This is a genomic window from Aeromonas sp. Lyrl_2 (assembly GCF_051948815.1).
Lineage (GTDB): Bacteria > Pseudomonadota > Gammaproteobacteria > Enterobacterales > Aeromonadaceae > Aeromonas > Aeromonas veronii.
On the sequence record NZ_JAYJLJ010000005.1, the window covers coordinates 1 to 114638 of the forward strand.

Below are 114638 nucleotides of genomic sequence, written 5' to 3' on the forward strand. Positions count from 1 at the left end.
CTAAGTCTTTCATCAAACAGCTCAGTATCAGAATCGAAGCTACCTTGGCTGTCATACACGTCGTCGGGATCAAAGGCATAAGCCGCAAATTCGTCGTCATTTTGGTCATCATGAATGTCAAGTTCATCAGCTACACCAAAATAGAGATCATCCTGCTCGACCAATATCTCATCATTGTCGAAGAAGTCATCCTCAGGCTCATAACTATCAGGCTGATTGACTTGATACCCTTCAAAATCGAGGGCGAATTCATGTGGATCGCAAAAATCTATACCACCAACCAACTCTTGAATATGGCTATCGCTGTAGTAGCTCTCTGAACCAGAAGGCCACTGATAATCAATTATTGCTTCCTTAGGTGTCTGAGGCAGTTGAGGGATTGCTTCACAGAGAACGTCGTCCGCCGTTACAGATACCTGTGTTGAGTGTGACGGGACTACTTTGAAGTGAGGGGCATGGCTCACTAAGGTCTTGGGCCCCTGCGCCGTTGACGCCACATCCACAGGCTTACATGCACGAGCTAAGGATAGGGTTTCGCGCTCATTGGCAGAAATAACTCGCGTATCCTCAGTTACTGACAATGGAACCGGCAAAATAACCGTTTCATAGACTTCGTCCCGCAAACAGGGGAAGGGGTCTAGCCCGACAAAAACACTGGCATCAGCGGTAATGTATTCCAAATCAGTAGCTGTGATCGTCTCATCATCCCTCTCTGAGACGACATCGACTTCTGGAGACAGATCAAGAAAGGCGCTCTGTTGCCTTTTCGCCAGAAAAGCCTGTTGCATCAAAGCCGCCGCCTGCTTTGGACGGCTCTGTAGTATGTAGACTCGTCCTAAGAGATCTAGAAGCTCAGGATCTTCGTTTTCAGCAAGTTCTTCTTCAAGCAACTCTTCTGCGGCAACTAGCTTTCCGGAGCTCACCAGGACGTTGACTGATTGAAGCAGTTGTTCACGGTTGCGGGTTTTGTGAGCTGGCAAATGAGCAGCCTTGTGACGATCGCATAGGCTTTTCAGCTCAAGATTTCTAATAATGTCTAGTAGATCCGGATGGTCTCGCAGAATATCGCAGGCCACAATCTTGGCCTGATCCAGTTGCCAATCATCTAGGGTCTGACCACGCGAGTACAACTCATTATCGGTTGTACGCTCCTTCAACAGATCCAGAACATGTTTTTCCGACTCTGTGCTGCCACGTTGAGCCAGCAAGTCCCTTAGGCTATGCAGCAGGTCTTCCCAATCCATCAACAACTCCAAATGACCCTTAGCCTTATGGACAATGCAAACCTCAGTCTATGGACCGCTCTTGTTATCCGTTCGAAACAGACTATGGCAATTCTGTGGTCTCCAGTGGCCAGATACCGAGCAGTGCCACACGTATTTACGTTGGCGGATGCCATATAGTATGAGCGCCCCAAACACGCTTCATACTTATGCAATGCAATGCAATGCAATGCAATGCAATGCAATGCAATGCAATGCACGATCTCGTTGCTCTAATGTGGCAATCAACGCTGCCATCCTGGCTGTCGCTACCAGATTGCTCAGACCTCAGGTTGTGACAAACACTAACTCATGATGCGAGGGAGTCCTACCTTATCACCTCATTGAGCTGATGGACATTTGCGGCCATCACACAATGAGAAGATGCTCGAACTTTCTTTGTTGTCGACGTTCAATGGACAGAGACGCTTTGGGACTGACTGCGCAACCAACCCCTGTTGCATAAGATGATGACCACATAACTAACTGATAATTAATGTAAATCAGGCTTGGTGGAATAACGCTATTGGGGATACACACATATCTGTCTTTCTCCCTCCCCGCCGATGACAAAAAACAAGCCTCCCAGCCACAGGCCGGGGGATACTTGTTTTGGGGATGGTGGCTGAGAGAGACACCTGAAACAGCCGAAGGATGGACTAACCTGCTGAGCCGCTGACCGGTTTCGAGTTGGGTTAGCCCATCGCTCCTTGCCCTGCATGGAAAGGCAACCTCGGCAGTACCACTGCCAGTGCCGAACCGCCGCTGGTTCCTGTTCCTCTCCTGTCCGGTGCGACGGTTACGCAGCCACTGAGACGGTGAACACTCCCATCTGGTAGTAACTGACGAAGTTCGACTCCCACATCGTATAGAGCTCCTTAGCCGACGCTGGTCCCATCTGGCCGTAACGGAGCAGGTAGTAATCTTCGCTCAAAAAGTTGAAGTCGATCTCTTTGACCAACTCAGCCATATCCTCCGGCCCCTGATAGCTAAAGTCCGTCACGTAATCGAATTGCCACCGGTCTTTACGCTTGAGCAGCCGTATTTCTACCGGATGAAACCCGCCACGAACCGGGCCGTAATCCGGGTCTCGGAGGTTGAAGACCAGACTGGATTTTCCCTTCAGCACCATTCCAGATCTAACCAGTTCCTGATCCAGAATACTCATCAATGCCTGACTGACAGGCAGGGCAAAATCGCCCGCAAATGGGATCGTCATAATCACCTCAGATTGATTGTTTAGGGGGGCTCACCCTTGGACAGGTGAGCACTATGCAGGGGTTATTCGATGGTGGGTGCTACGGTGCAGAGCTCATTGGTTAGCGAACCCAAGCGCTCAAGGTAATCAGGCACCAGTTCATGCAGCATCGGATTGCCGTCAGCCTTCTGGATCAACTTCAGTCCGTCCGAGCGCAGAATGGCTGATAAGAATCCGGCATTGTTGGCGCTGCCCCCTTTAAACAGTCGCTTCATGACGCTGGATTTAAACGGCTTGTCTGCGGGCAAGGAACGCAACACATCGTCAATCACCGACAGCGCAATCCACTCCTTGCTATGCAGACCCCCACCCTGATTACCGGTGATTTTCAGGAACAGCTCGCCAGTGTCTTCATGACGACCGATGGCATAGAAAATCAGCCCTTCTGATCGGGTGCTGAGTTTCTCGGCGGTATGGTTGAGCAAGGTGTGTATGGGTGCAGGGCCGCCGGGCACGGAGTCTGCGGTGTCGCCGGGTCCAGGCCTGGCCTTGTCGGCGTCAGCCGCAAGGGCTGGCGAAAGAGGCTCGGCGCAGCCGCTTGCTCCGGATGTGAGTGGGCTCTCTTCGGCGGGCGTGGTGCTGGCAGGTTTAGGGGTCTCTTCAACGCGGTTTTTACGGGGTCTTGTCATGATAGTTTCCTTACAACGTCGTTAGATAACCGGTGATTGCGATCGCCAGATCATCGGTAGATGGGTCATAGATAAAGGGTCATAGAAAACCCGATAGCGTGACAGGACCGACTCCATCACTGTCACAGTGATCTCATTCGGTCTTTCGCGGATTGACGGTGGTGTGACTTAACCGGCAGTGCGGCCAATGCCGAGGTGATGACCGATAAATCATCCAGATAACCGGCAAATGGAATGGGATCTGGTACCACGTCGAACGGGTTTACCAGATAAGCCAGCGCACCGATGATGAGCGCATAGCACCAGACCGGCAGATCGCCATCCGTGAGCAGGACATACAACAGCACGGCCTTCTCCAGCAGCTCCTTAATCCCCTTGATCTCTTTTAACTTGCGCATGATGTCGCTATGACTGGGATTACTCATGGTGCATCCCCTCCAGGGTGGTGATCAGAGGAGCATCTGAGTGGATCAGCAGGTAAATCCCAGCACCCTCATCGTTGAGAATGGCCAGCAACAGACGCCAATCTTCGGATATGGCGAACTCTTGCTCCGGGTAACGCAAACCGAACATCACCTGATTCTGGGTATGCTGTGGCATGGCCTGGAACTCATTCACCGAGTCCGTCATCTCGATAATGACCAGACTACAACCGGTCGTGTCCCAGAATGCCCTCGCCTCCTCTACTGATGAAAAGGGCTCGATAATTTGCTCCATGACCGAGGCGTGGAGTGCCGGGTAAGCCGCGAGCAATGTATCCTCCGGCCATTCCATACAAGTTTTCATCGTGTTTCTCTCCAACAAAAAGGCCCTTAAGCTCAGATGAACTTAAGGGCCTGGGAACTGTGAAATGTGGACCAACAGCCGATGTGACAGCGCTGTCTGGTTATTAATATCTGTTTATAAACAATACCTTTTCGGTCACTCCGCCTGGATCAACGACGATAGACCTTCGCTGATATTACGACTGCGCTCAGAAGTCAGCTTTGCATACCGCTGGGAGGATTGAATACTGGCGTGGGCCAGTTGCGCCTTGACGTCATACAGGCTGTATTGCCCGGAAGAGACCAAGGCACTGGCGACAGAGTGGCGAGCCGTATGGAAGCAAACCTCATCGCGGTCTTCGATACCCGCTTTCTGCAACACCCGTTCATAGGCACATCTGGGTTCACCAATGGGCTTGCCCTGACATCGAATATGCTGGCTCGCGAACACATAGGGATTACCGGCTATTCTGGGGAGCTTCTCCAGAATATCGATAGCCAATGTGCTCAGGTAAATGATCCGACTCTTGCCATTCTTGGTCAGGGGTACGAACAGCGTCTTATCCTCCCAGTTCACATGTTCCCATTTAGCGAGTAACACCTCTGATTTTCTTGCCCCCGTCAGGTAGAGCATCGCGATGAAGCTGCCTGCAGCTTGATTGCGATCCTGCAATGCCACCTCAATGACCCGTTTCATCTCTTCAATTGATAGGAAGCGCGTTCTGGCATTGTCCTCCTTCAACAGCTTGATCTTGGCCGCCTCGTTGGTGTCCAGAATGCCCCAGCGCACCGCATAGCTGCCCATGGTCTTTAACTGGGCCAGCACACGGTTGGCAGTACTCGGTGCGTAGGCCGTCTGCTGAGGGTTGTTAGGGTGAACCATCTCCGATTGCAACTGCAGGACATCCATCGCCTTGAGTTGCCGGTAACGCATGGCCCCAAAGCGTGGTTCTATGTTGTGTTTGAACCGCTGAATGTCGCTGTTGATCGACCGTTTGCCGATGGTCTTGAGGTGCGGCAAAAAGGTCTGCCAGAAGAACTCCGAAAGGGTGGGCTCAGTTTTGTAGCTATCCCGCTCTGCTACCGGGTCGATGCCTTCTGCCAGCATCGCCTTGTACTTGCGGGCAATGGTCCTGGCTTGGCTCACATCGATATCACCGAATCGCCCCAGGGCGATGCTGCGCTTCTTGCCCTGGAGGGTATAGCGCAGTAGGAAACGCTTACTGCCCTGGCTTTTTCCTGACAAGAGTTTTAAGCCAATGACCTCTGTATCGGAGAACTCCAGTTCAGTAGCGCCAGCCTCTCGTTGTTGTGCGGGCAAAGCCTTGATGGCTGCATTGGTAAAGCGAAATTTGGTCTGCATAGATACCTCCGATGATGGGTTGGATCATGGGATTAATATCTGTTTCAAAGGGGGTTCAATGCGGGTTTGGGAGGGGTGAAGAGGAAGGGGTAACGGTGAGCGGCACTTGTCTCAGCACCAGAGACAGACCCCGGAAAGGCCCGGAGCAGTGGCCTACCAAACATCCTTGGCTATGTTGGAAGACTGGGCAGATTGTTTGCAGCGAGTCGCAGGAAGTAGTAAGTCGCTTAGACAAGAAATGGACAAGAAAGGAAAAGTGAGAGAGGGGAAACGCTGGGGAGCAGAAACAAAAACGACGCAATGAAGCGTCGTATCTGTTTAATCTGTAAGGCTTTTTTCTTCAATTTTAATGGTGCCCGAGGCCGGAATCGAACCGGCACGACGCGAACGTCGAGGGATTTTAAATCCCTTGTGTCTACCGATTTCACCACTCGGGCACCGCAATCGGTATCAAGCTCGCGTGGCGGGCTTGTCAATATGGAGGCACGTTCCGGAGTCGAACCGGACTAAACGGATTTGCAATCCGCTGCATAACCGCTTTGCTAACGCGCCATGCAAAAGAGAGTTGGTTCTCTATTGTCTGAATTTGGAGCGGGAAACGAGACTCGAACTCGCGACCCCGACCTTGGCAAGGTCGTGCTCTACCAACTGAGCTATTCCCGCATTGGTCTGGCTGACTGCCTGACTACGAGGACGCATTCTAGCGATGTTCCTCGCCCAGTCAACCAGAAATATTTAATTACCTGATCGTTCGGGCATTTTTTGCCCTTTTTGAACAGTTTTAGCGCCTTTGGCCGTTTCCTGCCTCAAATCAGCGGAAACCTCACCTTGCGGCGCAAGTGACTCACAGGTTGGCGTGGTGGGTCAAATCGCCCCAAGCCGCCTTCATGTACTGGAACATCGACCAGAAGGTGAGCACGGTGGCGACATAGAGCATCACATAGGCGAGCCACACCATCCAGACGTTGTATTGCCAGATAAGACCGGTGAGCGACACCATCTGGATCATGGTCTTCCACTTGCCAATCCAGCTGACCGCCACCGAGGAGCGTTTGCCGAGCTCGGCCATCCACTCACGCAGGGCGGAGATGATGATCTCGCGGCCAATCATGGTCATGGCAGGGATGGTCACCCAGATGGTGTTGTAGTGTTCGACGATGACCACCAGTGCGGCGGCGACCATGATCTTGTCGGCAACCGGGTCAAGGAAGGCGCCAAAGGCGGTGGACTGATTGAGCTTGCGGGCCAGATAGCCATCAAACCAGTCGGTAGCAGCGGCCAGAATAAAGATGATGGCTGCAGCCAGATAGGACCATTGATAAGGCAGATAGAACAGGATGACGAAGACGGGAATGAGCAAAATCCGGAAAAACGTCAACAGGTTAGGTATGTTTGTCATTATTTTCAGCCACTTCTTGTACGTCGCTACATAGTGCGCCAAAGCCGATTTGCGATGCAACCGCACTGGCGCCCGTCTTGGTCTTTTTAATCCATCAATCTTCTCAAAATGCGATGGCCATTATGGCATTTACGGCCCCCCCGCGTCACGGCTCTTGTGCATCAAGGAGTTAGCGATTTTGCCATGCCGCTAACCCTGCTCAGGCGCTGTGCAAACCATCGTGGATGGTCTGGGCCAGCTCCTGACTGATGCCGGGTACCTTGGCCAGTTCATCCACGCTCGCCTTTTTGACCTCCTGCAGGCCACCCAGATATTTGAGCAGCGCCTGCCGCCGCTTTGGCCCCACCCCCGGAATATCCTCCAGACTGCTGCTGGTGCGGGCCTTGGCCCGTCTGGCCCGGTGGCCGGTAATGGCAAAACGGTGAGATTCATCGCGAATATGCTGAATAAGGTGCAAAGCGGGCATATCTGCCGGTAAATGCAGCTCTTCGTGGCTCTCCCCCATGATGAGAGTTTCCAACCCCGCCTTGCGGGTGACACCCTTGGCAATCCCCACCAGCAGCGGATATTTGCCGCCGAGAAACTCCAGCTGACGGGCCAGGATCTCTTCGGCGCGGCGCAACTGGCCGAGGCCACCATCAATAAACAGCACATCAGGCACCTTGTCCGGCTCCTGCTGCTTGCCAAAGCGGCGCTCCAGCGCCTGCTCCATCGCTGCGTAGTCATCACCACCAGTGATACCGTCGATATTAAAACGACGATATTCCGATGAGAGCGGCCCCTCCCGGTTGAACACCACGCAAGAGGCCACCGTGCGCTCCCCCATGGTGTGGGAGATATCGAAACACTCCATGCGGGCGATGGGGCGCTCCAGCTCCAGCAGCTCTTCCAGCTGGTCGTAGCGAGCGGTGATGGTGCTCTTGTGAGCAAGCCGCGATCGCAGCGCCGTCTCGGCGTTGATGGAGGCAAGCTTGATAAAGCGGGCCCGTTCGGCGCGGGTTCGGCTCACCACCCGCACCTTGTAGCCTGCGGTCTGGCTCAGAGTCTCGGCGATGACGCTTTCGTCCTCAAGGGCCACATCGAGCAGCACCTCGCTCGGGATCTGCCGCCCCCCCTGCCCCGACAGATAGAACTGCAGCAGGAAGGATTGCACCACCTCGTCAAGCGGGGTGTCAGCCGGCACTTTCGGGAAGTAGCTGCGCGAGCCGAGCACCTTGCCCTGACGGATAAAGAGCACGTGAATGCAGGCCGCACCTTGCTCGAAGGCGACCCCCACCACATCCAGCTCGTCCAGTACGTTGCCGCTCACAGACTGCTGCTCGGTGACCCGACGCAGCGCCAGGATCTGATCCCGATAGCGGGCCGCCTCTTCAAAGCGCAGATCGCTGCTGGCAGACTCCATCTTGCCAACCAGCTCTCCAATCACCTGCTGGTTCTTGCCCGCCAGAAACAGCTTGGCCAGCTCCACCTGCTGGGCATATTCGGCTTCGCTCACCAGTCCAGGAACACAAGGGCCAGCGCAACGCTTGAGCTGGTAGAGCAGGCAGGGACGGGTGCGGTTGGCATAGACCGCATCTTCGCACTGACGCACCGGAAATATTTTCTGCATCAGATGCAAACTCTCGCGCACCGCGCCGCCAGAGGGGTACGGGCCGAAGTACTCCCCCTTCACCTTGCGGGCACCGCGATGGACGCCGATGCGTGGATGCTGGTGCGCGGTGATGATGATCCAGGGGTAGGATTTGTCGTCCCGCAGCAGCACGTTGTAACGGGGCTGGTACTGCTTGATCAGGTTGTGCTCGAGGATCAGCGCCTCGGTCTCGGTGTGAGTGACGGTGACCTGGATATCGGCGATCTGGCGCACCAGGGTGCGGGTCTTGATGCTGTCGACGTTGGTGCGAAAGTAGGAGGCGAGCCGCTTTTTCAGATCCTTGGCCTTGCCCACGTAGATCACGGTGCCACCGCTGTCATACATTCGGTAGACGCCACTTTGATGGGTGACGGCGCTCAGAAACGCCTTGCTGTCGAAGAGAGGTTCGGGAGAGAGGGTCATCAGCTACTCGGCTCACACAAAAGCAAAAATTGACGGGCAGAGCATACTGCCCCCACCGCCAGAAAAGCAAAAAGGCGGCACGCGCCGCCTTTTTGACCACACGCCACCCGATTAGAGGGTATCGGCATCCAGCATGCCATAGCGAATGGCCAGATGGGTCAGTTCCACGTCACCGTTGATCCCCAGCTTGCTGAACAGACGATAGCGGTAGCTGTTGACCGTCTTCGGGCTCAGGTTGAGCTGCTCGGAGATATCGGTCACCTTCTGCCCCTTGGTGATCATCATCATGATCTGCAGCTCGCGCTCGGAGAGGGACTTGAAGGGGTTCTCGTCAGCGGAGGCAAACTGGCTGAGGGCCATCTGCTGGGCAATCTCCGGGGAGATGTAGCGCTGACCGGAGTGCACCAGCCGGATCGCCTGGATCATCTCGTCGGGGGCAGCCCCCTTGGTCAGGTAACCGGCGGCGCCGGCCTGCATCACCTTGGTGGGGAACGGATTTTCTGAATGAATGGTCAGCACTATGATGCGCACATCGGGGCGGATCCGCAGAATTTTGCGGGTCGCTTCCAGACCACCAATACCCGGCATGTTCATGTCCATCAGGATCACGTCCGGATGGTGTTGGCGACAGAACGTAACTGCTGTCTCGCCGCTCTGTGCCTCACCCACCACCTTGATCCCGCGCACATCTTCAAGAATGCGTCTTATCCCTGTACGCACCAGCTCATGATCATCGACCAGGAATACATTTATCACCCAAACACCCCGTTTTATCTCGTTTTAGCCGCCCGGTTAGGGTTAACAGGGCGTCTTGCATCATAACCAAACTCGTCGCTTTGGCAAACCATGCACGCCAAAAGTTTGAGAAAACCCATGTTTAGCGTTTAAAATCAAATAATTATATAAATTTTCAAAACAAAAAACGGTGCCTTGCGACACCGTTTTTCATGACGTTAGTGCTGTGGCCATCACTTGGCCAAAAAGGCCCGCACCTTCTCCAGATCGGCCTGGGTATCCACCCCGACCGGCGGCGCTTCAAGGGCCTGGGCGACGTGGATCTTCTCCCCGTACCAGAGCACCCGCAGTTGCTCCAGTGCCTCGACCTGCTCCAGCACGCTCGGTGCCCAGTCTACGTAACGCTGGATAAAGCCGGCGCGATAGGCGTAGATGCCGATATGGCGCTGGTAGTGGTCGCCAATCTGCTCGTGACTGTTGGCAAAACGATCTCGATCCCAGGGAATGCTGGCGCGGCTGAAGTAGAGGGCGTAGCCATCCTTGTCAGTCACCACTTTCACTGCGTTCGGATTGAACGCCTCTTCTGCATCCTGGATCGGCACCGACAGGGTCGCCATCGGCGCCGTGGCGGCGGCCAGATTATCCGCTACCTGACGAATGATGGCGGGCGGAATGAGCGGCTCATCCCCCTGCACATTGACGATGATGGTATCGGCGGCAAAGCCGTAGTGACGGCACACCTCGGCCAGACGCTCGGTGCCGGACTGGTGATCCGGTGAGGTCATGCACACCTCGACGCCGGTGCTCTGCAGTGCCTGCTGTACCCGCTCGTCATCGGTGGCAACGATCACCCGATCGGCACCTGATTGCAGAGCTTTCTCCACCACGTGCTGCACCATGGGTTTACCATGGATATCCGCCAGCGGCTTGCCCGGCAGACGAGTTGACGCATAGCGGGCAGGAATGACGACGACGAAACTCATGACGGCAGCTCATCGCTGTTGAGCGGACGGGCACGGTTCTCCAGTAGTACCGGGATCCCCTCTTCCAGCGGATAGGCCAGCTTGTCGAAGCGGCAGACCAGTTCATGAACTGCTTTGTTGTAATGCAGCTTACCCTTGCAGACCGGGCAGGCGATGATGTCGAGCAACTTGATGTCCAAAGCCAAAACGATACTCCTTCAACGATGTCGCGCTGGCGGCTTCATCACGCCAGCGATGGATGTCGAGCAACCAGCTATTCCATACGGGACCGCTATTGGTCCACTTCTCCCCCATTCAGGCGAGAGAGATTAATCTTGCGCCCTGATCGCGCCCTTCCCCTTTGTCCCCAGCTTGTGCAGCAGGGTATCGAGCAAGGAGGCGGGCAACTCGGCACTGACCGGCAGATACCACCAGTTATCGAGGGCAAACGGACGACACTTGACCGCATCCTTCTCGGTCATCAGCAGCGGCTTGCTGGCAAAGCGGCCCACCAGCTCATCCCGATCGAAGGGGTGATGATCGCCGTAGGCGGCCTGTTGATCCAGCTGATAGCCGAGCCCTTCCAGGGTGGCAAAGAAGCGGGGCGGATGACCGATCCCAGCCAACGCATCGACCGGCCCCGACAAGGGGGCAGCCAGCGGGGCATCGTCGCGCACCCGGCGCGGGGTGTCGGCGACCAGTTGCATGGGGTACTCCCCCTTGCCCGGCTCGCTGCCGTTGCAGATGATGGCGTCCACCCGTTTGAGACGAGTGACCGGCTCGCGCAGCGGCCCCATGGGCAGCAGGCAGGCATTGCCGAAACGGCGCGCTCCGTCCACCACCACCAGCTCGATGTCGCGGGCCAGCGCGTAGTGCTGCAGACCGTCGTCGGTGATGATGATATCCACCTCACCGCTCTGCTCCAGCAGTCGTACCGCGTCGGCCCGTTTCGGGGCAACCACCACCGGACAACCGCAGCGCCGGGCAATCAGCACAGGCTCATCACCTGCTTGCGCCGTGGTGCTGGTCTCATCCAGCCGATAGGGGTAATGGGGCGCCTTGCCACCATAGCCACGGCTCACCACCCCGGGGCGATAGCCGCGGGCTTGCAACTGCTCCACCAGCCAGACCACCACCGGCGTCTTGCCGTTACCCCCCACCGAAATATTGCCCACCACGATCACCGGCAAGGAGGAGCGATACCCCTTGCGCCAGCCATGACGATAGGCGTAGCGGCGGGTGCCGCTGATGATGGCAAACAACAGGGCAAAAGGGGCCAGCAACCAGCGCCAGCCACTTTTGCGATACCAGAGCCGTTCCAGCATCAGGCCTTTTTTCCTGCATTGCCAAACTGAATGGCGCGCAGCTGTGCATAGGTGCCGTGCTGCTCCATCAATGCTTCGTGGTTACCGCGCTCGACGATATGGCCTTCGTCGATCACCAAGATCTCGTCTGCCTTCTCGATGGTGGAGAGACGGTGGGCGATCACCAGCGAGGTACGGGCCTTGCAAAGCTCGTCGATAGCCGCCTGAATGTGGCGCTCGGATTCGGTATCGAGGGCCGAAGTGGCCTCATCCAGCAGCAGAACCGGCGCATCACGCAGCAAAGCGCGCGCAATGGCAACACGCTGGCGCTGACCACCGGAGAGGGATGCACCGTTCTCGCCAACCACAGTGTCATACCCGTTGCTCATCTTGCTGACGAACTCGTCGGCGTGAGCGATACGGGCGGCCTGCACGATCTGGTCGCGGCTGTATTTGTCTTCTGCGGCGTAGGCGATGTTGTTGGCCACCGAGTCATTGAACAGGTGGACATGCTGGGAGACCAACGCGTACTGCTTGCGCAGCTCGCTCAACTTGTATTCGCGGATGTTGACGCCGTCGAGCAGGATCTCCCCCTGATCGATGTCGTAGAAGCGGGTCAACAGGCTGGCAATGGTACTCTTGCCAGAGCCGGAACGCCCCACCAGCGCCACCGATTTACCCGCCTCCACCTTGAAGCTGACGTTGTGCAGCGCCGGGATGTCCTTGGTCGGGTAGGTAAAGGTGACGTTGCGAAACTCGATCTCGCCGCGGGCACGCTCCAGAGTGCGGGTGCCGGTATCCTGCTCCGGCTCGGTGTCGAGCAGGCCAAACAGGCTGTGGCAGGCGGTGATGGCCCGCTGGAACTGGTTGTTGACGTCGGTCAGGCTTTTCAGCGGCTTGAGCAACATCATCATGGAGGTGATCATGACGGTAAACGTACCGGCAGTCAGGGTTGATTTGACGCTGTCAATGGTCGCGACATAGAGGAAGGCCGCCAGCGCGATGGAGGCCACCATCTGCACCACTGGACTGCCGATGGCATCGGCGGCGACCATCTTCATAGTCTGCTGGCGCATGTTGTTGCTGACCTGGAAGAAGCGTTTCTCTTCCACCTTCTGGCCACCAAACATCAGCACCTCTTTGTGCCCTTTGAGCATCTGCTCGGTGGAGGTGGTGATATCCCCCACCGCCTGCTGGATGTGACGGCTGATCTGGCGGAAACGACGGCTGATAAGGCCGATGATGACCCCCACCAGCGGGCCAACCACCAAAAAGATCACCGACAGCTGCCAGGAGTGCCAGAACATCAGGCCGAGCAGGCCGACCACGGTCGCCCCTTCCCGTACCAGGGTCACCAGCGTGGTGCTTGCCGCCGAGGAGACCTGGCTGGCGTCATAGGTCACCTTGGAGAGCAGATGACCGGTGTTCTGACGGTCGAAGAAGCTCATCGGCATCGCCACCATGTGATTGAACACCTGCTGTTGCAGACGCATCACGACGTGGTTGCCGACCCAGGCCATGCAGTAGTTGGAGAGAAAGTTGGCGACACCACGCAGGGCCACGATGCCGAGGACGAAGAAGGGCATCCATTTCAAAACGGTGCTGTCGTTGCCATTGATGCCCTGATCGATCAACGGCTTGATGGAGTAGACAAAGGTGGTATCCACGGCGGCGTAGCCCAGCATCCCGATGATGCCACCGACCAGGCCCAGCTTGCGATCACGGACATAACCGAGCAGGCGTTTGAATACTGGCCAGCTCTCTTGTGAGGTTTCTTGTTGCATGAATAGCCGTTAGTAATGGAAATGACGGGCTATTCTAGCCAAAGCGCAGGCTTACACCAAGCGCCGCCACCTATATCGCATTCCTACACGGCAGAAATGGCCGATTATTGCTCAAACCACACTCGCGGTCGCCACCAGTCGCCACTGCGCTGGTACCAGGGCCCCACATCTCGCTCGGCGGTGACGCTCAAGCCCGCTGCGGTGGGTTCGACCAGCATCGCCCCTTGCTGACCGGTGATCCACTGGCGGGCATCCCGATAGCGGGCCACTACATCGGGACGGGGAAAGCCCCACTGATTCATAAAACCGGCGCTGTGGATCACATCCTTTGCCGCCACCGCCGCGACAAACGGGGGCGTGGAGGAGGTTCGACTGCCATGATGGGGGCTCACCAGCAAGGTGCTGGCCAACCCCTCTCCCTCCAGTGCCACCAGTCTCAGCTCTGCCTGCCGTTCGATATCGGCACTCAGCAGCACACTGCGCTGCCCATCGCTGATACGCACCACGCAGCCATCGTTATTGCGCCCGCCACCGGGGCGCTCGGGCCAGAGCACTGCAAACGAGAGCCCCTGCCAACGCCACTGTTGCCCACGCTGGCAGAGCGTCGTTCTCTCACTGAAAGGGTAAGAGGAGAGCTCATAGCGCACCGGCATGGCGCTGAGCAGTCGCTTGCGATTGCCGGCATGGTCCCGATCCTTGTGGCTGATGATGAGGCGATCGATGACCCGGATCCCCAGATGACTCAGCTGGGGCAGGATCACAGCGTCCGCCATGTTGTAGCCTCCGGGATAGCGATCACCGGTGTCATAGAGGATGGCACGCTCCCCCTTGCTGATCAGCACCGCCAGCCCCTGCCCCACATCCAGCACCCGCAGTTGCCAGCGGGCAGGTGTTGGCCAGAGCGCCAACAACAGCGCACACAGACCCGGTAGCAACAGCCAGCGTGCCGGGCGCCACTGCGCGGCGAACCAGAGCAGCAACAGCAGGGTGCAAAGCGGCAGCCACCAGCCGGGCAGTGGCCACCACAGTTGCAGTTGATCGGCTAGCCAGTTCAGGATCGTCAGCACCCACCCGATCCCCAGATCCGTCAGCCAGAACAGACCATAGGCGAGCGAGGTGGAGAGCGGCGCAAGCAGCACACCGATCAGGGCCAGCGGAATGATAGCGATACAAAAGAGCGGCACCGCCAACAGGTTGATCACCATGGCAAGGGGCGCTATCCCCTCGAACAACGCCAGCTGCAGCGGCAGTAGACCGAGCAGCAGCCAGAGCTGGATCTGCCAGAGCCCCGGCTTGTCGTGGACATATCCCACCAGCAGCAGGATGGCCACCGCCAGAAACGAGAGCCAGAAGCCGGCCGAATAGAGGGCGAAGGGATCCCAGAGGGTCAGCACAACAAAGGCCCACAGCCAGATGCGCCAGGCCGGCCACTCTCGCTGGCTCCAGCGCAGCACACTCCACACCAACACCATGATCAGGGCCCGCTCGGTGGCCACCGCAAACCCGGCCAACGCGCTGTAGACGGCGGCAAACAGCAGGGAGGTGATGATGGCGCCGCGCAGACCAAACAGCCTGCCCAGCCACCACCCGAGCACCGCCACCAGCGCGATGTGTTGCCCTGAGATGGCGATGATATGGGTCAGGCCGCTGCCGCGAAACAGCTCCCACTGGGCATCCGTGATACCGCTCTGCTCGCCAAAAGTGAGCGCCGCCAGCAAGGGGGCATGGTCAAGCGGACGCCAACTCTCGGTCGCGGCCCCCAACCAGCGTTCGCGCCACCCCACAGGTGCTTGTTGAATGTCAATCACCCGGCGCAAATTGCCGGTGGCGGTGATCCCTTTGCCCAGCAGCAGACGCCGCCCATCCAGCCCCGCCTCGTTGGCCAGACCGTGAGCCGGTTTCAACGAGGTCACCAGGGTGATCCGGCTGCCCACTGTCATGGCGGGTAATGCCTGATAGGCATTGACCCGGATCAGGGGCTCAGGTGTCACCGGTTGCTCGTCGAGGGAGCTCACCCGCAGCAGCAGCCGGACAAATTTATCCCCCTCGGGCTCTGCACTTTGCAGCTGTGCGGTTATCATGTGGCTCGTCTGATCGCCCAACCGCTCCAGCCAGGCCAGCCGATAGGCAAGATTGGCCTGCATCCAGAGGATGCCGAGCAGGAGAAACAGCCACCGCCAGGCACGACAATATGCAAGGGGGATCAGCAGGGACAGCAACAGGCCCCCCCATGCGAGTGAAGGTAACCATGGCCAGAGCAGTGAGGAGCTTGCCCCCAGGGCAAACGACAACAGACGCAGATCCATGGAGCAAGTATTTAGCAAGGTTTCAATATGCCCAAACGACTCATTAAACGCTGGATGCCCGATCAGCAAACCCTGAAAGAACACAAGCACCTGCGGCTGTTCGGCAAACTGCTGCTCGATGCCAACCTCTGGCACCTCAACCGGCGGTCAGCCGCCGGGGCTTTTGCGGTGGGCCTCTTCATGGCCTGGGTGCCGCTCCCCTGCCAGATGCTGCTGGCCGCCGGTGGCGCCATCCTGTGCCGGGTCAATCTGCCGCTCTCGGTGGCGTTGGTCTGGCTCTCCAACCCCTTTACCATGCCGCCCCTGCTCTATGGTGCCTATCTGGTGGGTTGCCAGCTGCTGGGACATTCAGCGCAGCAGATAGAGATTGAGTTCACCTGGGAGTGGCTGGTCTCGGTGCTGGGGACTGTGGCACCGCCGCTGTTGCTGGGCTCGCTGATCCTTGCCCTGCTCAGTTCTCTTATCGGTTACACCCTGATCCGCACCTTCTGGCGGATCAGCACGGTGCGCCAGTGGCACAAACGCAAGATGGCCCGCCCATGCTGAGTCGCTGGTTTGCCCGCTTCAAGCTAGATCCCGATACCCTGCGCCAGCAGAAGTGGTTTGCCCTGTTTGGTGAACGACTACTTGCCCCCGCCCTCTGGCAAGGGGGCACTCGCGCCCTGAGTGGCGCGGTGGCGGCCGGGATCTTCGCCTGCTGGTTCCCCATCCCGATGCACTCGCTCATCGCAGTCGGTCTGGCGCTGGCATTCAGCCTCAACCTGCCACTGGCGCTGCTGGCGGTCTGGTTCAACAATCCGCTGACCCTGCCGTTCATGTACCTCTACGCCTATCGCACCGGTTGTCTGGTACTGCACCAGACACCGGAGCCTTTCCACCTCAGCTGGACCCTGCACTGGCTGGAGCAGGAGGCGGCCACTCTGGTGCCTCCCTTCCTGCTCGGCAGCCTGCTGCTGGCGGTACTCACCGCCCTGAGCGGCGGCGCCCTGACTGCGCTGCTGTTGCAACTGCGCAAACTGTTGCAAGGTGCCCGCCACCACTGAGCCGCCCTTACCCTTATTTGGCAATCAACCGTTGGCGATCAAAAAAGCCCGTCACCAAGGTGACGGGCTTTTTCATGGCATAGTGCCGCATAGTGCCAGAGCACAAGGCAATGCGATTACAGCACCTTGGCGATCGCCTCGCACAGAGGATCGATATTGGCGCGGGTAATACCGGCTACGCTGATCCGGCCGGAGCCGACGATGTAGATGGCAAATTCGCTCTTGAGGCGCTCCACCTGATCCTTGGTGAGACCGGAGAAGGAGAACATGCCGTTCTGCTCGCGGATAAAGCTGAAATCCTGGCTCACGCCGAGGGCAGCCAACTTCTCTACCAGCAGTTCGCGCATCTCGCGAATACGCACCCGCATAGCGGCCACTTCTTCGACCCACTCGGCATAGAGAGCCGGATCGCTCACCACGGCGGTGACCACAGCGGCACCGTGTGACGGCGGGTTGGAGTAGTTGGCACGGATCACTGTCTTGACCTGAGTGAAAGCCACGTCGGCGATCTCTTTGGTCGCGCTGACCAGCGTGAAGGCGCCGACCCGCTCGTTATAGAGGCCGAAGTTCTTGGAGAAAGAGCTCGCCACCAGCAGCTCGTCATGGCACTCGGCGAAGATGCGCAGGCCTTCGGCATCCTCTTCAATACCACGGGCAAAACCCTGATAGGCGAAGTCAAACAGCGGCAGCCAGCCGGCGGCAGCACTCTGCTTGGCCAGCGCGCGCCACTGATCGCTAGTGGGGTCGATACCGGTCGGGTTGTGGCAGCAGCCGTGCAGCAGCACCAGCTCACCCGGCTGCACTTCGGCCAGCGAGGCCTGCATGGCAGCAAAGTCGAGCCCCTTGGTGGCGGCGTCGTAGTACTTGTACCACTTGACGGTCAGACCGGCGGCCTGGAACACGCTGACGTGGTTGGCCCAGGTGGGATCGGAGATCCAGATGGTCTTGGCCAGACCGTTGCGCACCACGAATTCGGCCGCGATACGCAGGGCGCCGGTACCACCCGGCGCTTGCGCGGTCTTGGCGCGGCCGCTGGCAACCAGCGCAGAGTGCTGCCCGAACAGCAGTTGCTGCACGATGCGGCCATATTCGATATTGCCTTCAATACCGAGGTAGTTCTTGGTCTTCTCGTCGGTCAGCAGCTTCTGCTCGGCTTTCTTGACGCAGTGAAGAATGGGGGTAGCACCGGACTCGTCCTTGTAGATCCCTACGCCCAGATTGATCTTGTGGCTGCGAGAGTCAGCGCGGAAGGCTTCGGTCAGGCCCAGGATCGGATCCGCTGGGGCGGCAACAACCTTTTCAAACATGGTATTCCCTGTATTCCGTTGAGTTCGTTGGGTGGCAAAGCGGCTTGATAAACAAAAGCGCTCATCTGGCGAGCGCTTCGTCAACTCTTTATATCACCGCGTTCAATGGGGGAAAACCGCTTTTTGGCTTGCTTTCAGGCCAATTTCAACCAACGGCATGCCATGCTGGCGCCAGCGCACACACCTCGGCCGACAAGCCACCATTGGACTCAACCAAACCGCTACAAACTGCTAACAATGGCTTGGGGATCCGGCTCGGCTCCCACGGCCTAGCCTCAGTCAAAGGTTGGGCATACGCACTGAGAATGGGGGCCAGATCACGGGGCAACCACCAGCTGGCCGGACGACCCAGCCGCTGGGCCAGCGCCTGCAGCCGATCCACCCCTGCAGGATCGAGGGCGGTGAGATGACTCCACAACACATTGGGGGGCAAGGCGGCCACCACCTGCTGCAAGGCGAGAGGAGCCGATGGGGGGGCCCACACCAGCAAGGTGCCAGCATCAAGGGGCATCTCGGCAAAGGCGCCGACGCTGTCTGTGGTGATCACCCGCTCGATACTCCCCTCCCCCCACAGGATCTTGCCAAGACCCGCCAGGGTGCGCTCAGGCAGGGCCACCTCCCCCAGCGCCTGCAACCAGGGGGCTGCGTCGATCAGGGTGCCGCCGCTAAAAAAGAGGCTGAACGGCTGGGCGGCGCGCAAGCGCAACAGCTGATCGGCGCAAAGCAGGATCCCCTTGTCCTCGAAATCGATCTGCTCGTTGGGGGTGAAGTTCACCTCGCTCTTGCGATAGAGCGCCGCCAGCACCCGTTCGTTGACCAGCTCCCCCAATTGCCAGCCCTGAGCATGCAACCACTCCTCGGGCTCGGGAGGAGCGGTGGCGATCTCGGCCAGCATCAGCTCGCGGGTGAAATAGCGCCGTCCGGCCGGGGTGAGCTCATAGCTGTGGTTGCCATGGGCGAGCAGCAGCTGGTTATCCTTGAGCAGGCCCACCAGCGGTTGCCACTGGCGACCACGGATCACCACAGGTGAGTGGCTCAGCAACTGCTGCGCCAGTGCCCGCCATTCGGGGTGACTAAAGTCGATCAATTACAATCCATCCCTGTCAGTGCTCAATCGGATAAACAGCCTGAAAAGGTACCGTTACAGACCGATGACGCCAAGCCTCCCGCGCCAATTACGTGACCTCGCTCCCTGCAATTTCCCCAAACAGAAGAGCCCACCGTGGGGCGGGCTCTTCCTTGGATAACACTCGATGCTTATTCGACGTTGAGACGCAGCTCGGCGTCGTGCCAACCCAGTGGCAGGGTCAGCAGCTGATCGATCAGCTCCCGGCGATCGGATTTCTCCAGATAGGCGAGATAGAGCGGACGGCTCAGCGGCTGGCCCCCCTCCACCAGATGGAGCGCCCCCTTCTCGAGGAAGGGGCTGACCATCCGCCGTGGCAGGTAGGCAGCACCACCGTTGGCCAGCACGAACTGCAACGCCATGCTGGCGGAGCTGGAGTGCAGCACCGGGGTCTTTTGCAGGCTCTGCAAGCGGCTGGGTTGCGGCTCGAAGCTGGTGCCCCAGTCGAGGTGGATGTGCGGCATCTGCATCAGGTTGTCGGCATTGGCGGCCGGATCCCGGCTCACCAGCTCGAACACCAGCTCACCGATGGGATGCAGGGCAATCTCGTCGATCTTGGTGGGCTCGGAGAGCAGGGCCAGATCGAGGGAGCGCTCCAGCAACTGGCGGCAGAGGTGCTCGCGGGAGGCTGTTTCCAGCCGCACCGCCAAACCGGGCGCCAGCGCATAGATGTGATTGAGCCAGTCGTTGAAATCGAGCTCCCAGAACACCGCGGGCGCGCCGATGGCCAACTGCTGGCTGAATCCCGGCGAGAGCGCCACATCCTGCTTGGCACGACCAAGGGTATGCAAGATGGCGTCTGCATAGGGCAGCAGACGCTCACCAGAGGCGGTCAGGCGGATGTTGTTGCGATGACGGGCAAACAGACTGACACCCAGTTGCTGCTCGAGCTGGCGGATCCGGAAACTCACCGCCGACTGGGTCAGGTAGAGATTTTCAGCAGCCCGACCAAAGTGCCGAGTCTTGCTCACCTCGATAAAGGTCCGAAGCAGCTCGGTATCCATTAATCGATGGACTCGTCACTGCCACCACCGCTGCCACCACCGACATCAAAGCTGCCGCCACCGCTGCTCTCTTCGCTGGCGCCGCCAACGACGGTGCAGAGGCGATGAACGCGCTTGGGACCGATCACCTTAAGGTACTTGAACCACACCTTGGCATGGGGGTTGGCACCAGCTTCGCCGGATTTGACCTGCTCGACGAAGGCGGACTCGACATCGTCACGGGGTGCCAGATTACCCTGGTAGAGTGCCAGCATGGCGGTACCATACTTTTCCAGACTGTCCGCTTCGGCCACAGTGAATTCACCACTGCGACGCAGGCCACGGGGAAAATGTTTGAAGTCGTTGAAACGCTTGTCTGATTCGAAGCTCATAGTGCTCTTTTTTCTGGTTAGTTTGACCTTTGCGGGCAAGTATCATCAGGCCATCGCCGAGTGCAAAATCAATTTTCTCACTATGTTAATAAATATCTTTTATCGATGTCACTTTGCCCCATCGCTGACGCCGATTTTGTGGCATAACACACAAAAAACGTTGATAAATAATAAACTTATGTAAACGTGCAGCCAATTTGCACGTCACTTTTTGGACTGTGCAGGCAAAAATAAAGCGCCATACGGCGCTTTATTTATAACATCAGGTGAACCAGCTGAACCTTTGGTTCAAACATGCTTACTCAATCATGGCCGGTTGGGCCAGGTTGTCGGCACGCCACAGACGGTAGCGCACTTCATACTCCTGCGGCACGTAAATCACGAACGGCAGTTTTGAGTTGTAGTTCACGAAGAAGCCCTGACCGTAGATCTGGACGAACGTCTCTTTCTGCTGGTTATCCGGGCACATCATCAGGGTGCTGATGGGGTCGGAGACTTTGCCCAGTTTCAGGTAGTTGTAGCCCCAGCCCTTGACGCTGTGTTGTTCCAAGTTGCCTGCAAAACGCGGTACGTTGCAATCAACCATCATCTTTTTGCCGACCTGCAGCTCGACCATCATGTCGGCTTCTTTTTCGACTTCAGGCAGGCGGATCACCACACGTTCCTGATTCACGTCAGCGGCTGGGAACATGCTGATATCAAATTTTTTCGGCTCGGCGGCGAAGGCATGGCCACCCAGCAACAAGGCGCCCAGCAGGCTAAAACGCAATACGGTTTTCATCTGTACCTCATGGGGTTGGTTCAACGCCGCTAGACTAACCGCTCTGCCGATTTCATGCCAGCGATCTGCTACGTAAAAACTGCGTAAAATGATGCAGATCCGGCACACCATGACGTGATCTGGCTATTTTCTGACAGGGCGCACACTCCCGTTGCGGGAACCTGAAACAAAAAGCGAGGCCAATTGGCCTCGCTTTGCATTCAAATGGCGCCAGAGTGCTATTTGGCCGCCTCTTGATGGACCTTGATGACGGCGACCGCCTTGTCGGGGAAGTCACTGAACACCCCATCCACATCAGCCTGATAGAGGAAGATGTTAAGGAGATCGGTGAAGTCCTTGGCATAGGCCGGGATCTGCCCCTCATCCTGACGGAAGGTATAGGGGTGAACTTTCAGGCCCGCCGCATGGGCTTCTTTTACCATGCCGGTGAAGACCGGCTTGCCCAAAGTGCCCGGCTCGGTGACGATCATCGGCTTCCACGGGCCAATCCCTTCGGCATAGCTGGCGATGGTTTTCATCGCCCCCGGCTTGAACATCCAGTCATAGTTGTAGGGAGTCGCCTTGCCCTTGGCGTCATAGACCATGGTCTCGTTCCAGTCGGTCTCGGCCATCAGCTGCACCAGTTTCAGATCCATACCCATGGCGGGCATCAGTTCGCTGTTGATGCGCTTGAGTTCATCGGCATCGAAGCACTGCAGATAGACCTTGTCGTCCTTCCCGGTGTAGCCGTACTCCTTGAGCACCTTCAGCACCGCCTTGGAGATATCCTTGCCTTCGTGACGGAACAGCCAGGGCGCTTTGATCTCCGGATAGATCCCGATGTTCTTGCCGGTGCTCTTGTTGAGCCCCTGGATCATCTCTATCTCCTCCTGGAAGGTGTGGATCTTGAAGTCTGACTTCCAGAGCGGGAAGCGGGCCGGATAGACCGGCACCTGCTTGCCATCCACCAGCTGGAATGGCTCGGTCATACGCAGGGAACGCACCTCATCCAGGGTGAAATCCACTACATAATAACGACCGTCCGGACGGGCACGACCAGGGAAGCGCGCTGCCACATCGGTGATACCATCGAGGAAGTGATCGTGCATCACCACCAGCTGGTCATCCTTGGTCATCACCAGATCCTGCTCCAGATAGTCGGCCCCCATGCCATAGGCCAGCGCCTTGGACTCCAGGGTATGCTCGGGCAGGTAGCCGGAAGCGCCACGGTGGGCGATCACCACCTTGCCTTCATCGGCAGCCAACACGGGTAATGAGAGGGATGCCCCAAGGCTCAAGGCGATGAGGGAAACGGCGAGTTTTTTCATATGTGATGCTCTTTATTATTGTGTGTAGGTAATTGTTCTATCAGAGGTTTGTTGCATATTTACGGTGGAAAGCGGTAGGCAGCAGCGCACTGCCCACCGTCACCCATCAGCTCGCCTTGCGCAGAGCCTGATGGTATTGGTCGAGCCAGATCTGCAACATCTGCTGCTCTGACTCGTTCAGGCGCAGCCCCAGCTTGCTGCGGCGCCAGAGGATATCATCCAGTGAACAGGCCCACTCCCGCTCGATGAGATAACGCACTTCCGACTCGTACAGGCCGCCACCGAAGTGAATGCCGCGATCCTCTTTCAGCCAGAGACGGGCATGGGCACCATAGGCCTCGGCAATGCGCAGGGCGCTGCGATCATCGAGCCAGTCAAACTCCAGCGCAAAGGCGCGGGCCAGCTCGCGTACCGAGCAGTCAAACTCGCCACCTGGCAGCCGGCTGGTCGCAGTCCAGTCATCCCCCATCTGGCTGAACCAGGGCTTGAGCTTGTTGCAGGCGGCCTGCGCCAGCTTCCGATAGGTGGTGAGCTTGCCGCCAAACACCGACAAGAGCGGCGCACCGTCAGACTCGCCAGAAAGTTCGAGGGTGTAGTCGCGGGTCACCGCCTGCGGTGAATCTGACTCGTCGTCACAGAGCGGGCGCACCCCGGCGTAAGTCCAGATCACATCTTTCGGCGCAATTTGGCGAGTGAAGTGGGCGTTGACCACCTTGCACAGGTAATTGATCTCGGCCTCGCTGATCTTCGCTTCCCGCGGGCTGCCGTGGTGCTCCACATCCGTGGTGCCGATAAGGGAGTAATCCTGCTGATAGGGGATGACGAAGACAATGCGGTTGTCCTCGTTTTGCAGGATATAGGCCTCTTCGCGCTCATGGATGCGCGGCACTATCATGTGGCTGCCTTTAATAAGGCGAATGCCGCGGGGGGATTTTTCGTGCAGGCTCTCGTCATAGAAGGTCTTGACCCAGGGGCCCGCCGCATTGACCAGACCACGGCAGGTGACGGTGAACTGCTCGCCCCCTTCACGCTCCAGAGTGAGCGTCCAGTGTTTGGAACCACGCACCGCCTTGATGCAGCGGGTGCGGGTCTGCACATCGGCCCCCTTGTCACGGGCCATCATGGCGTTGAGTACCACCAGCCGGGCGTCGTCGACCCAAGCGTCCGAATATTCAAACCCCTTATTGATCCCTGCGGTCAAGCCATCTTGCGGCAGGAAGCGCACGCCACAGCTCCCCTTGAGCTTGTCGCGCTTGGCCAGATTGTCATAGAGGAACAGACCGGCGCGGATCATCCAGGCCGGACGCAGGTGCGGGCGGTGCGGCAGGCGAAAACGCATGGGACGGGCGATGTGAGGCGCCATACCGAGCAGCACCTCACGCTCCGCCAACGCCTCTTTCACCAGCCGGAATTCGTAATGTTCGAGATAGCGCAAACCGCCGTGGATCAGCTTGCTGGAGTTGGACGAGGTGGCAGAGGCGAGATCTTGCGCCTCAAACAGGGCAACCTTCAGACCCCGCCCTGCCGCATCGGCTGCGATGCCGACCCCGTTGATGCCGCCACCGACGACGACCAGATCATAATGTTCGCTCATGTTCACCTACTTTCATTTTTATGATTGCTATAACAGCAATGTTTGATTTCGCTCATTTTAGAACATGAAAATACAACAAACGAACATTTTATGATGAAAGTGTGATCGCCACAGCCCGCCAGAGGTGGCAAAGGGGACAGGTCAGCGGAGCAAATGGCGTCGGGCCAACATCGGCGGGTTAATAACCAAAAAAACCAGATTGAATAGTGGTTTTGGCAATACCCAGAAAGGGGTGAGATGAGTGCGGGGCTAGGGGAGAGAAAGAGAAAGGAGGCCGCCCTGACGGGCGACCGGCACAGCCTTGGCGTGTTTCGCCGTCAGCAGATGTGGCAGGCGATCTGGTGTTGCGCCATCAATCGCGCTAGCTTTTCCGGTGGCTCCTGATCGGTAAAGAGGGCGTGGATCTGGCTGAGATTGCCCAGATTGACCATGGCATTGCGACCGAACTTGGTGTGGTCGGCGGCCAGGAACACCTGACGGGAGTGAGCGATGATGGCCTGGGCAATCTTCACCTCGTGATAGTCGAAATCGAGCAGGGAGCCGTCGTTGTCGATCCCCGAAATCCCGATGACGCCATAGTCCATGCGAAACTGACCGATAAAGTCGCGGGTCGCCTCCCCCACGATGCCGCCATCGCGGTTGCGGATCTCGCCACCGGCAATGATGACGGTGAAGTCATCCTTGGCCGTCAAAATGCTGGCCACGTTGAGGTTGTTGGTGACGATGCGCAGCTCGCGGTGATCGAGCAGGGCGCGGGCAATGGCTTCGGTGGTGGTACCTATGTCGATAAAGAGCGATGAGCCGTCAGGAATATTGGCCGCGACCTCGCGGGCGATGCGCTCTTTCTCCTTGAGTTGCATCACTTTACGGGCGCTGTAGGCGGTATTGACGGTACTCGAATGCAGGGAGGCACCGCCATGATGGCGCCGGATCTTGTTCTGTTCGGCGAGATCGTTCAGATCCCGGCGAATGGTCTGGGGGCTGACGTCAAAGTGGGTCACCAGATCGTCGGTCGAGACAAATCCCTGCCGCGTCAGGACGTCCAGGATCTCCAGATGTCGTTGGGTTTGCTTCACGCTTGCACTCCGATGATGAGACAAAAAAAGGCCCCGGCAGATGCGGGGCCTTTTGGCAGTTTACCTGATCCCCTTTGGGATCAATAAGCTGAGGATCACGTTTTATGCCTTATGGGCAGCCGCTTTCTTGGCCGCAACGGCAATGTTCTCATGCTTGAGGGTCATCGCCAGCAGGATGATGGAGAGCACGCAGGAGACGGTCAGCACCATGAAGCCGCCATCCCAACCGAAGTGGTCAACGGTATAACCCAGCATGGCGTTGGCTGCCACGGCGCCGCCCAGATAACCGAACAGACCGGTGAAACCTGCCGCAGTACCGGCTGCTTTCTTCGGTGCCAGCTCAAGAGCATAGAGGCCAATCAGCATGACAGGGCCGTAGATCAGGAAGCCGATTGCCACCAGCGCCATCATGTCGATGGTCGGGTTGCCGGCCGGGTTGAACCAGTAAACCAGCACAGCCAGGGTGACCAGCACCATGAACAGGATACCGGCTGGGGCGCGGCGGCCCTGGAACATCTTGTCAGAGATCCAGCCACACAGCAGGGTACCCGGAATACCGGCCCACTCGTAGAGGAAGTAAGCCCAGGAGGAGTTGTCGACGGTGAAGTGCTTGGCCTCTTTCAGGTAGGTTGGCGCCCAGTCCAGCACACCGTAACGAATGAGGTAAACGAAAGCGTTGGCGATCGCGATGTACCACAGCAGTTTGTTGTGCAGCACGTACTTGACGAAGATCTCCTTGGCGGAAAACTCCTGCTCGTGGCTCTCGTTGTAATCCTTCGGATAGTCGTTCTTGTACTCCTCGATAGGAGGCAAACCGACCGATTGCGGGGTATCACGCATCACGAAGAAGGCGATCACCGCGATGGCGGCCGCCGCTGCCGCAGGCACATAGAAAGCGCTGCGCCAGTCGTTGAACCAGCCCATCCCGAGGATAAACAGCGGGCCAATCATGCCGCCACCCACGTTGTGGGCCACGTTCCAGACCGCAACCACTTCACCGCGCTCTTTCTGTGACCACCAGTGCACCATGGTGCGACCGCAGGGCGGCCAGCCCATGCCCTGTGCCCAACCGTTCAGGAACAACAGCACAAACATGATGGCAATGCTGGAAGTGGCCCAGTGCATGGTACCCATCATGAACATGATGGCAGCCGAGAGCAGCAGACCGGCGGAGAGGAAGTAACGGGCGTTGGAACGGTCAGAGACGTTCCCCATCAGGAACTTGGACAAACCGTAAGCGATGGAGACCCCGGAGAGCGCGAAACCGAGATCACCACGGGAGAAGCCCTGCTCGATCAGATAGGGCATCGCCAGACTGAAGTTTTTCCGTACCAGATAGTAGCCGGCGTAACCGAAGAAGATCCCGAAAAACACCTGCCAACGCATGCGTTTGTAGAAGGGGTCGACCTTGTCAGCCGGGAGCCTGTCGATGTGCGCCGCAGGCCTGAAGAGACTAAGCATGTTCTGCTTCCTTATTGTTGTTATGGGCGGTTGAGGATGCCCTGACCATTCCGACGAATCATGTGAGTCCGCTGATTCGTAAGCGAGCCTATTGTGCTCATATGCGCTCATTTAATCTGTGATGCATGCTCAAATATTGCAGTTTTATTACAAATAAAAGCTTCAAATGAGAAATCACTCAGCAAGCGCCAGCCCTTGTGTGGCAAGGGTTGCGAGTTACCCCCTAAGTGGTAACTGGCGGTTATCAAGATGCTTTACGTCACATTTTCTTAGCAATGAGTGGGATCTTGTCCACATTTCCTATGGAGGGGGGATGGTGAAATTATTGGGAAGGGTTATTTTCTGTCACGACCGATAACGAGCGCAAACGAGCATAACGTTTGCGCAAGACGCAAAAACAACAAGGAAACGTTTTCGGCAGCAACGGATAGACACAAAAAGATAAAACGGAACATCAAACCTCTACGGGTGGATATAAGGAACAAAAGTATGAGCATACAAAGACCCAATACCCTGCTTGGCGAGTGCATCGCCGAGTTTATCGGAACCGGCCTGCTGATATTTTTCGGCGTCGGATGTGTGGCGGCACTGGTGCTGGCAGGTGCCAACTTCGGGCAGTGGGAAATCTCCATTACCTGGGGTCTGGGTGTGGCCATCGCCATCTATGTGACCGGCGGCATTTCAGGTGCTCACCTGAACCCGGCTGTAACCCTGGCGCTGATGACCTTCTGCGGTTTCGACAAGCGCAAGGTGGTACCCTACATCATCGCCCAGATAGCCGGTGCCTTCTGCTTCGCGGCCCTTGTCTACTTCCTTTATGGTAACCTTTTCACCCAGTGGGAAGTGACCCATAACGTGGTGCGTGGCAGCGTCGAGAGCCTCGGCACCGCCGGGATCTTCTCCACCTACCCCAATGCCCTGCTGACCAATATGCAAGCTTTTGCCGTCGAGCTGGTGATCACCGCCGTCCTGATGCTGGGCATCATGGCGCTGGGTGACAACAACAACGGCGCTCCCAAAGGTTTCGCAGCCGCACTGCTGATCGGTATCCTGATCGCGGTGATCGGTGCCTCCCTTGGCCCGTTAACCGGTTTTGCCATGAACCCGGCCCGTGACTTTGGTCCGAAACTGTTCGCGTTCTTTGCTGGCTGGGGTGATGTTGCCCTGACCGGTGGTCGTGACAACCCCTACTTCTGGGTTCCGATCCTTGGCCCCATCGTTGGCGCCCAGATTGGTACCGCTCTGTATGTCAAAGTGCTGGCTCCCTGCGTCCCGGGCAACCGTGTCGTCACCACCGAGCAAGCGACCCAAACCGCCAAAGAAGAGGCTGCCGCATAAGAGCGGCCCCCTCCAACGTATAAAAACGTGGAAAATAGAAACGTGGAGAACATCATGTCTGCTGAAAAGAAATATGTCGTCGCTCTGGACCAGGGAACCACCTCTTCCCGCGCCATCGTCTTTGATCAGGATGCCAATATCGTTGGCACCTCCCAGCGCGAATTCACCCAGCACTACCCGAAAGCGGGCTGGGTAGAGCACGACCCGATGGAGATCTGGGCAACCCAATCCTCCGTCTTCACTGAAGTGCTGGCCAAGACTGGCCTTCGCAGCGAAGAGATCGCCGCCATAGGTATCACCAACCAGCGTGAAACCACTGTCGTGTGGGAAAAGGCCACCGGCAAGCCCATCTACAACGCCATCGTCTGGCAGTGCCGCCGCACCGCAGCCATCTGTGAAGAGCTGAAAGCACGCGGTCTGGAAGAGTACGTGCGTGAAAACACTGGTCTGGTACTGGATGCCTACTTCTCCGGTACCAAAGTGAAGTGGATCCTCGACAACGTCGAAGGTGCCCGCGAGAAGGCGATGAACGGCGAGCTGCTGTTCGGCACCATCGACACCTGGCTGGTCTGGAAGATGACCAACGGTGAAGTGCACGTCACCGACCCGACCAACGCCTCCCGTACCATGCTCTACAACATCCGCGACCTGAAGTGGGATCAGCGCATGCTGGACGAGCTGGGCATCCCCATGTCCATGCTGCCGGAAGTGAAACCCTCCTCTGAGGTATATGGCTACACCACCCGTGGCGGCGGCTCCCGCATCCCCATCGCCGGTATTGCCGGTGACCAGCAGTCTGCCCTGTTCGGTCAGCTCTGCTTCGAGAAAGGGATGGCCAAGAATACCTACGGCACAGGCTGCTTCATGCTGATGAACACAGGTACCGAACCGGTTCGCTCCAGCAACGGCCTGCTGACCACCGTCGCCATTGGCCCGAAAGGGGAAGTGAACTACGCGCTGGAAGGTGCGGTGTTTATGGGCGGCGCTACCATCCAGTGGCTGCGTGACGAACTGAAAATCATCCACGATGCCCGTGACACAGACTACTTCGCCTCCAAGGTGGGCGACACCAACGGCGTCTATCTGGTGCCGGCCTTCGTCGGTCTGGGCGCCCCCTACTGGGATCCGTATGCTCGCGGCACCATGGTCGGTCTGACCCGTGGCGCCAACCGCAACCACATCATCCGTGCTGCGCTGGAATCCATCGCCTATCAGAGCCGCGATGTGCTGGATGCCATGCAGCAGGACTCCGGCATCAAGCTGGCAGCGCTGAAAGTAGACGGCGGCGCCGTAGCCAACGACTTCCTGATGCAGTTCCAGGCTGACATGATGCACACCCCGGTGGTACGTCCGACCCGCATCGAGACCACCGCCATGGGCGCCGCCTTCCTGGCAGGTCTGGCAGTCGGCTTCTGGAAGAGCTCGGACGAGCTGGAAGACAAGTTCAGCGTGGACCGCGAGTTCATCCCGCAGATGGACAGAGACGATCGCGCCAAACGTTACAGCGGCTGGCAAAAAGCGGTTGAGCGTTCACGCCGTTGGGCTGAAGAGGAGTGATCGGGCATCCGACATTCTGTTGAGAGAAACCCCAGAGAGGCCGACCGCAATGTCGGCCTCTCTTTTTATGCTTTCCCTTGCCGCTATCTGCCCCCTTCCCCGCTCATTGTTCCCTCCTGTTTTTCTGCCGCCCTCTGTTGTCATCATCCACCACAACGCAATTGAGTTCTCTATCTATAATCATCATCTGGGTCGCATATGCGACCTTATTTATGAGGAGAGCGATATGGAGAGGGCGATACACCGTTTTACACTGCACTCACTCTGGTCAGGGCTCGGGATCCGCACCCGGATCCTCGCTGGCGTGGCGATACTGATGGCCATCGCCATCAGCTGCATCACCTTGATCCTCGAGCAGATATCCCACAGTCAGGCCCAGCAGCGGGTCGAACGCTACGAGCTGCCAAGCAGCGTGGATCGCATTGCCAACCAGCTGACAGCCCAGCTTATCCAGCACCTGACCGAAGCGCAGGCGCTGGCCAGCAACCGTTTTGTCATCGACTGGCTGACCGCTGGCATGCCAGAGCAAGAGTGGCCCGCCATGGAGCGCTACTTTCAGGATCTGCAACGGCGGATCGGCGGCAACGTCTTTATCGCCCCCCGCCAGAGCAACACCCTGATCAACTTCAGCGGCGGCCCCACCGCCCAGAAATCGCTGAGCGAATCAGACCCGAAAGATGGGTGGTTTTTCGGCTTTCTCAAACGCAGCAAACCCTATGAGCTGAACCTCGACATCTCCGATTTTGACAAGCGCGCCTCCCTCTATATCAACACCGCCGTCACCCACGAGGGCAAAACCCTGGCGGTGGCAGGCACCTCCATCGACATGAGCGCCCTGAGCAAACTCATCAGCGGCTACCGGATCGGCAAGAGTGGTCAGGTCTATCTGGCGGACATGGAGGGCAATATCGAGATCCACCCCGAGCAGGAGGTGGAAGGCGCCGCCCACCACCAGCAATCCTTCCTCGATACCGTCAAGCGGCTTATTCCCAATGCCCGGGAACAGGTGGCCGTAGAGGCGCTAACACTGGAGGGGCAAACCTACCTCATCGCGGTGCGTTACATCCCCACCCTCAACCGGCTGCTGATTGGCGAGATCAACAGCGCCGAGCTGGAAGAGGGCCTGCAGGAATCCCGCCAGCTCATTATCATGGTGTCGCTCGCCATCGGCGGGATCGCCATGCTGGCCTCCGCCTGGCTGGCTCACTCCATCAGTCGCCCCATTCGTCAGGCTGCCGATGGCATGCACCACATCACTGCCGATCGGGATCTGGCAACCCGCCTCGACTTCTCTGACGAGTCGGAGCTGGGGCTGATGGCCCAAAGCTTCAATCGGCTGATCCAGAGCCTGAACCAGAGCTTCTCCCGCTTCCAGCAGTCAGGCAGCGCCCTCTCCGCCCAGTCGTCCCAATCCATGCAGCAGGCCCAGGCACTGGCAGGAGAAGCATGCCAGCAGGCCCAGAGCATTCAGGAGCTGACCACTGTGGTCACCACCATCGGTGACAACGCCGAGCAGATCGCCAGCCGCTCTGAGGGGGTCAACGACGTGACCCAACGCATCGCCAACCATATGCTCAGCATCGAGCAGGATGTGACCCAGAGCGCCGCGCAACTCGACAGCTTGCGCAGCAGCATCGGCAGCTCCTCTGCCCTGCTCGATGAAGTGGTGAAAGACAGCAACAACATCACTCAGATCATGAACCTCATCCGCGATGTCTCGAACCAGACCAACCTGCTGGCCCTCAATGCGGCCATCGAAGCGGCCCGGGCAGGGGATATGGGACGGGGCTTTGCGGTGGTGGCCGACGAGGTACGCCAGCTGGCGGTGCGTACCCAGACCGCCACCAAGGATGTGCAGGATCTTATCTTGCGCCTGCAGGAGGGAACGCGGCAGGCCAGCAGCTCGATGGCAGACTCCCGCAACCTGAGCGAAGAGGGATACAACCGGATGAATCAGGCCAGAGAGGTGCTGGTTGATGCCACCAGCCAGATCAACCAGACCGCCCTCGAGATCAACGAGATCAGCGCGCTGGCGCAGGCGCAGAATCAACAGATGGGGCAAGCCAGAACGGCGCTTGACGAGCTGGCCATGGTGGCCGAACACCAGCGGGAACACGCGCAGGAGAGCAATGCCGCCAGCCGCGAACTGTTCGAACTGGCCAAGGCCATCGACGAGCAGATCCGCCAATACCGGATTGGCTAGGCCCGGAGCTTCCCTCTCTCCCTCTCAATAACCAAGACGCCACCACAGGGTGGCGTTTTCATTTTGCAAATCATTTTGCCTGCGCTCTCGAAACGGGAATGACGACAAAACTCGCAAGGTATTGATAATTAACATGAAAAAATGTGGAATGGCCATTGCTTAGTGATATCAGACTCAACAGAGGGATATCGCCATGAAACCGACCACCACTCAAGCGCCCGTAGCCCACGTCGCCACTCAAAAAGAGACACTGACCCCCCGCGAAGGCACCTTCCTGATGATGGTGGCCCAGCTGGTGGTGCTCACCTGCATCGTACTGGCCGCCACCGTCGGCGGCCTCTCATGGCAGTGGACCCTGCTGCTAGCCATTCCGCCGGTGATCGGTGGCGCCCTGCTCAGCCGGGTATGGGGCAAACTGCCCCGCTAACTGCGCTTCAGCTCACACACCTTCCCGAACCGGCGGCCGACCCTCAAGTCGGCCGTCTGTTTATCTGCCACCAGGCTAATGCTGATTGGCCGCAACGAAGGCGCGGCTTGTTCTTCGCCAAGCAAGCCGCAGCGACGAACCATTCAAACAAACCGAACAAACCAACCTGAACTACAGGGTATGGCTGCCCAGCTGCTCTTTGAGAAAATCGAGCCAGACCCGCAGTCGGATATCCCGCTGGGCATCGGAGTAGAAGACCGCATTGATGGGGCGCGAGGCGCCGCTGTTGCTGCGCGCCAGCACCTCCACCAGCGCGCCACTCTCCCGATCCGGCCCGGTCATGAAATCTGACAGACAGACAATCCCCTGCCCCGCCAGCGCCAGCTGACGCAAGGTTTCACCGCTGCTGGCACGCAGGCTGGGGGTGATGGCAAAGCGATCACCCTGCTCGGCACTGAGCAGCGGCCAGTGGTTGAGGTGATCGGGATGCAAAAAGCCGAGCAGCTCGTGATCGCTCAGCAGATCCGCCGGTTGGCGCGGGGTGCCGCGCTCGCTCAAATAGCCAGGGGAAGCCAGCAGCCGCAACCGCGAACGGCCCAGTGGCAGTGCGCGCAGTGAGGAGTCGGTCAGCTCGCCGATGCGGATGGCCATGTCCACCCGCCGCTCCATCAGATTGATAAAGCCCTCCGAACTGTGCAGCTGCAACTCGATGGCAGGGTAGCGGCGGCGAAACTCGCCGATGAGCGGCACCAGCCGGTGCAGAATAAAGGGGGTAGCCGCATCGACTCTCAACACCCCTTCGGGTTGTTCCCGGCGCATCAGCAGATGCCCCTCCGCCTCGCTCATCTCGGTCAGGATCTTCACCGCCCGCTGATAGAACCAGCTCCCCTCCTCGGTCAGACTGACCCGGCGGGTGGTGCGATTAAGCAGCACGGTGGAGAGCTTCTCCTCCAGCCGCTTGATGCCGCGACTCACCACCGAGTTATCCATACCGAGGTTCTCTGCCGCCTGGCGAAAACTGCCCGCCTCCACCACCGCCACAAACAGGGTCAGTTCATCAGAATGGGTCTTCATTGCTGTTATCCGGACAAGAGTAATGGGCCTTTATAGGCGCAGCCGCTGTGGATTAGCAAGCGTGCTCAGAGAGACGATCTTGTTTTTCGAAGAGAAATAACCAGAGAGAATCACTATCTCTCATCCTGTTTAATCAGTAGAATGCTATCAAAAGGAATCGTATGAAGCCATGTTATCAAGGAGATACATTAATGGAGTTTGAAGAACGGCTGGCTATTGCCCATCAACTACTGGCTGACAGTGGCCTCAAGGAATTTCACTACAATCCGTGGCTGTTCAAATTGCTGCGTAAACTCGGCGTCCCCGTCAAGCCGCCTTATTACGCGGGCTGGCTTACCAATTTCCTCTGTTCCGGCCTCTCTATTGCGCCGTTATGGGGTCTGATTATGTGGACATTCGTCTGGCATCCAGAGGGAAGGGATCTTTTATCAGCCCTGTTCAACACAGCCATGTTCGCTGGCGTATTTGGTCTTTTCACCTTAATTGGACTCTGGCTCAAGCGCCGGCAGCTTGGATTGACCCCATGGGAGCAGTTGGAGCACCAGCACATCAGTGAAGGCACAGAGAAGAAGGTTAAAGCTCCTGCTGCCGATTGAAACTGGGTGCAATACAGGCTCTGAAGAGCACACTTTCACAGACTCGGACTCTCACCTTGCCAGATTTCGTTAAATTTTTTATCAGCTTTTCAATTAACTGCCTCATCCAAACCGCCATTGGCCTCTTGGTTCTCGCCTACAGGCTTTTCCGCCACCACAATGGCAACTGGCGCAGCTATCGACGAAGCTGGGATCCTCTCCCTCTATTTGCCTCCATTTTCCTGGGCATGGTGATCGCAAAAAAGCTTCATCCGGCCATCATGACAGCCTTGTAATGATTAGCCATAGCTTGGACGTTCATAGCCACAAATAATCAAGTAGTTCACTAGATGATCAAACATTTGTGCCCTCACTGTGAGATAAGCTGTGGATCAAAGCGTCCATACAGGCCAGTAATATCTCTTTGCGGGTTTTAGGTGGTTTGCCATTGAACGCGCAATCAGCGAAGGTGAGCTGGTGACTCATGCAGAAACAGGGGTGTTGACTACAAATTCAGACAATCATTCATAAAAATTTCTCACTACTGCTATTGCTGCTCTCCCCCCAATACTGTTTTGCGACCAGCGCCCTGTTTCCAGCAAGTCACGGCAGGCATACTGACCCTTCGTTTTTGCCAAGGAGGTTCAGATGTCATCACCCGTGATTGTGATTGCCCAGCTTGAAGCCAAACCCGAATTCGCCCCCCAGTTTCGCGCCGCCCTTGAGCCGCTGATTGCGGCCACCGTGCAAGAGGCGGGCTGCCAGCGCTATCAGCTGCATCAGGACTTGGACAATCCAAACAGCTGGATGCTCTACGAGGTATGGGAGAGCGAAGCGGCCCTCACCGCCCATCAGGGTCAGCCCCACTTTACCGAATTTGTCGCCAAGGCCGAGCCCTGGTTTGCCAGCAGCACCATTCGCCGCTATCAGCCGCTGGGCGCCTGACTGGCCCCTGTGCCACTTTCCACTTAGCCCATCAAGGGCCAACCACCACCCCATTGAGGAACAAGATGATCAATATGCCACCCATGGGTCTGGGCACCTTCCGCCTGAAGGGCGAGCCGCTGCTTGCCACCCTGACCAACGGTCTGGAGCTGGGCTATCGCCATATCGATACCGCCCAGATCTATGACAACGAAGCCGAAGTCGGCGCCGTGCTGACCCGCAGCACTGTTGCCCGTCACGAGATCTACCTGACCACCAAGGTGTGGACCAGCGAGTTTGGCCCGGGCAAGCTGATCCCGAGCCTTGAGGTGAGCCTGGAAAAACTGGGCACCGACTATCTGGATCTGGCGCTGATCCACTGGCCCTCCCCCAAGGATGAGGTGCCGATGGCAGTCTATCTGGAGCAGTTGGCCGAGGCCAAGGCCCGGGGCCTGACCCGGGAGATCGGGGTCTCCAACTTCACCGTGGCCCAGCTCAAACAAGCTATCGAGATTTTGGGGCCGGGGGCCATCGCCCACCAGCAGATCGAAGTTCATCCCTTGCTGCAAAACCGCAAGGTGGTCGAGTTCTGCAAGGCCCAGGGTATCGCCGTCACCGCCTATATGCCGCTCGCCTATGGCAAGGTGCTGAGCGAGCCGCTGCTGATGGAGATTGGCAAACGCCACGGGGTATCGGCGGCGCAGGTGTCGCTGGCCTGGCTGCTGGCGCAGGATATGACAGTGATCCCGAGCTCCACCAAGCGGGAGAATCAGGCCGCCAATCTGGCCGCCCTCGATATCACCTTGAGTAACGAGGAGATGGCCGCCATCGCCACGCTGGATCGGGGTGAGCGCTGCGCCAATCCCGACTTTGCCCCCGCATGGGACTAACGCGAAAAAAGGGCAGGTTCTGCCGACCAGCCAGATAAAACAGGGAGAGCATCATGCTCTCCCTGTCTCTTTTCTTGCCTCACGCTTTGCAGCGCTTGCTGAACGTCCAGCCGCCATATTGATGCCAGATGCAGCCCCGCAATCAGGGCGCGTTCTGGCAAAGGGCGGGATCGAACACTTGCTTCCAGTCTGATTTCATATCGACCACCACCCAGCCCCGCGCTTTTGCCTGTGCCAGCCCGTCGATCAGCTTGCCGCTGGCAGGCGGATGGCTGTCGTAGGCGTATTCGCGCTTGGCATCGGTGTGGTGCACCAGCAGGCCGAAGGTGTGGTAATCCGGGTTGGTCGAGGTGTATTGCAGCATGGGCACGTCGCCATCGCTGTTACCAAAGGCGCCGACCGGACGCTGCCCCATAAAGAGGTGAATGGCGGCCGGTTTCGCCTTGCTGTCATCGAAATAGGCGCCGTTCATGGTCTTGCGGATCTCGCTGCCCTCCCCGGTCAGGGCAAACTCGCCGAGGGTAAAGGAGCCAATCACCTGCTGGGGCGGGATGCCATACATCTGCTCGGACATCACCCGCATAAAATCGACGCCACCGCCGGAGACAATCCAGGTCTGGAAGCCATTATCCCGCAGATACCCCAGCAGCTGCTTCATCGGCAGATACCCGAGCTGATCATAGTGGCAGCCAAAACGGGGATCCTTGCTGCTGTTGACCCAGCGAGTGACCCGCTCGGCAAACTCGGTGGTAGTCATGCCGCTGTGGGTCAGTCCCACCAACTTGGCGAGCCCCTTCTCCCCCGATTTGGCCACGGCCTTGAGGTCGTTGTTCAACACTGCCGCGACGATGGGGTCGGCCTTCCACTCCGGGTGTTCCGGCGCCAGGCGCTTGATCTCGTCCATCGCAAACAGCAGCTGATAGGTCATGGGCGCTTCCGGCCAGAGGGTGCCGTCATTGTCAAACACCACATGGCGCTTCTCTGGTGGAATAAAAGTGGCCTGCTGCTGATCGGTGGCATTGGTCACCCAGCGGGTAATCGCCTGCTTGGCCGCCGTGTCATTCCAGGCAGAGAGGGGGTCGCTCTGGCCAGCCTGTACCGCAAAGGCGCCACACAGCAGCAAAAGAGAGGAGAGTCGATTCAATGTCATCATGTTACCTGTCAGCTGGATATTGCCTGTCTATTGCCTGTAGATGAAAGCGCACGGCCATCACAACACCGGCGCGCATGGGTTCAACACACACGGGTTTCACAGGGAAAATCCTATGGCGGCCAGCTTGTACTGGAGCTTAAGCAAGCTCAGAAAAGGAGCAGCGTTCATCCCGTTTTGCGAGGCAGATCACTGCGTTGCGCTCACGCAGCGGGCAACACAACCCCCTCCCCCCCATCGCCATTGCTGCTGATTTGGCAAAAGTAATTTGATGTCACCGTCATTTTTGCCAACAAAACCCATCGGCATACTGGCGCCATTCTCCCGTCGGGAGCCCCTAACCAAGGAGTTGTTATGCCACTGGCGTTATTTGCCCTTACCCTGAGTGCCTTTGCGATAGGCACCACCGAATTTGTGATCGTGGGGCTTATCCCCACCATCGCAGAGCAGCTCAATGTCTCGCTCCCCTCGGCGGGCCTGCTGGTCAGCCTCTATGCCCTTGGGGTGGCCATCGGCGCCCCCGTGCTCACGGCGCTCACCGGCAAGGTGCCGCGCAAGTGGCTGCTGGTGGGGCTGATGGCACTCTTTACCGCCGGCAACCTGCTGGCCTGGCAGGCCCCCGGTTACGAGAGCCTGATTGTGGCCCGCATCCTGACCGGATTGGCGCACGGGGTCTTCTTCTCGGTGGGCAGCACCATCGCCACAGGTCTTGTGGCCAAAGAGAAGGCGGCGAGCGCCATCGCCATCATGTTCAGCGGCCTCACCGTGGCGCTGGTGACCGGCGTACCGCTCGGCACCTGGATTGGTCAGGTCTTTGGCTGGCGTGAAACCTTTCTGGTGGTGAGCCTGCTCGGCCTCGTCGCCATGGTGGGTAGCCTGCTGCTGATCCCGAATAACCTGCCCAAGGGGGCAGCCTCGACCATCCGCGAGCAACTCTCGGTACTGACCAAAAAGCCGCTGCTGCTGGTCTACGCCAAGACCGCCCTCGGTTATGGCGGCGCCTTCACGGCGTTTACCTTCCTCGCCCCCATCCTGCAGCAGGTGAGTGGCTTTAGCGCCGGTGCGGTGAGCCTGATCCTGCTGGTCTACGGGGTATCGGTCGCCGTCGGCAATATCTGGGGTGGCAAGCTGGCCGACAAGATGGGTCCCCTGCCTGCGCTGAAGCTGCTGTTTGCCGGTCTGGCGCTAGTGCTGCTGGCCCTCACCTTCACCGCCCCCCATCCAGTGCTGGCCGTGCTCACCGTGCTGGTGTGGGGCGCCTTTGCCTTCGGCAACGTGCCGGGTCTGCAGGTACTGGTGGTGAAGCAGGCCGAGCTGCACACACCCAAGGCGGTGGATGTGGCATCGGGCCTCAATATCGCCGCCTTCAACGTCGGCATTGCGCTGGGATCTGTGGTCGGTGGTTTTGTGGTGGAACACCTCGGCCTGATGCACACCCCCTGGATCGGCGCCCTTATCGTGCTGCTGGCCTACGGACTGACCCATGTCAGCGAGCGGCAGGCCGCCCGGGTTGCCCTCCCCGCCTAAGTGACCCTTCCAGCAAGATGCAAAAAAGGCCGACACCTGTGTCGGCCTTTTCATGGCTGCGTCTCAAGACTCCTTGAGATCCTCATCGGCGGCCCAGCGCGCCTCCAGCCAGAGCAGGTTGACCAGCCCGCACAACAGGGCGAAGCCCAGCCCCAGAATCCAGGTGAAATACCACATATCGCATGATCCTTTGGTTAAAGAGGGTTAGTAGAGGCTGTGGCCGTGCTGGCGGATCTGCTGGGCGCTCATCTTGCCGCGCACCACCCGGTAGACCCAGAGGGTGTAGCCGATGTTGATTGGCATCAGCACCCCGACAATCCCCAGCATGATAAAGAGGGTGCGCTCGCTGGAGGTGCTGTCCCACAGGGTCAGGCTGCTGGAAGGATCCAGCGACGAGGGCAGCACGAACGGGAACAGGGCGATGGCGATGGTCAGCATCATGCTGGCGCAGGCGCCGCCGCTGGCGAGCAGGGCCGTGCGCGGCAGCTCGCGGGCGCTGGCCAGGCTGCTCACCATGGGCAGCACCAGGCCAAGTGCCGGCACGCACCAGAGCCAGGGATGGGCGACGAAGTTGGCAAGCCAGCCCTGCTGGGCCATCCCCACCTCCTTCATCAGCGGGGTGAGCGCCCCGTTGATATCACCAATCTCCAGCACCCGGTAACCGGCCATCTGGCTGAGCCAGACGCCGCCCAGGGCAAACAGGCCGCTCGCCAGCGGACCGAGCCAGAGGCTCTGGCGGGCGCAGCGCCGGGCGATCTCCCCCTGGGTCTTGCACTGCAGGAAGCTGGTGCCGTGCAGCAACAGCAGCGCCAGCGCCGTTCCCATGCAGGTCAACAGCAGCGGCCAGTGGAAGTCAAAGGCTCCGTAGTGGATGCGAAGGGCCGCATCGAAGCGAAACGGCAGCCCCTGCAGCAAAAAGCCGAGGGTTGCCCCAAACACCAGAGTCGGCAGCAGACCGCCCACCACCAGGGCGCGATCCCACCAGCGGCGCCAGACCGGGTCCGCCAGCTTGCTGCGATAGTCAAAACCGACCGGCCGCAGGAACAGGCCGAACAGCAGGAACATGAAGGGCACGTAGAGCGCCGAGAAGGCGGCGGCATAGACCAGCGGCCAGGCGGCAAACAGGGCGCCGGCCCCGGCGATGAGCCACACCTGGTTGCCCTCCCACACCGGCCCCACGCTGTTGAGCAGCACCCGCCGCTCCTCGTCGTTCTTGGCCACCACCGGCAGCAGCATGGCCACGCCGAGATCGAAGCCATCCATCACCACGAAGCCGACCAGCATGAACAGCACCAGCCCCCACCAGATCAATTTCAGGGTTTCGTAATCCATCAGGCAGGACTCCCGTTTTGCAACACTTCACCTTGATAGCGACCCGTCTGCAGGCTGGCGGGCCCTTTGCGGATCACATGACGCAACAAGAACAACTCCACCACCAGCAGGCTGGTGTAGATGAGACAGATGGAGATCAGGCTGAACCAGAGCTGGCCCGGGGTCAGCAAGGAGACGGACGCCGACACCGGCAGCACGTCGCTGATGGTCCACGGCTGGCGACCGAACTCGGCCACGAACCAGCCCGCCTCGATGGCAATCCAGGGCAGCGGAATAGACCAGAACAGGGCCTTGAGCAGACGCGGGGATTGCACTAGCTTGCCCCGGCACAGTTGCAGGAAGGCGGCAGCAAACAGCGCCAACAGCACCACGCCGATGCCCACCATCAGCCTAAAGCTCCAAAACAGCGGCGCCACCTGGGGGATGGAGTCCGCTACCGCCTTGGCAATGGCCACCTCGTCCGCCTTGCCAATCTCCTTGGCATAGGGGGTGAGCAAGAGGCCGTAACCCAGATCCTGGCGATGACGCTCGAAGGTGGCTCGCGCCGCCTGATTGCTGCCATCGGCCCGCATCGCTTCGAGCGCCTCGTGGGCCAGCATGCCGCTGCGAATGCGCGCCTCGTGTCGCGCCTTGAGATCTGTGAGCCCCGTCACCTGCTCATCGAGGGAGCGGGTGGCGATGATGCCCATCAGATAGGGGATCTTCACCGCGGCATGAGTGGTCTCGGCAGCCTGATCCGGAAAGCCGAACAGGGTGAAGGAGGCCGGCGCCGGCTCGGTGTGCCACTCCGCCTCGATGGCGGCCAGCTTCACCTGCTGCACCTCGCCGGTGCGATAGCCCGACTCGTCGCCGAGCACGATGACCGAGAGGATGGCCGCCAGACCAAAGCCCGAGGCAATGGCAAAGGAGCGCAGGGCGAAGCGCACCTCCATGCGGCGCAGCAGATACCAGCTGCTCACCCCCATCACGAACAGGGAGGCCGCCACATAACCCGCCGCCACCGTGTGCACGAACTTGACCTGGGCTACCGGATTGAAGATCACCGCGGCCACGTCCACCAGCTCCATGCGCATGGTCATGGGGTTGAACTCGGCGCCGACCGGGTTTTGCATCCAGCCGTTGGCGATGAGGATCCAGAGCGCGGAGAGGTTGGAGCCGAGCGCCACCAGCATGGTCACCAGCAGGTGCTGACCGCGGGAGAGCTTGTCCCAGCCAAAGAAGAACAGACCCACCAAGGTGGACTCGAGGAAGAAGGCCATCAGCCCCTCCACCGCCAGCGGCGTGCCGAAGATGTCGCCGACATAGTGGGAGTAGTAGGCCCAGTTGGTACCGAACTGGAACTCCAGGGTAATGCCGGTGGTCACCCCCATCACGAAGTTGATGCCAAACAGCTTGCCCCAGAAACGGGTGATGTCTTTGTAGATCACCTTGCCGGTCATCACGTAGGCCGACTCGGCGATCACCAGGATCCAGGACAGCCCCAGGGTGAGGGGCACAAACAGAAAGTGGAACATCGCCGTCGCCCCGAACTGCATTCGGGAGAGGCTGACCACATCATCCAGGCTTATCATGCATGACTCTCTATGTTGCATTTAACAGACAGGTTTTCGCCCGTTAAGTACATCACGGTCCATGACACCTATAACAGATGCAGTTATAGTGAAATACACCTATAACAGTTTAAACCCACCATGTCCCTATACGGCCAGCTGGCAGATCAGCTGCAACAGCAGATAACGAGCGGCCTCTGGCAGCCGGGGGAGCGCATTCCCTCCATCCGCCAGAGCTGCAAGACCCATGGCCTCAGCCCCATGACGGTGCTGCAGGCCTATCAGCTGCTCGAAAGCCGCGGCCTCATCCTGGCACGGCCCCAGTCCGGCTACTACGTCAAGGCCGCCCCCTCCCGCCCGGCCGCCAGCCTGCCCCAGCAGGCGCACTACAGCGGCTCGGTGGACATCAACGATCTGGTGTTCGAGGTGTTGCAGGCCAGCAAGTCGCGGGAACTGGTGCCGCTCGGCATGGCGGTGGCCGATCCCACCCTGTTCCCCCACCCCCAGCTCGGGCGGGCCCTGGCCAGCTGCATGCGCAAGCTCGATCCCTTCAGCACGGTGTCCGACCTTCCCCCCGGCAACGAAGCGCTGCGCCGCGCCATCGCCCAGCGTTACGCCAGCGACGGGGTGGCGGTCAATCCGCAGGAGATCATCATCACCACAGGCGCCATGGAGGCACTCTCCCTCAGTCTGCAGGTGCTGACCGAGCCCGGTGACTGGGTGGTGGTGGAGTCCCCCACCTTCTATGGCGCCCTGCAGGCCATCGAGCGGCTGAAACTCAAGGCGGTGGAGATCCCGGTCATTCCGGGGGTTGGCATCGATCTCGACCTGCTGGCCGACGCCCTCACCCGCATTCCGGTCAAGGCGTGCTGGCTGATGGGCAATGTGCAGCACCCGCTGGGCCACACCATGCCGGATGGTCACAAAGCGCAACTGATGGCACTGCTCAACAGCCATGGGGTGCCGCTGGTGGAGGATGACGTCTATGCCGAGGTCTACTTCGGCCGCGAGCGCCCCAAGCCGATCCGCCACTGGGATCAGCGTGGCGAAAGCCTGCTCTGCAGCTCCTTTTCCAAGTGTCTGGCGCCGGGCTTTCGGGTCGGCTGGGTGGTGGCGGGGCCCCATGCCAAGCGGGTGCAGCGACTGCAGCTGATGTCCACCCTCTCCACCAATGTGCCGAGCCAGCTGGCGCTGGCCGAGATGTTGCGCCAGGGCGGGGTCGATGCCCACTTTCGCCGCCTGCGCCACACCCTGGCCCAGCGCCAGCAGCAGATGCGGGCGGCCCTGCAACGGCTGTTGCCGGACGAGGTACGGATCTCCTCCCCCGATGGCGGCTACTTTCTCTGGCTGGCGCTGCCTGCCCCTTTCGACAGCCGCACCCTGCACGCCAAGGCTCTGGGCAGCGGTTTTTCAGTAGCCCCCGGCGCGCTCTTTTCCAGTCAGGGACAACACAACCACTGCCTGCGCCTCAACAGCTCCCATCCCTGGAGCGAGCAGCTGGAGCAGGCCCTCACCCGACTGGCCGCGCTGATTGCCGCGCAGCTCGGTGAAAAGTAACGAGACAAAGAGCCGCTGGCGAAACGAACAAAGGCCCGTAACGGGCCTTTGTAGTTGGGGAGTGACGCGGCGTTACTCGCCATAACAAACAGCTCATCTGGCCATGATCTGCGACTGCACCTTGAAGCCCAGCGCCTCGTAGAGCGCTTGGGCACGCTCGTTGAAGGCCATCACTTCCAGCCGGATTTGCTGAGCATCACGGGCCTTGGCCCACTCATCGCAATGGGCGATCAGCGCCTTGCCAATCCCGCGGGAGCGGTGCTGCTCATCCACCACCACGGAGCCGATCCGGCAAATCGGCGCACGGGTGAGAAACGGCACGCTCTCATTGATGTCGATCCGCGCCGTCAAAAAGCCCACCACCATGCCATCCTGCTCGGCAACGCAGAACAGACGCCCTTCCGCGCCGATGGAGCTCAGCAAAAATGCCCGCTCCTCTGGCGAAGGGGGGCAGAACACTTCGGGATAGTGCTGATGGTGGATCTCTCCTATCTGCCGGTTCAGCTCGACAATGGCGTCGATATCCAGTTCGCTTGCCTTGCGTATCTCCAACGGTTGCTCCTTGCGAAAAGGTGATGGTCCTGCGCCATCTTAGGGGCTGTGCTCAGCAATCCAAATAGGCTCATCCGCATCTTTTGACGGGCAGCAGAAACAACAACGCCCCTTGAGCGGGGCGTTATCGGCAATCCATGGCGGTAAAGGTATCAGGCGGGGGCGTTAAGTTGGGCCACCTGACGCTCGATGCTCCCTTTGAGGTTGTCATCGAGCTTGAGGGCGCGCGCCAGTTCGTCGAGATAGCCTCGCTCCATAAAGTGATCCACTTCGATGGCGAGCAGGGAGGCGAGATAGACCTCGGTGGCCAGCTCCATGTCGGTCACTTCCCGTGCCAGCGCGTGGGGATCGAGGGGACGGGCCAGCTCGGCGTCAATCCAGCGGGCGACATCGCTCTGGCCCTGTTCGGTCAGGTACTCCTGAATCTTCTGGCGCTCGGCGCCGTCGATATGGCCATCGGCCCGGGCCGCAGCCACCATGGCGCGCACCAAAAGCGCCGCGCGGGCATCCAGCGCATTGCCTTCCAGCCCACTGATGGGATGGGTGGGCTGGGCGGGCGCCGCCTGCTGGGCCTGCCAATCCTGATAGAGCTTGTAGGCCAGCCCGCCAAGGGCTGCGGCGCCGCCCACGGCAGCGGCCTTGCCGCCATATTTGCGCACTTTTTTATTGCCCAGCAGCAGACCGAGCGCGCCACCGGCCAGCGCCCCCTGCATCTGCCCCTTGCGCTTGTCTCCGCCTTCGTTGAGCCAGCCTTTGCCTGCCCCCAGCAACTGTTCCAGCATCTGTTTCATGGTGTCACTCCTGCGGCTATGTTCCCGTCGATAGAGCAAGATAGTGACCCCGCCCCCCTGAATCGGGGATGAACCCTTGACCGGGCAGGCCGATGGGGCAAAGCTCAGGGAAACCCTTCAGGCAATAAGGATGTAACTGTGCCCAATCGCGAACTGACTCTGCAATTTCTGGCCGAGCCCTCCGACGTCAATTTCGGCGGCAAGGTCCACGGCGGCATGGTGATGAAGTGGATCGATCAAGCGGGCTATGCCTGCGCCGCTGGCTGGTGCGGCGGCTATGCGGTGACCGTCTATGTGGGGGGGATCCGCTTTTTGCGCCCCATCCAGATTGGCCAACTGGTAGAGGTGCACGCCCAGGTTATCCACACCGGCACCACCAGCATGCACCTGGCGGTGGATGTCTACAGCCGCCACCCCACCGACACCGAGCGCCACAAGACTACCCACTGCATCATCATCTTTGTGGCGATGGATGAGCAGGGCAAACCGACCCCGGTGCCCCAGTGGCAGCCGGTGAGCGAGAGCGATCTGCAGTTGCAGCAGTACGCCAAAAAGCTGATTGCCCTGCGCGAGGAAATCGACAAGGAGATGCGCCAGCACCTCTGATCTTCATGCCTCACAGCCCGACAGAGCGGGCGCTTTCGGCCAACGGCGGCGCCCCTGTATAATCCCTCCTCTTCCCGCAACCGGAACCCTGCCCATGTCACTGGAAACTGCCCCGCCCGAGGTGAAACTCGCGGTGGATCTGATTGAACTGCTGGAAACCAACCAGCTGACCCCCGAGCTGGTACTGGCGGCGCTGGCCATCGTCAAAAATGACTACGAGCGCAAACTGGCGGAGGGGAAGGATCACTGATCCCTCCCCGTACTTTTTCCGCCTTATCTTTCCGACTTCAGTTTTTCCCCACAGAGCCACTCACTGCGGCCCCATCACCTCGTCACAGAGGGCGATCAGGGCCGCGCTCAAACGGGTGAGCGGCTCGCTCCCGCTTCCCCCGGCATGGAGCGCCAGCTCCACCGGCGCCACCTTGGGCCACTGGGTCAGGGCCAGCTGATCGACGGGCATCAACCGTTTGGGCAGCAAGCTCACCCCGATCCCCGCGCTCACCGCCCCCTGCAAACTGGCAAGGCTGGCGCTGACATAGGCAATACGCCAACGCCGCCCCAGGCCATCGAGCGCCTCGGTCATCTGCCGCCGATAGAGCCCTTCGCTCGGGAATACCACCAGCGGCAGCGGATCCCGTTCCCGTGCGGGCCAGTCGCGACTGTCGACCCAGACCAGCGGCTCGCGCCAGCTGGCAAGGGGCGAACCCTGCCCGCGCGTCTGCTTGACCAACGCCAGATCCAGCTCTCCCGCCTCGAAGCGCTGCCAGATCTCGTGACTCAGGCCACTTTGCACCTCTAGCCGCACCTCGGGGTAGTCACGGGCAAAGGCGGCCAGCACAGGAGTCATTGCACCGGCGGCGAAATCCTCCGGCACCCCGAGGCTGAGCGCCACGCTCCCTTCCGTCACTTGTTCTTCGGCCTGCGCCAGCAGCGCCAGAATGCGGCGGGCCAGCCCCAGCAATTTTTCCCCCTCCGCCGTTGCGACCACCTGACGGCCAGCACGATCGAGCAGCGGGCAGCCGAGCTGCTGCTCAAGGCGGCGGATCTGCTGGCTGATGGTGGATTGGGTCAGATGGACCCGTTCACCGGCGCGGGTAAAGCTGCCGGTGTCGATAATGGCGACAAAACTGCGCAGTAACAGGGGATCCAGCATGGGATACTCCATTTACAAAACCACTGAACCCCATTCTATCATTTAATTTCAAAATGACTTTCGACCCCGCTAGGCTGGCGTTTTTGCCTCCTTTGACGGTGATCTGCCATGTTCAGCCCCGATGACTCCGTGTCCCGAATGCCCCCTGTCTCTCCCAGAACCGGAAACTGCACCCGATGAATCAACGAAATACGGATCAACCCGCAGGCCAGACCGCCCTGCTGGTGCTGGTGATCCTGACTGGCCTGAATCTGCGCCCCTTTCTTACCGCCATCGGCCCGCTGAGCGGCGAGATTGGCCGCGCCCTGTCGCTCGGGATGGATACCCTGGCCTGGCTCACCCTGCTGCCGCTGTGGCTCATCGGGGTCGGCGTGCTGCTCACCCCGCGCCTGCGCAGCCTTGCCAGCGCCACCACCCTGCTGGGGCTGGCCCTGCTGCTGCTCGCGGCGGGCAGTGCCCTGCGTTTTGATGCCCAGAGCGGCGCCCTGCTGATCACCACCGCCGCCCTCTGCGGCCTGGGTTCGGCGCTGGTGCAAGGGGTGCTGCCCGCCCTTATCAAGCAGCACTTTGCCCACAAGGTGCCGCTGGTGATGGGGATCTTCTCTGCCTGCATGATGGGGGGCGGGGCATTGGGGGCCAGTCTCACCCCAAGGCTTGCAGTCAGCCTCGACTGGTCGCGGGCACTGGCGCTCTGGAGCCTGCCGGTGCTGCTGGCCCTCGTCTGGCTAGGGTGGAAAGTGCGTCTGCCAAACACCGCAGCGGTCGCCATTCCCGATGGCGAGCAGCGGCTGATCACCCTGCCACGCAGCTGGTTGCTGATCGTCTGCTTTGGCATCATCAACAGCGGTTACGGCATCGTAGTGGCCTGGCTGGCCCCCGCCTATATGGCGCAAGGGTGGAGCGCGGCGCAAGCGGGCGAGCTGGTCGCCTGGCTGGCGCTGGCGCAGACCGCCAGCGGCCTCGGTCTGCCGCTGCTGGCGGCGCGCAAGATGGATCGGCGGCCGTGGATGGGGCTTGGCATCGCCATGCAGCTGGCGGGATTTGGCGGCCTCTGGCTGGCGCCAGCCAGTGCCCCGATTCTCTGGTGCATGCTGTGCGGCGCCGGTCTTGGCGGCAGTTTTTCGCTGATCATGGTGATTGCGCTCGATCACCTGCCCGACCCGCGCCGCGCCGGCACCCTGAGCGCCCTGATGCAGGGGTTCGGCTTTATGCTGGCGGCCACCGGCCCCTGGGTCGCCGCCCGCCTCTATCACCTGTTCGGCGACTTCGCCGCCGCCTGGCAGTGGCAGCTGGGGGGCTTGCTGCTGATGAGCCTGCTGGTGCTGCGCCTCGACCCGCGCCACTACCCTCGCGTTATGCGGTTACCGACCGCCAGCGAGCCAACCCTTTCGTCGCCCCTCCCAACCAGCTCTGCTGCCCAAAACAACACACCGGCCTGAGGCCGGTGTGTTGGGGATAACAGTGCTGGGGGTGACAAGACGAGGCTGACACCGCTCAGGGGAGCAACTCAGCGCCCCTTCTTCTGCCGCCCTGTGTTAGCGGTGCGCGGCTTGCCAGCGGCCGGTTTGCCACCCTTGGGAGCCCCTTTGCCAGCACCGCCCTTGTTGGCAGCACCTTTGCCCGCGCCACCCTTGCCCACCGGCAGCTTCTTCTCGAAAGCTTCCGGGCCCGGCACATTGGGACGCCCGCCAATCTCGTGATCATCATCGCGGCGCGGCTTCTTGCCTTGGGCCGGTTTGGCGGTTTGCGCTGCAGGGGCCTTGGCCGCCTTGGGTTTGTCGCCTTTGGCCGGTTTCACCTCGGAGGAGGAGTCCTCAATCAGCTTGAACAGATCGATCAGCTCGTCGTCGGTCAGATCGCGCCACTCGCCTACCGGCAGCCCCTTGAGGCTGACGTTCATGATGCGAATGCGCTCCAGCTTGGTCACTTCAAAACCGAAGTACTCGCACATGCGACGGATCTGGCGGTTCAGTCCCTGCACCAAGGTGATGCGAAAGACAAACGGCGCCTCTTTCTTCACCTTGCACTTCTTGGTCACAGTACCGAGGATCGGCACCCCGGCCGCCATGCCGCGCACAAACTCGTCGGTCACCGGCTTGTCGACGGTCACCAGATACTCTTTCTCGTGATCGTTGCCCGCCCGCAGGATCTTGTTGACCAGATCGCCATGGTTGGTGAGGAAAATCAGCCCCTGCGAATCCTTGTCGAGACGCCCAATGGGGAAGACCCGGGTGCTGTGGTTGACGAAATCGACGATGTTGTCCTTCTCGCCCGCCTCTGTGGTACTGACGATGCCCACCGGCTTGTTGAGGGCGATCAGCACCAGACTGTCCGCCTCGCGCGGCTCGATCACCTGACCGTTGACCTTGACCAGATCACCAACCTGCACCTGATCGCCAATCCCGGCCCGCTTGCCGTTGATAAAGACGTGGCCCTGCTCGATAAAGCGGTCGGCCTCGCGACGCGAGCATATACCGCTCTCGCTGATGTATTTGTTCAGGCGCATGGATTCGTTAGCCAGCATGGATCACCTGCCACAGGTTCTGGGCCGCGCCCGGTTGTGCCATCGCCTGTTCCGGCTGCGCCGGGGAGGCCGTCTGCTGCATCAGCCAATTCACTACGTCAAAGTTCTGCATACCATTCCATCTTCAAAAAAGGCCAATGCCAGCTTATCCATCAAAAAACGCCGCTACAGTAGCATAATTGCCCCCTTTCAGGGGCAGATAGTTGCAAGGTCGCAGCGCCCAAGCTGGCATCTGCGGATAAGTTCACGCCGCCAGATGGCCCGCGATGCAGCCTTTGAACGGCCCGCCTGATGCCAACGGCGGGATCAGGCGCCCACAGCCAGCGCGGACGAACGCCATCAACTATACATATCACCTTGTTTCCATTAGGCTTTAAGCCGGTTGGCTGCGTCCAATGTGCTGCGCCAAACTCGCCCGCCCAGAGGCGGCCCCACCCCTATCGCCAAGGATTGCACCATGCTGGCTCACACTCGCCGCCTTGTTCGCCGTGCTCTGCTGACCCTGTTGCTGCTGTTGCTGACCGCATGGGCGGTGATCGCCTACTTCGCCTGGCAGGCAGCGCCGCTACAACTGTGGCACACTGTGGTGCCCCCCGAACTCAGCGCCGATGAGCTCGATCGCAGCGACTGGCAAGCCTATCTGGCCCACGAAGCAGAGCTGTTCGAACTGGTGGCCACCGAGGTGGTTGCCAAGACGCCGCCGGAGCAGCAACTGGCCAGCAATCGCTACTATCAGGCCTCCCCCATCAATCCCGCCCGCTTTCAGCAGAACTGGAACCGCTCCTACCTGCTGCGCCCCGAGGGGGACGTCAAAGGGGTCGCGGTGCTGCTGCATGGCCTGACCGACTCCCCCTACAGCCTGCGCCATCTGGCCAGGCGCTATCAGCAGCAGGGCTTTATCGCGCTGGGGCTGAGGATCCCCGGCCACGGCACCGTACCCGCTGGCCTCGTGGATGTGGATTGGGAGACCTGGCTGGCCGCCACCCGACTCGCGGTGCGGGAGGCCAGATTGCTGGCACCGGGCAAGCGGCCGCTGCATCTGGTGGGCTTTTCCAACGGCGGCGCGCTGGCGGTGAAATATGCGCTCGATGCGCTGGCCGACCCGAGCGGCACGCTGGCAAAACCGGATCGGCTGGTGCTGATCTCCCCGATGATCGGGGTGACCCGCTTTGCCCGCTTCGCCGGGCTCAAGGCCGTGCCTGCCCTGCTGCCCGCCTTTGCCAACGCCGCCTGGCTCGACACCATGCCGGAGTTCAACCCGTTCAAGTACAACTCGTTTCCGGTCAACGGGGCGCGCCAGTCCTATCGCCTGACTCACGCCATCCAGCAGCAGGTGCGCCAGCTGGCCGCCAGTGGCGAGCTGGCGGCGTTTCCCCCCGCCCTCACCTTCCAGTCGGTGATGGACTACACCGTCAGCACCCGCTCCATCATTGCCGATCTCTACCACTACCTGCCGGCCAACGGCAGCGAACTGGTGCTGTTTGATATCAACCGCAGCACCCTGTTTGGCCCGCTGATGAGCTCGGCCTCCGAGCTGGCGCTGCACCGCTTGCTGCCAAACGCCCCCGGGCACTATCGCCTCACCGTGGTGGGCAATGTCGACCCCGCCTCTCCCGCGACCCAAGCCAAAACACTGGCCAGCGCAGATCAGCCTGAGCAGATCCGCCCGCTGGGTATCAATTATCCCAAAGAGATCTACTCCCTCTCCCATGTGGCGCTCCCCTTCCCGATGGACGACCCCCTCTATGGCATGGCAGCGCGCCCGGAGCAGCGGGAGCAATACGGCATCAATCTCGGCGGTTTGGCTCTGCGTGGTGAGCGCGGCGTGCTGATTGTCAACCCCGGCGCCCTCACCCGCACCTCCTCCAACCCCTTCTACCCCTATCTGCAGCAGCGGGTGATGGAGACCCTCACCGCTCCTCCCGTCGCCCCGTCTGCTGCCGTCCCCCCTGCCAGCAGCGGTCAATATGATGCGGCCTATCAGGCAGAAGTGGAGCAGTTTTTACAGGAGAGCGATGAGAGCAGCGCGCCTTTCTAGGGTGTTTCTGGAGTATCGGCAAAGAGCCACTGGCGCTGGGTCGATGGCGATACAAGAAAGGGGCCGTCAATTGACGGCCCCTTTCTATTGATGATGACGATGGGACTGATGACTTGGTGGGCTCAGGGATAGATGCTCACTTCTATCAGGTTCTGATCCGGGTCGAGGAAGTAGAGTGATTCTGATAGGTGTTGCACCGTCAGGCGCCGCGCCAACCCTGTCAGGGGTAGATGCTGACCTCAATCAGGTTCTGGTCAGGGTCGAGGAAATAGACAGATTCTATCGGCCCGCAGGCGCCACTTTTGGTCACCGGCCCCTCGACAATCTCCACCCCGTGGCAGGCCAGCTGGGCCATCACCTGCTCCAGCGGCCAGCGGGTGATAAGGCAGACATCTCCCGACCCCACCTGCGCCCGATTGCGCGGCTCCTGCCCCAGCAGTTGCAGATTGATCTTCTGGTTGCCAAACCCTACCGCCCGGCGCCCCGCACCGAAGGTGATGGCCTCCATATTGAGCACCGAACTGTAAAATTCCACGGCCCGTTCGATATCACTGACCGTCAATACCAGATGGTCGATATGGCTGATCATGGTTACCTCCTGGTGGTGATCTATCACTGCCCAATCACAAGAGATAAAACCATATTTGATCACCAAATACTGTTAGTGCTATCTCTTTTTAGAAAATAAAATTTCAAGCACAACGGTTAGGTGTCAAGAAAGTCTATTCTCTGCAATCAATTCCTGCCATTTTAATTACATTTGACAGAGAACCTGAAAATACCATCCTTGTAATTAAGTCTTTGTCATCATCATATGAAAATGATAGTAACTCATATGAACTGCTATCTTCATTTTCGAAGATTACCAGTCCGTTAGTTACATCACCGCTTATTAGCCATGTCTGATAAACCCAATCAGCAGACAAACCAATCATAGGATAGCATTGATTCAATTCATCCATTAAAGCATTCTTATCCATATACCTAACCTTCATTAACCACCATCAAAACTCAACACGAATTTTAACAAAAAAATAATTACAGAAGCCATATTTCCAAGCATTCACACGGCCTTTAATGACTTAAATATCTATATGAAGCTGGCATATCAGAACATTTATTTTAAACAAATAAAAACGTGTATCACTTGGTACCTATAGTGATGACATATGCTATGAACTTAAAGTATCATACTCATTCAAGTATGAGGCATTTTACATTTATCGGTATGCTGCCTCTATATGATACTAAAAATGTGACAAACCTAACACGTTTGTCACAAAAAATATGATAGGAGGCGACATGACGGCAAAGTGGTTGTTTGAACCTAAACGGCGTAACCAAAAATCGCGAGATCCAATGCAAGCGAGCTTTTTCACTAACTCGAGTATCGATGATGATACTCATGCGCTGGTACGCGAAGCAATTCAAAACTCTATGGATGCCAAGTCAAACTTGGAGCCCGAAAAACCTGTATATGTTCGTTTTTCATTAGGCTCACATGATGCAAGTACAGGGATAATGGATCGCTATATATCCGAAGATGCTTGGCATCATTTTAATGCTGAGGATAATGGACTTATAAACCCACCGACGGCATCCGAGAACTGTCGTTTTTTGGTCTATGAGGATTTCAATACAAATGGCCTAATTGGTGATGAAACTGCGAGCGAAATTCAACAATCTAACAATTCATTTTATTTCTTTATGCGTGCAGAAGGGCAATCAGGTAAGCATGAAGGTGAACGCGGTCGGCATGGAATAGGAAAATATGTATTCCCATACACAAGTGGCATACGTATGTTTATTGCTATAACTGTGCGCACATCTGATAATCGTTGTCTTATTGCAGGTCAAAGTGTCCTAAAGTCTCATCATGTGGGGAAAAATTGCTTCACTCCTGATGGATGGTGGGGTATTTTTGATACAGATGGATTTCAGCTCCCTGTCGAAGATAAAGTCCTTTTCAAGCAACTTGCTACGGATTTTGGACTATCAAGAAAGATTGATCAGTCAGGTTTATCACTTATCATGCCATATATTCAACCCGAGGTAAGTAAGCAGAAGCTTGTTGAACATATAATAAGTGAATACTTTTGGCCAATAATGAACGGTGACTTAGTTGTTGAAGTCGTTGAGGATGACATTCCTTATCTTATTAATGATGTCAGCATCCACGATGGTGTTATTGATTTTTTGCCCGCAGATAAAGTTAACGAACTTACTCCATTCATTACTCTTGCCTCAAATGCAATTATAAAAAAACAATACACACCCATTGAATTAAAGTGTCCTGATCAACCATCCATGCCTAAATGGGATAAAGAATACTTACCAAAAGAAGTAGCAAAAAAAATCCAAGAGGTTCTTTCCAAGCCGAATGGCTTTATTAAAATAACTTGCCCATTATACGTTGAGAAAAATGGAACAAAAAATACCAATATATCTTACTTCGACATATATATGTCAAAAGATATCACCGAAACTATGCGAAAACCACAATTTCTACGAGAAGGAATCCTCATTCCGGAATCTCGTGTAAATAAAGTTCGTGGTTATACTAGCATGATAGTTATCGAAGCTGGACTATTAGCAACGCTTCTTGGCGATGCTGAAAACCCGGCTCATACTGAATGGGAAAAAAATGCTACAAAATTCAAGAACAAATATCGCTGGGGATCAACTACAATTGACTTCGTAAGGCTATCTATAAATAAAATTCTAAACCTTATGAATCAAGGCGATGATGAAGAGGATGTAACTATTTTATCCGATATTTTTTATTTAGATATGCCAGAGAATGATGATGAAGTTCCAGATTCACGTAAACAAGTAGAAAGAAAAAAAACTGGTGGCATGACAAAACCGCCAATTATCCCCCCGGTGAAACCACGCCCTCATTTCTATCGCTTAACAAAATCCCAAGATGGATTCATTGTTAATGGGCCCATAGAACCATTTGAATTGAGGCGTAAATTTATAGTCAAGGTTGCTTATGATTTTGCAGGTGCATCAAAGTCAAAGGCATTAAAGCTTTGGGATGCAAACGACTTTGACCTTAGCAAGGCAAAGAATGTTTCCTATCCTTGCGCAGACAATGTTGACAACCTTAAAATTAATGGTAATACCATAGAATTTGTAGCAAACTCAAATGAGTTTTCATTGTCAGTCCAAGGTTTTGACCATCGCAGAGATATTATCGTGAGTGTAGAGTCGGAGGCGATACTAGATGAAGCGGTTTAACTATACAGGTCGTAAAAGAATCCTCCATGAGGATATTAAAATACGTTTGCATGACGATTTCAAAGATCGCCCAATTGTGGATGTTGCTATCAGTCTAAATAATTATAATTTTCCACAAAATGCAAATGTATTCTTAGAGCCTCAAAGTAAGACTCGCTTCATGCGAATAAATCTTGGAGAGGTTACAAACAACGTTAGGTGTAACTTCATTGAATTAACTGAATTTGATGATGCGTTGGATATTGCTTTTCGAATCAAAGTTGTTGATGTATCGAAGGGGCTATTACTTGGCATCGCTGAAAATGTACAAGCATACAATAAAGATAACCAACTTGATGATAATCAACAAAGCCTACTACCAGTCTCCAGCGTAGATCTTTCATCATATGGTGTTTTATGGCGAGTTGTTCAAGATGAGCAAAAAGCAGTATTGGAAATAGAACGAGAATTAGGAAGCAGAGAACAAGTTGTACGCTCAATTACATTTAAATCGTTGATTTTGCCTGCAGCTATGCGGCAAATTTTAGTAAAAATATTATCCAATGAAAGTGATTGGGACACAGACCTTTCTGATACGGATGAATTATCTACTAGGTGGTTGCTTTTTGCCCGTCAAATTGGTGCTGGATTACCAGAAAAAGGTTCAGATTATGACGATTGGGTTGATAACGCAGTAAGAATTCTTGCTAATCGTATTGGTGTTCGTCAATCGGCAATCTTAGTTTCTACCGAAGGAGCATGGAAATGACTATCATGCGTATGACGGAGTTAGGTAAAACAAGATTTATTACATTTCTTGATAGCCTAAAAACTAATGAGCCACAAGACTTTCCCCAAGAGCTACTGTTACCATCAGAATTTGCTCAAGTTATAGGTGGCTCTACTACTTTGCTCGATAATTTAAATCTTGAAGACAGCTTATCAACAGCAAAAGAATTGGATAAAATTGTCGCAGAGTTAGAGCTCACATCCGCAGAAAGAGATTGGGGTTTTTGGACATGGTGCTCTGCATATTTATTTGAACGCTTATGTAAAAAAATCAATGGTCAGTATAAACCAGGTGAAATACCTATATGGATTGCTGAGCCAAACAACTGGCAACGCTATTACAGACACTATCTAGCCTCTATTTGGAGAGTTTTTATAGCTCATCGAGGACATGAAGATAAGCTAGTCGTTCTTCTCAACGGTGCTGTTAATACACCTGGGGAGCTATGGGCCCAAATAGCAGCAACTCAGACATTAATTACGAATCCATCAATGATCGAAGCAATATATCATCTTTACTGGGATAAAGAAAATTTAACCAGAAAGAGAGGTGCTGGTGGTAAAAGTCCAAGGCGTTTAACTCGAGTCTTACGACAATTTGAAAGAACATATGATTTTGTTGCAATGAGTGGTGAACAAATAGTTCATTTGCTACCATCTGAGTTCGATAGATTCAAAGAGTCTTGAGACAAGAATAGAAAAAAGATTTTATTAAAATCAAACGAAGCAAGAGACTCTCTTGCTTCGTTTTAATTTAACTTATTGATATGTCGTTCAATTTTAACTATGCGAAATATTTTATTTTGAATAAATAATACTAAAAACTAGTTTCGCTATTTTATTTGCTAGCAAAGGGGGGACAGCATTTCCAACTTGATGATACTGCTGAGTCCTCCCCCCTTGGAAGAAATAGTTGTCAGGAAATGTCTGCAAGCGAGCGGCTTCTCTCACTGTCAGACTACGGCACTGTCTTGGATCGTAGTGAATAAAGTAATGTCCATCCTTAGATATATGACTGGTGATTGTTGTTGATGGTGCATCAGCCAGCTGCACTCTGAATCTGTCAGAAAAATTGCCAGACTCCCAATTTTTATGATCCGGAGCCAATCCAGGCAGACAAAAATCTGTATGGCCTTTTGGTGAACGACCATATTCTTCAGCAAAACATGCCGCAAAACCATAACGGGCCAAATCATCAATGCGATGCCCTCTGGTTTCATGATTCAACCATACCTTAAGCTTGGGATCAGAATACCACTCATTTAACTCGTAATTGCCAATAAAACCAGACTTGTCATCTTTTTTAAGACGCAATGCACCAGTATTTCTTGCATCAAGGGTTTCAGCCACTGCAGACAATTTATTGGCAAGAGGCTTTATATGATCAGCGCCTAATGGTGCATGCAGGGCAAGTTCCATTAGTTGGTCACTAACAGAAGAAACCCAATTTTCACAAGAGTCTTCCTGTTTGCTCAATTTACTTCTCAATACAGGCAAGTCCCCTATTACCTGCTTTACGGTAATGGGATCTTCCTTCGACAATTTCGGCAACTCAGTCAATATACGATCATCCCGAATGCCGAGCAAAATGACTCGGTGACGAGCTTGTGGAATGCCATAATCCTCTGATTGAATGATGAATTTTCTTGCATCAATTGCCTTGGGGTCATCACCATCCCTGAATACCTCGTCGCTAACCAGTGACACAATCTGGTAACGCAAATCATCATCGGGCATATCCAATGCAGCATTGGGATTTGCCAGATCTCGAAGTATCTGATGAAAAATGAAATCCCCATTTATTTTTGAGGAGAGGATGCCTTTGACATTCTCCATGACAAATATATCTGGCCTGTTTCTTTGAATAATCCGCAGATACTCTTTGTATAAAAAATGTCGATGGTCTTCTTCCGGTTTGTAATCGGATTTGCCCTTGTTTCTGGAACGCCCAGCAAGGGAGTATGCTTGGCAGGGCGGTCCGCCAATCAACACCCATGGCTGGGATTCGCTTCTGTTTTCAAGCGCCTTGGTAATCGCCTGATCAAGTCGTTGATTGCCAGATTCACTGCCGATCTCCAGACACATGGCTTCCAAACCAGCCTTTTCCCACAGATCAATGCTCTTTTCCGTGTAGGGCTGTTCAGCATCTCCATTGCAATACTGGTAGTAATCGTGGAGGCAATCTCGCCGATGATTCTTGAGCAGACGGTAAAAGGAGCGAAGTCTCAAGGTTTCATGTGCTATTGGATCCCTCTCTGCGGAAACCCGGATCTCGAATGCCTTGCCATCGTTGAGAGATGAAAACCCCTCACCCAAACCACCAGGACCGGCAAACAAATCGACAACGGGGATGGATGATGAAAAAATGCTCATTGGTAATTACTGTGTTTTTGATCAGGCCATAAAGATACCAGGAAGCTTGCCAAGCAGGAAGCAAAAGCATGGATGTTGTCGATACTGCAACTCGTTCAGCCATGATGGCTGGCATCAAAAGCAAAAACACACGCCCTGAACTGGCACTGCGCAGATTTCTTCATGGATTGGGATTTCGTTTTCGAGTGCATGTCAAAGAACTTCCCGGCAAACCTGATCTCGTTCTTCCCCGCTACCGGCTCTGCATTTTCGTTCATGGCTGTTTTTGGCATCGCCATCCGGGCTGCCGCTTTGCTGCAACCCCCAAAAGCAATACTGAATTCTGGCGGCAGAAATTTGTGGCCAATACCGCTCGTGATGAACTGGTTGAAAAACAGCTGCATGAAGCTGGCTGGCGAGTGTTCAGGATTTGGGAGTGCGGACTCAAAAATGCCGATTTTCAGACATTGGGCTGGCTGCCGGAACGGGTAAGGGGAACAACTTCTTTTCTTGACTAGCCTGAGTTCGAAACTCTCTGAGTACCCTCTAGTCATGGTGCTCATGCGAACAGCTTGCCAAACTGCCTCAATCTTGCGCAAAACCCCGGCTAAATTATCCAGTTGCATAATAACCATGCGGCCTTGCGGTTGTTTAACTGGCCCTAACGTCAGATAATACCGCCCGCCTTCAAACCCCGATAACCCGACTTTCAGTGACGGTAATTGATGACTGAGTACCTGCTTTTATTGATCGGCACCGTGCTGGTTAACAACTTCGTGCTGGTGAAATTCCTCGGCCTCTGCCCCTTTATGGGGGTCTCCGGCAAGCTGGAAACCGCCATCGGCATGGGGCTGGCGACCACCTTTGTGATGACCCTCGCCAGTGCCAGCTCCTATCTGGTGGAGCACTATATCCTGCTGCCGCTGGATATCGCCTATTTGCGCACCCTCGCCTTTATTCTGGTGATCGCCGTGGTGGTGCAGTTTACCGAGATGGTGGTGCGCAAGAGCAGCCCGACCCTCTATCGCCTGCTGGGGATCTTCCTGCCCCTCATCACCACCAACTGCGCGGTGCTCGGGGTGGCGCTGCTCAGCATCAATGAGCGACACGACTTTATCCAGAGCGTGATCTACGGCTTTGGCGCCGCCACCGGCTTCTCGCTGGTGTTGATCCTGTTTGCCGCCATGCGCGAGCGTCTGGTCGCCGCCGATGTGCCCGCGCCGTTTCGCGGGGTGTCGATTGCCATGATCACCGCCGGTCTGATGTCGCTGGCCTTTATGGGCTTTACCGGCCTTATCAAGATATAACCATGATCCATATTCTCTTTGCCATTCTGGTGCTCACCCTGCTGGCGCTGGCGTTCGGGATTATCCTGGGCTTTGCCGCCGTCAAGTTTCATGTGGAAGCAGACCCCATCGTCGATCAGCTCGATGCCCTGCTGCCCCAGACCCAGTGTGGCCAGTGCGGCTATCCCGGTTGCAAACCCTACGCCGAGGCGCTCGCCAACGGCGATCAGATCAACAAGTGCGTGCCCGGTGGCGAGGCCACCATGCGCAAGATTGCCGATCTGATGGGGGTCGAGCCCCAGCCACTGGGGGGCAGTGACGAGGCCGCCGTGCCAGTCAAGAAGGTCGCCTTTATCCACGAAGATCAGTGCATCGGCTGTACCAAGTGCATTCAGGCCTGCCCGGTGGATGCCATCGTCGGCGCCACCAAGGCGATGCATACCGTGATTGCCAACGAGTGCACCGGTTGCGATCTCTGTGTCGATCCCTGCCCGACCGACTGCATCGAGATGATCCCGGTGCCCACCACGGTCGATAACTGGAAGTGGGATCTCAATAACGTGCATGTTCCGGGCAAGATTCCGGTCAAGATAGTGGAATAAACAGCGGAGCAACCATGCATTCCTTACTCGAACGTATCAAAGCCGGCACGCTCTGGGACTTTCACGGCGGCATTCACCCCGCCGACAACAAGCTGCAATCAAGCCAGAGCCCTGTAGTAGACGCCGGTCTACCGCCGCGCCTCATTATTCCACTGCGCCAGCACGCAGGCCCCGCCGGCGATCTGCTGGTGCAGGTGGGCGACAAGGTCAAAAAAGGGCAACCGCTGACCCGTTATGCCAAGGGGCGGGTCGTCCCTGTCCATGCCTCCACCTCCGGCACCATCACCGAGATTGGCAACCACACGGTTGCCCACCCCTCCGGACTCGGCGATCTCTGTGTCATCCTCACCCCGGATGGGGAAGATGAATGGGGCGAGCGCAATGGCAAAGCCGATTACTGGAATCTGGAGCGGGGTGAGCTGCTCGAGCGCATCCAGCAGGCGGGAGTTGCGGGCCTTGGCGGCGCCGTGTTCCCCACTCACAGCAAACTCGACGGCCGCGGCCAACTCACCGAGATCCTGATCGTCAACGGGCTGGAGTGCGAGCCCTATATCACCACCGATGATCGGCTGATGCAGCAGTATGCCGACGAGATCATGGATGGCATCCGGGTGCTCAAGCACCTGCTCAAGCCCAAGCTGACCCTGATCGGGGTAGAAGACAACAAGCCAGAGGCGATCGAGCAGCTGACCCGCCACGCCACCGATGAAGATGTGCTGGTCAAGACGGTGCCGACCAAATACCCCTCGGGCGGTGCCAAGCAGACCATCGAGCTGCTGACCGGCCGTCAGGTGCCCAAAGGCGGCCGCGCGGTCGATATCGGCATCATGGTGCTCAACGTCGCCACCGTGTTTGCCATCAAACGCGCCATTATCGACGGCGAGCCGCTGATCGAGCGGATCGTCACCCTCACCGGCGACAGCTTCAAAAAACCCGGCAACGCCTGGGTGCGCCTCGGTACGCCGGTACGCTGGCTGTTGCAGCGTTTCGAACTGCAACCGGAAGCGGAGCAGCGGGTGATCATGGGGGGCCCCATGATGGGCTTTACCCTGCCCCACGCCATGGTGCCGGTGGTCAAGGCGACCAACTGCCTGCTGGCGCCGACGCAGGCTGAACTGCCCGCCCCCGGCCCGGAGCAGCCCTGCATCCGTTGCAGCGCCTGCGCCGATGCCTGCCCGGCCACCCTGCTGCCACAAGAGCTCTACTGGTACAGCCGGGCCAAGGAGTATGACAAGGCCGAGAAGCTCAACCTGATGGACTGCATCGAGTGCGGCGCCTGCGCCTGGGTCTGCCCGAGCGAGATCCCGCTGGTGCAGTACTACAAGATCGCCAAAGATGACATTCGCGAAGCCCGCGCCGAGGCCGAAAAAGCCGAGCGCGCCAAGCAGCGTTTCGAGGCCAAGCAGGCCCGTTTCGAGCGGGAGAAAGCGGCCCGCGAAGCGCGCCACGCCGAAGCCGCCGCCCAGCGCCGTCAAACCATGACGGCCGCAGGCGGCGAAGATCCGGTGGCAGCCGCCTTGGCCCGCATCAAGGCCAAGCAGGATGCCCCCATCACTGCCATTACAGCCACCGCCGAGGGCTTGCCTGACAACAGCGCCGTGATTGCCGCCCGCGAAGCCCGCAAACGGGAAGCGGAGGCGCGCCGCGCCGCCAAACTGGCGGAGGATGCAAACAGCGACACTGCAGCCGCTGCTGCGCAACCCGCCGAGGCAGTTGACCCCGCCAGCGATCCCAAGAAAGCGGCCATCGCTGCCGCACTGGCCCGCGCCAAGGCCAAGAAAGCTGCTCAGGCTGGCGATAGCGCCGAGCCTGCGGCTGCCGAAGCCGTTGCTGCGCCTGCGGTAGATGCTGATCAGCAAAAGGCAGAAGTTGATCCGAAAAAGGCAGCAATTGCTGCCGCCATCGCTCGTGCCAAGGCCAAGAAGCTGGCCCAGCAGGGTGACAGCGCTGAGGGCTACCTGACCGCAAATAATGGCACCAGCGAATCCGCTGCAACCCAAAGTGATGCGCCATCTGCGGCCAGCGAAGCGGTTGATCCCAAGAAAGCTGCTATCGCTGCTGCCATTGCGCGGGCCAAGGCCAAAAAGCTGGCGCAGCAGGGCGACAGCGCTGAGGGCGATCTGACTGCCACCGCAGGCACCAGCGAAACGGCAGCAACCCAAAGCGATGCGCCATCTGCGGCCAGCGAAGCGGTCGATCCAAAGAAAGCAGCCATCGCCGCCGCCATCGCCCGCGCCAAGGCCAAAAAGCTGGCCCAGCAGGGCGAAAGTGCCGGTGTTGAGGATGCGAAGAGTGAGCCTGCTGCCAGCGCACAGACCCGCGACGTGGCGCTAGCCAAAAGCGAAGTAACCACCCGCCACAGCGATACGGCAGCAAGCGAAGCGGTCGATCCCAAGAAGGCCGCTATCGCCGCTGCCATCGCCCGTGCCAAGGCCAAAAAGCTGGCCCAGCAGGGCGCAAGTACCAGTGCTGAGGTAGCAAGTACCAGTGCAGAGGTAGAGAGTGCCGGTACTCAGGTAGACAGGGCCGGAGCTGAGGGTGAGCGCGTATCGGCTGAGCCGATGCAAACCGATGCAGCCAGCCGTGAGCAACCACTTGCCGTCGCAGAGGCTCCTGAAGCGAGCGCCCCTGCGGCTGATGCCCCGGTTGATCCGAAAAAAGCGGCCATTGCAGCCGCGGTGGCCCGCGCCAAGGCGAAGAAGCTGGCGGCCGAGGCAGCCAGAGCCGCAGAAACCGCCGCTGAAGATGCCCCGTCAGCCGACCGAACAACCACAAGGTAATCGACAGACTCATGTTCAATATTGCGACTGCGCCGTTTGCCCATAACCGCAAACAGACCCGAACCCTGATGCTGCTGGTGATCCTGGCCTGCGTGCCGGGCTTGCTGGCCCAGACCTGGTTCTTCGGCTGGGGCTCCTTTATCCAGATCCTGCTGGCGCTGGTCACTGCGCTGCTGTGCGAGGCGCTGGTGCTCAAGCTGCGGGGCCGCGCCATCAAGCCTGCCCTGATGGATGGCAGTGCGGCGCTCACCGCCGTGCTGATTGGTCTCTCCCTGCCGCCGCTGCTGCCGTGGTGGATGCTGGTGGTGGGCACGGCCTTTGCCATCATTGTCGCCAAGCACCTTTACGGCGGACTGGGCCAGAACCTGTTCAACCCGGCCATGGTCGCCTATGTGCTGCTGCTGGTCTCCTTCCCGGTGCAGATGACCAGCTGGCTGCCGCCAGAGAGCGTGCGCGCCTACAGCCTCGGCTTTGGTGATGCGGCGTCGGTCATCTTCACCGGCTTTAGCCTCGACGGCTACAGCATGGCCCAGCTCAAGCAGGGGGTGGATGGTCTCACCATGGCGACCCCCCTCGATACCCTGAAAACCGGCCTGACTCAGGGGCTCACCACCGGCGAGATCCTGAGCGGCCCGCTGTTTGAGGGTTGGGGCGGAATCGGCTGGAGCTGGGTCAACCTCGGCTATCTGCTGGGCGGCCTGTTCCTGTTGCAACAGAAGGTGATCAACTGGCGCATTCCCACCGCGATTCTCGGTGCCCTGCTGGCTGCCTCCACCATCGGCTATCTGGTAAGCCCGGATGCGACTGCCACGCCCATGTTCCATCTCTTTAGCGGCGCGACTATGCTGGGGGCCTTCTTTATCGCCACCGATCCGGTCAGCGCCTGCACCACGCCGCGCGGCCGACTGGTCTATGGCGTGCTGATCGGGGTGCTGGTCTACATCATCCGCCGCTTTGGCGGCTATCCCGATGCGTTCGCCTTCGCCGTGCTGCTGTCCAACCTTTGCGTGCCGTTTATTGACAGCCTGACTCGCCCGAAAGTGTATGGAGCCCGTCGCCAATGATGTTTCTGCCCTTTTCCCCCATCACAGCTGACGGAGCCCGGACATGTTAAAGAGCATGCGCAAGAACGGCCTTATTCTGGCCATGTTCGCGCTGGGCTGTACAGCGCTGGTGGTACTGACCAACGAGTTGACCAAGGATAAAATCGCCCACCAGCAACAGCTGGAGAAACAGCAGACTCTCTCGGTATTGTTGCCAGAGGGGAGCTATGACAACGATCTGGTGGCCAGCTGCAAGCAGGTGACCAGCAGGAAGTATCTCGGCAGTGATCAGCCGCAGGCCCTCTATACCGCCAGCAAAAATGGCGTGGTGACCGGCTATGCATTGGAGGCGATCGCACCGGATGGCTACAGCGGGGCGATCCGCATCGTGGCGGGCTTTGGTGCCAAGGGCACCATCACCGCCGTACGTGTGCTCGCTCACAACGAGACCCCGGGCCTTGGTGACAAGATCGAGCTGAAGAAATCGGACTGGATCAACAGCTTTGCCGGAAAATTCCTGACCCATGACAACGAGCCCCAGTGGGCGGTGAAGAAGGATGGCGGCGAGTTTGATGCCTTTACCGGCGCCACCATCACCCCGCGAGCCGTGGTCAAGGCGGTGAAGAACCTGCTGAAACTGCAGCAGGAGCAACCCGAACTGCTCAGCAACGCCCCGGCTTGTCCGGCGGCGAACTAACGGAGTCGAGCCATCATGAACCAGATGGAACAGATTGAAACGGGCGCAACCCCGATTGCCGAGCTGGAAAGCCGCAAAGGCGAGCTCAAGGAGCTGATGAGTCAGGGGCTGTGGAAGAACAACCCCTCGCTGGTGCAGGTGCTGGGGCTCTGCCCGACCCTCGCCGTCTCCTCCACCTTTACCAATGCGCTGGGGCTGGGCCTTGCCACCATGGCGGTGCTGGTCTGCTCCAACCTCGCCGTCTCGCTGGTGCGCAACTGGGTGCCGAAGGATATTCGCATTCCGGTCTATGTGATGATCATCGCCTCGCTGGTGACCAGCGTGCAGCTGCTGATGAACGCCTACACCTATGGCCTCTATCAGGCGCTCGGCATCTTTATCGCCCTGATCGTCACCAACTGCGTCATCATCGGCCGCGCCGAGGCCTATGCCTCCAAGAACCCGCCGCTGCTGGCGGCCCTCGATGGCCTGATGATGGGCCTTGGCTTTACCCTGGTGCTGCTGGTACTGGGCGGCATGCGCGAGATCATCGGCATGGGCACCCTGTTTGATGGCGCCGAACTGCTGCTGGGCGAGTGGGCCAAATCCCTGCGCATCGAGCTGTTCCACGCCGATGCCAGCCTGCTGCTGGCGATTTTGCCGCCGGGCGGCTTTATCGGGCTGGGGCTGCTGATCGCCGCCAAGAACGCCATCAACGACTGGCGGGACCGCAAACAAGCAGCCACAGTGGCCCACTGCAACGTTGCCCCGGCTCGCGTCCGGGCGACCGAGCTATGATTGGACGCAAGGCATGAACAACCAGAAACGCAGAGAGATCCTCGAGCGGCTGCGGGAAAACAATCCCCACCCCACCACAGAGCTCAACTTCAACTCGCCATTCGAGCTGTTGATTGCCGTGCTGCTCTCGGCGCAGGCGACCGATGTCAGCGTCAACAAGGCGACCGACAAGCTCTATCCGGTGGCCAACACCCCGCAAGGGATGCTGGAGCTCGGGGTAGACGGGCTCAAGGAGTACATCAAGACCATTGGCCTCTTCAACACCAAGGCCGAGAATGTCATCAAGACCTGCGCCATCCTGCTGGAGCGCCACGGCGGCGAGGTGCCGGAGAATCGCGAAGCGCTGGAAGCCCTGCCGGGCGTCGGCCGCAAGACCGCCAACGTGGTGCTCAACACTGCCTTTGGCTGGCCCACCATCGCCGTCGATACCCATATCTTCCGGGTATCGAACCGCACTGGCTTTGCGGTAGGCAAGAACGTGGATCAGGTGGAGGAGAAGCTGCTTAAAGTGGTGCCCGCCGAGTTCAAGCTGGATGTCCACCACTGGCTGATCCTGCACGGGCGTTACACCTGTCTGGCTCGCAAGCCCCGCTGTGGTTCCTGTATCATCGAGGACTTGTGCGAGTACAAAGAGAAGGTCTATCCAGAGAGCTGAATGACTGGGCGCCACAACCGTCATACCAGTCTCGCTCGCAAACATCCGCTGCAGCGGTTCCTGTATCATCGAGGACCTCTGCGAGTACAAAGAGAAGGTCTATCCCGACAGCTGATAGCCTCGCAACCGAGATTGAAAGCAGTACACATCACCAACCCGGAGAACTGAGCAATGAGAATTCTGCATACCATGCTGCGTGTCGGCGATCTGCAACGCTCCATCGACTTCTACACCCGCGTCCTTGGCATGAAGCTGCTGCGCAAGAGCGAGAACAGCGAGTACAAGTACACCCTGGCCTTCGTCGGCTACGGTGACGAGAAGGATGAAGCGGTGATCGAGCTGACCTACAACTGGGGGGTGAGCGAGTACGAACTGGGCTCAGCCTATGGCCACATCGCGCTGGAAGCGGACGACATCTACGCCACTTGCGAAGCGCTGCGCGCCGCCGGTGCCAAGATCACCCGTGAACCGGGCCCGGTCAAGGGTGGCACCACCGTCATCGCCTTCGTCGAAGATCCGGACGGTTACAAGATTGAACTGATCGCCAAGAAAGATGCCGGTACTGGCCTAGGTGACAGCTTCTAAGCTGCCCTAATCCCACTGCCGAATGGCAGGATCAAAAAAGAGCGCAGACGCGCTCTTTTTTATGCTTCTCTGACCGGGCCGCAAAGCTAGATCTCGCCATTGCGCCCCATGCTGATCACCACCCGCCGGTTCTTGGCACGACCCTGTTCGGTTTCGTTGGAGGCAACATGCTGCTTCTCGCCATGCCCCTCCACCGAGATCTTGCCAGGATCGATCCCCAGATCGACAAACACCTTCTTGATGGCATCGGCCCGCTTCTCGGAGAGTTTCAGGTTCGGCCAGCGGCCGCCATAGCTGTCGCTGTAGGCATCGATCACCACCACGTCGATGCTCTTGTCCGCCTTGATAAACTCGCTGATCATCGCCAGCCGCCGCTTGGAGGGGATGGAGAGCTGATCGCTGTTCTTGTCGTAGGTAAGCACGCTAAAGGCGATATCGTTGAAGCTGTAGGGCAAGAGCCCGCTCAGACAGTCGATAAAGGCCTGATATTTCACCCGAAAGTTGACTGACGAGAGGGACACTCGCACCGCGCGGTTCTGGCGATACCAGTCCCGATACTGGAAGGTCGGCATCCGCCCCCCCTCCAGCTCGTCGAGCATGGTCCAGGCGGTTTGCCCCTCCACCAGCCCATCAAACTGCTGATAGAAGCGCAGCTGGCTCACTTCTCGCCCGGCAATCCCCGGGCGCCATACCGGCGGCATGATGCCAAGGCTCACCGTCTGGGTCTGGGCCTGTGGCCGCTTGCCCTTGAGCTCGAAGTCGAGGTTTATCTTGCGTCCGGCGCGGCTGACAAAGGCCCCCGTTCCCCAGTTGGGGATAGGGTGCTCGAGGCGACACTCAATCTGGGTATCGGAGGTCAAACGCCAGACGGATTGATCCAGACCGGCACCAAATTCGGTGACCCCAGCCTGTAACTGCATACTCACGGATATGCTGACCAACCCCAACACCCAAGCGTTCAATTGCTTGTCCTCCACACGATCTCACAAGAGATATCGGCGGCAAGAGGCCAAGCTTTAGCGACAAACTGCAAAGGCGTGCCGTTGGTGTGGCAAAGGCTTGCCCCTCAGCGGCAACCGACCGAAAGCGGCGCTTATTCCCCCCTCTTAGCTCCGTGCCAACCGGCAGGAAGCTCGCTACAGTAAAGCCAGGGCAATCAGACGCCGCTTATCGGGAACCACACTCATGCACCGCTCTTGCTCCTCTTTATTGCAGATGTTGTTGCCAATGCTGCTGGCGCTATCCGGCAGCGCCGTCAAGGCCGCAACACAGGATCAGGAGTGGGCACAAGAGCGCGCCAATGCGGTGCTCTCGCTGATGACCTTCACCGTGGTGCCCGACATCACCGCCAGCAACCTCGATATCGGCAGCGGCACCAATCAATCTGCCGCCCTCAACATGACCCAGATCGGTGGCGGCGCCACCATGAGCGAAGCCGTGCCCATCTATCTGGAAGGGGCGATCGGCTTTAGCCGCTACGATCCCCAGTTTGTGGTGAGCAACGGCACAGAGAGCCGCACCCTCCCGACCAAGTGGAACAGCCTGACCGCCTCTGGCGGGATCGGCTGGGATATCGCCCTCCATGAAGACCCGCGCGGTGGCCACTGGGTGCTGCGCCCCATCGCCAACGTCTCGCTCGGTACCATGGCCAGCGATCTGCGGATCGGCAACTGGCTGCTGGAGCGCACCAAGGGCTACTCGCTGGATTTTCTCGATGGTGGGCAGCTCAATATGTACGGACTGGGATGCTCGCTGATGCTCGACTACGAGCTCTTTTCAAAGGCGCAGGATATCGATGTCGAAGTGCGCTACTCCTACCAACACCTGCAAAGCTTTGGCGGTACCTCGACCAGCGTCCGTGGTCACGCCGAGGCGGAGAACCTCGGTCTCTATCTGCGCCGCCGGGCCCCGCTGTTCCACTGGACCCTGCTCGACAGACCGGTGCGTTATGTACTGGAGGGGGCCCATACCGCATATCTGGGGGAGCAGCGGGGGTTGCTTGGCTTTGACTCCCTCAACTCCATCGGCGCCGGTCTGGAGCTGGACAGCAGCAAATACGACATCATAGTCACCCGTACCCGGCTGGTTGCCCGCTATATGTTCAGCCACAACACCAGCGGTTATTCCATCGGGTTGGCCATGAGTTTCTAAGTCGTTATTTTTGCCTGACAAAAGTGGGCAATCCTCAGTGAAAGCACAGTAACACTCCAGATAATCACGCCCTATTGACGGAGGGTTTATTTATCCTGACCCTTTCATATGCCTCACCACCCCGTCATATCAGGTAAAAATATCCACCTGCTGGTAGGCTAATTCCCCCCTCACACACCGAATATTGGAGTTTTTTGTCTGTGTATTTACGGCGCGCAATGGCTGATTGGCCCTTGATATCGCCAGCCTGTGCCATCATGCAACATAGGAAATACTCTACTCCCGGCATTGCAGCCCTATGGCCAACTTTATCGACACCCATAAGGAACCATCCCGGATGGTCCCCCATCTTTTGCACAGTGACTTGAACTGCACCTAACCTATTGTTTTAAATGATTTATAGTTTTTCATATTTTATGAATCCAATTAATCCTGTTTTATTTTACTTACATCACCCGACTGCTAAATTTGGCGTCATCCCGGCAGGGCGAGGCGCACTGAAACGACTGACTGCGGGCTACCGATAACAGGTGTGCAATGAGCACAGAAATAACGTTCAGGCATAGCAACCGTTATTTTGACGACATCACACTTGCTAATCCTTGTTGATTTGAGGTTATCTGATGAAAAAAACGCTGCTTGCTCTCTCTGTATTGGTCATGACCGGAACTGCATATGCAGGGGTGCCTGATTTATCCGCCAGCTGTCCTGGACATATTAATCTTCGCATCGAAGATGGCACGGCTTATATCAATAACCAGCAAATTCCACTTAAAAAAGTGAATTCAAATTTCTACGAGGCGAGCAAGGGGCGCACCACCCTCTCCATGGTGAAAAATGGCGACTGGGGCATCACCTATTTTGTCAAAAATGGCGACAGCGGCGCCTGCCAGCTCAATGACGATGAGAACGATGACGACGGCGATGATGAGAGCGCCAGCAGCAGTGCCTACAACGGCAGCACTGCGCAAACCAAGGTTGCCGAGAACGCCTGCATGAACGCCGTCGCCAGAAAAGCGGGCGTCAGCCGCAGCAAACTGACCCTCGACTATGTGGCCGACTCCCAGGCGGGGATGATGATTGATATCAAGGGGCCCCATGACCGGCTCTGGCACTGCCTCACCGACGCCCGCGGCCATATTTCAGGCATCAATCAGGACTGATTTCGAGCCACGACTCAGCGGGGCCCACACCTACCGTGGGGGCTCCACCCCTTATCCATTGCAATTATTTGATACAGGTAAATGAAGATGAAATCCAAACAGACTCTGCTCAATGTCGCCCTCGGTTGCCTGCTGGCGGTCGGTATCTCCGGCTGCGCCGTGGCCAAAACCCATCACGGCCACAAGACCCATGCCCAAGCGCACGCTCAGGAAGGGGCCGTGCAGTATGGCGACGAGAGCCCGTGGGCTGGCAACTATAAAGCGGTCACTGACGATGGCCGCACCGTGGCCGAAATTCACGTCGATACCACAGGGGAGACCTATATCGATGGCAATCAGGTCAAACCAAGCCACAGCGGCAGCGACTACCTGAAATTCAAGCAGGAGACCATCACTTACACCCTGCGCAAAAGCGGCGCCAGCTGGAAAGACAGCGATGCCGGCACCAGCGGCCGCATCCTGTTCGATTGATAATCCCGACACAGGCCTTGCCAGACACCAAGCCCCGACAAGGGGCTTTTTTGCACCTGCGATTTACCATCAACCACAGCCCGCCCCGAAAAATCCAGCCTTGTCACAGAGTTAGTGCAATCTGTCACATATTCCTTTTGATGGAATGGGTAGAATGGCTCAGTTTGGCGCCCACCATCCACATAGAGCCACGATGTCGATTGCCAGCCGCACTGGCTGGGTGATCACGCCGCCCGGCATGGAGATGGCCTGCCAAGCGCCGCCAAGTATTTGCGCCACCAGTTACACCACAGGGATAGAGATTTTTGCCATGGCCAAGTTTTTGAATACCAGCGCAACCAACTACTTTCTTGAAGAACTTATCAAAGATGCCAAAGAACGTCTGATCCTGATCAGCCCCTTCCTCAAGCTCAACGACAGGATCAAGGAGCTGCTCACCGACAAGAACCGCCTCAAGATCGATGTGCGGATCGTCTATGGCAAAAGTGAGCTGCAACCGGAAGAGATCAGCTGGCTCAAAGAGCTCACCTATATCCGCACCAGCTTTTGCAAAAACCTCCATGCCAAGTGCTATCTCAATGAAGAGATGTGTATTGTCACCAGCCTCAATCTCTACGAGTTCAGTCAGGTCAATAACAACGAGATGGGGGTATTGATCCAGCGCTCGGAAGATCATGATCTTTACCGTGATGCCTATGATGAGGCACAACGAATTATTCGAGTTAGTGATGAAGTCCGCATATCCCTTGAACGGGTTGTCAGTGAAGCCGAAACCCAACAGCCTTCTGCTAACGAAAATGAGTCAGCCACTGAAAAACTGACCTCATCCAAACTGGCGCAAAAGTGGGGGATCAAAACCAATGAGTTGTTGGAAAAAATGGTGACTCACGGCTTGCTTGAGCTGCGGGACAGCAAGCATTACCTCACAGCGAAAGGCAAAGAGGAAGGAGGGGAGTTTAGAATGAGCCCCAAATTTGGCCCCTATTTCCTCTGGCCAGAGGCCATGAATCCCCTCTAATTCACTGACTGGATAAATGTGAAATGGACTTCACTCCCGTTATTGCGGTTCTGCTGGGCCAGTTCTGGTATCTGCTGCCCCTGTTGTTGATTGCCACCCTGATCAAAACGCCCAAGTTCAAAGGGATGGTTGGGGAAGCATTTATCAACTTGGGCATCCGGCTTTTTCTCGGCCAACGGGAGTACCACCTGCTCAAGGATGTGACGCTGCCAACCCCGCAGGGCACTACCCAGATCGATCATGTGATCGTCTCGCGCTTCGGGCTGTTTGTCATCGAAACCAAGAACATCAAGGGGTGGATATTTGGCAATCCAGCCCACAAGAGCTGGACCCAGCAGCTCTATCGCCGCAAACATACCTTTCAAAATCCCCTGCGCCAAAACTATCTGCACCTGATGACGCTCAAATCCTTGTTGGGTCTTGCTGATCATCAGCTCCATTCGATTATCTACTTTATTGGCGACTGCACCTTTAAAACCCCCATGCCGGATAACGTGATGAACCGCGGGCTTATTCGCTATATCAAGAGTAAAACCGCGCAGGTGCTGACCCCTGCCGAAGTCACCAGAGTGATCGACACCATCCAGCGGGGACGACTGGCCGCCAATTGGCAGACCCATAAACAGCATGTGGCGCAGTTGAAAGCACGTCACAGCGAGGTTCCCCGCCCGCCTTTATCCGTAGCTGCAATGCCTGTCGTCAATCAGGTGGTGAACGCCTCGCCAACCATCACCGAATCGCGCTCCCAAGAAAATCCACTATGCCCCAGATGCGGCAACCCGATGATACTGCGTACCGCCAAACGGGGGGATAACCGAGGCAATCGGTTTTGGGGATGCAGTGGATACCCCAAATGCAGATTCATTGTAAATCTCACGGGGAACAGCAAGGCATGAACCGCCACATAAGGGGAAACTCACTCTCACATCAAGGGCAGCCAATTGGCCGCCCTTGATGTTTCTTAGCGAATCGTCGCCATCTGCCGCACGCAGCGTTGCGCCCTGTCATCCACCCGCTTGGCAAACCAGGCGGTGGTAATGTTTCGGGTGATTTTCGGGCTCTTTAGCTGAATGCCGGGCAGGATGGCGCGGGGCAGTCGCTTGCCCGCTTGCTTGTCGGCCAGGGTAAAGATGCGATGGTAGAGATCGGTCTCGGCAAATTCGGCGGTATCCCCTTTGCGCAGACTCTGGTGGATCGCCTGTTTGCTCATATTGACCCGGTTGGCGAGGGTGTAGACGGCCAGCTCGGTATTGCCCGGCAGATCCGAGTCATAGCGGATCAGATCCCCGTCCAGCGCCAGAGTTTTGCCACTCAGGCGGCTGACGGCGGCCTGAAAAGCGGCATTGCGGCTGGCGTACCAGCCGGCGTTGAAGTCGGCAAAACGGTAGAGGGTATCCGGGTAGTCGACGGGATAACCGAAGATATGCTTGGTGCCAAACCAGATGCCGCCGCGACGGGTAAAGACTTCGTGGCGGATGGAATCCTTGATTGGATAGGGGTAGCCACGGGCGTTGGCCTCGGCAAAGGCGATGCTCACCTGCATCGGGCCGCCGGTATGCACCGGGTTGAGGTTGCCAAACAGCGTCTTGCCCATCGGCAGCATGCTGATCATGTCTTCGAAGATTTCACTCATCTCCCGTTCGGTACGCAACTTGTCGATGCGCTCGGCGTAGCTCTTGCCGGTGGGCGAGTTGATGGAGAGCGCGGCCCGCACCATAAATTCGGGGATCAGCAGCTTGGCGGCCCGTGAGTTGATCTCTTTCCAGGCGATCTTGCCAAGGCCCGGCACCACGGGGTCGGCCTGATAGGTGGCTTCCTGCTCTGCAACCGCCAGCACGCTACAGACGTTGTGATCATTGACCGTCACCCCCTGGGTGGTGAGCGCCGTCACCACGTCGTTAGCCCATCCCTGTTTGTCCGGCACCTGACGGGGCAAGAAGCGCACGATGCGGCTCTTCATATCCGCCGGTTTGCGCGGCTGCATGGCAGGCGGCGTTTTGGGGGTGCTCACGCTCGCCTCTTTGGCAGGCGCGGAGGCGGGATCACTGGCACAACCGGCCAGCAACAAGGCAGAGCAGAAGGCAAGAAGACGACAGGAAGGCAAAGCGGTCATAAGCATGTCCATTTTTTGTTGGCCCGACAGGCAGCGCCGCTGGCACTGCACTGACAAGCAAAGTGGGGCCATTGTAGAGGATTGCCTGCTGCAGTTGAAACCCGCGCTCGCAGCATCCCCTCCCCTTGCCCGCTTTTACCACCCCACGCGCCATCCGTTGTCTGCGATGCGGAACTCATGACCTTCCTCAATGGCTCACTCGCCCCGAACCGAACGGTGAGCGCCTGATAAAAAGAAACCCCCGCCATCGCTGGCGGGGGTTGGTCGTCTGGCAAGTCGGGCTGATGCCCGCTGCAAACTCTTAGCGGTTTTTCACCTTCTGGTGCAGCTCCTGCACCGAGTTGACATTGGCGGTGGCATCCACGCTGATGGCCATGCAGGTGGCAAACGCCTCGTTCATGGTGGTGGTATACGCCACCTTGTTCTGCAAGGCGGCGCGACGCAGCTGCTTGGAGTCCTGGATCGCCACCCGCCCTTCGGCGGTGTTGACGATGTAGGTGTACTCGCCATTCTTGATGCGGTCGAGAATGTGCGGGCGACCTTCGTGCACCTTGTTGACCAAGCGCGGGTTGATGCTCGCCTCACCCAGCGCGACGGCTGTGCCGTGAGTGGCATCCAGCTCGTAGCCCAGCTCCAGCAGCTTGGCAGCCAAGTCGACCACCTGCGCCTTGTCGCTGTGACGCACTGACAAGAGGGCACGACCCTCTTTCGGTACGGCGTGGTTGGCACCCAGCTGCGCCTTGGCATAGGCCTCGGCAAAGCTGCTGCCCACCCCCATAACCTCACCGGTAGAGCGCATCTCTGGCCCCAGCAGCGGGTCAACTCCCGGGAACTTGGCGAACGGCAGTACCACCTCTTTCACCGAGTAGTAGGGCGGGATGATCTCTTTGGTAAAGCCCTGTTCTTGCAGCGACTGACCGGCCATCACGCGGGCGGCAATCTTGGCCAGCGGGGCACCGGTCGCCTTGGAGACGAACGGCACGGTACGGGCGGCGCGCGGGTTCACTTCGATGAGATAGATTTCATCGCCCTTGACCGCAAACTGCACGTTCATCAGGCCGATAACGCCGAGCTCCAGCGCCAGCTTGCGCACCTGCTCGCGGATCTCGTCCTGAATCTTCTTGGACAAGGTATAGGGAGGCAGGGAGCAACCAGAGTCACCGGAGTGGATACCGGCCTGCTCGATGTGCTCCATGATGCCGCCGATGACTACATTGGTGCCGTCGCAGATGGCATCCACGTCCAGCTCGGTCGCATCGTCCAGGAAGCGGTCCAGCAGCACCGGCGATTCGTTGGAGACGCTCACCGCCTCGGCGAAGTAGCGACGCAGATCCTGCTCGTCATAGACGATTTCCATGGCGCGGCCACCCAGCACGTAGGAGGGGCGAACCACCAGCGGGTAGGTAATGCGCTCGGCCAGCAGCACGGCCTGTTCCAGCGCGGTGACGGTGCCGTTTTCCGGCTGCTTGAGACCGAGGCGCTCGACGGCAGACTGGAAGCGCTCGCGGTCTTCGGCGCGGTCGATGGCATCCGGGCTGGTACCGATGATCGGCACGCCGTTGGCCTCCAGCGCTCGGGCCAGTTTCAGCGGGGTCTGGCCACCGTACTGGACAATCACGCCCTTGGGTTTTTCGATGCGCACGATTTCCAGCACATCTTCCAGGGTCACCGGCTCGAAGTAGAGACGATCCGAGGTGTCGTAATCGGTAGAGACGGTCTCCGGGTTACAGTTGACCATGATGGTCTCGTAACCATCTTCGCGCAGGGCCAGCGCTGCGTGCACGCAGCAGTAGTCGAACTCGATACCCTGACCGATACGGTTCGGGCCGCCGCCGATGATCATGATCTTGTCGCGGTTGCTCGGAGCCGCTTCGCACTCCTCGTCATAGCTGGAGTACATGTAGGCGGTGTTGGTGGCGAACTCGGCGGCGCAGGTATCTACCCGCTTGTAGACCGGGAAGATGTTGTGGCGGGCGCGCAGTTTGCGCACTTCCCCTTCGGCCACACCGAGGATCTTGGCCAGACGGGCATCGGCAAAGCCTTTGCGCTTGAGGGCGCGCAGGAAGTCGGCATCCAGACCGGCCATGCCGCGCTCTTTCACCTCTTCCTCCAGCTTCACCAGATCTTCAATCTGTACCAGGAACCAGGGGTCAATCTTGGTCAGCTTGAAGATACCATCCATGGAGAGACCGGCGCGGAATGCATCGGCGATATAGAAGATACGGTCGCTACCTGCATCCTGCAGCTCGTGACGGATGCGGGTCAGGGAGTCCGGGGCATTGAGGTCAACCATGGGGTCGAAGCCGGTTTTGCCGGTTTCGAGGCTGCGCAGCGCCTTGTGCAGGGACTCCTGGAAGTTGCGGCCGATGGCCATCACTTCGCCGACCGACTTCATCTGGGTCGTCAGACGGTCGTTGGCACCGGCGAATTTTTCGAAGTTGAAGCGCGGCACCTTGGTGACCACGTAGTCGATGGCCGGCTCGAAGGAGGCCGGAGTGCGACCGCCGGTGATGTCGTTCATCAGCTCGTCGAGGGTGTAACCGATGGCGAGCTTGGCAGCGATCTTGGCGATGGGGAAACCGGTCGCCTTGGAGGCCAGCGCGGAGGAGCGCGACACCCGCGGGTTCATCTCGATGATGACCATGCGACCATCTTTCGGGTTGATACCGAACTGGACGTTGGAGCCGCCGGTCTCGACGCCGATTTCGCGCAGCACCGCCATGGAGGCGTTGCGCATCAGCTGGTACTCCTTGTCGGTCAGCGTCTGGGCTGGCGCGACCGTGATGGAGTCACCGGTGTGGATACCCATGGGGTCGAAGTTTTCGATGGCGCAGACGATGATGCAGTTGTCGTTGCGATCCCGCACCACTTCCATCTCGTACTCTTTCCAGCCGATCAGCGACTCGTCGATGAGCAGCTCTTTGGTCGGCGACAAGTCCAGACCACGCTCGCAGATCTCGACGAACTCTTCGGTGTTGTAGGCGATGCCGCCACCCGAGCCGCCCATGGTAAAGGAGGGACGGATGATGCAGGGGAAGCCGACCATCTGCTGCACGCCCCACGCCTCTTCCATGTTGTGGGCGATGCCAGCACGCGGGCACTCGAGGCCAATGCTGCGCATCGCCTTGTCAAAACGGGAGCGGTCTTCGGCCTTGTCGATGGCGTCGGCGGTGGCACCGATCATCTCGACACCGAACTCGGCCAGCACGCCATGCTTCTCCAGCGCCAGTGCGCAGTTGAGCGCAGTCTGGCCGCCCATGGTGGGCAGGATGGCGTCCGGGCGCTCTTTCTTGATGATTTCGCGCACCACTTCCCAGGTGATGGGCTCGATGTAGGTGGCGTCTGCCATCTCCGGGTCGGTCATGATGGTGGCCGGGTTGGAGTTGACCAGAATGACGCGGTAGCCCTCCTCGCGCAGGGCTTTGCACGCCTGGGCGCCGGAGTAGTCAAATTCGCAGGCTTGGCCGATGACGATGGGGCCGGCGCCGAGGATCAGGATGCTCTGAAGGTCATTACGTTTTGGCATGAAACTCTTTCCTCTATTTCTTAGGCGCGATACTGCTTAATCAATTCAATAAAGTGGTCAAAAAGACCGGCACAGTCGTGCGGGCCCGGGCTCGCTTCGGGGTGCCCCTGAAAGCTGAAGGCCGGACGGTCGGTGCGATGGATGCCTTGCAGGGAGCCATCGAACAGGGAGACGTGGGTGGCGCGCAGGCAATCCGGCAGGCTGTTCTCGTCTACCGCAAAGCCGTGGTTCTGAGCGGTGATCATGACGGTGTTGTCATCGAGGCTCTTCACCGGATGGTTGGCGCCGTGGTGGCCAAACTTCATCTTGACGGTCTTGGCACCGGAGGCCAGACCCAGCAGCTGGTGACCCAGACAGATGCCGAATACCGGCGTGTTGGTATTAAGGAAAGCCTTGATGGCCTCGATGGCGTAGTCGCACGGCTCGGGGTCGCCGGGGCCGTTGGAGAGGAAGATGCCATCCGGGTTCATCGCCAGTACCTCGGCGGCCGGGGTCTTGGCAGGCACCACGGTCAGGCGGCAGCCACGGTCAACCAGCATCCGCAGGATGTTGCGCTTGACGCCAAAGTCATAGGCCACTACGTGGTATTTCAGCTGGTCGGCATCCGGGGTGACATGCCCCTTGCCAAGCTGCCAGCTCCCTTCGGTCCAGTTGTACGCCTCACCAACCGTCACCTCTTTGGCCAGATCCATCCCCTTCAGACCGGGGAAGGCGCGGGCCTGCTCGAGAGCATAGGCTTCATCGACCTGTTTCCCGGCCAGAATGCAGCCAGCCTGAGCGCCTTTCTCGCGCAGGATGCGGGTCAGTTTACGGGTGTCGATGTCGGCGATGCCAACGATGTTGTGAGACTTGAGGTATTCGGAGAGGGATTGCTGATTGCGGAAATTGGAGGCAAGTATCGGAAGGTCCCGGATGATCAATCCCTGAGCATGGATCTGACTGGACTCTTCATCTTCGCTGTTGGTGCCGGTGTTGCCTATATGGGGGTAAGTGAGGGTGACTATCTGACGGGAATAAGAGGGATCGGTGAGGATTTCCTGATAGCCCGTCATCGACGTATTGAAAACCACTTCACCAACGGAACATCCCTCGGCGCCTATCGACACGCCTTTGAACACAGTTCCATCTTCCAGCACTAGCAATGCAGTGTGATTCAAGACAACCTCCAGTTATTTAGCTTTAAATTCAGCAATTTACCTGGGTGTTGCGGGCTCGGTTCCGGTCTTGGACAGGACTCGAACCCGGCAGATTTCTGGCAAATTGGGCGCATTCTACTTAAAAAAAGTGGCATTTCAACGTCTTTTCTCAGATGAAATGCATCTAAATTCAATAAAAAAGCAACATTACCCATTATCTATGCACTTAATCGCTTTGCAACCCCCTCCCGCGAAAGAAAAGGAAAAACCACCATCAAAAGATGCCGCCAAGCCAGCGATAACGACAAAAACCAACAAAAAAATCAATTAAAACAATACAATACATTTTTACACAAAAAACATTAATGACAAATTTAACGCTTTTACGATGACAAGAGTGAACATGAAAAATGGAAAACGTTTTTCTGTGTTTGAATTTTTAGTCTTTTCCAGTCCGTGTAAAAAAATGGCTTTATCCGCCATAAAGATGCTCAAATCTGTTACCTGGTGATGACATTCAGGAAGGGGAAATCTGGCGGACAACGCAATAGTGTGATTTATAAGGAGTTCAGTTAAAAATTGCAGGCAGCGTGTCTTTTTACACAAAATCTGGCTGACTGACAGCAAAAACCCCGGCAAGCCGGGGTTTTTCACTGGGGTAGCAGTAGTACGAAAGTGCCGCTCAGAGGCATCACTTGAGATTGAGCACATCCTGCATGTCATAAAGACCGGCACCCTGCTGACCAAGCCACTTGCCCGCCCGCACAGCACCGTTGGCGAAGGTCAGGCGGCTGGAGGCCTTGTGGCTGATCTCTACCCGCTCGCCGATATCGGCAAACATGACGGTATGCTCCCCCACCAGATCGCCGGCGCGAATGGTGGCAAAGCCGATAGTGTTGCGATCCCGCTCGCCAGTGATCCCCTCGCGACCATAGACGGCGCACTCCTTGAGATCCCGGCCCAGCGTTTTGGCGACCACTTCCCCCATGGAGAGGGCAGTACCGGATGGCGCATCCACCTTGTGGCGATGGTGGCCCTCGATGATCTCGATGTCGGTGTAGTCGCCCATCACCTTGGCGGCCTGCTCCAGCAGCTTGAACACCAGGTTGACCCCGACCGAGTAGTTGGAGGCGAACACGATGCCGATCTGCTTGCCCGCCTCTTTCAGGGCGGCCTTGCCTGCATCGTCAAAACCGGTGGTGCCGATCACCATCTGCTTGTGGTGGGCCAGCGCAAAAGCCAGATTGGCTAGGGTCACCTCCGGACGAGTGAAGTCGATGATGAGATCAAACTCATCGCGCACCTTGTCCAGACTGTCGCTGATGGCCACACCCAGATGGCCCAGCCCATTGAGCTCACCGGCATCAAGGCCGATCACCGCCGAACCCGGCCGCTCCAGCGCAGCACCAACCACCACGCCATCGGTGTTGGTGATGGCCTCCAGCAGCACCTTGCCCATACGACCATTACAGCCCATCACGGCCACACGGATCGGATTGTCCATCTCCACCCTCTCATCTCTTTTAATTATGGAAAGAGACCGTTTTACCAGCCCGCACCGGGTTTGAAAAGCCATGATGCCACCACACCTTGCTGCGCTCGCCAACGGCAGCGCTCACTGGCTGGCCAAGAACTTCCTTTTGGTCACAGGCCGCTTTTCATCGTTTCACACCATCATTTGGCAGACCGGGTGCCATCTGATAGGTTCGAACGAGTGAAATGCCAGAATACACGGAACCAGGGCAACGCCCGTGTCGATATCAAACGAGGTGCAAGGATGAGCGCAGGATTGCTGTTTGCTGTGGGGTTGATATCACTGACCCTGGTCATGCTGGCAGCGGCTCTGCTGTTTGGCGGGCCGAGTCCGGCACCGGCGTTGGCCAGCATCAACGACCCTTTCAAGGGGAGTGGCTGGAGCAACATGCCACCTATCTCAAGATACCCGGCGCGTGACGGCACGCAGCTGGCCTATCGGCACTATGGCGCAGAGGGCAATACGAAGAACAACAAGGTCAAGGGCAGCGTGGTACTGGTTCACGGCTCTTCTGCCAGCAGCCAGAGCATGCACAAGATGGCGAACGCCTTTTCGCAAGCGGGATACGACGCCTACGCCCTCGATATTCGCGGCCATGGCGCATCGGGCAACAAAGGCACCATTGACTACATCGGTCAGCTTGAAGACGATCTGGAAGATTTCATCAAGTCAGTGGCCCCCGCCAAGCCTGCAACACTCGTCGGTTTCTCGTCAGGGGGTGGCTTTGTGCTGCGTGTTGCTGGCAGTGCGCGACAAACCCTGTTCGAGAGCTATCTGCTGCTCTCCCCCTATCTCGGCCCCACCGCCGCCAACTACCGGCCCAACAGCGGTGGCTGGGTACGTGTCGGCTTGCCTCGCCTCATCGCCCTGAGCATCCTCAACGGTTTCCATATTTCCGCACTCAACCATCTGACCGTGCTGAACTTTGCCCTCAATGATGAGGCGAAATCCCTGCTGACCCCCTCCTACTCCTTCAACCTTGCCTCGAACTTTCAGCCAGAGCGCGACTATCAGCAGAATTTGCGCAATGTGCAACGTCCCTGCGCCGTGATCGCGGGTGCAAATGACGAAGCCTTCCAAACAGATCAACTTGAACCTGAGTTAAGACTTCTCGGCATCTCCTGGCCTGTCACCCTGCTGCCCGGTATTGGCCACATTCCGCTGACGCTGGAACAGGATGCTCTCGCGACAGCCGTTCAGGCGGTGGAGAAACTGACACAATAACCACACAGCCCAGGTCTTGTGTCCACGCGTTCTGGAAATATCCGTACCAGGCTCGCGTAGAGATAGAGAGAGGAGCGGCTGACGTTTGGTAGCGGGAGAGAGCCCCAAGATGGCATGCCGAGCTTTTATCTATCCCCCTCTCTTTATTAAAGACACGCGATACCCTCAGATACCCGCGGACTGCGCTAGAACAGCAACGAACAATAATCAGCGCCAACTTATTTTTCCGAATATTCTTTTGATATCTCAACAACACCAGAATCATCAAACAAAAACACCTATCCATCTGGACGTCTATCTTGACCAAGCGAGGTTGACTCACTACTGTGGGCACCCCGATGCGGCAGGATGCCCGCCCTGTTTTCCCCCTATCCCTATCCGATACAGGTACAAAGCAGTTTATGACAGGAGGTCATTGTTCAATTTCAGAGGAACACATGATCCAGATCCAACCCAGTGCCAGGGCCTTGTTGCCACTTCTGGTTTTTCTCGCACTCTTTATCGGTACCGGTACCTGGCTGACCCTGCAGGGGGTCGAATTCGCCTTCTATCAGCTGCCCGCTCCGGTTGCTGCCCTGCCTGCGGTGATGCTCGCCCTGCTGCTTGGCAAAGAGAGCTTCAACAGCAATCTGGAGACCTTCTTCAAGGGAGTCGGCCACAGCAATATCATGGCGATGTGCCTTATCTATCTGCTGGCGGGCGCCTTTGCCAGCGTGGCCAAGGCCACCGGCGGGGTTGATGCTACTGTGGCGCTGGGCCTGTCGCTCATCCCTGGCTGGGCGCTGTTGCCCGGGCTGTTCCTCATCTCTGCCTTTATTGCTACCGCTATGGGCACCTCCATGGGCACCATAGGTGCAGTGGCGCCGGTCGCGCTGGGCGTGGCGCAGGCGGCCGGTATCGATCCGGTACTGATGGCAGGCACCATTCTCTCCGGCGCCATGTTTGGCGATAACCTCTCCATCATCTCCGACACCACCATAGCAGCAACCCGCAGTCAGGGGTGCGAGATGAAGGACAAGTTCCGCGAGAACTTCAAGATTGCTGCCCCAGCTGCCATCGCGGTGATCCTGCTCTATCTGACCCTGGGCTCAGTGGGTGAATCCCCAGCCAACGGCAGCGCCATCGAGCTGTTCAAGGTGATGCCTTATCTGCTGATCCTGGGGCTGGCGCTCGCCGGAGTGAATGTGTTTGTGGTACTGGGGATCGGCATTCTGGCCGCCGGAGTGGTGGGCATGATCAACGGCTACGCCATCGGTCAGTTCAGCAAGGATATCTATCAGGGCTTTACCGGCATGCAGGAGATCTTCCTGCTCTCCATGCTGATCGGCGGCCTCGGCGCCCTGATGGAGCGTCAGGGTGGACTGGCCTGGATCAGCGAGCGCATCAGCGCCCTGATTGCCCGTTTCACTCGCGAGCACAATGGTGAACAGAACGAGAAAGCCGCCGAGCTCGGCATCGCCGGGGTGGTGAGCCTCACCAACCTGTGCACCGCTAACAACACGGTGGCTATTATCGTCGCCAGCAAGGTGGCCCGGGATCTGGCAGAACACCACGGTGTCACCCCGCGCCGCGCCGCCTCCATGCTCGATATTTTCTCCTGCGTGGTACAGGGTCTGATCCCCTGGGGCGCACAGGCGCTGCTGCTGGGATCCATCTTTGCCCTGTCGCCGTTGGCGGTAGTAAGCATGAGTTTCTACCCGATGGCGCTCGCGGTGGCGGCACTGATTGCCGTGTTCGTGAAGCACCAGATGCGCGGCAAGGCTGACAAGTAACAGGATAACGTCCATGCGTTTCTACACAGGATTAGCGCTCGCGGTAGCGGCACTCATTGCAGTGTTTGTGAAGCACCAGATGCGCGGCAAAGCTGACAAGTAACAGACCAGAGGCTGGCGCGCCGACATGCTGTCAACAGAGGCCATACCCTGGCCCTTGTTGACTCACTAACGGATCAGCCAGCATTTATCCCACCGTTCCGGGCATCAGCCGTCCGGGGCGGGAGTTCCCCTGTCCCCCTTAACGTCAAGAGTGAATGTGCTAAGGTAGAGCGCGTTCAAGCCATCGATGCGCAGCTATACCAGAGGTTCCCCATGCATGAGTCCCAACCCGAACGTCAATCCCTGCGCCAACTGGTTCGTCAACGCCGCAAAAATCTGAGTCCGGCCGAGCAGCAAGCGGCGGCCCAACAGCTGCTGGCCCAGTTCAAGCAACACCCCGAGATCCTCGCCGCCAAGCGCATTGCCCTCTATCTGGCCAATGACGGGGAGATCAATCCCTTGCCCACCATCCATTGGCTGTGGGCCCAGCACAAAGAGGTCTACCTGCCGGTGCTCCACCCCTTTACTCCGGGTCACCTGCTCTTTTTGCGCTATACCGCCACCAGCCCCATGGTACGCAACCGCTACGGCATCGAAGAGCCGGAGCTGGATATCCTGCAGGTGGTGCCCCACAGCACGCTCGATCTTATCTGCACCCCGCTGGTCGCCTTCGATGCTCAGGGTAATCGTCTTGGCATGGGGGGCGGCTACTACGATCGCACTCTCGCCATCTGGCATGAGCACAAGCTGGGGCCCAAGCCGCTCGGCATTGCCCACGACTGCCAGCAGGTGGATGCGGTCCCACAAGAGGAGTGGGATGTGCCGCTGCCCCAGATCATCACCCCGAGCCACTGCTGGCGCTTTGAATAGGCTGTTTTTGGCAGGCAGCCCCTGCTTTGTGCGCGCAAACGCAGAATAAACAGGCAAACGATTTACAAAGTCCCTCTTTTTGCCCAGGAACGTGAGCAACAAGGTCGCGACGGGGTACCGGGTTGGATATAATGCGCCCGCTTTTTTCTTAAGGAACGATCATGACTCAAGATGAAATGAAGAAGGCGGCCGGTTGGGCTGCGCTCAAGTATGTGGTTCCCGGCACCATCGTCGGGGTGGGCACCGGCTCTACCGTCAACCACTTTATCGACGCGCTGGCGACCATGAAGGACGAGATCAAGGGGGCGGTATCCAGCTCCGTAGCCTCTACCGAGCGCCTCAAGGGCTTCGGCATCACCGTATATGATCTCAACGAGATCGACGCCCTCTCCGTCTATGTGGATGGCGCCGACGAGATCAACGCAACCCGCGACATGATCAAGGGTGGTGGCGCAGCCCTGACCCGCGAGAAGATCGTTGCCGCCGTCGCTGACAAGTTCATCTGCATCATCGACAACACCAAGACCGTCGACGTGCTGGGCCAGTTCCCGCTGCCGGTGGAAGTGATCCCGATGGCCCGCGAATACGTGGCCCGCGAAATTCGCAAACTGGGTGGCGACCCGGTGTGGCGTGAAGGGGTAGTCACCGACAACGGCAACCACATTCTGGATGTGAAAGGCATGGCCATTACCGACGCCAAGGCGCTGGAAGTACGACTGAACGCCATCGTTGGCGTGGTCACCAACGGCCTGTTCGCCGCCCGCGGCGCCGACGTGGTCCTGATCGGTACGCCGGACGGCGTGATTACCCAGTAATCCCGACACCGGTAGCACAGTGCAGCGGCATCCTCCCTCGCACGCCAGCGCCACTCTGCAACCTCTGACGCAGCAGCGGCGTTGATTGAGCCCCGTGATGGGATATGACCCAAACATTGCACTGTGAATAAATGACGGCGCCTGATGGCGCCGTTTTTATTTATCCCTCAACAAGTTGCATACGGATGTTTACAACATTCGTTGATAACTTCAAAGAATTTGACTTTCGTCACAAATATTCCCTCTCCCAAACGTTTTTGCTACTTTACGGTTTTCTTCGCACACCAAATCTGCACTTACGTTTGCACATACAGAGGGATCGTCATGACTGCCAAGTTTTCGTTGGACAAGGATAAAATCAAGGTTCTGCTGCTGGAGGGGGTTCACCCCAACACCGTAGAGACCTTTCGTGCCGCAGGTTATACCAGTGTGGAGTATCTCAAGACATCGCTTTCCGAAGAGGAGCTGATCGAGCAGATCCGCGACGTCCATTTCATCGGGCTGCGCTCCCGCACCCAGATCACCGAGAAAGTCCTCGACGCCGCCAACAAGCTGGTTGCCATCGGCTGCTTCTGCATCGGTACCAACCAGGTCGAGCTGGAAGCGGCCCAGATCCGCGGTATTCCGGTCTTCAACGCCCCCTTCTCCAACACCCGCTCGGTCGCCGAGCTGGTACTGGGCGAGATCCTGCTGCTGCTGCGCGGCATCCCCGAGAAAAACGCCAAGTGCCATCGCGGCGTGTGGGAAAAACTGGCCAACCGCTCGGTGGAAGCGCGCGGCAAGAAGCTCGGCATCATCGGCTACGGCCACATCGGTACCCAGCTTGGCATCATCGCCGAAAGCATCGGCATGAAGGTTTATTACTACGATATCGAGAACAAGCTCTCGCTGGGTAACGCCATTCAGGTGCCGAGCATGGTCGAGCTGCTGAATATGTCTGACGTCATCAGCCTGCACGTACCGGAGACCGCCTCCACCAAGAACATGATCGGAGCCGAGCAGCTGCGGATGATGAAACCGGGCGCCATCTTCATCAACGCCGCCCGCGGTACCGTGGTGGATATCGATGCGCTGGCTGACGTCATCAAGAGCGGCCATATCGCCGGCGCCGCCATCGACGTCTTCCCGGTCGAGCCCAAGTCCAACGACGAGGAGTTCCAAAGCCCGCTGCGTGGGTTGGAGAACGTGATCCTGACCCCGCACATCGGTGGCACCACCCATGAAGCGCAGGAGAACATCGGGCTGGAAGTGGCCAACAAGCTGGTCAAATACTCCGACAACGGCTCCACCCTCTCCGCCGTCAACTTCCCGGAAGTGTCGCTGCCGGGCCACAAGGGCTCCAGCCGCCTGCTGCACATTCACCGCAACCAGCCGGGTGTGATGAACCAGATCAACCAGATCTTCGCCGAAGAGGGGATCAACATCGCCGGTCAATACCTGCAGACCAGCAGCCATATCGGTTACGTGGTGATCGACGTGGAGACCGAGCACAGCGAGAAGGCGCTCGCCAAGCTCAAGGAGATCAACGGCACCATCCGTGCCCGCATCCTCCACTGATAGACCCTTATCTGCGCAGCAAAAAGCCCGTCGTGATGACGGGCTTTTGTATGAAGCAGAACCTCAAAGCAGCGTGATGGCTTACCACCACCCCAACAGGTTGCGGCCTACCAGCGCGCCCCACACCAGGGCATTGAGGGCCAACGCGATAAAGACGGCGGCAGAGCCCAGATCCTTGGCGCGACCGGAGAGCTCATGATGCTCGGAGCCAACCCTGTCTACCACAGCTTCAATGGCGGAGTTGAGGATCTCGACGATCACCACCAGCCAGCTGATGACGATAAGCAGCAGGATCTGGTTGAGAGAATCCCCCAGCCAGAAGGCAAGTGGCATCAGCAACAGGATCAGCATCAGCTCCTGCCGAAAAGCCGCCTCGTTAATCCAAGCTGACTTGAGCCCCTTCATGCTGTAACCGGTTGCGTTGATGATGCGGGTGACCCCGGTTGCCCCTGGCTTTGCCACGCTATCTACCTCATTTGGAATCGATTTTGGCCTCACATCCTATCAGAGCCCCCCAAGGTTTCAATCAGGGGACTTTTGCTTTATTTTATCTCTTTGCTTTTTCGCCCCTTGCGGCTGACACCACCCACTCGAGACTTGAGTTGTATGTCCATTCACACAGATGAATTGCGCACCCGTCGCCTGGAGTCACTGATCACTCCGAGCGAGCTTGCCCACGCGTTTCCGATCACCGACACCGTTGCCCAGAATCTGCTGGATGCCCGTCGCGAAGTGGAGGCCATTCTGGCCGGAGAAGATCAGCGCCTGCTGGTCATTGTCGGCCCCTGCTCCATCCACGATCCTGCGGCCGCCCGCGAATATGCCCTGCGCCTCAACGCCCTGCGCGAGCAGTATAAAGAGAGCCTCTGCATCGTGATGCGCACCTATTTCGAGAAGCCGCGCACCATCGTCGGCTGGAAAGGGCTCATCAACGATCCGCGCCTCGATGGCAGCTTCGATGTCAACGAAGGGCTGAAACTGGCGCGCAAGCTGCTGGTCGATATCAATGAGCTCGGCATGCCCACCGCCACCGAGTTCCTCGACATGGTGACCGGCCAGTATATTGCCGACCTCATCACCTGGGGCGCCATCGGCGCTCGTACCACCGAATCCCAGGTACACCGCGAGATGGCTTCGGCCCTCTCCTGCCCGGTCGGCTTCAAGAACGGCACCGACGGCAATACCCGCATCGCCATCGATGCGGTACGCGCCGCCCGCCACAGCCACATCTTCTATTCGCCGGACAAAGACGGCAAGATGACCATCTACCGCACCGCCGGTAACCCCTTTGGTCATGTGATCCTGCGTGGCGGCCACCGCCCCAACTACGACACCGCCAGCATCGACGAAGCGTGCGAAGCGCTGGCCGATGTGGGCCTGCCGGAGCGGCTGGTGGTCGATTTCAGCCACGGCAACAGCATGAAGGATCACCGTCGCCAGCTGCTGGTGGCGCAAGACATCTGCGATCAGCTGCGCCGCGGCCGCACCGGCATCGCCGGTATTATGGCCGAGAGCTTCCTGGTGGAAGGGCGGCAGGATGTAGAGAACGGCTGCGCGGCCACCTTCGGCCAGAGCATCACCGATGCCTGCCTGTCATGGAACGACACCGAACCCCTGCTGACCATGCTGGCAGAAGCGGCGCAGGTACGCCTGAGCAAGCTGGCGCGCTAACCCGCGTTACCCGAGATACAGGAAGGGCCGGATATCCGTGATATCCGGCCCTTCTTTTTGCCTGGCCACTCTTATCCGTTCGCGCAATCCCTCTGGTCAGATCGGGCAACCCGCTCACAGGGCCCGCCACCGCCAGCAAACGGCCGACTCACTGCCAACACGATAAGCATAAATTTAATTTATGGATTTTCCCTACATGACCAAATTTTTACTTATACCGAGCGATTGACCACGCAGGTTGCTCCCGATTGGTCGCAGCGACCCGGTAGAAAGCAACTTCCGATCAAGGGGATAAATTGGCAACCGGCACAAGGTGGGAAATCGTGAAGCTGGGAGCCCCGGCAACAGGCAATACAGGCAATACAGGCAATACAGGCAATACAGGCAATACAGGCAATACAGGCAAACAGAGAGTACATGCAGAGGCCCCCTTGTCGGCGCCTCCGTCACTCACAGCGTGGGCATAAACCAGACCCGCCCTGCCGCTTCGATGCGGTCGGTTCGGATCTGGAACACCTGCTCCAGCAGCGCCTCATCCACCAGCTCGACACCCCCTTCGCGCACCACCGCGCCCCCTTGCAGGCAGAGAATTCGGTCGGCCCAGTCGATGGCCAGATTGATATCGTGGATGGCGAGCACCACCAGCAAGCCCTGCCCGGCCAGGGTTTTCAGCAACCGCAACAGCGCCAGCTGGTGATGCAGATCGAGCCCCGCCAGCGGCTCGTCCAGCAGCAGCACCTTGCCGGTCGGATTGAGGCTCGGCCACACCTGCAGCAGGGTACGGGCAATCAGCACCCGCTGCTGCTCGCCCCCCGACAATCGGCTGAAATCCCGGGCCAGCAAAGCTTCCAGCTCCAATGCCTCGCACAATGCATTTATCGCCTCGTTCTGTCTGGCAGGTGCAACCATCTCATCGAGCCCCAGGCTCAACACCTGAAACACCGGAATATGAAACAGCTGGGGCTGACGCTGGGGCAGCATGGCGCGCCGTTTGGCAAGCTCGGGCCAACTCATGTCAGTAAGTACTCCCCCCCCCAGCAGCACTGTGCCATCGGCGGGTAAAATCCCCGCCAGCGCCCCGAGCAGGGTCGATTTGCCACTGCCGTTGGGGCCGAGCAGGGCCACCAGCTGGCCGCCCTGCCAGACGATGTCGAGGGGGGCGAGCCGGTTGGCGACGGTGAGCCCCTGCGCGGCCAGCAGGGGAAGGCGTTGGCTCAGTGCATCACGAGGCGGCATGGGCATCTTGTCTCAGCAGCAGATAGATAAAGAGCGGCGCCCCCACCGAGGCGGTGATGACGCCGATAGGCAACTCCCCCGCGCTCAGGGTGGATCGAGCAACCAGATCGGCCGCCAGCAGCAGGGCCCCGCCGCCAAGCGCCGCGGCAGGCAGCAGAAAGCGCTGATCGCTGCCACCGCAGAGCCGCAGCTGATGGGGCACCACCAACCCGACAAAACCGATGACACCACACAACGACACCGCCACACCGGTCAGCAGACAGACCGCCAGCACCAGCCGCACCCGCATCTTGTCGACATCCATCCCCATCAGGCGGGCCTGGGTCTCCCCCAACAACAACTGTTGCAGCGCCTTGCCCTGCCAGCAGAGCCAGCCCAGGGTGAGCGGCAGCACCAGCCACCACCAGCCGAACTGCTGGCTGCCGTAAGAGAGGCTCCCCATCATCCAGAACATGAATTCACGCAAGGAGCCATCATCGGCAAAGTACATCAACCAGGTCATGGCGGCATTGGTGAGAATGCCGATGGCGACGCCAAACAATAGCAAGCGGGCATGGCCGAGACGCGCCCGGCGAGCCAGCCGAATGAGCAACATGGTCACCAGCAAGGCGCCACCGAAGGCCGCCAGCGACAGCCCCCAGCCTGGCAGATAGAAGCCAAGGGATTTGGCCACCGCCATCGCCACCATGGCGGCAAGGCCTGCCCCGCTTGAAACGCCAAGCAACCCGGGTTCGGCCACCGGGTTATGCAGCATCACCTGCAACACGGCGCCGCCACAAGCAAGCGCGGCGCCAGCCAAGAGGGCCAGCAAGGCGCGCGGCAGGCGCAGCTCCAGCAGGATGCGCTGTTCGAGATCGCCAAGGGGCTGCCAGGGCAGCAGCACAAACTCACCCCAGACGAGGGAGAAGATAAACAGCAGCAAGGTCAGCAGCGTCAGGCCACAGAGCCAGCGCCGCTGCCAGCGCTGCTGACGGGCGATAAGGGAGAGGTACAAGGATGATCCCCGAATAACAAGGCTTCCCCCCAGCCCTGTCGCAGCGCCGAGGGAGAAGCAGGAAAAGGGCATGATAACAGTGGCTTGCCACCCAAGGTCAAGGCTGGTAACGCTTTGCCATCACCCTTATCTCGCCGCTGGCCACCAGATTTTGCAGCGCCACCAGCAAGGGCTGGCGCAGCGACTGGTGAGGTGAGTGCTTGCTCATCCCCAGATAGAGGGTCACCGGCGTGGCGGGGCGGTAGTCCGCCTTGCCTATCCGGCTGGCATTTCCCTGACTCAGGGCATAGTCCACCTGACAGTCGGTGCCAATCATCAGCGGCAGGTGACCGCGCTGCACCATGCGCAGCAGCTGATCTTCGGTGGGTACTCCGTGCTTGTCGAGGCGGCTGTCACTGTTGAAGGGCTCAAAGTAGGCGGAGTTGAGCACATAGCCCACCTTCACCCCCTGCAGATCGCGGTATTGGTGGATCCGGGCCACATTGACCGGCTGACCATAAAACGCGGGCCAGCACTGGTAGTAGGCAGGCTGCAGATAGTCGATAAACTGCGCCCGCTCGGCGGTATAGGCGAGGCCAATCATCAGATCGACCTGACCGGTCTGCATCTGCTTGAGCGCCCTGCCCCACGGCATCCGCCGTACCTGCAACTCAATGCCGCTCGCCTGTTGCAACCGGCGCAGGATGTCCATGTCGAGCCCCTGCAACCGGCCATCCGCTTGCAGGATGCGAAATGGCGGCCACAGATCGGTGGCTACCGTCAGCGTCGGGGTCGCACGCACCGGCATGGCAAATAACAGTAACAACACTATCCCGCATAACTTGCCCATCCCGTCGCATACCTCGCACGGCTTATCCTGTTGGTTAAAAATACCCTCCCGCACCACGTATGAAAACCCGTGGTTCAGGGATAAAATGCGCCGGATTTTCCGGATTTTCAAGGAGAACCCTATGAACCCGATTTTCACCAGTATCGGTCTGCTGCTCTGCAGCAACGTCTTTATGACCTTCGCCTGGTACGCTCACCTCAAGAGCATGAACCATAAACCCTGGATCATTGCCGCCCTGGTGAGCTGGGGTATCGCCCTGTTCGAATACCTGCTGCAAGTGCCCGCCAACCGCATCGGCCATACGGTGATGAGCGTGGGCCAACTTAAAATCCTGCAAGAAGTGATCACACTCACCGTATTCGTCCCCTTCTCTATCTTCTATCTCAAGGAAGATCTGAAATGGGACTATCTCTGGGCAGGGCTCTGCATTCTCGGGGCGGTCTTTTTTGTCTTTCGCGAGAAACTGACCGGCGCCTGAGGCTGTACACTCAATATCATCCCGCTCATGGCATCTCATTGATCGACGAGGCAAAAAAATGGAATTGCGAGACATGTTACAGATCCTGGCCAAGCAGGATGGCTCAGACCTCTATCTGTCGACCGGCGCGCCCCCCTGCGCCAAGTTTAACGGCGGCCTGCGCCCCCTCAACGAAACGCCGCTGGAGCCGGGGGAAGTGGCGCGGATCGCCGCCGAGATCATGGATGGCGAGCAGAAGCAGCAGTTCGAGAAGGATCTGGAGATGAACCTCGCCATCTCCCTGCCCCAGATCGGCCGCTTTCGGGTCAACATCTTCAAGCAGCGCAACGAAGTCTCTCTGGTGGCCCGCAACATCAAGACCGACATCCCCCGCTTTGAAGATCTCAAACTCCCGCCTGTGCTGCTCGACACCATCATGGAGAAACGCGGTCTGGTACTGTTTGTCGGCGGTACCGGCTCGGGCAAATCCACTTCGCTGGCGGCGCTTATCGACCATCGTAACCGCAACAGCGGCGGCCACATCATCACCATCGAAGATCCGGTAGAGTTCGTTCATCGTCACCGCAAGAGCATCATCAACCAGCGGGAGGTCGGCGTGGATACCCGCAGCTTCCACGCAGCCCTGAAAAACACCCTGCGTCAGGCGCCGGACGTCATTCTTATCGGCGAGATCCGCGATCGCGAGACCATGGAACATGCGCTGGCCTTCTCCGAAACCGGCCACCTTGCCATCTCCACCCTGCACGCCAACAACGCCAACCAGGCGCTGGATCGCATCATCAACTTCTTCCCCGAGGAGCGCCGCCCCCAGCTGCTTAACGATCTGGGCAACAACCTCAAGGCTTTTGTCTCCCAACGGCTGGTGAAAACCACCGATGGCGGCCGCCGGGCCGCAGTGGAGATCATGCTCGGCACCCACACCATCCGCGACATGATCAAGCGCGGCGAATTTGGCGGCCTCAAAGAGGTGATGGAGAAGTCCAAAGCCCTCGGCATGGTTACCTTCGACAGTGCCCTGTTCGATCTGGTAGTGGAAGGGGTAATTGAGGAAGAAGAGGCGGTGAAAAACGCCGACTCGGCCAACAACCTGCGCCTCAAGATCAAGCTGTGGAAGGAGAAGGGGCAGATTGCCAGCAGCAGCGATGCCACCGGCTGGAGCCTCGAACCCACCAAGGACGAGAAGGGCGATTTTTTCTAACCTGTCCCCTCGAGAACCCCGGGCCCGCCCGGGGTTCTCTTTATCCAGCACGGCTGACCCGACTTAGCCCTCAGCTCACGCAGGTCACTGCCAATCAGCACCAACGGCGAACACGCTGGCAATACGCCACATACTCGTCGCCAAAACGGGCGCGCAGCAGCCGCTCCTCCGGCATGATTTGAAAGCGGGTCAGCCAGGCCACCAGCACGATTGGCCCAACCCAGACCCAACTTCCACCGAGATAACAGCCCCAGGCGGCCAGCCAGCAGAGCAAGCCCAGATACATGGGATTGCGGCTGACACGATAGACGCCACAGGTCACCAGACGACTGGTGTGCTGAGGTTTGGTGGGGCTGACCGTGGTCTGGTGGTGGCGAAATCGTTGCAGGGCACCAAAGCCCATGATGGCCCCCGCCACGACCAGCATAGCCATCAGCGCCATTGCCCAGATGCCGGGCTGGCTCTCCCCTCTTAGCCACCACATGGCCCCGGTACAGAGCAGGAAGATCAGCGGTGGTGGCAAACGTAACTCAAGATTGACCATTTTCTTCCCCTGACGAGTGTCGGCCGAACCCGTGTTGCGGTAGACTCCCAACCAGTCAGCGCCTGTTGAGAGTGACAAAGATCATAATAATAACAACAAGTTGTGGTTAAACCACCACCAATGTGGCCGACCCCGTCCAAACTATCCAACGCGAACAACAAAAAGGAATCACCATGCACAAGAAAACTCTGCTGGCTACCCTGATCTTCGGCCTGCTCGCGGGCCAAGCCGTTGCGGCTCCCTATCTGCCCCTTGCGACGGATCATCGCAACGGCCAGGAGCAAACCGCCAGCAACGCCTGGTTGGAAGTGGATCTGGGCGCCTTTGAGCACAATATCCAGACCCTCAAGGATCGTCTCGGTGACAAGGGCCCGCAGATCTGCGCCATCATGAAGGCCGACGCTTACGGTCATGGCATCGATCTGCTGGTCCCCTCCGTGGTCAAGGCCAATATCCCCTGCATCGGCATCGCCAGCAACGAAGAGGCGCGCGTCGCCCGCGAGAAGGGCTTTACCGGCCGTCTGATGCGGGTGCGTGCTGCCACCCCGGATGAAGTAGAGCAGGCCCTGCCCTACAAGATGGAGGAGCTGATCGGCAGTCTGGTGAGTGCCCAGGGTATCGCCGATATCGCCCAGCGCCACCACACCACCATTCCGGTGCATATCGCGCTCAACTCCGCCGGCATGAGCCGCAACGGCATCGACCTGCGTCTGGCCGATGCCAAGCAGGATGCGCTGGCCATGCTCAAGCTCAAGGGGATCACCCCAGTCGGCATCATGACCCACTTCCCGGTTGAGGAGAAAGAGGACGTCAAGATGGGGTTGGCCCAGTTCAAACTGGACTCCCAGTGGCTGCTGGAAGCGGGCAAGCTGGATCGCAGCAAGATCACCATCCACGCCGCCAACTCCTTCGCCACTCTGGCCGTGCCGGACGCCTACTTCGACATGGTGCGCCCGGGCGGCCTGCTCTACGGTGACTCCATCCCCTCCCACACCGAATACAAGCGGGTGATGACATTCAAAACCCAGGTCGCCTCGGTCAACCACTATGCAGCAGGCAACACCGTCGGTTATGACCGCACCTTTACTCTCAAGCGTGACTCCTGGCTCGCCAACCTGCCGCTGGGCTACTCCGATGGTTATCGCCGCGCCCTCAGCAACAAAGCCTATGTGCTGATCCAGGGTCAGAAGGTGCCGGTGGTCGGCAAGACCTCCATGAACACCATCATGGTGGATGTGACTGATCTGAAAGGGGTGAAACCCGGCGACGAGGTGGTGCTGTTTGGCCGTCAGGGTGAAGCCGAAGTGAAACAGGCGGATCTGGAGGAGTACAACGGCGCCCTGCTGGCGGACATGTACACCATCTGGGGCTACACCAACCCCAAAAAGATCAAACGCTGATCACGCGATATGAAAAAGGGCTCCCGCGGGAGCCCTTGTTGTTATTGCTTCATTGTCTGCCGCGCTCAAGCGGCCTTTTTACGGGTCACAAACAGACTCAGCCCCATGGATGCCAGCAGGATCAACGCGACTACGCCCAGTGCTATGCCGGTCGGGATCTTGAAGATATCCAGCAGCAGCATCTTGACCCCGATAAACATCAGGATCAGCGCCAGACCGTATTTGAGCAGGGCGAAGCGATCAGCCACACCGGCCAGCAGGAAGTACATGGCACGCAGACCCATGATGGCGAAGATGTTGGAGGTCAGCACGATGAAGGGATCCGTGGTCACCGCGAAGATGGCCGGGATACTGTCCACCGCAAAGATAAGATCGCTCACCTCCACCAGCACCAGGATCAGCAGCAGCGGGGTGGCATAGCGCACACCGTCACGCCAGACGAAGAACTTCTCCCCTTCCAGGGTCTCGGTCACCTTGAAGCGACGGCGCATCCAGCCCAGCAACGGGTTGTTGGCGAGATCAGGCTCCTTGTCGGCCGCCCACAGCATCTTGGCACCGGTCAGCAGCAGGAAAGCGCCAAACAGATAGAGGATCCAGTGGAACTGCTCGATGAGCCAGCTGCCCGCGAACACCATACCGGCACGCATCACGATGGCACCCAGCACCCCGTAGAGCAGCACCCGGCGCTGCAGCTCGGCCGGAATGGCAAAGTAGCCGAACAGCATCAGCCAGACGAAGACGTTGTCCACTGCCAGCGCTTTCTCGATGAGGTAGCCGGTGAGGAACTCCAGCCCCTTCTGATTGGCGATTTCACGGCCCGCGCTGTGATCCAGCCAGAGCCAGATAGCCAGGTTGAAGAGCAGAGCAACACTGATCCAGATGAGAGACCAGACACCCGCCTCTTTGAGGGACACCTTGTGTGACTTGCCGCCACCGACAAAGCGTATATCTATCCATAACAGGACCAGCACTATGCTGAAGAAACCGGTCCACATCCACCATTCACCCATGTTCACTTCTCCCAAAAACGACAAAACCCACGACCGAGAGGCGTGGGTTTGCGTTTGGAGCAGATACACCTTGCCTCTCGGCAAGGTCTCACTTACAGCTGATTTGCATCGACTGCCCGGCTGCCGGGTGCACTGCAGGAAATGGGTGCACCGTAATGACGACAAACCGGCGAGAAGTTACTCCCCTTGTTGCGCGGATAGTAGCAGCGGTAAAAGATAACGCCAAGAGGCATCTTCACTACCGTCAAAAATAAATCGGGGCCCCATCAAGGAGCCCCGCAAACAGGTTCAACACATCCCCATCAGAGCGGGTCGACCTTGAGGCAGGAGACGGCGTGATCGAAGTTCCCCTCCAGCACTGGGCGGGTCTTGGCACACTCGGGGCCAGCCACCGGGCAGCGGGTGCGGAACACGCAGCCTGACGGCGGATTCATCGGCGATGGCAAGTCCCCCTCCAGGATCTGGATCACCTTGTTGCGCTCCAGCTCAGGATCCGGGATTGGCACCGCAGACATCAGCGCCTTGGTGTAAGGGTGCAGCGGATTGGCAAAGATCTCCTTGCGGGTCCCCAGCTCGACGGCGTTGCCCAGATACATCACCAGCACCCGATCGGAGATATGTTTGACCACCGACAGATCGTGGGCGATGAAGATGAGCGACAGCCCCATCTCCTTTTGCAGGGATTTGAGCAGGTTGACCACCTGCGCCTGAATGGAGACGTCAAGCGCCGACACCGGCTCGTCGCAGATGATCATCTTGGGCTCGAGGATCAGCGCCCGGGCAATCCCGATCCGCTGGCACTGGCCACCGGAGAACTCGTGCGGATAGCGGTTGACCAGGTTGGGCAAGAGCCCCACCTTGCTCATCATGGCGCGCACCTTCTCCTTCACCTCTTCCCGTGGCAGGTTGGGATAGAAGGTGATGAGCGGCTCGGCGATGATGTCGCCGATGGTCATGCGCGGGTTCAGGGAGGCCAGCGGGTCCTGGAAGATCATCTGGATCTCTTTGCGCTTCTCGCGCAGGGCATTCTGATCGAGCTTGGTGAGATCGTCACCCAGCCACACCACCTTGCCATCGGTGGCCGGTACCAGACCGATGATGGCGCGGGCAAAGGTCGATTTGCCGCAGCCAGACTCCCCCACCACGCCGAGGGTTTCACCCTCATAGAGACGCAAGGTCACGCCATCGACCGCCTTGAGGTCAGACGGTTTGGCCCAGGGCCACGCCTTGCCACTCTTGATACTGAAGTGGACCTTGAGGTCAGACACTTCCAACAGTAATTTTTTGTCGGCACCCATTTAGTTGGCCCCCTTGTTCATGGCATCCGAAACCCAGTGCCAGTGGCAAAACCGCTCCCGACCGTCGTTGAACGGCTTCAGAGGTATGGATGATTGCTGGCCGCAGTTAACAGCATTCATACGCTTACCTCCTTGGCGTTGATGGCATCAGATATCCAGTGGCAAGCACGCTCCCGACCGTCGTTGAAGGGGGTCAGGATCGGTGACTGTTGGCCGCAAATTTCGCTCACACGGTGGCAACGCTCCTGGAAGGGGCAGCCGGTGGGCAGACGCAGCAGGTTGGGCGGATTGCCCGGGATGGTGGGCAGCACTTCCCCTTCGGTATCGAGGCGGGGAATGGCGCGCAGCAGGCCTTCGGTGTAGGGGTGGCTCGGGCGATAGAAGATATCGTCTACCTTGCCGTACTCCATGGTACGACCGGCATACATCACCAGCACCTTGTTGCAGATACCAGCGACCACGCCAAGGTCGTGGGTGATCATGATGATGGCGGTGTTGAACTCGCGCTTGAGCTCGTTCATCAGAGTCATGATCTGGGCCTGTACGGTCACGTCGAGCGCGGTGGTCGGCTCGTCGGCGATCAGCAGTTGCGGCCGGCAGAGCAGTGCCATGGCGATCATCACCCGCTGACGCATGCCGCCGGAGAACTCGTGGGGATACATGCCCATCCGCTTGCGTGCTTCGGGAATTTTGACCGCATCGAGCATCCGTACCGACTCTTCGAACGCTTCCGCCTTGCTGACGCCCTTATGCAACATCAGCACTTCCATCAGCTGATCCTGCACCTTCATGTAGGGGTTGAGCGAGGTCATGGGGTCCTGGAAGATCATGGCGATCTTCTCGGAGCGGATCTTGTTGAGCTTGGACTCCGGCAGGTTGAGGATCTCTTCGCCCTGAAACTTGGCGGAACCGGTAATAATGCCGTTTTTGGCCAGCAGCCCCATGATGGCAAAGGCCGTCTGGGATTTGCCGGAGCCGGACTCGCCGACGATCCCCAGGGTTTCACCCGCAGAGAGAGAAAAGTTGAGGTCGTTGACCGCCACTACATTGCCGTCCGGGGTCTTGAACTCGACCCGCAGATCTTTCACATCCAGTAACTTCATATAAAAACTCCTTATCGATCTTTCGTGATGCTTTCCTGTCGATCCGATGCTCGATTAACGATCTTTCGGATCGAGGGCGTCACGCAGACCATCCCCGAGGAAGTTGAAGCAAAACAGGGTCACCACCATAAAGCAGGCGGGGAACAGCAGTTGCCAGATGGCCACTTCCATCGACTTGGAGCCTTCATCCAGCAGGGCACCCCAGCTGGTCATCGGTTCCTGAACACCAAGGCCCAGGAAACTCAGGAAGGATTCAAACATGATCATGCCCGGCACCAGCAAGGTGGCGTAGACGGCCACGATACCGAGTACGTTCGGTACGATGTGACGGGTGATGATCTTCCACTTGGAGACGCCACAGACGTGGGCAGCCTCGATAAACTCCTTGCTCTTGAGGCTGAGAGTCTGGCCGCGCACGATCCGCGCCATATCGAGCCAGCTCACCGCCCCGATGGCGATAAAGATGAGTGCCAGATTGCGGCCAAAGAAGGTGACCAGCATGATGACAAAGAACATGAAGGGGAAAGCGTTGAGGATCTCCAGTACCCGCATCATCAGGCTGTCGACCCGCCCGCCGATAAAACCGGAGGCAGCGCCATACAGAGTACCGATGATGACCGCCACCATGGCGCCCATGATGCCGACCATCAGGGAGATACGGCCACCCAGCAGGGTGCGCACGAACAGATCGCGCCCCAGACTGTCGGTACCGAAGTAGTGACCCGCTTCCATATCCGGCGGCGACTGCATGGCGCCCCAGTCCGGATCGTCAAAGGTGTATTGGGACAAATGGGGGCCAAAGATGACCGCCAGACCGATGATGGTCAAAATGATCAGGCTGGTCAGGGCCGCCTTGTTGCGCAGGAAACGGCGACGGGCATCCTTCCACAGGGAGCGTCCTTCCACCACTTCCACTTTTTGCGCGAACGCCTCGACGGCATCGCGTTTTTCAGTTGAAACAACCATGATGAACTCCCGAATTAGTAACGGATCTTGGGATCGATAAAGGCGTAGAGAATATCGACCACGGCGTTAAAGGTGATGGTGAGGGCGCCGACCAGAATGGTCAGACCGAGCACCATGGAGTAATCACGGTTAAGGGCACCGTTGACGAACAGCTGACCGATCCCCGGCAGGCCGAAGATGGTCTCAATCACCACCGAACCTGTGATGATGCCGACAAAGGCCGGGCCCAGATAGGAGACCACTGGCAGCATGGCCGGACGCAGCGCGTGTTTCAGGATGATGTGGCGCAGCGGCAAGCCCTTGGCACGGGCGGTACGGATGAAGTTGGAGTTCATGGTCTCGATCATGCTGCCCCGCATGATCCGCGAGATGGCAGAGATGTAGTACATCATCATGCCGAACACCGGCAGCACCATAAACTGGATGCCACCCCCCTGCCATCCACCGGCAGGGAACCAACCCAAATGAATACTGAAAAACAGCACCAGCAAGGGCGCCAGCACAAAGCCCGGGATCACCACCCCGGCCATGGCCGACGACATCAGCAAATAGTCGATGATGGTGTTCTGTTTCAGTGCCGCTATGGTGCCGAAGGTGACCCCCAGCAGCACGGCGAAGAAGAAGGCCGTGGTCCCGATCTTGGCGGAAACAGGCAGCGCCTGGCTCACCAGATCATTGACGGTGAAATCCTTGTATTTAAAAGAGGGGCCCAAATCACCCTGCACCAGGTTGCCCAGGTAGGTGAGATATTGCATGCCAATGGGTTTGTCGAGCCCGTATTTGGCCTCGATGTTGGCGATGACTTCGGGGGGCAGTGAACGCTCGCTGGTAAAGGGGTTACCGGGGGCGAAACGCATCATGAAGAAAGAGACGGTGATCAAGACCAGCAGAGTCGGGATCGCTTCCAATAGCCGTTTAAAAATGAATTTCAACATAGACATTTCCTGTCCTGTACTGCTTCCAAATGGTCGCGGTTGTAATAAAGGCCCGCCGTCTGGCGGGCCCTGCTTGTTATGCGACTTGTTGCTTTAAATCAGTGAGCAATGATGTACATATCTTTGCTGTAGAGGTTATCCAGCGGGTTGGCCGGGTAGCCGCCTACATAGGGTTTGACCATACGGGCAGTCACGTACTGGTAGATGGGGGCGATCGGCATGTCTTTGGCCAGGATCTCTTCAGCCTGGACGTAGAGCTTGTTACGGGCAGCCACATCGACCTGATCACGGGATGAATCCATCAGCTTGTCGAACTCCGGATTGGAGTACTTGCCGTCGTTGTTACCGTGGGTGGTCTGCATCAGATCCAGCATGGAGGAGGCTTCGTTGTAGTCGGCGATCCAGCCGGCACGACCTACGTCAAACTGACCCTGTTTCTTGGTCTCCAGGTAAGTTTTCCACTCCTGGTTGACCAGGCTCACCTGCACGCCCAGCTTCTTCCACATGGAGGCCACGGCCACAGCCACTTTCTTGTGGTTGTCGTCGGTGTTGTAGAGCAGCTCGAACTTCAGCGGTTTGCTGGCATCGAAACCGGCCTCTTGCAGCAGCGCCTTGGCCTTGGCATCACGCTCGGCCTGGGTCATCTTCGACCACTCGGGCGCTACCGGCTTGAAGCCATCGACGAAGTCCGGCACCAGGGTGTAACCCGGCGTCTGACCCTGACCCATCACCTTGTCGGCGATCACGTTGCGATCGATGGCATAGGAGAGCGCAGTACGGACACGCACATCGTCAAACGGCTTCTTCTTGACGTTGTACTGGTAGTAGTAAGTACCAACATAACCGGTCACTTTCAGCTCGTCCGGCTTCTCTTTCTTCATCTGCTTGAAGCGCTCGATGGGCATCTGATAGGTGATATCCACTTCGCCCGCCAGATAGCGGCTCAGGTCGGCGTTGGTAGACTGGATGGGCAGATAGACCACCTTGTTGATGACGGTCTTGCCATCGTTCCAGTAGTGCTTGTTGCGCTCCACTTCGACGCGCTCGTTCACCACCCAGTTCTTCAGGGTATAGGCACCGTTGGATACCATATTTTCCGGCTGGGTCCACTTGTCACCGAACTTCTCGATCACCTTCTTCGGTACCGGATAGGTGGTGGTGTGGGAGAGCATGCTGACGAAGTAAGGGATCGCTTTCTCGAGCTGCACTTCGAAGGTGTAGTCGTCGGTCGCCTTCACGCCAAGCGTATCAGCCGGCTTTTTACCTGCGATGATCTCGGAGGCATTGGCAATGGTCGGGATCTCCAGATACCAGGAGTAAGGAGAGGCGGTTTTCGGATCAACGGCACGCTGGAAAGCAAAAACGAAATCGTGAGCAGTGACCGGGTCACCGTTGGACCACTTGGCATCTTTGCGCAGGTGGAAGACGTAGTGCTTGTTATCCTTGGTTTCCCAGGATTCAGCCACAGCCGGGAGAATTTCCCCTTTCGGGCCGGAAGCAACGAGACCCTCGAACAGGTCGCGCAGGATATTGGATTCGACCGTTCCTTCGGTCTTGTGCGGGTCAAGGGTCGCAGGCTCGGAGCCGTTGCCCTTTACCAGTTGCTGGACTTCAGCCAGCTTGGTTCCCGCCGGGACATCGGCAGCCTGAGCCACATTGACGCCACCAAACAGTGCAGCCATCAGCAATGTGTTAATCATTGTTTTTTTATGAGTCATTTCCCTACTCCAACAAGAACATTCCATGCGTTTTTTAAAGTGACGGGGTTAAAACCCGCTCCCAGCATAATTCCCTGCCAATTCCGATAATGCAACAGATATTGTCAGGGTAATCGTCATTTTCTGGTCAAAAAATCAGCCGCCATGCGCTTTTTCAGTATTAAAACACCAGCAAAGCGCTCATTTTTCACACAAACGACCGATTCTAGAAAAGACCGGGCAAAAAGCAACCAATAAAAAGCCGGTCACGAGGACCGGCTTTCATAAAGCGGAGCTGGCTCACATCAGGCTGGGGAAAACCCCCTTGATGCCGGCCACCATGATCTCGATACCCAGCGACATCATGATAAGACCCATGATACGGGTCACCACGTTGATGCCGGTGTTGCCCATGATCTTGAACAGCAGCGGCGCGGCGCGAAAGATGAGCCAGGAGCAGAAGGAGAAGACCACGACAACCACTGACATGCCGAGCAGCTGCTGCCAGTGGCTCTGGCTGGCATAGACAATCACCGAGGAGATAGCACCGGGGCCCGCCATCAGCGGCAGCGCCAACGGCACCACGGCGATAGACTCGCGCACCGCCAGTTCACCCTTCTCCTGTTTGTTGTGCTTCACCTCGCCCAGCTTGCCCTGCAGCATCGACCAGGCAATCAGGGTAATCAGCGACCCACCGGCGATCCGGAACGACGCCAGCGAGATGCCAAACCCATCGAGGATCAGTTGCCCCATATACATGGAGACCAGCAGGATCACCATCACCGCGATATTGGCGGTGGTATTGGTTTTCATCCGCTCGGCCTGGGTATGGTGGCTGGTCAGGCTGACAAACACCGGCAACAAACCAAGCGGGTTGATAATTGCGAACAAACCGACAAAAAACTTCAGATACAACGAGACGTCAATTGCTGCCATAGGCGCCTTCCAATAGAGTTTCGGGCCCAGCGGGCCAGTCCATTAATTTCGTGCGTAAATTTACATCATAGCCAGAGCGGGCACCAATCAAATAATCTCACCATTTTGAGGGTTTTTTAGTTAGTTCATCTAATGCATCCGCGCTAACTGGCATAAACCGATGCAAAAAGCCCTTTCTACCGCCCGACACGCGCCAGAAAAGTGAGCGCAAGCCTGCTTAATCATGACCAGAGAGCCCGACGATGACTGACCGAATGACCAAGCGACTCGAGAGAATCCAGGCTTTGCCTTCCCACTATTTCAGGCCAGACATCACTTCATTGACTCGGCAAGAGAGCCACAATGCAAAAACCGGGAAAGGGGACAGAAATGGCCCCCTCGGGGAATAAAGCGGATTAGTCATGGATTAAAACAACAATCATTTTTGCAACAAACGCTGGAATAAAGTGCGTTTGTCGGTGATTTTGAAACCAATTCACTCATATTTGCTAACCTATACCGCCAAAATAGCTCTATAATACTATGGCTGAGTGCAATTAACCACTTGATAAATGTGGTTTATTACTCTGCATTAACAAATCTCTCACCTTTCCCTTTGGTGCACATTCCGATAACATCAGTCAAACAAGGATTGTGAAATAAAATTTCTTTTGTTCTTTTGTTACACATGATCCAGATCAAGTTTTTCTGAGTCAGCCCCGCTCTATAATCGACTCAGAAAGCGATTTAGTAAGGCATGTGAAAAAGCTGTTGCAACGATACCGTCTTGACAGGGCGACTATAATTGCCGGGCATTGCCAACGTCTTACTAAACAGTTTTCAAATAATCAGGAGATAAACATGGCAGTAACCAATTTGGCTGAACTGGATGCACTGGTCGCCCGCGTTAAGGAAGCCCAGCGTGAATTCGCCAGCTTCTCTCAAGAGCAGGTAGACAAGATCTTCCGTGCCGCCGCCCTGGCCGCCAACAACGCCCGTATCCCCCTGGCCCAGATGGCCGTGGAAGAATCCGGTATGGGTATCATCGAAGACAAGGTTATCAAGAACCACTTCGCCTCCGAATACATCTACAACAAGTACAAAGACGAGAAGACCTGCGGCATTCTGAGCGAAGATGATCAGATGGGTACCATCACCATCGCCGAGCCGGTAGGTATCATCTGTGGTATCGTTCCGACCACCAACCCGACCTCCACTGCGATCTTCAAATCCATGATCGCGCTCAAGACCCGCAACGCAATCATCTTCTCCCCGCACCCCCGCGCCAAGAACTCCACCAATACCGCTGCCAAGCTGGTACTGGATGCAGCTGTTGCCGCTGGTGCGCCGAAAGACATCATCGGCTGGATCGACCAACCGTCTGTTGAGCTCTCCAACGCCCTGATGAAGCACGAAGACATCAACCTGATCCTGGCCACCGGTGGCCCGGGCATGGTGAAAGCAGCCTACTCCTCCGGTAAGCCTGCTATCGGTGTGGGTGCCGGTAACGTGCCTATCGTTATCGACGAAACTGCCGACGTGAAGCGTGCGGTTGCCTCCATCCTGATGTCCAAGACTTTCGATAACGGCGTGGTCTGTGCTTCCGAGCAGGCGGTCATCGTTGTTGATGCCATCTACGACCAAGTTAAAGAGCGCTTTGCATCCCACAAGGGCCACGTGCTCTCCAAAGAAGATGCTGACAAGGTACGTAAAGTCATCCTGATCAACGGTGCCCTGAACGCCAACATCGTTGGCCAGCCAGCCACCAAGATTGCCGAGATGGCAGGCGTGACTGTGCCGGCTGATACCAAGATACTGATCGGTGAAGGCGTCAAGCTGTGTGCAGAAGATGAGTTTGCTCACGAGAAATTGTCCCCGCTGCTCGGTATGTTCCGTGCAAGCAGCTTCGAAAACGCCGTTGATATGGCCTGTGACATGGTCAACATCGGTGGTATCGGCCACACCTCAGGTCTGTACACCGACCAGGACCGCAACGCTGACCGCATCAAGTACTTCGGCGACAAGATGAAGACCGCGCGTATCCTGATCAACACTCCGTCTACCCAAGGCGGTATCGGTGACCTGTATAACTTCGCAATGGCACCGTCCCTGACCCTGGGTTGCGGCTCCTGGAGCGGTAACTCCATCTCCGAAAACGTGGGTCCGAAGCACCTGATCAACAAGAAGACAGTCGCAAAACGGGCAGAAAACATGCTGTGGCACAAACTTCCGAAATCCATCTACTTCCGTCGTGGTTCCCTGCCGATCGCTCTGAGCGACCTGGAAGGTAAAAAGCGTGCCATGGTCGTAACTGACCGCTTCCTGTTCAACAACGGCTACGCCGATGAACTGGTCAGCCTGCTGAAAGCACAGAATATGGAAGTGGAAGTGTTCTACGAAGTAGAAGCTGACCCGACCCTGGCAGTGGTTCGCAAGGGTGCCGAGATGGCCAACTCCTTCAAACCGGACGTTATCCTGGCGCTGGGCGGTGGTTCACCGATGGATGCTGCCAAGATCATGTGGGTGATGTACGAGCACCCGAACACTGCGTTCGAAGATCTGGCCATGCGCTTCATGGACATCCGCAAGCGTATCTACAAGTTCCCGAAAATGGGCGTGAAGGCCGAACTGGTCTGTATCACCACCACTTCCGGTACCGGCTCTGAAGTCACTCCGTTTGCAGTAGTAACCGATGAAGTGTCTGGTCAGAAGTATCCGCTGGCTGACTACGAGCTGACCCCGAACATGGCCATCGTTGATGCCAACCTGGTCATGGGCATGCCGAAGTCCCTGTGTGCCTTCGGTGGTATCGATGCCGTGACTCACGCCATGGAAGCCTATGTTTCCGTACTGGCTAACGAGTACTCCGACGGTCAGGCGCTGCAAGCCCTGAAAATGCTGAAAGAGTACCTGCCGTCCAGCTACCAGAACGGTGCCAACGACCCGATCGCTCGTGAGAAGGTGCACAATGCTGCCACCATCGCCGGTATCGCGTTCGCCAACGCCTTCCTGGGTGTGTGCCACTCCATGGCTCACAAACTGGGTGCCGAGTTCCACATTCCGCACGGTCTGGCTAACGCCCTGCTGATCAGCAACGTCATCCGCTACAACGCGAACGACAACCCGACCAAGCAGACTGCGTTCTCCCAGTACGACCGTCCGCAGGCTCGTCGTCGTTACGCCGAAGTCGCTGACCACCTGGGTCTGACTGCTGCCGGTGACCGCACCGCCGCCAAGATCGAGAAGCTGCTGACCTGGCTGGACGAGCTGAAGGCTACCTTGGGTATCCCGGCCTCTATCCGCGAAGCTGGCGTGACTGAAGCTGACTTCCTTGCCAAGGTTGACCAGCTGGCTATCGAAGCTTTCGATGACCAGTGCACCGGCGCTAACCCGCGCTACCCGCTGATCAGCGAGCTGAAGCAGGTTCTGCTGGACTCCTACTACGGTCGTCCGTTCACCGAAGCCGCTCCGGTAACTGCTGCCCAGGTTGAAGCCAAGGTTGAAGGCAAGAAGAAATCCAAGGCCTGATAACCAGTCCTGAGATAACAAGCCCGCGCACTGCGCGGGCTTTTTTTATCTGCCACTTATCACAGAGCTCCTCTCTCCAGCCGATTGCGGTAGTGCAGCCCCTAACTTCCCAACCAACCAACCAACCAACCAACCAACCAACCAACCAACCAACCAACCAACCAACCAACCAACCAACCAACCAACCAACTAACCAACCAACCAACCAACCAACCAACCAACCAACCAACCAACCAACTCGCCCCAGCCAATCCGTTATCGATATCCCAACCTGTGACTCTGTATTGATGGGCCACCTGTGATAACAAGAGCACGCTCCATCACCTCCTCTCCCCTACCCGCAACGCAACGCAACGCAACGCAACGCAATTACCCTGACGGGCAGATGTGAGCAGTCAACGCCATCTAAAGAGCTAAAGGTGTGATAAACAGGATAAGCGGAGCCTCGCTAACGCAATGCAGCAGAACTGCCGACTAGCGTACGTGCAGGGCCAACCGACTGGCAGAGACAGAGCAATGATAATTCGCAGAGAAAGCGGGAAAGATTGTCAGTGAAGAGAGTTGTTGCACCGGTTGCTCAACCGACACATCAGCAGTTGCCACGATGCAAAGATAAAAAATGGCAGCCATCAGGCTGCCATCGGGAGAGCACAATTCAGCGATCAGAGGGTCGCAGCGACTTCATCGGAGATGGAGCCGTTGTGGTAAACCTCTTGCACGTCGTCCAGATCTTCCAGCATGTCGATCAGACGCATCAGCTTGGGGGCAGTTTCTGCATCCAGCTCCGCTTCGGTGGAGGGGATCATGGTCACTTCGGCGCTCTGGGCCTTGAAGCCGGCAGCTTCCAGACCGTCCAGCACGGTACCGAAGTCGTTCGGGGTGGTGTACACCTCGATGGTGCCATCCTCTTCGGTGACCACGTCATCGGCGCCCGCTTCCAGCGCAGCATCCATCAGGGCATCTTCGTCCACACCCACGAAGGTCAGCAGACCTTTCTTGCTGAACAGATAGGCAACGGAGCCGTCGGTGCCCAGGTTGCCACCGCACTTGCTGAAGGCGTGACGCACTTCGGCTACGGTACGGTTACGGTTGTCGGTCAGGCACTCTACCATCACGGCAGAGCCAGCCGGGCCGTAACCTTCGTACACGATGGTCTCGAGCTGTTCGCCATCGCCACCACCGGCGCCACGCTGAATGGCACGGTTGATGGTGTCGCGGGTCATGTTGTTGGTCAGGGCGGCAGTCACCGCAGCACGCAGACGCGGGTTGTTGGCCGGATCGGCATCACCCAGACGCGCGGAGGTAGTGATTTCGCGGATCAGCTTGGTGAAGATCTTGCCACGCTTGGCGTCCTGAGCGGCCTTGCGGTGTTTGATGTTGGCCCATTTACTGTGACCTGCCATAGAGACTCTCCGTTATTTTTTAAATGTCAGTAACACTGATCATGACTAACCCAAGGGAAACACAGAGGCCGCACGGCGGCGGCCTCCGGTGCCGGTATCGGCTTACTCGTCGCCCTTGACGGTGGTTGCAATCGCCAACTCACCCAGTTGGGCGGCGTTGGCAAGGCTGGGGGCGTCTGTCATCAGACAGGCAGCCGCGGTCGTTTTCGGGAAGGCGATGACGTCCCGAATGTTTTCGGTGCCGGTCAGCAGCATGCTGAGGCGGTCCAGACCGAAGGCCAGACCGGCGTGCGGCGGGGTACCGTACTTCAGCGCATCCAGCAGGAAGCCGAACTTCAGGCGCTGCTCGGCCGGGGTGATCCCCAGGATGTCGAACACGGTGGATTGCATCTCGCTGTTGTGGATACGGACAGAGCCGCCACCCACTTCGTAGCCGTTGATCACCATGTCGTAGGCGTTGGCGTAAGCACCCACAGGGTTGGCTTTCAGCTCGACCGGGCTCATGTTGCTCGGCGCGGTGAACGGGTGGTGCATGGCGGCCAGACCACCTTCACCATCTTCCTCGAACATCGGGAAGTCGATGACCCACAGCGGTTTCCAGCTGTTCTCCAGCAGGCCCAGATCGCGACCCACTTTCAGACGCAGGGCGCCCATGGCATCGCAAACCACTTTCTTGCTGTCAGCGCCAAAGAAGATGATGTCGCCGTCGGCAGCGCCGGTACGAGCCAGGATCTCGCGCACGATGGCGTCAGAGAGGAACTTGGCAACCGGAGACTGCACGCCTTCGATACCATTGGCCGCTTCGTTGACCTTCATCCAGGCCAGGCCCTTGGCACCGTAGATGCCGACAAACTTGGTGTATTCGTCGATCTGCTTGCGAGAGAGCTCGGCACCACCCGGGACTTTCAGGGCAGCCACACGGCCTTTCGGATCGTTGGCGGGGCCAGCGAACACGGCGAACTCGACAGCAGTCAGCAGATCAGCCACATCAACCAGCTCCATTGGCAGACGCAGGTCCGGCTTGTCGGAGCCGTAGCGACGCATGGCTTCGTCGAAGGTCATGATCGGGAAGTCGCCCAGATCCACGTTCAGGATGTGCAGCCACAGTTTGCGGATCATCTCTTCCATCACTTCACGCACTTGCGGCGCGGTCATGAAGGAGGTCTCCACGTCGATCTGGGTGAATTCCGGCTGGCGGTCAGCACGCAGGTCTTCGTCACGGAAGCACTTGACGATCTGGTAGTAGCGATCGAAGCCGGACATCATCAGCAACTGCTTGAACAGCTGGGGTGATTGCGGCAGAGCGTAGAACTTGCCCTTGTGCACGCGGCTCGGCACCAGATAGTCCCGGGCGCCTTCCGGGGTGGCCTTAGTCAGCATCGGGGTCTCGATATCGAGGAAGCCGTGCTCGTCCATGAAGCGGCGTACGAAGGCGCTGGCCTTGGCACGGGTCTTCAGGTACTTGGCCATCTCGGGACGACGCAGATCCAGGTAGCGATACTTGAGGCTGATCTCTTCGCTGTTGACCTGATTGAAGTCCAGCGGCAGCGGCTCGGCACGGTTGATGATGTTGAGTTCGTGGGCGAACACTTCGATGGCGCCAGTGGCCATGTCGCTGTTGCGCTGGGACTCGGGACGGGTGCGCACCACGCCGGTCACCTGGATGCAGAACTCGCCGCGCAGCTCGGAGGCCAGGGCGAACGCGTCCGGCTTGTCCGGATCGAAGAACACCTGAACGATCCCTTCCCGGTCGCGCATATCGATAAAGATCAGACCGCCGAGATCACGACGACGATGAACCCAACCGCACAATGTAATGGTCTGCCCTGCATGGGCCTCATTGACCTGTCCGCAATAGATAGAGCGCATGGACTTCTTCCTTCGAAATTGTAGAGAGACGGTTAACCTTGGGCCGCCGGGCACGACTGGCAAGCACCGTCTGTCTCACAGCTGGCCAGATTCTTTTTCTTACCCGGTTTGAAATCAGTCTCGTACCATCCGGTTCCCTTGAGCCGGAAGCCTGCCGCCGATATCAGCTTGACCAGATTCGGCTTGCTACAGGCCGGACAGTCGGTCAGGGGGGCATCGGAAAGCTTTTGCAGTTTTGCCAATTCATGGCCACAGACGTCGCAACGATATTCGTAGATAGGCATGGGTCACAAGAAATTGAAAAACAAAAGGGCTGGCATTATAGAGGAAAACCCCCTTTTGGGTAAAATGGCCAGCAGCCTCCTTTCGCCAGTTTTTTGCGCTCGATGGCAAAAAGCGGGCAAAAAATCGGCACGAATGCACCAAGAGCGAAGAGAATAGCCATCATGAGCCTCTATTTGGGCCTGCCACAGTGGTCCCACCCCAGCTGGCCCGGCCAGTTGCTAGGCCTTGGCGCCAAGCCTGCTGAACACCTCGCCCACTACGCCACCGTGTTCAATTCGGTGGAGGGCAATACCACCTTCTACGCCCTGCCGACCCCCGATACGGTACAGCGCTGGGCCGATGCGGTGCCCGATCACTTTCGTTTCAACTTCAAATTTCCGCAAACCATCAGCCACCAGAGCGATCTGGTGAGCGCAGACAAACAAGTCGCCGACTTTATTCGCCTGCTCGCCCCACTGCACGACAAGCTGGGGCTGCTCACCCTGCAGTTGCCCGCCCGTTTTGGGCCAGAGGGGCTGGCCAGACTGGCGGCCTTCATCGATCGGCTGCCGCGGGCGTTTCGCTACGCCCTCGAAGTGCGCCACCACGACTTCTTCGCCAAGGGGGAGGCCGAGCGGGCATTGAACCGACTGCTGATGGAACAGGGTGTGAACCGGGTGATGCTCGACAGCCGGCCACTCTTCTCGGTGCAAGCAACCACGCCAGCCCTTGTCGATGCCCAGGGCAAGAAGCCACGCCTGCCGGTACATCTGCTGGCCACCGCCAACGCCCCCATGGTGCGCTTTATCGGCCTGCCGGATCCGGCGGCCAATCACCCCTTCCTACCCAGCTGGTTCCCCCACTGGCGCCAGTGGCTCGCGGAGGGCAAGGACCTCTACCTCTATATACATACTGCCGACAACGCCCAGGCACCTGAGCTGGCCCGTCAGATCACCCGCTTGCTGGAGCAGGAGATGGCCCCCTGGCCGGGGGAAAACGATCGCGCACGGCAGGGAGTGCTGCGCTTTTAGCCAACCCATTCTGCGGCCATCGTTTCGCTGCAAAAAAAGTGCTTTTTTGTGGCGTGGCAAGCCCTGGCGTCAAGACAAACGGCCATCAATCCTCTACACTACCGCCCCAAGTAAGGGTCCGGAACATGGCCCGTACGAACAGGAACGGTCCAAAGGATTTCACGACCAGCCACCCCGTTCGTAAACAGGTGATAAATCTACTCTGATGGGTGTCACCCAACGACTCAATTGAACAATACAGCCGGGTGATGTCCCGACTGTCAGGTTGCGCCAGCATGCATACCAAAGATCAAATTTTTGCCGCCCCGATCGCCCGATTGGGAGACTTCTGTTTTGACGAACAGGTCGTCGACGTATTTCCCGATATGATCCAGCGCTCGGTGCCGGGTTACAGCAACATCATCTCCGCCATCGGCATGATGGCCGCCCGCTACGCCCAACCCGAGAGCCGACTCTATGATCTCGGCTGCTCACTGGGCGCCGCGACCCAGGCGATGCGTCGCCATGTCAGCCAGTCCGGCTGCCGCATCACCGCGGTGGATCTCTCCCACCCGATGATTGAGCGCGCCCGCGCCCACCTCTCCGGTTTCAAATCCGAGGTGCCGGTGGAGCTGGTGGAAGCAGATATCTGCGACATCGAGATCGAGAACGCCTCCGTGGTGGTGCTCAACTTCACTCTGCAATTTGTCGAGCCAGAAAAACGGGCCGCCCTGATCCAGCGCATTCACGATGGTCTGCGCCCGGGCGGGATCCTGATCCTGAGCGAAAAGTTCCGCTTCGAAGATGAACCGGTCAACGAGCTGCTCATCGATCTGCATCTCGACTTCAAGCGGGCCAATGGCTACAGCGAGCTGGAGATCAGCCAGAAACGCACCGCCCTTGAGAACGTGATGCGCACCGACAGCCTGCCGGTGCATCAGGCCCGTCTGCGGGATGCCGGTTTCGTCCATCAGGATCTCTGGTTCCAGTGCTTCAACTTCGGCTCCATGATTGCCATCAAATCCAGCGACGCCCAGCCATGATCGACTTTGCCAATTTCTATCAACTGATTGCCAAAAACCGGCTGAGCCACTGGCTGCATACCCTGCCCGCCCAGCTGCACGCCTGGCAACATGACAACCAGCATGGCGACCTGCCGCGCTGGAACCGCGCCCTCAACAAGCTGCCGGTGGTCGCTCCTGAACACGTCGAGCTGAAAAGCTGGGTCGAAATCGGCTCTGCCGAGAGCCTGGGCGAAGGGGAGCGCAAGAAGGTCGAGAGCCTGCTGCGTCACTTCATGCCCTGGCGCAAGGGGCCGTTCATCGTGCACGGCATCCATATCGATACCGAGTGGCGCTCTGACTGGAAGTGGGATCGGGTGCTGCCCCATATCAGCCCGCTCGAAGGCCGTTACGTGCTGGATGTGGGCTGCGGCAGCGGTTACCACCTCTGGCGCATGGTGGGTGAAGGGGCCAAGCTGGCGGTCGGCATAGACCCGAGCCCGCTGTTCCTCTGCCAGTTCGAGGCCATTCGCCACTTCGCAGGCAATGATCAGCGCGCCCACCTGTTGCCGCTCGGTATTCAGGAGCTGCCGGAGCTGCGTGCCTTTGACACCGTCTTCTCCATGGGAGTGCTCTATCACCGCAAATCCCCCATCGAGCACATCGAGCAGTTGCGCAATCAATTGAAAGATGATGGCGAGCTGGTGCTGGAGACGCTAGTGATTGATGGCGGGGTCAACGACGTGCTGATGCCCACCGATCGTTACGGCAAGATGCGCAACGTCTGGTTTATTCCCTCAAGCCACGCCCTCAAGCTGTGGGTCGAGCGCTGCGGCTTCACCGATGTGCGGATAGTAGACGAGAATATGACCAGCACCGACGAACAGCGTCGTACCGACTGGATGATTAATGAATCCCTGAGTGACTATCTGGATCCAGACAATCCGGCACTCACGGTAGAAGGACACCCGGCGCCGAAACGTGCCGTCCTGATTGCCCGCAAGGCCAAAGACTAGCCGATGGCGATTCAGGAAGTTACACTGACCCAATTCCAGGAAGCACAGTTAAATGAATGACATGAAAAGCAAATTAAAAGGAATGACCCTGCTCTCCCTGCTTAGTCTCGGCGGGTGTGTCAATATGGAAAAAGCGCCTCAGGTCCCTGCTCTGACGCTGGCCGAGCTTCGTAGCGAGCTGAGCCAGAGCGAGCAGCGCCTGCAAACATCCATGGAACAGCAACAGAAGCAGTATGTGCAGCAACAGCACCTGCTGGTTCAGCTCAACACAGATGTCACCAATATGAAAGAGTCCGTCAAGCAAGTAGACCACAAGCTCGCCACCCTCCCCTCCGAGCCGCCCAAGCCGATGGCCATCCCCACCGAGAAGTGCCCGGCCCCCAATCAGGGTCACACCATCGATGGCAAGCTGATGGTCGGTGAAGCCGAGTGGATCTGGGTTGATGCGGCCAACGACGCCTTCCAGGCGCGGGTCGATACCGGTGCGACCACCTCCTCCATCAGTGCGCAGGAGATCACCATTTTCGAGCGCAACGGCAAAAACTGGGTGCGCTTCTTCCTGAGCCATCAGGAAGTGGACGACAAGATCCAGATCGAAGCGCCGCTGGTACGCCATGTGCGGGTGCGTCAGGCCTCTGCCGATGATCTTGACCGCCGTCCGGTGGTGCGTCTGGCCGTGCGCATTGGCGACATGACCGAGAAAGCCGAATTTACCCTGAAAGACCGTAGCGACATGACCTTCCCTGTGCTGCTGGGTCGCGAATTTTTGAAAGACATCGCCGTGGTTGATGTGGCCCGCGAATATATCCAACCCAAACCCAAGCTCAAGGATGTGAAATAATCCATGGTTTCCCGTAAGCCGTTCTATTTGCTGGTAGCCCTGCTGTACATTGTCGGCCTGGGGATGACGATCTATCACCATATCGCGTTGGATGTGCCGCTGACGCCCGGTGAAAAGCGCCAGATCTGGTCCATCGAAGCCAAGCTGGAGTTCGAGGCGACCGGTGATCCGGTGATCGCCTCCCTGGCCATTCCGGGCACCCAGCCCGGTTTCACCCTGATGAACGAGAACGCCGCCAGCCCCGGCTACGGTCTCTCCTTTGTCGAGAAAGATGGCGATGCCCGCGCCGAGTGGTCCATCCGTACCGCCTCTGGCCGTCAGGAGCTCTACTACCGCGTCGACATGATGGCGGATGCCCATGCCAAACCGGCCGCCAATCCGCAGCCGCCCGCCATCGAGAAGCAGATCGAGAGCGAGCCTTATGCCACCGCGATGAAGCAGATCCTCGAACGGGCGCAGGAGCGCTCTGCCGACGGCTACACCCTGACTCGCGAGATCATCAAGGAGATCGAGAAGCAGGAGCAGAACGCCGAGCTGCTGAAAAAGCACAAGAGCCGCGCCAACCTGATCGCCGAGCTGCTCAACAATGCTGACGTGCCGACCCGCGTGGTGCATGCCCTGAATCTGGAAGATGGCCGCCGTCGCCAGGAGCTGGTGGATTACCTGCAGGTGTTCAACAGCCCGACCGACTACAAACTGTTCAACCCGCAAACCGGTGAACAGGGCCGTCCGGCCAACCTGCTGCTGTGGGAATACAACTCCGGCGCCCTGCTGGACGTGACCGGTGGTCATAACTCCCGTGTCAGCTTCTCGATGATCGAGCAGGAGCAGCCGGTCAGCGTGGCGCTGGCGCAGAAGTTCGAGAAATCAGAGATGATGAACTTCTCCATCCACAGCCTGCCGCTGGAAGAGCAGACCCTGTTCAAGGGCTTGCTGCTGATCCCGATCGGCGTGCTGATGGTGGTGTTCCTGCGGGTTCTGGTGGGGATCAAGACCTCCGGTACCTTTATGCCGGTGCTGATCGCGGTCGCCTTTATCCAGACCTCGCTGGTCACCGGTCTGATCGGCTTCCTGCTGATCGTCGGTACCGGTCTTGTTATCCGTTCCTATCTGTCGCGGCTTAACCTGCTGCTGGTCGCCCGAATATCGGCCATCATCATCATGGTTATCTCGATGATCGGTATCTTCTCCGCGTTCGCCTTCAAGCTGGGGCTGACCGACGGGATGAAGATCACCTTCTTCCCGATGATCATCCTCTCCTGGACCATCGAACGGATGTCCATCCTGTGGGAAGAAGAGGGCCCGAAAGAGGTGTTCCGCCAGGGTGGTGGCTCTCTGCTGGTTGCCGTCATCGCCTATCTGGCCATGGATAACGAGCTGATCCGTCACCTCACCTTCAACTTCCTCGGTCTGCAGCTGGTGTTGATGGCGACCGTGCTGTTGATGGGTAACTACACCGGCTACAAGCTGAGCGAACTGAAGCGCTTCAAGCCGCTGGTGGACGAGATGAAATCTGGCGTCACCCCGGGTAAGGACAAGTAACCGATGTGGTTCTGGGAAAAATACACCACCCCGTGGAGCCTGTCCCAATCAGGCATCCTCGGCATGAACAAACGCAACCACTCCTATATCAGCCGCTACAATCCGCGCAGCCTCTACCCGCTGGTGGATGACAAGCTGCAGACCAAGCGGATTGCGCTGGATGCAGGCGTCACCGTGCCCGAGCTGATCGGCACCATCCGTGCCCAGCACGATGTGGGTCGCATCACCGAGCTGGTCAAAGATTGGCCTGGCTTCTGCATCAAGCCGGCCCGTGGCTCGGGCGGCAAGGGGATCCTGGTGATCCTGCGTCAGGAGAATGGCCTCTTCTACAAGCCCAACGGCAGCGCCTCTACCGGTCAGGATCTGGAGCGTCATGTCTCCAACATTCTGGCGGGGCTCTATTCGCTCGGCGGCAAGCCCGACGTGGCGCTGGTCGAAGGCCTCATCAACTTTGATGATGTGTTCGACGGCTACTCCTTCGAAGGGGTACCCGATGCCCGGGTCATCATCTTCAAGGGTTTCCCGGTGATGGCGATGATGCGCCTCTCCACCGCCGCCTCGGACGGCAAGGCGAACCTGCACCAGGGCGCCGTGGGGGTGGGTTTGTGCCTGCGTACCGGTCGTGCCCTGCGGGCAGTGCAGTTTGGCAATCCGCTGCGCCATCATCCGGATACCGGCCTCGATCTCTATGAGCTCAAGGTGCCCCACTGGGATACCCTGCTCACCCTGGCTGCCTCCTGCTACGAGATGTCGGGTCTGGGCTATATCGGAACAGACATGGTGCTGGACAAGTTCCGCGGCCCCATGCTGCTGGAGCTCAACGCCCGCCCCGGTCTTGCCATCCAGATCGCCAACGGTCGCGGCCTGGTGCCCAATCTCAAGACCATCGAGAAGCTGGGCCAGGTGAAGATGAACGTGGAGCAGCGGGTCAATTTTGCCAAGGATCACTTCGGGATCTTTGAGGAATAACGCCTCCGCTTGTGAACTGAGCGCGCCTATGGCGCGCTTTTTTTTTTATGGCTCATGTTTGTCTGTCAGCACATCCCCCACCCA

The 114638-nt window shown here is 57.9% G+C and carries 105 protein-coding genes and 3 tRNA genes; 48 read left to right on the forward strand and 60 right to left on the reverse strand.

All coding sequences use genetic code 11. The features are described 5' to 3' along the window. From VF684_RS05520 to VF684_RS05600, 17 genes are all read right to left on the reverse strand, one after another. On the reverse strand, positions 1 to 1244 hold a 1244-nt coding region (locus tag VF684_RS05520; RefSeq protein ID WP_440173908.1), incomplete at its 3' end, for a hypothetical protein. An 817-nt stretch (positions 1245 to 2061) separates the two neighbouring features. Further along, a complete protein-coding gene (locus tag VF684_RS05525) occupies positions 2062 to 2481 on the reverse strand; it encodes a DUF2787 family protein (protein ID WP_213391791.1) in 420 nt (139 codons plus the stop codon). Between the two features lie 62 nt (positions 2482 to 2543). After that, positions 2544 to 3149 carry a hypothetical protein gene (locus tag VF684_RS05530; RefSeq protein WP_146612890.1) on the reverse strand — a complete coding sequence of 202 codons (606 nt, stop codon included), beginning with the start codon at positions 3147 to 3149 and terminating at the stop codon, positions 2544 to 2546. A 122-nt stretch (positions 3150 to 3271) separates the two neighbouring features. Further along, positions 3272 to 3574: a YkvA family protein gene (locus VF684_RS05535; RefSeq protein WP_025201450.1), complete on the reverse strand. Its 303-nt coding sequence runs from the start codon at positions 3572 to 3574 to the stop codon at positions 3272 to 3274. After that, positions 3567 to 3923, reverse strand: coding sequence for a hypothetical protein (locus VF684_RS05540; RefSeq protein ID WP_042058838.1), 357 nt, complete (start codon positions 3921 to 3923; stop codon positions 3567 to 3569). Before VF684_RS05540 ends, VF684_RS05535 begins: the two co-directional genes overlap by 8 nt. A 147-nt stretch (positions 3924 to 4070) precedes the next feature. Next, positions 4071 to 5276, reverse strand: coding sequence for a tyrosine-type recombinase/integrase (locus tag VF684_RS05545; protein ID WP_043128800.1), 1206 nt, complete (start codon positions 5274 to 5276; stop codon positions 4071 to 4073). A gap of 350 nt (positions 5277 to 5626) precedes the next feature. Next, positions 5627 to 5713, reverse strand: a tRNA-Leu gene (locus VF684_RS05550). A gap of 41 nt (positions 5714 to 5754) precedes the next feature. Then, positions 5755 to 5828, reverse strand: a tRNA-Cys gene (locus VF684_RS05555). 35 nt (positions 5829 to 5863) lie between these two features. Continuing rightward, positions 5864 to 5939, reverse strand: a tRNA-Gly gene (locus tag VF684_RS05560). Positions 5940 to 6120: 181 nt separating this feature from the next. After that, entirely contained in the window at positions 6121 to 6675 is a 555-nt protein-coding gene (gene pgsA / locus VF684_RS05565) for a CDP-diacylglycerol--glycerol-3-phosphate 3-phosphatidyltransferase (RefSeq protein ID WP_031227442.1), read from the reverse strand. A 199-nt stretch (positions 6676 to 6874) separates the two neighbouring features. Next, positions 6875 to 8728, reverse strand: a complete 1854-nt coding sequence (gene uvrC / locus VF684_RS05570) for an excinuclease ABC subunit UvrC (RefSeq protein ID WP_201912148.1) — start codon at positions 8726 to 8728, stop codon at positions 6875 to 6877. A gap of 111 nt (positions 8729 to 8839) precedes the next feature. Then, on the reverse strand, positions 8840 to 9484 hold the full coding sequence (uvrY, locus tag VF684_RS05575) for a UvrY/SirA/GacA family response regulator transcription factor (RefSeq protein ID WP_005337448.1): 645 nt from the start codon (positions 9482 to 9484) through the stop codon (positions 8840 to 8842). Between the two features lie 212 nt (positions 9485 to 9696). Then, a complete protein-coding gene (kdsB, locus tag VF684_RS05580; protein ID WP_005337458.1) occupies positions 9697 to 10446 on the reverse strand; it encodes a 3-deoxy-manno-octulosonate cytidylyltransferase in 750 nt (249 codons plus the stop codon). Continuing rightward, entirely contained in the window at positions 10443 to 10631 is a 189-nt protein-coding gene (locus VF684_RS05585; RefSeq protein ID WP_005347033.1) for a Trm112 family protein, read from the reverse strand. Before VF684_RS05585 ends, kdsB begins: the two co-directional genes overlap by 4 nt. A 123-nt stretch (positions 10632 to 10754) precedes the next feature. Next, positions 10755 to 11750: a tetraacyldisaccharide 4'-kinase gene (lpxK, locus tag VF684_RS05590; protein ID WP_201912150.1), complete on the reverse strand. Its 996-nt coding sequence runs from the start codon at positions 11748 to 11750 to the stop codon at positions 10755 to 10757. Beyond that, positions 11750 to 13513: a lipid A ABC transporter ATP-binding protein/permease MsbA gene (gene msbA, locus VF684_RS05595; protein WP_201912152.1), complete on the reverse strand. Its 1764-nt coding sequence runs from the start codon at positions 13511 to 13513 to the stop codon at positions 11750 to 11752. The genes lpxK and msbA overlap by 1 nt, the downstream gene beginning before the upstream one ends. A 104-nt stretch (positions 13514 to 13617) precedes the next feature. Next, positions 13618 to 15819 carry a DNA internalization-related competence protein ComEC/Rec2 gene (locus tag VF684_RS05600; RefSeq protein ID WP_257725734.1) on the reverse strand — a complete coding sequence of 734 codons (2202 nt, stop codon included), beginning with the start codon at positions 15817 to 15819 and terminating at the stop codon, positions 13618 to 13620. A 27-nt stretch (positions 15820 to 15846) separates the two neighbouring features. On the opposite strand from VF684_RS05600, the gene VF684_RS05605 reads away from it, so the two are divergent. Then, positions 15847 to 16365, forward strand: a complete 519-nt coding sequence (locus tag VF684_RS05605; RefSeq protein WP_129504253.1) for a DUF2062 domain-containing protein — start codon at positions 15847 to 15849, stop codon at positions 16363 to 16365. Beyond that, entirely contained in the window at positions 16359 to 16862 is a 504-nt protein-coding gene (locus tag VF684_RS05610) for a DUF2062 domain-containing protein (protein ID WP_139441325.1), read from the forward strand. The genes VF684_RS05605 and VF684_RS05610 overlap by 7 nt, the downstream gene beginning before the upstream one ends. Positions 16863 to 16978: 116 nt before the next feature. Here VF684_RS05610 and VF684_RS05615 read toward each other — a convergent pair whose 3' ends face one another. The 9 genes from VF684_RS05615 to glpT form a co-directional block, all read right to left on the reverse strand. Then, positions 16979 to 18169, reverse strand: coding sequence for an amino acid aminotransferase (locus VF684_RS05615; RefSeq protein WP_005350888.1), 1191 nt, complete (start codon positions 18167 to 18169; stop codon positions 16979 to 16981). Between the two features lie 145 nt (positions 18170 to 18314). Continuing rightward, the gene (locus VF684_RS05620; RefSeq protein WP_162516034.1) at positions 18315 to 19256 is read right to left on the reverse strand and encodes a hypothetical protein; all 942 of its coding nucleotides are present in this window, start codon (positions 19254 to 19256) and stop codon (positions 18315 to 18317) included. A gap of 170 nt (positions 19257 to 19426) precedes the next feature. Further along, positions 19427 to 20299, reverse strand: a complete 873-nt coding sequence (gene hdfR / locus VF684_RS05625) for an HTH-type transcriptional regulator HdfR (RefSeq protein ID WP_005337525.1) — start codon at positions 20297 to 20299, stop codon at positions 19427 to 19429. Next, positions 20299 to 20670 (reverse strand): DUF413 domain-containing protein, encoded by a 372-nt coding sequence (locus VF684_RS05630; protein ID WP_005350885.1) that lies wholly within the window; start codon positions 20668 to 20670, stop codon positions 20299 to 20301. The genes hdfR and VF684_RS05630 overlap by 1 nt, the downstream gene beginning before the upstream one ends. 298 nt (positions 20671 to 20968) lie before the next feature. Continuing rightward, positions 20969 to 21451, reverse strand: a complete 483-nt coding sequence (eco, locus tag VF684_RS05635; RefSeq protein WP_005337529.1) for a serine protease inhibitor ecotin — start codon at positions 21449 to 21451, stop codon at positions 20969 to 20971. Positions 21452 to 21669: 218 nt separating this feature from the next. Beyond that, entirely contained in the window at positions 21670 to 22758 is a 1089-nt protein-coding gene (gene glpQ, locus VF684_RS05640; RefSeq protein ID WP_139441311.1) for a glycerophosphodiester phosphodiesterase, read from the reverse strand. A 106-nt stretch (positions 22759 to 22864) separates the two neighbouring features. Continuing rightward, on the reverse strand, positions 22865 to 24352 hold the full coding sequence (glpD, locus tag VF684_RS05645; protein ID WP_139441312.1) for a glycerol-3-phosphate dehydrogenase: 1488 nt from the start codon (positions 24350 to 24352) through the stop codon (positions 22865 to 22867). A 317-nt stretch (positions 24353 to 24669) separates the two neighbouring features. Next, complete coding sequence (locus VF684_RS05650; RefSeq protein ID WP_005337538.1) at positions 24670 to 25428, reverse strand: DeoR/GlpR family transcriptional regulator; 759 nt, start codon at positions 25426 to 25428, stop codon at positions 24670 to 24672. A gap of 102 nt (positions 25429 to 25530) precedes the next feature. Beyond that, complete coding sequence (gene glpT, locus VF684_RS05655; protein ID WP_005337540.1) at positions 25531 to 26889, reverse strand: glycerol-3-phosphate transporter; 1359 nt, start codon at positions 26887 to 26889, stop codon at positions 25531 to 25533. 489 nt (positions 26890 to 27378) lie between these two features. Here glpT and VF684_RS05660 point away from each other — a divergent pair, with 489 nt between their 5' ends. From VF684_RS05660 to VF684_RS05675, 4 genes are all read left to right on the forward strand, one after another. Continuing rightward, positions 27379 to 28227: an MIP/aquaporin family protein gene (locus VF684_RS05660; RefSeq protein WP_005337544.1), complete on the forward strand. Its 849-nt coding sequence runs from the start codon at positions 27379 to 27381 to the stop codon at positions 28225 to 28227. Positions 28228 to 28281: 54 nt separating this feature from the next. Further along, complete coding sequence (gene glpK / locus VF684_RS05665) at positions 28282 to 29784, forward strand: glycerol kinase GlpK (RefSeq protein ID WP_139441314.1); 1503 nt, start codon at positions 28282 to 28284, stop codon at positions 29782 to 29784. A 226-nt stretch (positions 29785 to 30010) separates the two neighbouring features. Then, positions 30011 to 31987, forward strand: a complete 1977-nt coding sequence (locus VF684_RS05670) for a methyl-accepting chemotaxis protein (RefSeq protein WP_069555018.1) — start codon at positions 30011 to 30013, stop codon at positions 31985 to 31987. Between the two features lie 193 nt (positions 31988 to 32180). Then, positions 32181 to 32414, forward strand: a complete 234-nt coding sequence (locus VF684_RS05675; protein WP_005337550.1) for a hypothetical protein — start codon at positions 32181 to 32183, stop codon at positions 32412 to 32414. 171 nt (positions 32415 to 32585) lie between these two features. Here the strand turns inward: VF684_RS05675 and VF684_RS05680 are convergent, their stop codons facing one another. Further along, positions 32586 to 33488 (reverse strand): LysR substrate-binding domain-containing protein, encoded by a 903-nt coding sequence (locus VF684_RS05680; RefSeq protein WP_139441315.1) that lies wholly within the window; start codon positions 33486 to 33488, stop codon positions 32586 to 32588. Positions 33489 to 33679: 191 nt separating this feature from the next. Between VF684_RS05680 and VF684_RS05685 the strand changes: the two genes are divergently transcribed. The 3 genes from VF684_RS05685 (at position 33680) to dkgB (ending at position 35877) form a co-directional block, all read left to right on the forward strand. Beyond that, positions 33680 to 34084 (forward strand): DUF6404 family protein, encoded by a 405-nt coding sequence (locus VF684_RS05685; RefSeq protein ID WP_005350859.1) that lies wholly within the window; start codon positions 33680 to 33682, stop codon positions 34082 to 34084. Between the two features lie 627 nt (positions 34085 to 34711). Beyond that, entirely contained in the window at positions 34712 to 35008 is a 297-nt protein-coding gene (locus tag VF684_RS05690; protein WP_139441316.1) for a putative quinol monooxygenase, read from the forward strand. Between the two features lie 65 nt (positions 35009 to 35073). Further along, positions 35074 to 35877 (forward strand): 2,5-didehydrogluconate reductase DkgB, encoded by an 804-nt coding sequence (dkgB, locus tag VF684_RS05695; protein WP_257725736.1) that lies wholly within the window; start codon positions 35074 to 35076, stop codon positions 35875 to 35877. 142 nt (positions 35878 to 36019) lie between these two features. Here dkgB and VF684_RS05700 read toward each other — a convergent pair whose 3' ends face one another. Next, on the reverse strand, positions 36020 to 37030 hold the full coding sequence (locus tag VF684_RS05700; RefSeq protein ID WP_234924718.1) for an HAD family hydrolase: 1011 nt from the start codon (positions 37028 to 37030) through the stop codon (positions 36020 to 36022). 351 nt (positions 37031 to 37381) lie between these two features. On the opposite strand from VF684_RS05700, the gene VF684_RS05705 reads away from it, so the two are divergent. Continuing rightward, on the forward strand, positions 37382 to 38554 hold the full coding sequence (locus tag VF684_RS05705; protein WP_201912158.1) for an MFS transporter: 1173 nt from the start codon (positions 37382 to 37384) through the stop codon (positions 38552 to 38554). A gap of 63 nt (positions 38555 to 38617) precedes the next feature. Here the strand turns inward: VF684_RS05705 and cydX are convergent, their stop codons facing one another. Genes cydX through VF684_RS05720 form a run of 3 tightly spaced genes read right to left on the reverse strand, consistent with a single transcriptional unit; the run spans position 38618 to position 41457 of the window. Beyond that, positions 38618 to 38731: a cytochrome bd-I oxidase subunit CydX gene (cydX, locus tag VF684_RS05710; protein WP_005310033.1), complete on the reverse strand. Its 114-nt coding sequence runs from the start codon at positions 38729 to 38731 to the stop codon at positions 38618 to 38620. Between the two features lie 27 nt (positions 38732 to 38758). After that, positions 38759 to 39886: a cytochrome d ubiquinol oxidase subunit II gene (gene cydB / locus VF684_RS05715; RefSeq protein WP_139441318.1), complete on the reverse strand. Its 1128-nt coding sequence runs from the start codon at positions 39884 to 39886 to the stop codon at positions 38759 to 38761. Then, the gene (locus VF684_RS05720) at positions 39886 to 41457 is read right to left on the reverse strand and encodes a cytochrome ubiquinol oxidase subunit I (protein ID WP_376898584.1); all 1572 of its coding nucleotides are present in this window, start codon (positions 41455 to 41457) and stop codon (positions 39886 to 39888) included. Before VF684_RS05720 ends, cydB begins: the two co-directional genes overlap by 1 nt. A gap of 120 nt (positions 41458 to 41577) precedes the next feature. On the opposite strand from VF684_RS05720, the gene VF684_RS05725 reads away from it, so the two are divergent. Further along, positions 41578 to 42993, forward strand: a complete 1416-nt coding sequence (locus tag VF684_RS05725; protein WP_376898586.1) for an aminotransferase-like domain-containing protein — start codon at positions 41578 to 41580, stop codon at positions 42991 to 42993. Between the two features lie 93 nt (positions 42994 to 43086). Here the strand turns inward: VF684_RS05725 and VF684_RS05730 are convergent, their stop codons facing one another. Then, the gene (locus VF684_RS05730; protein WP_150996289.1) at positions 43087 to 43545 is read right to left on the reverse strand and encodes a GNAT family N-acetyltransferase; all 459 of its coding nucleotides are present in this window, start codon (positions 43543 to 43545) and stop codon (positions 43087 to 43089) included. A gap of 152 nt (positions 43546 to 43697) precedes the next feature. Beyond that, positions 43698 to 44336: a tellurite resistance TerB family protein gene (locus VF684_RS05735; RefSeq protein WP_042656069.1), complete on the reverse strand. Its 639-nt coding sequence runs from the start codon at positions 44334 to 44336 to the stop codon at positions 43698 to 43700. A 138-nt stretch (positions 44337 to 44474) separates the two neighbouring features. Here VF684_RS05735 and VF684_RS05740 point away from each other — a divergent pair, with 138 nt between their 5' ends. Together VF684_RS05740 and rsmS are read left to right on the forward strand one after the other, a co-directional pair. Further along, positions 44475 to 44942, forward strand: a complete 468-nt coding sequence (locus VF684_RS05740; RefSeq protein ID WP_021230653.1) for an acyl-CoA thioesterase — start codon at positions 44475 to 44477, stop codon at positions 44940 to 44942. 94 nt (positions 44943 to 45036) lie between these two features. Then, complete coding sequence (rsmS, locus tag VF684_RS05745; RefSeq protein WP_319890000.1) at positions 45037 to 45192, forward strand: pleiotropic regulatory protein RsmS; 156 nt, start codon at positions 45037 to 45039, stop codon at positions 45190 to 45192. A gap of 60 nt (positions 45193 to 45252) precedes the next feature. Here the strand turns inward: rsmS and VF684_RS05750 are convergent, their stop codons facing one another. Continuing rightward, positions 45253 to 46095 (reverse strand): LysR family transcriptional regulator, encoded by an 843-nt coding sequence (locus VF684_RS05750; RefSeq protein WP_376898589.1) that lies wholly within the window; start codon positions 46093 to 46095, stop codon positions 45253 to 45255. A 176-nt stretch (positions 46096 to 46271) separates the two neighbouring features. Between VF684_RS05750 and VF684_RS05755 the strand changes: the two genes are divergently transcribed. Then, positions 46272 to 47534, forward strand: coding sequence for an MFS transporter (locus VF684_RS05755; protein WP_376898590.1), 1263 nt, complete (start codon positions 46272 to 46274; stop codon positions 47532 to 47534). 68 nt (positions 47535 to 47602) lie between these two features. Here VF684_RS05755 and rluF read toward each other — a convergent pair whose 3' ends face one another. Next, complete coding sequence (gene rluF, locus VF684_RS05760) at positions 47603 to 48619, reverse strand: 23S rRNA pseudouridine(2604) synthase RluF (protein WP_100646191.1); 1017 nt, start codon at positions 48617 to 48619, stop codon at positions 47603 to 47605. Further along, positions 48609 to 48731 carry a hypothetical protein gene (locus VF684_RS05765; RefSeq protein WP_005359634.1) on the reverse strand — a complete coding sequence of 41 codons (123 nt, stop codon included), beginning with the start codon at positions 48729 to 48731 and terminating at the stop codon, positions 48609 to 48611. The genes rluF and VF684_RS05765 overlap by 11 nt, the downstream gene beginning before the upstream one ends. Positions 48732 to 49076: 345 nt before the next feature. Here VF684_RS05765 and VF684_RS05770 point away from each other — a divergent pair, with 345 nt between their 5' ends. Further along, positions 49077 to 50657: an alpha/beta hydrolase gene (locus VF684_RS05770; RefSeq protein ID WP_376898592.1), complete on the forward strand. Its 1581-nt coding sequence runs from the start codon at positions 49077 to 49079 to the stop codon at positions 50655 to 50657. Positions 50658 to 50877: 220 nt separating this feature from the next. Here VF684_RS05770 and VF684_RS05775 read toward each other — a convergent pair whose 3' ends face one another. Together VF684_RS05775 and VF684_RS05780 are read right to left on the reverse strand one after the other, a co-directional pair. Continuing rightward, positions 50878 to 51246 (reverse strand): VOC family protein, encoded by a 369-nt coding sequence (locus VF684_RS05775; protein ID WP_076493698.1) that lies wholly within the window; start codon positions 51244 to 51246, stop codon positions 50878 to 50880. 133 nt (positions 51247 to 51379) lie between these two features. Further along, positions 51380 to 51637, reverse strand: a complete 258-nt coding sequence (locus VF684_RS05780; protein WP_376898594.1) for a hypothetical protein — start codon at positions 51635 to 51637, stop codon at positions 51380 to 51382. A gap of 322 nt (positions 51638 to 51959) precedes the next feature. Between VF684_RS05780 and VF684_RS05785 the strand changes: the two genes are divergently transcribed. The 3 genes from VF684_RS05785 to VF684_RS05795 are packed head-to-tail and all read left to right on the forward strand — an operon-like array spanning position 51960 to position 55355. Continuing rightward, a complete protein-coding gene (locus VF684_RS05785; RefSeq protein WP_005347087.1) occupies positions 51960 to 53900 on the forward strand; it encodes a hypothetical protein in 1941 nt (646 codons plus the stop codon). After that, on the forward strand, positions 53887 to 54648 hold the full coding sequence (locus VF684_RS05790) for a hypothetical protein (RefSeq protein ID WP_005347088.1): 762 nt from the start codon (positions 53887 to 53889) through the stop codon (positions 54646 to 54648). The genes VF684_RS05785 and VF684_RS05790 overlap by 14 nt, the downstream gene beginning before the upstream one ends. Continuing rightward, positions 54645 to 55355, forward strand: a complete 711-nt coding sequence (locus VF684_RS05795; RefSeq protein ID WP_148660605.1) for a hypothetical protein — start codon at positions 54645 to 54647, stop codon at positions 55353 to 55355. The genes VF684_RS05790 and VF684_RS05795 overlap by 4 nt, the downstream gene beginning before the upstream one ends. Before the next feature lie 111 nt (positions 55356 to 55466). On the opposite strand, the gene VF684_RS05800 is transcribed toward VF684_RS05795, so the two are convergent. Then, the gene (locus VF684_RS05800) at positions 55467 to 57041 is read right to left on the reverse strand and encodes a DNA cytosine methyltransferase (protein WP_376898596.1); all 1575 of its coding nucleotides are present in this window, start codon (positions 57039 to 57041) and stop codon (positions 55467 to 55469) included. A 68-nt stretch (positions 57042 to 57109) separates the two neighbouring features. Between VF684_RS05800 and VF684_RS05805 the strand changes: the two genes are divergently transcribed. The 9 genes from VF684_RS05805 to gloA all read left to right on the forward strand — a co-directional run bounded on the left by VF684_RS05805 (position 57110) and on the right by gloA (position 65445). Continuing rightward, a complete protein-coding gene (locus VF684_RS05805; protein WP_440173920.1) occupies positions 57110 to 57538 on the forward strand; it encodes a very short patch repair endonuclease in 429 nt (142 codons plus the stop codon). Positions 57539 to 57745: 207 nt separating this feature from the next. Further along, complete coding sequence (gene rsxA, locus VF684_RS05810) at positions 57746 to 58327, forward strand: electron transport complex subunit RsxA (RefSeq protein ID WP_005337600.1); 582 nt, start codon at positions 57746 to 57748, stop codon at positions 58325 to 58327. A 2-nt stretch (positions 58328 to 58329) separates the two neighbouring features. Beyond that, on the forward strand, positions 58330 to 58908 hold the full coding sequence (gene rsxB, locus VF684_RS05815; RefSeq protein ID WP_005350799.1) for an electron transport complex subunit RsxB: 579 nt from the start codon (positions 58330 to 58332) through the stop codon (positions 58906 to 58908). 14 nt (positions 58909 to 58922) lie between these two features. After that, positions 58923 to 61688: an electron transport complex subunit RsxC gene (gene rsxC, locus VF684_RS05820; RefSeq protein ID WP_376898600.1), complete on the forward strand. Its 2766-nt coding sequence runs from the start codon at positions 58923 to 58925 to the stop codon at positions 61686 to 61688. A gap of 11 nt (positions 61689 to 61699) precedes the next feature. Next, a complete protein-coding gene (rsxD, locus tag VF684_RS05825) occupies positions 61700 to 62752 on the forward strand; it encodes an electron transport complex subunit RsxD (protein ID WP_201998054.1) in 1053 nt (350 codons plus the stop codon). Positions 62753 to 62795: 43 nt separating this feature from the next. Next, positions 62796 to 63428, forward strand: coding sequence for an electron transport complex subunit RsxG (gene rsxG, locus VF684_RS05830; protein WP_201998055.1), 633 nt, complete (start codon positions 62796 to 62798; stop codon positions 63426 to 63428). A gap of 15 nt (positions 63429 to 63443) precedes the next feature. Then, positions 63444 to 64205 carry an electron transport complex subunit E gene (locus tag VF684_RS05835; protein ID WP_005350792.1) on the forward strand — a complete coding sequence of 254 codons (762 nt, stop codon included), beginning with the start codon at positions 63444 to 63446 and terminating at the stop codon, positions 64203 to 64205. 13 nt (positions 64206 to 64218) lie between these two features. Beyond that, positions 64219 to 64860 (forward strand): endonuclease III, encoded by a 642-nt coding sequence (gene nth, locus VF684_RS05840; protein WP_201909039.1) that lies wholly within the window; start codon positions 64219 to 64221, stop codon positions 64858 to 64860. A gap of 171 nt (positions 64861 to 65031) precedes the next feature. Continuing rightward, on the forward strand, positions 65032 to 65445 hold the full coding sequence (gene gloA, locus VF684_RS05845) for a lactoylglutathione lyase (RefSeq protein WP_005337610.1): 414 nt from the start codon (positions 65032 to 65034) through the stop codon (positions 65443 to 65445). Positions 65446 to 65531: 86 nt separating this feature from the next. Here the strand turns inward: gloA and VF684_RS05850 are convergent, their stop codons facing one another. Continuing rightward, a complete protein-coding gene (locus tag VF684_RS05850; RefSeq protein ID WP_005337611.1) occupies positions 65532 to 66407 on the reverse strand; it encodes a flagellar protein MotY in 876 nt (291 codons plus the stop codon). A gap of 223 nt (positions 66408 to 66630) precedes the next feature. On the opposite strand from VF684_RS05850, the gene VF684_RS05855 reads away from it, so the two are divergent. The 5 genes from VF684_RS05855 (at position 66631) to VF684_RS05875 (ending at position 71144) form a co-directional block, all read left to right on the forward strand. Further along, positions 66631 to 67596: an autotransporter domain-containing protein gene (locus VF684_RS05855; RefSeq protein WP_201912212.1), complete on the forward strand. Its 966-nt coding sequence runs from the start codon at positions 66631 to 66633 to the stop codon at positions 67594 to 67596. Between the two features lie 623 nt (positions 67597 to 68219). Continuing rightward, a complete protein-coding gene (locus tag VF684_RS05860; protein WP_150997415.1) occupies positions 68220 to 68759 on the forward strand; it encodes a hypothetical protein in 540 nt (179 codons plus the stop codon). 87 nt (positions 68760 to 68846) lie between these two features. Further along, complete coding sequence (locus VF684_RS05865) at positions 68847 to 69230, forward strand: hypothetical protein (protein WP_042056543.1); 384 nt, start codon at positions 68847 to 68849, stop codon at positions 69228 to 69230. A gap of 154 nt (positions 69231 to 69384) precedes the next feature. Then, positions 69385 to 70248: a phospholipase D family protein gene (locus VF684_RS05870; RefSeq protein WP_225315441.1), complete on the forward strand. Its 864-nt coding sequence runs from the start codon at positions 69385 to 69387 to the stop codon at positions 70246 to 70248. 23 nt (positions 70249 to 70271) lie between these two features. Then, on the forward strand, positions 70272 to 71144 hold the full coding sequence (locus VF684_RS05875; RefSeq protein ID WP_139439866.1) for a nuclease-related domain-containing protein: 873 nt from the start codon (positions 70272 to 70274) through the stop codon (positions 71142 to 71144). 65 nt (positions 71145 to 71209) lie between these two features. Here VF684_RS05875 and VF684_RS05880 read toward each other — a convergent pair whose 3' ends face one another. From VF684_RS05880 to dapB, 4 genes are all read right to left on the reverse strand, one after another. Next, positions 71210 to 72361: a DUF1615 domain-containing protein gene (locus VF684_RS05880; RefSeq protein ID WP_257725748.1), complete on the reverse strand. Its 1152-nt coding sequence runs from the start codon at positions 72359 to 72361 to the stop codon at positions 71210 to 71212. Positions 72362 to 72662: 301 nt separating this feature from the next. Further along, entirely contained in the window at positions 72663 to 75887 is a 3225-nt protein-coding gene (gene carB / locus VF684_RS05885) for a carbamoyl-phosphate synthase large subunit (RefSeq protein ID WP_376898605.1), read from the reverse strand. A 20-nt stretch (positions 75888 to 75907) separates the two neighbouring features. Beyond that, a complete protein-coding gene (gene carA / locus VF684_RS05890) occupies positions 75908 to 77044 on the reverse strand; it encodes a glutamine-hydrolyzing carbamoyl-phosphate synthase small subunit (RefSeq protein WP_005337628.1) in 1137 nt (378 codons plus the stop codon). A gap of 670 nt (positions 77045 to 77714) precedes the next feature. Continuing rightward, positions 77715 to 78527, reverse strand: coding sequence for a 4-hydroxy-tetrahydrodipicolinate reductase (gene dapB / locus VF684_RS05895; RefSeq protein ID WP_005347132.1), 813 nt, complete (start codon positions 78525 to 78527; stop codon positions 77715 to 77717). A gap of 273 nt (positions 78528 to 78800) precedes the next feature. Here dapB and VF684_RS05900 point away from each other — a divergent pair, with 273 nt between their 5' ends. The 5 genes from VF684_RS05900 (at position 78801) to serA (ending at position 84837) form a co-directional block, all read left to right on the forward strand. Further along, positions 78801 to 79781, forward strand: coding sequence for an alpha/beta hydrolase (locus VF684_RS05900; protein ID WP_139439868.1), 981 nt, complete (start codon positions 78801 to 78803; stop codon positions 79779 to 79781). Between the two features lie 437 nt (positions 79782 to 80218). After that, the gene (locus VF684_RS05905; RefSeq protein ID WP_005337634.1) at positions 80219 to 81553 is read left to right on the forward strand and encodes a Na+/H+ antiporter NhaC family protein; all 1335 of its coding nucleotides are present in this window, start codon (positions 80219 to 80221) and stop codon (positions 81551 to 81553) included. A gap of 315 nt (positions 81554 to 81868) precedes the next feature. Beyond that, on the forward strand, positions 81869 to 82465 hold the full coding sequence (locus VF684_RS05910; RefSeq protein ID WP_005337635.1) for a 5-formyltetrahydrofolate cyclo-ligase: 597 nt from the start codon (positions 81869 to 81871) through the stop codon (positions 82463 to 82465). Between the two features lie 161 nt (positions 82466 to 82626). Continuing rightward, positions 82627 to 83280, forward strand: a complete 654-nt coding sequence (gene rpiA / locus VF684_RS05915; protein ID WP_201912241.1) for a ribose-5-phosphate isomerase RpiA — start codon at positions 82627 to 82629, stop codon at positions 83278 to 83280. A 324-nt stretch (positions 83281 to 83604) separates the two neighbouring features. Further along, positions 83605 to 84837, forward strand: a complete 1233-nt coding sequence (serA, locus tag VF684_RS05920; protein WP_005337639.1) for a phosphoglycerate dehydrogenase — start codon at positions 83605 to 83607, stop codon at positions 84835 to 84837. Between the two features lie 81 nt (positions 84838 to 84918). Here serA and VF684_RS05925 read toward each other — a convergent pair whose 3' ends face one another. Further along, positions 84919 to 85299, reverse strand: a complete 381-nt coding sequence (locus VF684_RS05925) for a diacylglycerol kinase (protein ID WP_005337641.1) — start codon at positions 85297 to 85299, stop codon at positions 84919 to 84921. Between the two features lie 144 nt (positions 85300 to 85443). Between VF684_RS05925 and VF684_RS05930 the strand changes: the two genes are divergently transcribed. Beyond that, the gene (locus VF684_RS05930; RefSeq protein ID WP_201912243.1) at positions 85444 to 86508 is read left to right on the forward strand and encodes a 3-deoxy-7-phosphoheptulonate synthase; all 1065 of its coding nucleotides are present in this window, start codon (positions 85444 to 85446) and stop codon (positions 86506 to 86508) included. A gap of 450 nt (positions 86509 to 86958) precedes the next feature. Here the strand turns inward: VF684_RS05930 and VF684_RS05935 are convergent, their stop codons facing one another. The 3 genes from VF684_RS05935 to VF684_RS05945 all read right to left on the reverse strand — a co-directional run bounded on the left by VF684_RS05935 (position 86959) and on the right by VF684_RS05945 (position 89567). After that, positions 86959 to 87744 carry an ATP-binding cassette domain-containing protein gene (locus VF684_RS05935; protein ID WP_201912251.1) on the reverse strand — a complete coding sequence of 262 codons (786 nt, stop codon included), beginning with the start codon at positions 87742 to 87744 and terminating at the stop codon, positions 86959 to 86961. Further along, positions 87731 to 88738, reverse strand: a complete 1008-nt coding sequence (gene btuC, locus VF684_RS05940; protein ID WP_201912252.1) for a vitamin B12 ABC transporter permease BtuC — start codon at positions 88736 to 88738, stop codon at positions 87731 to 87733. Before btuC ends, VF684_RS05935 begins: the two co-directional genes overlap by 14 nt. A 97-nt stretch (positions 88739 to 88835) precedes the next feature. Continuing rightward, positions 88836 to 89567, reverse strand: a complete 732-nt coding sequence (locus VF684_RS05945; protein WP_043825634.1) for a substrate-binding periplasmic protein — start codon at positions 89565 to 89567, stop codon at positions 88836 to 88838. Positions 89568 to 89688: 121 nt separating this feature from the next. Here VF684_RS05945 and VF684_RS05950 point away from each other — a divergent pair, with 121 nt between their 5' ends. Both VF684_RS05950 and tapW read left to right on the forward strand, forming a co-directional pair. Continuing rightward, positions 89689 to 90045, forward strand: coding sequence for a DMT family protein (locus tag VF684_RS05950; protein ID WP_005337656.1), 357 nt, complete (start codon positions 89689 to 89691; stop codon positions 90043 to 90045). Positions 90046 to 90103: 58 nt separating this feature from the next. After that, positions 90104 to 91243 carry a type IVa pilus ATPase TapW gene (gene tapW / locus VF684_RS05955; RefSeq protein ID WP_005361600.1) on the forward strand — a complete coding sequence of 380 codons (1140 nt, stop codon included), beginning with the start codon at positions 90104 to 90106 and terminating at the stop codon, positions 91241 to 91243. A 94-nt stretch (positions 91244 to 91337) separates the two neighbouring features. On the opposite strand, the gene VF684_RS05960 is transcribed toward tapW, so the two are convergent. Beyond that, positions 91338 to 91787, reverse strand: a complete 450-nt coding sequence (locus tag VF684_RS05960; RefSeq protein ID WP_149152581.1) for a methyltransferase family protein — start codon at positions 91785 to 91787, stop codon at positions 91338 to 91340. A gap of 173 nt (positions 91788 to 91960) precedes the next feature. On the opposite strand from VF684_RS05960, the gene alr reads away from it, so the two are divergent. After that, entirely contained in the window at positions 91961 to 93187 is a 1227-nt protein-coding gene (gene alr, locus VF684_RS05965) for an alanine racemase (RefSeq protein ID WP_201912257.1), read from the forward strand. 65 nt (positions 93188 to 93252) lie between these two features. Here alr and VF684_RS05970 read toward each other — a convergent pair whose 3' ends face one another. The 8 genes from VF684_RS05970 to VF684_RS06005 all read right to left on the reverse strand — a co-directional run bounded on the left by VF684_RS05970 (position 93253) and on the right by VF684_RS06005 (position 101132). Further along, positions 93253 to 94197: a TerC family protein gene (locus VF684_RS05970; RefSeq protein ID WP_005353134.1), complete on the reverse strand. Its 945-nt coding sequence runs from the start codon at positions 94195 to 94197 to the stop codon at positions 93253 to 93255. A gap of 302 nt (positions 94198 to 94499) precedes the next feature. After that, positions 94500 to 95495 (reverse strand): murein tripeptide/oligopeptide ABC transporter ATP binding protein OppF, encoded by a 996-nt coding sequence (gene oppF / locus VF684_RS05975; RefSeq protein ID WP_005337666.1) that lies wholly within the window; start codon positions 95493 to 95495, stop codon positions 94500 to 94502. Then, positions 95496 to 95615: an oligopeptide transporter ATP-binding component gene (locus VF684_RS05980; protein WP_139439872.1), complete on the reverse strand. Its 120-nt coding sequence runs from the start codon at positions 95613 to 95615 to the stop codon at positions 95496 to 95498. Continuing rightward, entirely contained in the window at positions 95612 to 96598 is a 987-nt protein-coding gene (locus VF684_RS05985; RefSeq protein ID WP_042056506.1) for an ABC transporter ATP-binding protein, read from the reverse strand. Before VF684_RS05985 ends, VF684_RS05980 begins: the two co-directional genes overlap by 4 nt. Before the next feature lie 54 nt (positions 96599 to 96652). Further along, positions 96653 to 97564, reverse strand: a complete 912-nt coding sequence (gene oppC, locus VF684_RS05990; protein ID WP_005337670.1) for an oligopeptide ABC transporter permease OppC — start codon at positions 97562 to 97564, stop codon at positions 96653 to 96655. Positions 97565 to 97578: 14 nt separating this feature from the next. After that, positions 97579 to 98499 (reverse strand): oligopeptide ABC transporter permease OppB, encoded by a 921-nt coding sequence (gene oppB / locus VF684_RS05995; protein WP_005337672.1) that lies wholly within the window; start codon positions 98497 to 98499, stop codon positions 97579 to 97581. A 98-nt stretch (positions 98500 to 98597) separates the two neighbouring features. After that, the gene (locus VF684_RS06000; RefSeq protein WP_026035101.1) at positions 98598 to 100217 is read right to left on the reverse strand and encodes an ABC transporter substrate-binding protein; all 1620 of its coding nucleotides are present in this window, start codon (positions 100215 to 100217) and stop codon (positions 98598 to 98600) included. Positions 100218 to 100496: 279 nt separating this feature from the next. Next, the gene (locus VF684_RS06005) at positions 100497 to 101132 is read right to left on the reverse strand and encodes a YchE family NAAT transporter (RefSeq protein WP_005337678.1); all 636 of its coding nucleotides are present in this window, start codon (positions 101130 to 101132) and stop codon (positions 100497 to 100499) included. An 840-nt stretch (positions 101133 to 101972) separates the two neighbouring features. Between VF684_RS06005 and adhE the strand changes: the two genes are divergently transcribed. Next, positions 101973 to 104639 (forward strand): bifunctional acetaldehyde-CoA/alcohol dehydrogenase, encoded by a 2667-nt coding sequence (gene adhE / locus VF684_RS06010; RefSeq protein WP_376898611.1) that lies wholly within the window; start codon positions 101973 to 101975, stop codon positions 104637 to 104639. A 662-nt stretch (positions 104640 to 105301) separates the two neighbouring features. Here adhE and VF684_RS06015 read toward each other — a convergent pair. From VF684_RS06015 to VF684_RS06025, 3 genes are all read right to left on the reverse strand, one after another. Beyond that, positions 105302 to 106042, reverse strand: coding sequence for a YebC/PmpR family DNA-binding transcriptional regulator (locus VF684_RS06015; protein ID WP_005337681.1), 741 nt, complete (start codon positions 106040 to 106042; stop codon positions 105302 to 105304). A 102-nt stretch (positions 106043 to 106144) separates the two neighbouring features. Then, a complete protein-coding gene (aspS, locus tag VF684_RS06020; protein WP_257724810.1) occupies positions 106145 to 107911 on the reverse strand; it encodes an aspartate--tRNA ligase in 1767 nt (588 codons plus the stop codon). A 32-nt stretch (positions 107912 to 107943) separates the two neighbouring features. Then, complete coding sequence (locus tag VF684_RS06025; RefSeq protein ID WP_005337686.1) at positions 107944 to 108195, reverse strand: FmdB family zinc ribbon protein; 252 nt, start codon at positions 108193 to 108195, stop codon at positions 107944 to 107946. 162 nt (positions 108196 to 108357) lie between these two features. On the opposite strand from VF684_RS06025, the gene VF684_RS06030 reads away from it, so the two are divergent. The 6 genes from VF684_RS06030 to VF684_RS06055 all read left to right on the forward strand — a co-directional run bounded on the left by VF684_RS06030 (position 108358) and on the right by VF684_RS06055 (position 114554). Beyond that, complete coding sequence (locus tag VF684_RS06030; RefSeq protein WP_257724811.1) at positions 108358 to 109206, forward strand: DUF72 domain-containing protein; 849 nt, start codon at positions 108358 to 108360, stop codon at positions 109204 to 109206. A gap of 275 nt (positions 109207 to 109481) precedes the next feature. Beyond that, positions 109482 to 110228 (forward strand): carboxy-S-adenosyl-L-methionine synthase CmoA, encoded by a 747-nt coding sequence (cmoA, locus tag VF684_RS06035; RefSeq protein ID WP_069529805.1) that lies wholly within the window; start codon positions 109482 to 109484, stop codon positions 110226 to 110228. Next, positions 110225 to 111202, forward strand: a complete 978-nt coding sequence (gene cmoB, locus VF684_RS06040; RefSeq protein WP_323949823.1) for a tRNA 5-methoxyuridine(34)/uridine 5-oxyacetic acid(34) synthase CmoB — start codon at positions 110225 to 110227, stop codon at positions 111200 to 111202. Before cmoA ends, cmoB begins: the two co-directional genes overlap by 4 nt. Before the next feature lie 52 nt (positions 111203 to 111254). After that, positions 111255 to 112043: an ATP-dependent zinc protease family protein gene (locus VF684_RS06045; protein WP_005337698.1), complete on the forward strand. Its 789-nt coding sequence runs from the start codon at positions 111255 to 111257 to the stop codon at positions 112041 to 112043. A gap of 3 nt (positions 112044 to 112046) precedes the next feature. Next, entirely contained in the window at positions 112047 to 113585 is a 1539-nt protein-coding gene (locus tag VF684_RS06050) for an inactive transglutaminase family protein (protein ID WP_040067874.1), read from the forward strand. A gap of 3 nt (positions 113586 to 113588) precedes the next feature. Continuing rightward, a complete protein-coding gene (locus tag VF684_RS06055) occupies positions 113589 to 114554 on the forward strand; it encodes an alpha-L-glutamate ligase-like protein (protein WP_040067876.1) in 966 nt (321 codons plus the stop codon). Positions 114555 to 114638 lie beyond the last annotated feature (84 nt).

Excerpts from the sequence above, each read along its gene's own strand:
- VF684_RS05615 (WP_005350888.1), bottom strand. The coding sequence starts at position 18,169 with ATGTTTGAAAAGGTTGTTGCCGCCCCAGCGGATCCGATCCTGGGCCTG.
- VF684_RS05970 (WP_005353134.1), bottom strand. The coding sequence starts at position 94,197 with ATGGGTGAATGGTGGATGTGGACCGGTTTCTTCAGCATAGTGCTGGTC.
- alr (WP_201912257.1), top strand. The coding sequence starts at position 91,961 with ATGCACAAGAAAACTCTGCTGGCTACCCTGATCTTCGGCCTGCTCGCG.
- VF684_RS05930 (WP_201912243.1), top strand. The coding sequence starts at position 85,444 with ATGTCCATTCACACAGATGAATTGCGCACCCGTCGCCTGGAGTCACTG.
- VF684_RS05765 (WP_005359634.1), bottom strand. The coding sequence starts at position 48,731 with ATGCAGAACTTTGACGTAGTGAATTGGCTGATGCAGCAGACGGCCTCC.
- glpT (WP_005337540.1), bottom strand. The coding sequence starts at position 26,889 with ATGCTTAGTCTCTTCAGGCCTGCGGCGCACATCGACAGGCTCCCGGCT.
- VF684_RS05755 (WP_376898590.1), top strand. The coding sequence starts at position 46,272 with ATGAATCAACGAAATACGGATCAACCCGCAGGCCAGACCGCCCTGCTG.
- rsxG (WP_201998055.1), top strand. The coding sequence starts at position 62,796 with ATGTTAAAGAGCATGCGCAAGAACGGCCTTATTCTGGCCATGTTCGCG.
- VF684_RS05780 (WP_376898594.1), bottom strand. The coding sequence starts at position 51,637 with ATGGATAAGAATGCTTTAATGGATGAATTGAATCAATGCTATCCTATG.
- VF684_RS05720 (WP_376898584.1), bottom strand. The coding sequence starts at position 41,457 with ATGATAAGCCTGGATGATGTGGTCAGCCTCTCCCGAATGCAGTTCGGG.
- cmoB (WP_323949823.1), top strand. The coding sequence starts at position 110,225 with ATGATCGACTTTGCCAATTTCTATCAACTGATTGCCAAAAACCGGCTG.
- VF684_RS06025 (WP_005337686.1), bottom strand. The coding sequence starts at position 108,195 with ATGCCTATCTACGAATATCGTTGCGACGTCTGTGGCCATGAATTGGCA.
- VF684_RS05985 (WP_042056506.1), bottom strand. The coding sequence starts at position 96,598 with ATGAAGTTACTGGATGTGAAAGATCTGCGGGTCGAGTTCAAGACCCCG.
- VF684_RS05980 (WP_139439872.1), bottom strand. The coding sequence starts at position 95,615 with ATGAATGCTGTTAACTGCGGCCAGCAATCATCCATACCTCTGAAGCCG.
- VF684_RS05790 (WP_005347088.1), top strand. The coding sequence starts at position 53,887 with ATGAAGCGGTTTAACTATACAGGTCGTAAAAGAATCCTCCATGAGGAT.
- VF684_RS05860 (WP_150997415.1), top strand. The coding sequence starts at position 68,220 with ATGAAAAAAACGCTGCTTGCTCTCTCTGTATTGGTCATGACCGGAACT.
- eco (WP_005337529.1), bottom strand. The coding sequence starts at position 21,451 with ATGAAAACCGTATTGCGTTTTAGCCTGCTGGGCGCCTTGTTGCTGGGT.
- carB (WP_376898605.1), bottom strand. The coding sequence starts at position 75,887 with ATGCCAAAACGTAATGACCTTCAGAGCATCCTGATCCTCGGCGCCGGC.
- VF684_RS05750 (WP_376898589.1), bottom strand. The coding sequence starts at position 46,095 with ATGCTGGATCCCCTGTTACTGCGCAGTTTTGTCGCCATTATCGACACC.
- VF684_RS05670 (WP_069555018.1), top strand. The coding sequence starts at position 30,011 with ATGGAGAGGGCGATACACCGTTTTACACTGCACTCACTCTGGTCAGGG.
- gloA (WP_005337610.1), top strand. The coding sequence starts at position 65,032 with ATGAGAATTCTGCATACCATGCTGCGTGTCGGCGATCTGCAACGCTCC.
- VF684_RS05785 (WP_005347087.1), top strand. The coding sequence starts at position 51,960 with ATGACGGCAAAGTGGTTGTTTGAACCTAAACGGCGTAACCAAAAATCG.
- oppF (WP_005337666.1), bottom strand. The coding sequence starts at position 95,495 with ATGGGTGCCGACAAAAAATTACTGTTGGAAGTGTCTGACCTCAAGGTC.
- VF684_RS05855 (WP_201912212.1), top strand. The coding sequence starts at position 66,631 with ATGCACCGCTCTTGCTCCTCTTTATTGCAGATGTTGTTGCCAATGCTG.
- serA (WP_005337639.1), top strand. The coding sequence starts at position 83,605 with ATGACTGCCAAGTTTTCGTTGGACAAGGATAAAATCAAGGTTCTGCTG.
- glpQ (WP_139441311.1), bottom strand. The coding sequence starts at position 22,758 with ATGAAAAAACTCGCCGTTTCCCTCATCGCCTTGAGCCTTGGGGCATCC.
- VF684_RS05905 (WP_005337634.1), top strand. The coding sequence starts at position 80,219 with ATGATCCAGATCCAACCCAGTGCCAGGGCCTTGTTGCCACTTCTGGTT.
- VF684_RS05870 (WP_225315441.1), top strand. The coding sequence starts at position 69,385 with ATGGCTCAGTTTGGCGCCCACCATCCACATAGAGCCACGATGTCGATT.
- VF684_RS05770 (WP_376898592.1), top strand. The coding sequence starts at position 49,077 with ATGCTGGCTCACACTCGCCGCCTTGTTCGCCGTGCTCTGCTGACCCTG.
- VF684_RS05835 (WP_005350792.1), top strand. The coding sequence starts at position 63,444 with ATGAACCAGATGGAACAGATTGAAACGGGCGCAACCCCGATTGCCGAG.
- VF684_RS06050 (WP_040067874.1), top strand. The coding sequence starts at position 112,047 with ATGGTTTCCCGTAAGCCGTTCTATTTGCTGGTAGCCCTGCTGTACATT.
- glpK (WP_139441314.1), top strand. The coding sequence starts at position 28,282 with ATGTCTGCTGAAAAGAAATATGTCGTCGCTCTGGACCAGGGAACCACC.
- msbA (WP_201912152.1), bottom strand. The coding sequence starts at position 13,513 with ATGCAACAAGAAACCTCACAAGAGAGCTGGCCAGTATTCAAACGCCTG.
- VF684_RS05795 (WP_148660605.1), top strand. The coding sequence starts at position 54,645 with ATGACTATCATGCGTATGACGGAGTTAGGTAAAACAAGATTTATTACA.
- VF684_RS05690 (WP_139441316.1), top strand. The coding sequence starts at position 34,712 with ATGTCATCACCCGTGATTGTGATTGCCCAGCTTGAAGCCAAACCCGAA.
- rluF (WP_100646191.1), bottom strand. The coding sequence starts at position 48,619 with ATGCTGGCTAACGAATCCATGCGCCTGAACAAATACATCAGCGAGAGC.
- VF684_RS05875 (WP_139439866.1), top strand. The coding sequence starts at position 70,272 with ATGGACTTCACTCCCGTTATTGCGGTTCTGCTGGGCCAGTTCTGGTAT.
- kdsB (WP_005337458.1), bottom strand. The coding sequence starts at position 10,446 with ATGAGTTTCGTCGTCGTCATTCCTGCCCGCTATGCGTCAACTCGTCTG.
- oppB (WP_005337672.1), bottom strand. The coding sequence starts at position 98,499 with ATGTTGAAATTCATTTTTAAACGGCTATTGGAAGCGATCCCGACTCTG.
- VF684_RS06030 (WP_257724811.1), top strand. The coding sequence starts at position 108,358 with ATGAGCCTCTATTTGGGCCTGCCACAGTGGTCCCACCCCAGCTGGCCC.
- VF684_RS05540 (WP_042058838.1), bottom strand. The coding sequence starts at position 3,923 with ATGGAATGGCCGGAGGATACATTGCTCGCGGCTTACCCGGCACTCCAC.
- VF684_RS05935 (WP_201912251.1), bottom strand. The coding sequence starts at position 87,744 with ATGCCGCCTCGTGATGCACTGAGCCAACGCCTTCCCCTGCTGGCCGCG.
- VF684_RS05700 (WP_234924718.1), bottom strand. The coding sequence starts at position 37,030 with ATGATGACATTGAATCGACTCTCCTCTCTTTTGCTGCTGTGTGGCGCC.
- VF684_RS05800 (WP_376898596.1), bottom strand. The coding sequence starts at position 57,041 with ATGAGCATTTTTTCATCATCCATCCCCGTTGTCGATTTGTTTGCCGGT.
- VF684_RS05685 (WP_005350859.1), top strand. The coding sequence starts at position 33,680 with ATGGAGTTTGAAGAACGGCTGGCTATTGCCCATCAACTACTGGCTGAC.
- pgsA (WP_031227442.1), bottom strand. The coding sequence starts at position 6,675 with ATGACAAACATACCTAACCTGTTGACGTTTTTCCGGATTTTGCTCATT.
- rpiA (WP_201912241.1), top strand. The coding sequence starts at position 82,627 with ATGACTCAAGATGAAATGAAGAAGGCGGCCGGTTGGGCTGCGCTCAAG.
- VF684_RS05880 (WP_257725748.1), bottom strand. The coding sequence starts at position 72,361 with ATGACCGCTTTGCCTTCCTGTCGTCTTCTTGCCTTCTGCTCTGCCTTG.
- VF684_RS05605 (WP_129504253.1), top strand. The coding sequence starts at position 15,847 with ATGCCCAAACGACTCATTAAACGCTGGATGCCCGATCAGCAAACCCTG.
- VF684_RS05775 (WP_076493698.1), bottom strand. The coding sequence starts at position 51,246 with ATGATCAGCCATATCGACCATCTGGTATTGACGGTCAGTGATATCGAA.
- VF684_RS05660 (WP_005337544.1), top strand. The coding sequence starts at position 27,379 with ATGAGCATACAAAGACCCAATACCCTGCTTGGCGAGTGCATCGCCGAG.
- lpxK (WP_201912150.1), bottom strand. The coding sequence starts at position 11,750 with ATGCTGGAACGGCTCTGGTATCGCAAAAGTGGCTGGCGCTGGTTGCTG.
- VF684_RS06045 (WP_005337698.1), top strand. The coding sequence starts at position 111,255 with ATGAATGACATGAAAAGCAAATTAAAAGGAATGACCCTGCTCTCCCTG.
- VF684_RS06015 (WP_005337681.1), bottom strand. The coding sequence starts at position 106,042 with ATGGCAGGTCACAGTAAATGGGCCAACATCAAACACCGCAAGGCCGCT.
- VF684_RS05600 (WP_257725734.1), bottom strand. The coding sequence starts at position 15,819 with ATGGATCTGCGTCTGTTGTCGTTTGCCCTGGGGGCAAGCTCCTCACTG.
- VF684_RS05950 (WP_005337656.1), top strand. The coding sequence starts at position 89,689 with ATGAACCCGATTTTCACCAGTATCGGTCTGCTGCTCTGCAGCAACGTC.
- rsmS (WP_319890000.1), top strand. The coding sequence starts at position 45,037 with ATGTCACTGGAAACTGCCCCGCCCGAGGTGAAACTCGCGGTGGATCTG.
- cmoA (WP_069529805.1), top strand. The coding sequence starts at position 109,482 with ATGCATACCAAAGATCAAATTTTTGCCGCCCCGATCGCCCGATTGGGA.
- VF684_RS06005 (WP_005337678.1), bottom strand. The coding sequence starts at position 101,132 with ATGGCAGCAATTGACGTCTCGTTGTATCTGAAGTTTTTTGTCGGTTTG.
- VF684_RS06055 (WP_040067876.1), top strand. The coding sequence starts at position 113,589 with ATGTGGTTCTGGGAAAAATACACCACCCCGTGGAGCCTGTCCCAATCA.
- rsxC (WP_376898600.1), top strand. The coding sequence starts at position 58,923 with ATGCATTCCTTACTCGAACGTATCAAAGCCGGCACGCTCTGGGACTTT.
- VF684_RS05725 (WP_376898586.1), top strand. The coding sequence starts at position 41,578 with ATGTCCCTATACGGCCAGCTGGCAGATCAGCTGCAACAGCAGATAACG.
- cydB (WP_139441318.1), bottom strand. The coding sequence starts at position 39,886 with ATGGATTACGAAACCCTGAAATTGATCTGGTGGGGGCTGGTGCTGTTC.
- adhE (WP_376898611.1), top strand. The coding sequence starts at position 101,973 with ATGGCAGTAACCAATTTGGCTGAACTGGATGCACTGGTCGCCCGCGTT.
- VF684_RS05530 (WP_146612890.1), bottom strand. The coding sequence starts at position 3,149 with ATGACAAGACCCCGTAAAAACCGCGTTGAAGAGACCCCTAAACCTGCC.
- VF684_RS05960 (WP_149152581.1), bottom strand. The coding sequence starts at position 91,787 with ATGGTCAATCTTGAGTTACGTTTGCCACCACCGCTGATCTTCCTGCTC.
- aspS (WP_257724810.1), bottom strand. The coding sequence starts at position 107,911 with ATGCGCTCTATCTATTGCGGACAGGTCAATGAGGCCCATGCAGGGCAG.
- VF684_RS05525 (WP_213391791.1), bottom strand. The coding sequence starts at position 2,481 with ATGACGATCCCATTTGCGGGCGATTTTGCCCTGCCTGTCAGTCAGGCA.
- dkgB (WP_257725736.1), top strand. The coding sequence starts at position 35,074 with ATGATCAATATGCCACCCATGGGTCTGGGCACCTTCCGCCTGAAGGGC.
- dapB (WP_005347132.1), bottom strand. The coding sequence starts at position 78,527 with ATGGACAATCCGATCCGTGTGGCCGTGATGGGCTGTAATGGTCGTATG.
- VF684_RS05535 (WP_025201450.1), bottom strand. The coding sequence starts at position 3,574 with ATGAGTAATCCCAGTCATAGCGACATCATGCGCAAGTTAAAAGAGATC.
- VF684_RS05945 (WP_043825634.1), bottom strand. The coding sequence starts at position 89,567 with ATGGGCAAGTTATGCGGGATAGTGTTGTTACTGTTATTTGCCATGCCG.
- rsxD (WP_201998054.1), top strand. The coding sequence starts at position 61,700 with ATGTTCAATATTGCGACTGCGCCGTTTGCCCATAACCGCAAACAGACC.
- VF684_RS05910 (WP_005337635.1), top strand. The coding sequence starts at position 81,869 with ATGCATGAGTCCCAACCCGAACGTCAATCCCTGCGCCAACTGGTTCGT.
- VF684_RS05705 (WP_201912158.1), top strand. The coding sequence starts at position 37,382 with ATGCCACTGGCGTTATTTGCCCTTACCCTGAGTGCCTTTGCGATAGGC.
- nth (WP_201909039.1), top strand. The coding sequence starts at position 64,219 with ATGAACAACCAGAAACGCAGAGAGATCCTCGAGCGGCTGCGGGAAAAC.
- VF684_RS05900 (WP_139439868.1), top strand. The coding sequence starts at position 78,801 with ATGAGCGCAGGATTGCTGTTTGCTGTGGGGTTGATATCACTGACCCTG.
- oppC (WP_005337670.1), bottom strand. The coding sequence starts at position 97,564 with ATGGTTGTTTCAACTGAAAAACGCGATGCCGTCGAGGCGTTCGCGCAA.
- glpD (WP_139441312.1), bottom strand. The coding sequence starts at position 24,352 with ATGAGCGAACATTATGATCTGGTCGTCGTCGGTGGCGGCATCAACGGG.
- hdfR (WP_005337525.1), bottom strand. The coding sequence starts at position 20,299 with ATGGATACCGAGCTGCTTCGGACCTTTATCGAGGTGAGCAAGACTCGG.
- cydX (WP_005310033.1), bottom strand. The coding sequence starts at position 38,731 with ATGTGGTATTTCACCTGGATTCTGGGGCTGGGCTTCGCCCTGTTGTGC.
- rsxA (WP_005337600.1), top strand. The coding sequence starts at position 57,746 with ATGACTGAGTACCTGCTTTTATTGATCGGCACCGTGCTGGTTAACAAC.
- rsxB (WP_005350799.1), top strand. The coding sequence starts at position 58,330 with ATGATCCATATTCTCTTTGCCATTCTGGTGCTCACCCTGCTGGCGCTG.
- VF684_RS05675 (WP_005337550.1), top strand. The coding sequence starts at position 32,181 with ATGAAACCGACCACCACTCAAGCGCCCGTAGCCCACGTCGCCACTCAA.
- tapW (WP_005361600.1), top strand. The coding sequence starts at position 90,104 with ATGGAATTGCGAGACATGTTACAGATCCTGGCCAAGCAGGATGGCTCA.
- VF684_RS05545 (WP_043128800.1), bottom strand. The coding sequence starts at position 5,276 with ATGCAGACCAAATTTCGCTTTACCAATGCAGCCATCAAGGCTTTGCCC.
- VF684_RS05865 (WP_042056543.1), top strand. The coding sequence starts at position 68,847 with ATGAAATCCAAACAGACTCTGCTCAATGTCGCCCTCGGTTGCCTGCTG.
- VF684_RS05680 (WP_139441315.1), bottom strand. The coding sequence starts at position 33,488 with ATGAAGACCCATTCTGATGAACTGACCCTGTTTGTGGCGGTGGTGGAG.
- uvrC (WP_201912148.1), bottom strand. The coding sequence starts at position 8,728 with ATGACCCTCTCTCCCGAACCTCTCTTCGACAGCAAGGCGTTTCTGAGC.
- VF684_RS05805 (WP_440173920.1), top strand. The coding sequence starts at position 57,110 with ATGGATGTTGTCGATACTGCAACTCGTTCAGCCATGATGGCTGGCATC.
- VF684_RS05610 (WP_139441325.1), top strand. The coding sequence starts at position 16,359 with ATGCTGAGTCGCTGGTTTGCCCGCTTCAAGCTAGATCCCGATACCCTG.
- VF684_RS06000 (WP_026035101.1), bottom strand. The coding sequence starts at position 100,217 with ATGACTCATAAAAAAACAATGATTAACACATTGCTGATGGCTGCACTG.
- VF684_RS05630 (WP_005350885.1), bottom strand. The coding sequence starts at position 20,670 with ATGAGCTTCGAATCAGACAAGCGTTTCAACGACTTCAAACATTTTCCC.
- VF684_RS05735 (WP_042656069.1), bottom strand. The coding sequence starts at position 44,336 with ATGAAACAGATGCTGGAACAGTTGCTGGGGGCAGGCAAAGGCTGGCTC.